We start from the raw sequence: 115,343 nt of genomic DNA on the forward strand, positions 1-115,343 counted from the left end.
TCCTGAAACAAGTTCAGGATGAAAATTCATAAATTACTAAAATGTAATAATAGCAGTAAAGGCAATCATAGACTGGTTGCCTTTAAATTTGTTATTATTTGAACCAACATAAAGGTCTTCATCATTTAAATTTCCTAAAATATTAGTAAAACCATAAATGTATTGTGCTCGTAGTCTAAACGCACCAAAACCTGCTGATAGACCTACTGCTCCATTCACATTAAAGTTTGAAATTTTAGAAATATCTTCGGTTAAAAGTGTTTCATAATCCGATATTATATAACCTTCTTTAGAGCTATCTTTAAGTTCTAAATCACCATTGTATTGTAGCATTGGTCCTAAATCTAAGGTTAGGTTACTTCCTATTAATTTAGCATGAAACAAAAACGATATTTGTGCAGTAAGTAACTTGTATTCTACAAATTCTTCGGTAGGATTAGCTAATGAAAAAGCAGCAATATCTATATTATTTTCAGATAGAAGAATATTATAACTTACGTTATACCATTTGTGAGGTATATCTACTGAAGCCGATAAGCCACCTATAAAACCAGTATTCTTTTTAGTCACAAAATTATCTGTAATAATATCAAACTGTGTTACTCCTCCTTGTATACCAACACCATTTTTTATGGCATAACGCTTATGTTGGGCGTAAGTAAGTGTAACAAAAGCCATACTAATGACTACTAATAGGATGTATTTAAGTTTTTTCATGATTTACTGATGAATTGCCAGTAAATATAGTTTAAATTAGTACGAACATTTATTTCTAACCATTACTTAAAAATAATTATTTATGGATTTTCCGATTTTCTTGATTCCAATTATATTTTTTGGACTCGTTATTTTAATTTCATCTTTCTTTATTGTAAAGCAACAAACTGCAGCAGTTATAGAGCGTTTTGGACGTTATCAAAGTATTAGACATTCTGGTTTACAAATAAAAATTCCTTTGGTAGACAGAATTGCTGGTAAATTGAGTTTAAAAATTCAGCAGTTAGACGTTATTGTTGAAACCAAAACTTTAGATGATGTATTTGTACGCTTAAAAGTGTCTGTACAATACATGGTTATTAAAGAAAAGGTATATGAAGCATTCTATAAATTAGACTATCCGCACGAACAAATAACAAGTTATGTATTTGATGTGGTACGTGCAGAAGTACCAAAAATGAAATTAGATGACGTTTTTGTACGTAAAGACGATATTGCTATTGCCGTAAAATCTGAATTGAATGATGCTATGATGGATTACGGTTACGACATCATTAAAACCTTAGTAACAGACATAGATCCTGATGCACAGGTAAAAGCTGCTATGAACAGAATTAATGCGTCTGAGCGTGAAAAAATTGCAGCGCAATACGAAGGTGATGCGCAACGTATTTTAATTGTTGAAAAAGCTAAGGCTGAAGCAGAAAGTAAGCGTTTACAAGGACAAGGTATTGCAGACCAAAGACGTGAAATTGCTCGTGGTTTGGAAGAGTCTGTTGAAGTATTAAACAGAGTTGGTATAAACTCGCAAGAAGCTTCTGCACTTATTGTTGTAACGCAGCATTACGATACGCTTCAATCTATTGGTGAAGAAACGAATAGTAATTTAATTTTGTTACCTAATTCACCACAAGCTGGTAGCGATATGTTGAACAACATGGTAGCTTCTTTTACAGCAAGTAACCAAATTGGTGAAGCCATGAAAAATGCCAAAAAGAAAAACGACGAATAGTATTGACTATTCTTTAATAAAAAAAACCTCGAATTAACTTCGAGGTTTTTTTATTTCTATTTTATACCCATCCGCAGACTATAGCTCCCATAATGGTTAATGTTAAAGTCCAATATCCGACATTTATAAAAGTATGTTTCCAGGAATTTCTTTCAAACAAACCATTGATTGCTAAAATTGGTAAAACAAAAAATAATCCTGTTAAAAAACCATGAAATGCACCATGCTTAAATGTTCTAAAATTAGTTCCGTAATCATCCATAAAAGCTTGAAAAGAAGGTAAAACACCTTCTACTGTAGGATCTCCACCAATCATACCTAATGCACCAAACTGATGAATCGTAAATACTTGCGTAAAAAAGGCTAGAAGTAATGATAATAAGAAAGAAACACCAAAAATAACTCCCATATTACCACCCTTCATCTTTTCTTCTGTCATACCAGATTCTTTCATCCAAGCCTTACCAAACACAGCAGGATTATACCATAAAAACCCTAAAATTAAGGGTACAAGCGAAGCAACAAAAATTGCTAAAAAATTAAATTCCAACATCTCTTAAATAATTATTAGTTAGTATGAATTAAAAGTACAAAAAAACCTCTAAGTCTATTACCTAGAGGTTCTGTTGTTATTTTTTTTAATTTTATTCTTTGGTGTATATTATTCTTTTAAATAGTCAATTAAAGTATATTTTATTCTATTTTCCTTGAGAGCATTTTCAATTTTTTTAATTTTTGAATCGACCTTAACATCATCGAATGATTCTTGCCAATTAAAAGAAAATATTGGAAGTTTCCATTCTAAATAAGTCATTTTAGATACATTTATTGTGTCTTTGAAAAGGACCATTTTAGCACTCCAGCTATGAACATTTGCTGGTGATACTTCATAATTCGTAAAATCACTAATAAATTTACACTCGGAAATTGAATTCAAAGCATTAACAGTTGGTTCAAAAGAATCAGCATCAATCATAAATTGTACTGGCCATTTATTATTAAAAATATTTACATTAGAGTTAATTAAATTCTTTTGAATCTTCTCTCTGGTTTCATCACCCTGTAAACCTATTTCTAATCCGTTTTTAGAACTATTATAACACCCAAAAAAACAAGTTATTAAAATCAGATATGATAAAATAGTTCTGAGCATAACTTCTTATATGTTATTGGCCTCTGCAACTAAAAGCTCGTTTTTATCTTCAAGTGCTTTCTCTATAAATTCATTAATAGCATCATTTCGTTCTAAGCCATTTTTAAGCAATTCTTTTAACGTAATCATCACTGCAATACGTGTGCCTGCTTTTTTTACAGCAGTACCAAATAAAGGCTCTAATTCGTCATAAGCCACATCTTTTGCTAATGCTTGTAATTCAGCTTTAACCTTTTCTTGCTTTTCTGGTGGATAATTAGTGTATTTTTTACCTAATTGCTGTACCACATTAATAGCTTTTCGTTGTTGCTGAGGCTTATTATTTTGTGGTTTTTGAGGACTGTTTTGCTTTGGCTTTTGTTTTGCCCAACTATCTCTTAAACCAACGGTTTTATTAAATACTAAAGCGTCAGATTTAGAATCATCATCTACATTAAAATACCCTAAACGTTGAAACTGAAACTGCTCTCCTACTTTAGCTTCTGTTAAACTTGGCTCAACAAATGCATTGATGATGTTTAAAGAATTTGGATTTAAAAATTCCATAAAATCTTTACCATCATGACTGTCTGGCGCTTCGTCCATAAACAGTCTATCGTATTCTCTAACTTCAGCTTTTACTGCATGTTTTATAGAAACCCAATGTAGCGTTCCTTTTACTTTTTTAGAGGTATCTGTATCGTAGGTACAATGTACTTCGGTAATATTGCCTTCAGCATCTTTTACTACGTTTTCAGCTTTGATGATATAAGCATTTTTAAGTCGAACTTCGCCGCCTAATTTCAATCTAAAAAACTTACTTCCTGCTTCTTCTTTAAAGTCGTCTTTTTCAATATATATTTCTTTTGAAAAAGGTACTTTTCTAAAGCCAGCACTATCGTCTTCTGGATTATTTTCTGCTTCTAACCATTCTTCTTTATCGTCTGGATAATTAGTAATAACCACTTTTAAAGGATCTAAAACCGCCATAACACGTGGTGCAGTTTTATTTAAATCCTCACGAACACAGAATTCTAAAAGCGCAACATCTATCACGTTTTCACGCTTTGCCACACCAACTTTTTCTATAAATTGTCTAATTGAATTTGGTGTATAACCTCTACGACGTAAACCAGAAATGGTTGGCATACGCGGATCGTCCCAACCAGAAACTACCTGCTCTTCTACCAATTTAAGCAACTTACGCTTACTCATAATGGTATAAGATAGGTTTAAACGCGCAAATTCGCGTTGTTTTGGTAGCATTGGATACGTTTCCTTAGCGTAGTCATAAACTTGCTCTTTAAACCAATCGTAAAGCTCTCTGTGCGGTTTAAATTCTAAAGAACATAAACTATGAGAGATTTGTTCGATATAGTCACTTTCGCCATGCGTCCAATCGTACATTGGATAAATGCACCAATCGTTACCAGTACGGTGATGATGCTTCTTTAAAATACGATACATAATAGGATCACGCATTAACATATTAGGATGTTGCATGTCTATTTTTGCACGTAAAATATGTTCACCTTCGTTGAATTCGCCATTTTTTATGCGTTCAAAAAGGTCTAAATTTTCTTCTACAGATCGGTTACGATAAGGACCATCTACACCAGGTTGTGTTGGTGTTCCTTTTTGTTCTGCCATCGCTTCAGAAGATTGACTATCTACATACGCCTTTCCATCTTTAATTAATTGTACAGCCCAATCGTATAATTGTTGAAAATAATCTGAAGAATACAGCTCGTTTTCCCATTGATACCCTAACCAAGCCACATCATTTTTAATCGCATCTACATATTCTTGCTCTTCTTTTGCAGGGTTAGTATCGTCAAATCTAAGATTAACAGGCGCATTGTACTTTAGTCCTAAACCAAAACTAATACCAATAGCTTTGGTATGACCAATGTGTAAATAGCCATTAGGTTCTGGCGGAAAACGAAAACGTAATTTATCCTTAGCTAATCCATTAGCTAAATCTTCTTCTATAATATGCTCAATAAAATTGAGTGATTTTGTTTCTTCAGACATTGCAAAAAATTAAAGTGCAAAATTACATAATTTGTAACATTAAAATAATATTTCGTACTTATAGAATGAACCAAAAAAACTTAAATAGAATGAATTACAAATGTCCAAAATGTGATAATACAACCTATGAATTAGGTGAAATGAGAGCAACAGGTGGAACCTTATCTAAAATTTTTGATGTACAGAACAAAAAATTCACCTCTGTAACATGCAAAAAATGTACTTATACTGAGTTCTTTAAGGCTAAAACCAGTGCTATGAGTAATATTTTTGACTTTTTTACGAATTAAAGATTCCTGCCTTCGCAGGAATGATAGAAGGTTTATCTTTGTACCATGGGAACAATAAAAGTTGAAAACATCCGTGTATTTGCTAACCATGGTTGTTTAAAAGAAGAAACGGCTATTGGTAGTGATTACCGTGTAGATTTAGAAGTAAAAGCTGATCTTAAAACCTCTGCTAAAACCGATGAATTAAAGGATACAGTTGATTATGTCTTTTTAAATAAAGTGGTTAGAGAAGAAATGGCTATGCCTTCAAAACTTCTTGAAACCGTTGCTCAACGTATACTCAACCGTATTTTTTCTGAAGATACGATGGTTACCAAAGCTACAGTTTGTGTTAGTAAAATTAATCCGCCAATTGGTGGAGATGTAGAAATGGTAACTATAAAACTTACTCAAAGGCGAAAAAAGTAAATCAGTATAGGGTAAAACATTATTAATTTATATATTTGCCCTCGCAATAAGGTGTCGTGGCCGAGTGGCTAGGCAGTGGTCTGCAACACCATCTACAGCGGTTCGAATCCGCTCGACACCTCAAAAAAACCTCTGAATTGTCAGAGGTTTTTTTATGCTTAATTTTTAATATTACTTATAAATTTAAATTCACTTCTTATTTCTACAAAACCTATTGTTACTCCATAACGAAATAATCAAAAACCAGAATAAAGCAGAGTAAAAATATACCTATTGTAAACATTAAAGATCCATAAGGCCAATGTTGTATCTTAAACAGAGTACCAGCAAAAAGTGATAAAGTAGCAAAACCAATTAGGATGAAGTAGATAATTTTAAGCCATCCTTTTTTCTTAAACTTTCTTCTTTTAAAATAATAGAAACCCTCTTCTATTATCCACCAAAAGAATAAAACCATTGTAATTATTTCTATTAAATATGGTAAATTATAAAGATGAAAGACTTTAATTAAATAACCTAAAGACCACAATAAAACAAGACCTAATTTAACAAAATCTAATCTTGACTTATCCGTTTTAGATAAAAAGCGAATAGTATATAACAATGCTATAGAAATGCCACCAACAAACATTAGTTCTTTATAATGAGGCCAATGCATTATTTTGAATAAGGCTCCTATAATTAGTAAAACAAGAGCTATTCTTAGTAAAAAAGTTACTATTCTATTAATTTTCAAAACCTAATTAATCTAAAGGATTTACCTTTTCAATTTGTTCTTTACCTTTTTCGTACAATTCTGGAAATAGACCTTGAGATAGCAGTAAAATTCCAAAGCCTAAAATCACTAACGCAACAATCTTTTTTGTCTTAAAAATACGTCTTGGTGTGAGTTTGTTTTTTAAACGTTTTGCAGCAGCAATTTTAAATAAATCGCATACAAAATAAGATACTAACATAGTAACAATGAATACTGTTACTCCATTTTCTGATTTGGTTATAGAAGTACCTATTACAATAAAACCTAACCAGCCTAATAACACGCCAATATTTATAAAATTGAGTAAGAATCCTTTTATAAAAAGCTTACCATAATCTTTTTTAGGAAGTTTAATTCTGTGATGTTCTCTAACAATGGATCTAAAGGATTTTGAAACTTTTACGAAAGATATTAGTCCGTACACAACAAGCAAAACACCACCAAATACTAATAGTTTTGGATCATCTTTTATCTTCTCTAAAAGGGTATCTGTACTCATAAAAATGAGTAGTATAAAAACAATATCTGCTAATATTACACCAAAATCAAATGCAAGAGCACTTGTAATACCTTTAGTTGCACTGGTTTCTAACAATACAAAGAACACAGGGCCAATAGTAAAAGCTAAAATTACACCAAAAGGAATGGCTGTTAAGATGTCGTCTAACATGTAAACTTGCGGTTTACACAAAAGTAGTAAACTAATTAAGAAATGCTAAACTAAAGCTATTGAGATTTTTAAGATATTAATATGAAATCTACATACGCTTTACCTTACCTCCTAATACTTTACTTTCATTAATCTGTTTTGGTTTTCCGTAGATATATACATTTCCACCAGCTTTAATTCTTACATCAGCTAGCTCAGAAGCATTTACATAAGCTTCTCCACCAGCATTAACACTAACTTCGGTTTTTTGTGTTGTAAATTCTTCACCATTAAAAATGCCACCTGTATATATAGAAATATCTTGATTTTTTGAGCTACCTGTAACATTAATAATTCCGCCAGTAACAGCTCTAAAATTAGCATAAGTAGTTTTTATTGTTGCAGTAATTTCTGCACCTTCTTGGGCTTTTAAATCTATTTCGTATTGCTCTAAAGCATCATTAACTACAACATTAGCTCCTTCATTTGCATCAATAACGTCTACAGCTGTGTAATATAGCTTTACTACAACATCGTTACCATCATAGCTTTCTTCGAGCTTCATTCTAATTTTTAACTTTCCGTTGTTGTTTATAACCTGAACATCTTCCTTATTATCGCCTGCTATAATCACTTTATTTTCGTCAGATTTTATCATCTTAAGATTGATTAAATCATAGACTTTTACTGTAGAAAATTCGCTTGTAGTTTTCTCAATAGTATCTTGAGCATTTGCTGTTAATCCTAATACAAATGCTAATACTAACATATAATTTTTCATAAAATAGAGTTTTAAAAAAAATGTTTAAGCTGCAACTTGTACAGCTGTTCCTGTTACGGAAACCATAGCATAATTACTTGTCATAAGTTCTATCTCAACTTTGATGCCAACAACAGCATTAGCATTGAGTTTTTTGGCATTTTCTTGTAATTGCTGAAATGCTTTTTCTTTAGTAATATCTATACTATTTCTTATTGAACCTAAGTATTTAGACATACTAAAGCCCATTGTAAGCTTTTCTTCATTGATAGCAACACCTGTTACAATACCCAAATAATCTACAATTTTGAAGTTTTCTATTGAATTAGTTGTGGTTAATATCATAAGACTTATTTTAATACAAGATGCTGAAATAAATTCGGCATGACAAATTTTAACTATACTAACAGCTTTATTCAGGTTTACTAACCAGGTAAAAATCTAAATGTTTCTTTACTAAATCTGTATCTTTTACTTTAACAATAACTTCATCTCCAAGTTGGTACATTGTTTTGGTATTACGACCAATCATAGCATAATGCGACTGATCAAAATCGTAAGTATCATCTTTCATATCTCTAACACTTACCATGCCTTCGCATTTATTAGATTCTATTTCTACGTAAATTCCCCAATCTGTAACACCAGAAATTACACCTAAAAATTCTTCGTCTTGATGATCTTGCATAAAACGAATTTGCATGTACTTTATAGAATCCCGTTCTGCTTTGGTAGCTAGATATTCCATATTACTGCTGTGTTTACATTTTTCTTCGTAAACTTCTTCGTTAGCAGATTTACCACCATCTAAGTAGTGCTGTAATAATCTGTGTGCCATAACATCTGGATAACGACGAATTGGCGAGGTAAAATGACTGTAATAATCAAAAGCTAAACCATAATGACCAATATTATGCGTGGTATATTCTGCCTTAGACATGGTACGTATTGCCAATGTATCTACCAAATTCTGCTCCTTCTTACCTACTACATCTGTTAAAAGCTTATTTAAAGATGACGCAACACTGTTTCTATCTTTAAAATTTAATTGATGCCCAAAACGACCAACTACAGTTTGTAGTTGTGCTAGCTTAGCTTCGTCTGGCTCATCGTGTACACGATACACAAAGGTTTTTTTCGGGTTTTGCTTACCAATAAATTCTGATACTTTACGATTAGCTAACAACATAAATTCTTCAATAAGTTTGTTAGCATCTTTACTGGTTTTAAAGAATACTCCTACAGGATTAGCTTCTTCATCTAAATTGAATTTTACCTCAACCTTATCAAAAGAAATAGCACCAGTTCGCATACGTTTTGATCGCATTTTTTTTGCTAAACGATCTAAAACCATAACAGCTTCTGCAATTTCTGGTTTAGTGTTATACTCCTCACCTGTTAGTGAAACTTCCTTAGGAATTGTAGTATTTAATTGAGATGCTTCTATTGAATTAAGCGCGACATTAGGATTGTTTTCAATTATAGCTTGTGCTTCTTCGTAAGCAAAACGTGCATCAGAATACGTTACTGTTCTACCAAACCATTGGTTTTTAATTTCGCATTTATCATTCATTTGAAACACTGCAGAAAAGGTATATTTTTCTTCGTGTGGTCTTAACGAACATGCTCCATTAGATAAACGTTCAGGAAGCATTGGCACCACACGATCTACTAAATAAATAGATGTAGCACGTTCGTAAGCTTCATCATCTAAAACTGTTCCTGGTTGAACATAGTGCGATACGTCTGCAATATGAATTCCTATCTCATATAAGCCGTTTTCTAAAACTTTAAAGGATAATGCATCATCAAAATCTTTTGCGTCCTTAGGATCTATCGTAAAGGTTAAATCCTTTCGCATATCTCTACGCTTAGCAATTTCTTCTTCTGTGATAGAAATATCTAGATCGTTGGCAAATTTTTCTACTTCATAAGGAAACTCATGTGGTAAACCATACTCGGCTAAAATGGCATGTATTTCGGTATTATGCTCACCTGGTTTTCCTAAAACTTCTAATACTTTACCATAAGGTGAATCAGCTTTTTCTGGCCAGTCTGTAAGTGTTACCAACACTTTATCTCCATCTTCAGCTTTCTTAGTTTTATTAATCGGTACAAAAATATCTTTGTACATTTTACTGCTATCTGCAACTACAAAAGCAAAGTTTCGGTTTTGTTGAATTTGAATGGTACCAACATATTCGGTTTTAGCACGCTTAAGAATATTGGTTATTTCACCTTCTATTTTACCACGCTTTCTGCGTTTGTAAGCGTAGAATTCTACTTCATCACCATCTAGCGCTTTGTTAATATTATTAGATGCTATAAATACATCTTCTTCAAAATCGTCTGAAATAACGTAACCGTTTCCTTTGGAAGCTAAATCTAAAATACCTGTATGATATTCAGCTGTTACAACTGCTTTAAACTTACCACGATCTACTTGTTCTATTTCTTGCTTAGCAGCAAGTTTTGCTAAAGTTTTTATAATCTGGTTACGGCTACTAGCATCGTTAACACCAATAATAGCTGCTATTTGTTTATAGTTAAACGATTTGTTTCGTTCTTTTTTTAGAATACTTAGAATTGTATTTGTAAGGTTAGAAATCTTGTTTTTACCGGATTTCTTTTTTCTTTTTCTTGTCATTTAATTTGTAATCATATTCATTTCCTAAAAAGTGTTAGGAATTCTTCATTTAAAACTTAATAAAGGTGGAAGTGAAGTTATTAAGTTTATTACAAAGCTACACTATAAAAATTTAAAAGTGTTTAGATAAGGTTAAATAAATGAAAAAGCACTTATTCACATTTATATATACTATTATCATTTTTCTTTTAAAATTTAAAAAAATAAATAATGGTTATTATAGTCTGTTAATTTCTACAATAACTTTTTTAAATTTTATTTTGATAAGTTGAAGTTTACACTTTATTACGGTTTAGTTAACATTAACTTTACATGTAACTCTTTGATATCTAACAAAAGTGAAGTTATTGTAAACAACTGTTAATAACTAATGTTAATAGAAATGACTCATATTTTATTTTAAAAACACTGTTAATTTCGTCTGTTAGGAGTATGAATAACTTCCTCGAAAAAACTAATTATTAAATTTTGATTTTAGAATTCAATTCTTGTTTGAAAAAATTATAGAACAATCCTAATTTTTATTTTAAAAACTTGTGAACACTTATTAACATGTAATGAAAAATAGTATTAACCAGATTTTATTATTCGTAATTTTGCAGTGTAAAACAAACACTTATTAACATGACAATTTCTATTGGTAACGATCACGCTGGTCCTGAGTATAAACAAGCTATAATACAACATCTTGAAAATAAAGGATATACTATTACTAACTATGGTACAGACACTACTGATAGTGCAGATTATCCAGATTTTGTACATCCTGTTGCAAAAGATGTTAATAACGGTACTGTAGATTTTGGTATCTTAATTTGTGGTACAGCAAATGGTGTAGCTATGACTGCTAATAAATATCAAAATGTTAGAGCTGGTATTTGTTGGATGGGTGAAATTACAGAGTTAACACGTCAGCATAACGATGCTAATATTATTTGTATTCCTGCACGCTATACATCCATTCCGCAGGCTATAAAAATGGTTGATATTTTTCTTAATACTGAGTTTGAAGGTGGTCGTCATAAAAGACGTATTGATAAAATTCCTTTATCTTGTTAATACCAATCCTTATTTTGGTATGGCATGAGTCATTCTCACTCACATAATCACTCTGATTTAAAAGGCAGAAAGTTATTAATTACAATAGTTTTAAATATTGTAATTACTGTAGCTCAGGTTATTGGTGGATTAGTTTCTGGTAGTTTATCTCTTATAAGTGATGCATTGCATAATTTTAGCGATGTGCTCTCGTTAATAGTAAGCTATGTTGCCGCAAAATTATCGCAACAAAAAGCTTCTATTAACCGAACATTTGGGTATAAACGTGCCGAAATATTAGCAGCTTTTATCAACGCTTCTACTTTAATTATTGTTGCTATTATTTTAATAAAAGAAGCTGTAGAACGTTTTCAGAATCCTCAGCAAATTAACTCTAATTTAGTGATTTGGCTATCGTTAATAGCTATAATAGCTAACGGACTTAGCGTGTTGTTGTTAAAAAAAGAATCTACAAATAATATAAATATGCGTTCTGCATACTTACACTTATTAACAGATATGTTAGCAAGTGTAGCAGTATTAATAGGAGGCTTATTAATGAAGTATTATCAGCTCTTTTGGGTAGATAGCTTATTAACGTTGTTAATAGCTTTGTATCTGATTTATGTAGGTTATGATTTACTAAAGACATCTACTAAAATGTTAATGCTTTTTACACCAGAACATATAAATATAAAGGATGTTGTACGCGCTGTTAATAAGTTACCAAAGGTTAATAAACTACACCACGTACATATTTGGAATCTTAGTGATCATGAGCTGCATTTAGAAGCGCATCTCGACCTTACAGAAGATATTAACACTACAGAATTTAATGATTTACTTTTAAAGATTGAAGAACTTCTTCACGAAGAGTTCGATATAAATCACGTTACCATTCAACCAGAATATAATAAAGAAGATCCTAAAGAAGTAATTGTACAAGACTAATGCTAGATATACAAACAAAGACATTTAATCAACTTAATACAACAGAACTTTACGATTTGCTTCAATTACGAAGTGAAGTTTTTGTTGTAGAACAAGATTGTGTTTATCAAGATATTGATGGAAAGGATAATAAAGCCTTACATATTTTAGGATATAATGATGAAAAATTAGTAAGCTACACTCGTATTTTTAAGGCTGGTGATTATTTTGAAGAAGCTAGTATAGGACGCGTTGTGGTAAAAGAAAATCAGCGTCAGTATGGGTTTGGTTATGATATTATGAAAGCTTCTATAGAGGCTATTAATAGGCATTATAAAACCTCTGAAATAAGAATATCAGCACAAACTTATCTAATAAAATTTTACAATAATTTAGGTTTTAAAGCAGTAGGTGAAGAATATCTAGAAGATGGAATTCCACATATAAATATGCTAAAATTTTAATCCGAATTTTTAGATTTTATAATTCTGGTAACAACGATTTCTACACGCCTATCTAGTTCTGGCTCACCACCTAGTGGAAATTTTCGTCTTTGGCCCACAAACTTCATTCTATAGCGTTTTACACCTTTGTCTGCTAGGTAATCATAAACTGTTTTTGCTCTGGCTAAAGATAGGTTTCGCTTTTTAGTTTTACGGTCTATAGCATCTCTGGCGCCTTGAGTACAACATACATGACCTTCTATATTAAAATATATATCTGTGCGTTCTACAAGTATTTTAGCAATCTCATCTAACTTAGCTTTAGATTGTTTTGTTAGATAACTATAACCTGTACGAAAAAGAATGTTTTCTAATTGAATTTTGTCTCCTTCCTTTAATTCTCCACGTAATAAGTCTTCTGTAGTTTCTTTTTTTGGTGCTTCTACAACTTTTTCTCTTGGCGGATCGTAAGGCTGTACTATGATTTCAACTTTTCTATTAAGACCACGTATTTTATAAAGATCGTTATCGTTAATAACATTAAGTAATATTTTACCCTTACCATCTACATTGGTAATTACAGACTCATCAAACTCATTGTTAGAAAAAATTTCCTTTATAGCATCTGCACGTTGTTGAGATAAAGCTAAGTTGTAAGAATCGCTTCCTCTATCATCGCAAAATCCATATATAGATATTTTTTGAATATCCATATTTTCTATTTCAGATAAAAATAAAAGTAACCTGCTTTCTTCTGTTTCTGGTACTTCATATTCATCTGTTAAAAAATAGACTTGATGCTTTAATTCTTTTTGAGCTAAAGCAAACTGAAAACTAAGGCAAATAAGAAAGACTAGGTACTTCATTTTTTAATTAAATTCTCTGGGATTTTGAAAATTTATCTATCACTAAATATATGTAATTTTTAGGAATTCACTTATTTTACTGATAATTAGATGTTTATGTTTTATCTCAAAATACTGTTGTACTGACTAGGGTTATTAAGAATACTAATTGCCTTTTTTATTTCAGAATTATTTGCTGTGTAATAGGTGTATAATCCTTCACTATAGAAATAGTGCTTTATAATCTCGTCTGTTAATAAACCTTTTAATTGTACTTTATTAGCATCTATAGCATTGGTTTTATACGCTTTTAAAGTTTCTGATAAACTCTTGTATTCAGAATTTATAATACCTTCTAATTCTTCTTCTTTTGCTATGTTCATAGCATCATTAAGAGCTTTTTCGGTCTTAGTTTCAAAATTAAAACCTGTGGTTTTTATATAGTTTTTAAATGCTTTAAAATCATTATCAGATAATTCAAATTCTGTTAAGTTTTCTACAGTATTGTTATAGTAATAATCTGTAGCAAAATTGAAAACTAAGTTTTCGTTTAGGATAGCTTTTGTAATAGGTGTTTGTTTGGCAAATTCTACTTCAATATCTGGCTGTACTCCGCCTCCATCATAAACTGGTCTTCCGTTTCGGGTTTTAAATTCGTTGTAGTTTTCTTTTTTTACTCTGGTAGCTTTTCCGTTTTCATCTCTATTCCAATAATCTAATGCTTGTATACATCGTCCTGATGGTGTATAGTAACGCGAAATGGTTATTTTCATTTGTGTACCATAGGTTAATGATTTTGGACGCTGAACTAGGCCTTTACCAAAGCTTCGTGTACCTACAACTACTGCTCTATCCATATCTTGTAAAGCACCAGATACAATCTCACTGGCAGAAGCACTACGACCATCTATTAATACTACTAAAGGTATTTCGGTATCTATGGCATCGCGTTTGGTATAGTAGGTTTTATTGTATTTTTTTACTTTAGATTTTGTGGTAACTACTAATTGATTTTTTGGTACAAAAATATTGGTAACATTTACTGCTTCGCTTAGTAAACCTCCTGGATTTCCTCTTAAATCTAAAATAAGTTGTTTGGCTCCTTGATTTTTTAAAGCTTTAAGTGCTCCTAAGGTTTCAGAGGATGCTTTATTATTAAATTTTCTTAGTACAATGTAACCCGTTTTATCATTTATCATGGAGTAATGTGGTACTGCTTTAATTTCTAAAGATTCTCTAATTATCTTAACTGTATTAGTTTTTCCTTGTCTTTTGTATGTAACATTAACCTCTGTACCAGCAGCACCTTGAAGTAGATTTGCGGCATCATCTTTAAAATCTGATACAAGAACATTATCTACTTTTATAATTTGATCTCCGGCTTTTAAACCAGCTTTATCTGCAGCATAATCTTTGTAAGGCTCTACAATGACTAATTTGTCTTTTAGTGTTAAAACTTTTGCGCCTATACCAGTATAATCTCCAGCATTATTTATTCTAGAAGCTTCAACATCTTGTTCGTTATAAAATTGTGTGTAAGGATCTAGATCATCTAGCATACTTTTTATTGCAGTATCCATAAGATCTCCAGGATTGGTTTCATCTACATAGTTCATGTTTAATTCTTTAAACATGGTAGTGAAAATCTCTATCTGTTTTGCAATTTCAAAAAAATCATTTCTAAAAGCTGTTGTACTGATAAATACAACTACAGCAATTGCTGGTAGTAATATTCTTTTATGTAGGATTTTTTTCATTTTTTGAGGTTTTGTTTAAGAACTTTTCAAATAACAATTTTGTTTTGCTATTAACTTCATCAAAAGTTGTTCCATCCTTACTAAGATACAATATCATAAACGCATAAGATGCAGAACTATTGTTAAAATATAAAGGTCTGTTAAGTCGATACGCTTCTCTAAGTAATCTTTTTATTCTATTTCTTGCTACAGCTGTTTTATGACGACGTTTGCTAACAGATACTCCGGTTTTTAATATACAGCCATCATCATATTCAGTTTTTAGATAGACAAGCTTTAATGGGTAAGCTGTAACAGATTTTCCCTCAGTGAACAGTTGTTCAATGAGTTTTTTACTTTTTAATTTATCCTTTTTACTGTATCTAAATTGCATATTAACAAAAATAGAAAACCATGCCGACAAGACATGGTTTTTTCAATAGCTATTTTAAGTGTTTTTTAATCTACGGTAAAGATGTTGTTTTCGCGTTTTACATCTGCCATTAATTTTGAAGCATCAATTTCAACAGATTTAACAGTTTTCTCAGTATTAAATGAATACGTAGGCATTGCCCAAGCCCAGTCATCTATAATGGTTGCTGAGGTTGGTTTTTCGCCACGCATCATTTGTAGTGGAATGTAAAATTCTTCGGTAGTTCCATCCGTATATGTCACAGAAAGATCTATAGGCATTGGCATTAAACCAATACGTTCTAAGGTAATTGTATTACCTTCTACAGATTTAACTCCGTAATCTACAGTATTTGTTGTTTGTGCAAAATCAATAAGGTACCAATCTAATTCAAAATCTGTAATGCGCTCTGCAGTGCGTACAAAATCCATAGGTTTAGGATGCTTAAACGAAAAATCTTCAAAATACTTTTTTATAGTTTTCTTTAAGTTTTCTTCACCAATAACATAACCTAACTGAGCAATAAACACCGCACCTTTACTATATGCAGCAGCACCATATACTTGGTTGTATTTATAACGATCTGCGTGTGTAGTTAACGGTTGCTCATAACCAGAGTTAGCTAGCCCAATATAACCTCTGTAAGATCCGCTTAAAGGATTATCACTTTTACTAGATCCGAATTCGTTTTCTGCTAATGTAGAAATGTAGCTTGTAAAACCTTCGTCCATCCACTCATGTTTAGCTTCGTTGGTTGCCAGTAAAAACTGAAACCATGTATGTGCAAGCTCATGGGCAGTTACACCAAATAAGCTACTGTAAGATCTTTTTCCTGTAATTAAAGTACACATAGCATACTCCATACCACCATCTCCACCTTGTATTACAGAATACTGATCGTAAGGATATTCACCTACGTTTTCACTAAAATACGTCATTAATTTTGCAGTATCTGGTTGAAGCTTTTTCCAGTTTTCTATGTACTTAGGCTCTAGATCTTTCTTGTAGTAAAAGTGTAAAGTTGGTCCATTTTCCATTTCAAACGTATCGTGAATAAAATCTGGATCTGCTGCCCATGTAAAATCATGAACCTTTGGTGCTTTAAAATGAACAGTTTTCTTACCTTTTTTAGCTTTGGTTTCACTTTGAATATATCCTGTACCACCAACTACATAATCTTTGTCTATGGTTAATTTTACATCAAAATCTCCCCAAACACCATGAAACTCTCTACCTATATAAGGGTCTGCGTGCCAACCTTCATCATCATATTCTGCTAATTTAGGATACCATTGCGTCATAGATAATGCTACTCCTTCTTTACTATTTCTTCCAGAACGACGAATTTGTAAAGGTACCTGACCATCAAAATCCATATCAAACGTTACACTTTCGCCTGGTTGAATAGGTTGGCTAAGTTTTACCTCAAGTACTGTACCTACAGTTTTGTGAGTGATTTCTTTACCATTTTGTTTTAGAGAGTTTACTTTTATATAACCAATTTCGTTAGGTTGAAGTTTACTTATTCTATCACCAACTCTAGGATCTGGATCTCCTATGGTTCTAGATCTTACATCCATTTCACTGCCTGGCTGAAATGCGTTGAAATACAAATGGTAATACACACGATTAAGTACATCTGGTGAATTATTAGTATATACTAATTTTTGCTTGCCTTGGTATTGAAACGTTTCAACGTCCATATCAATTTCCATAGCATAGTCTACATGTTGTTGCCAGTAACCATAAGTTGAGGTGTTAACATTAACTTTTGAAGTATTTTTTACCGGATTTTCTGTTGCACCACACGATAATGTTAATGCAAAAACAGAAAGTCTTAAAAGCAATTTTTTCATTTCAGAATGATTTTAAAAATTAAAAGGTAACTATTCTAGTTTAAAAAACAGAACAGTTACCTTATTTAAAGTCCCATAAGGGTTTATTTTATTTTTGAAGCCATTATTAATGCATTAAACGCATTAGCAATTTTTCCAGATTTAGATAAATCTGCAAATGGTTTTACGTTTGAAGCATCTCCACCTACAACAACTTTAGTAGTTAATGGTAAACCAGAGTCTAAGATTACTTGCTTAACCTGAGCTGCAGTAAGCTTAGGATATTGAGAACGGATTAAAGCAGCAATACCAGCAACTCCAGGAGCTGCCATAGAAGTACCACCTTTAAAATCGTATTCATTTTCTGGAGTAGTAGAATATATTGAAGAACCTGGTGCAAATACATCTACATTTTTCTTTCCGTAGTTAGAAAAACCAGACACCATTTTAGAACCATAGTTTTGAGTTAAAGAACCTACTCTAATGTAGTTATCTGCTACTTCAACAAAATCTACATTGTCATCCGGAAAATTAGGTTTTTCATCAATATTATTACTGTCATTTCCTGCTGCATGTACAAAAACAACGTCGTTATCTGCAGCATATTTAATAGCGTCTCTTACCCACTCGCTATGCGGAGAAAAAGACTTACCAAAACTACCGTTAATAACTTTTGCACCATTGTCTACAGCATATCTAATAGATAAAGCAACATCTTTATCGTACTCATCTCCGTTTGGTACAACACGGATTGCCATAATCTCAACATTATTAGCTACACCGTTTGCTCCTAAACCATTATTACGCTCAGCAGCAATAATACCAGCAACGTGTGTACCGTGAGATTCAGATTTTTTTACATGCTTTACGTTACCATTTCCGTAACCAGTATCAGACAAGTTGTTGATATCATCTTTAGTTGTTCTACCAGAAAAGTTAATGTTTAAGTTATAGTTTAAACGCTCGTTGATAGACTCTAATGCTTCTTTAATTTCTTTTTTAGCATCTGCCATAGATTCTATCCCATTGCTGTACATGTATTGTGCAATACCTTTAGCTTGTTGTACATTAGCATCTTCAGACGTTATAGCATTAACATCTTCTTTTGTATAATCTTTTTTACCTGTTGCTTTAGCTAAAGTTTCATCAGCAGAAACAACTTGTTGGTATATTTGATCGTATTGTGTCTTACGTCCTGTCCATAATTCGTACTCAGAGGCTTGTAATGCTACAGCTTCTTCATATCTTGGGTTAGATGTGTTTTTTTCTGCAATCATACGTACGTATTCTAATTGCTCGTCGTAAGCATCTCCTAAGAAATTCCAACCATGAATATCATCTACATAACCGTTTTTATCATCGTCTATTCCGTTATTAGGTATTTCGTCTTCGTTGGTCCAAATAACATCATTTAAATCTTCATGATCGATGTCTATTCCAGAATCGATAACGGCTACAATGACCTTTTTACCTTTCTTTCCTTTAATGATTTCCTCGTAAGCTCTATCTACAGCCATACCAGGAATAGTATCTTTTTCTAAATCTAAATGGCCCCAATTTTCTTTTTCTGCCTTAGTTAATTCTGTAACTTTTAAAGGAGAAGTATCAATATTTTCTACTGGAGTAGATATGATATCTGCTGTACCACCACAGCCCATAAATAGCGCTGAAGAAACAAATAGGTACGCTAATGGTCTAATGTTAAATTTCATTTGTTGATGTTTAGTTTTAATTAAATATTTCTTTACAAGTATAAATTTCGTTAAGCCTTACACCTTTTTCGGTGTGTTTTACTGTTATAATTTCGTTATGAGCATCATGTTCTAAGAATAAGTAAAAATTCTCGTCTGCTGCCATATTTAAAAACAGTTCTTTTTCGTCTAATGTTAATAAAGGTCTTGTATCATAACCCATAACAAAAGGTAATGGCAAATGACCTGCCGTTGGTAGTAAATCTGCCATAAAACAAATGGTTTTTCCTTTGTAGTTTATCATAGGAATCATTTGTTTTTCTGTATGTCCATCTGCAAAGAAAATGTCGAATCCTAGTGCAGATTTTTTTAAAATTTTATCTTCTGGTAGTGCAGTAAACTTTAATTGTTCAGATTCTTCCATAGGAAGAATATTTTCTTTTAAAAATGAAGCTTTTTCTCTTCTGTTAGGTTGTGTTGCCCATTTCCAATGGTTAGAGTTGCTCCAAAAATGAGCATTTTTGAAAGCTGGTTTATAGCCTGTACGGTCTTTATTCCATTGTATACTTCCACCACAATGATCAAAATGCAGATGTGTCATAAAAACATCTGTAATATCATCTCTATGAAAACCATGTTTAGCTAATGATTTATCTAAAGTGTCATCTCCCCAAAGAAAATAGTAACCATAAAACTTATCACTTTGTTTGTTTCCCATTCCTGTATCAATTAATATCAATCGATCTCCATCTTCAATTAACAAACAACGTGCCGCAATATCTATCATATTGTTAGTATCTGCAGGATTAGTGCGTTGCCACAAAGATTTGGGTACTACACCAAACATAGCACCACCATCTAATTTAAAGTTACCAGCGTTTATAGGATATAATTTCATAATCCCGCAATTTACCAAATTAGCTTGTAAAAGAGAATAGCCTTTAGAATTTATTAGGATTTTTACGATTATAAAAAAAAGGCTATTTTCGAAATGATTTTAAAAACAAGATTATGGTTGAATTAGCGGGTATAATTATTCTAGGAATATTAGCACAATGGGTTGCTTGGAAATTTAAGATTCCTGCTATTTTACCATTAATACTCATAGGTCTTTTAGTAGGTCCAATTGCTGCCGAATTCATTAATGCAGATGGTACAAAATGGATAGAACCAATTTGGAATGAAGAACATAAGAAAGGTTTATTTCCTGGAGAAGGATTGTTTTATTTTGTGTCTTTAGCGATTAGTATTATTCTTTTTGAAGGAGGTTTAACTTTAAAACGAAGCGAAATACGAAACGTCGGACCTGTTATTACGAAGCTAATTACAGTTGGTGCTGCCGTTACTTTTTTTGGTGCTGCGGTTTTGGCACATTATTTATTTGGTCTTAGTTGGGACTTATGTTTTCTGTTTTCGGGATTAATAATTGTTACAGGACCAACGGTAATAACACCAATTCTTAGAAATATACCATTAAAACGCGATGTATCTACTGTTTTAAAATGGGAAGGAATATTAATTGATCCAATAGGAGCTTTAATTGCGGTATTGGTTTTTGAATTTATTTCTGTAGAAGGAGAAGTTGGGTTTACAAAAACAGCTTTAATAGAGTTTGGTAAAATTATTTTATTTGGTACAACATTCGGTTTCACATTTGCCCATGCCTTAGTATTTGCTGTTAACAAAAAGTTTATTCCGCATTATCTTCTTAATGTAGTGTCTTTATCAGTAGTGCTTTTGGTTTTTATTGAATCTGAAATTTTTGCTCATGAATCTGGATTATTAGCTGTTGTGGTGATGGGTATGGTTATTGGTAATAGTAAACTAGATAATATTAAAGAGCTGCTTTACTTTAAAGAATCTCTGAGCGTATTATTAATTTCTATTCTCTTCATTCTTTTAGCTGCAAATATTAATTATCAAGATTTAATGCTGTTATATAGATGGGAAACCTTAGCATTATTTTTGTCAGTAGCTTTTGTTATAAGACCAATAGCTGTTTTTATAAGTGCACAAGGCTCTACACTTAGAACTAACGAAAAAATGTTTATTAGTTGGGTAGGACCACGTGGTATTGTTGCAGCAGGTATAGCATCACTTTTTGGAAGCAAACTAAGAGCAGGGGGTGTAGAAGGTGCAGAATATATTACTCCTCTGGTATTTATGATTGTACTAGGTACTGTGTTACTTAATGCAACCACAGCACGTTTATTTGCAAGAATTTCTGGAGTATTCTTATCTAAATCTGAAGGTATTTTAATTATAGGTGCATCAAGAGTTTCTCGTCTTGTGGCTCAATATTTAATAGATAATGGAAGACATGTGGTTTTGGTAGATAGCAACCAAAACAACGTTAGTGAAGCTGAAAAGATGGGTATAGAGGCACATACAGAGAACATTTACTCTGAGACTTTAAAAGATAATGTAGAGTTTAATGATATAGGTTATCTTTTAGCTTTAACCGGAAATGCAGATATTAACCGCTATGCTGTTGAAAAATTTGGAGCACAATTTGGCGAAAATGGATCTTTTAGATTAGCATCTAAAGCCGAATTAGAAAATAGCTCTATATCACCAGAAGATGGCGTGTTTACACTATCTGATGACTTTAATAATTTAATGGAAGTTACAGAAGAGTATCCAGAAATTCATGAAGTAGCTGTAAAAGATATAGACTCTTATCACGGTGTCCTAGAACGTATTAAATCAGATAAAGATCAAATACCACTATTTCTAAAAACAAGTAAAGGAGAAATACATATTATTCCTTCTTTAGATGAAGATGTAGAAAAGGAAATTGACACAAAAAGTCAATTAGTATATCTTGGTAAAGTTCTTGCTTAATGTTTCAATAAAAAAATAGCTCTAGAATTCCTTTTTAAGTAGAATTTTAGAGCTAATTATTTTGTTTCAAAGGTTGATTAATCATTCAACTTCAACACTGCCATAAACGCTTGCTGAGGGATCTCTACGTTACCTACTTGTCGCATACGCTTTTTACCTTTTTTCTGCTTTTCAAGAAGTTTACGCTTACGCGAAATATCACCACCATAACATTTTGCGGTAACGTCTTTACGAAGCGCTTTAATAGTTTCTCTGGCAATAATTTTTGCTCCAATAGCAGCTTGCACAGGAATATCGAATTGTTGTCTTGGTATTAATTCCTTCAACTTTTCGGTCATCTTTTTACCGATTGTATAAGCATTATCGGTATGCACTAAAGCAGAGAGCGCATCAACAGTTTGAGCATTTAATAAGATATCTACTCGCACTAACTTAGAAGCACGCATACCAATTGGAGAATAATCAAAAGACGCATAACCTTTAGAAACGGTTTTAAGTCGATCGTAAAAATCGAATACAATTTCTGCTAAAGGCATATCAAAACTCAATTCAACACGCTCAGTCGTTAAATAGGTTTGATTTGTTATCTGTCCACGTTTTTCTATACATAGACTCATTACAGGACCAACAAAATCGGCCTTGGTAATAATAGTTGCTTTTATAAAAGGTTCTTCAACACGGTTTAAGGTTGAAGGTTCTGGTAAATCTGAAGGATTGTTTACAATAACAATATCATCAGGATTTTTATTGGTAAAGGCATGGTAACTTACGTTTGGTACTGTAGTAATTACCGTCATATCAAACTCACGCTCCAAACGCTCTTGGATAATCTCTAAGTGAAGCATACCAAGGAAACCACAACGGAAACCAAAACCTAAAGCAGCAGAACTTTCTGGAGCAAATACCAAGGAAGCATCATTAAGCTGAAGTTTTTCCATTGAAGCTCTAAGTTCTTCATAATCTTCTGTGTCTACTGGGTAAATACCTGCAAATACCATTGGTTTTACATCCTCAAATCCAGAAATGGCGTTTTTAGTTGGTTCTTTAGCATCTGTAATTGTATCACCAACTTTAACCTCGCGAGCATCTTTAATACCTGTTATTAGGTAACCAACATCACCCGCTTTAATCTCTTGTTTTTTTACCTGAGTAAGTTTTAGAGTTCCAACTTCGTCAGCAAAATAGGTTTTTCCTGTGGCAATAAACTTGATGTTTTGGCCTTTTTTAATAGATCCATTTATAACTCTAAAATAGGTTTCTACACCTCTAAAAGGGTTGTAAACCGAATCAAAAATAAGTGCTTGTAAAGGCTCTTCAGGATTACCTTGAGGAGCAGGAATACGCTCTATAATTGCAGATAAAATGTCTTCTACACCAAGGCCTGTTTTTCCACTTGCAGGAATAACTTCAGAAGGGTCGCAACCTAGTAAATCTACAATATCATCGGTTACTTCTTCAGGATTTGCACTAGGTAAATCTATTTTATTTAGAACAGGAATTATTTCTAAATCGTTTTCTAAGGCTAAATATAAGTTTGAAATAGTTTGGGCTTGTATACTTTGTGCAGCATCTACAATAAGAAGCGCACCTTCGCATGCAGCAATAGAACGCGATACTTCATACGAAAAATCTACGTGACCAGGAGTATCAATAAGATTAAGAATATATTGTTCGCCTTTATAAGTATATTCCATTTGAATAGCGTGAGACTTTATGGTAATACCACGCTCGCGCTCCAAATCCATGTTATCCAATAACTGATCTTGTTTTTCTCTATCCGTTACAGAACCTGTAAAATCTAGTAAGCGATCAGCTAGTGTACTCTTTCCGTGGTCTATATGTGCAATGATGCAAAAATTGCGAATATTCTTCATTTCTCTTATTCTAAGGCGACATTAAGTCTGCAAATATAATCCATTTCTTAAGCTTTGTAACAACAAAAAAGAACAATTAAACGTAGTTGAACTACGTAAAAACCATATTATAAAGTAAAAAACAATGTTTATATTGCAGTTACAAAACTAACTAATGATTATTTACCTACGTTCTCTTTTTTGTACATTTCTATTTGCGATTTCATTAAGTACCTCTGCTCAGGATTTTTCTATATCAGGCAAGGTTGTTGATGTTAACAATGACGCAATAGAATTAGCTAATATCATTCTTTTTCAAGGTGAAGAAAAAGAATTTTTAATTGGCACATCTACAGATGATAAAGGCTTTTTTAATCTAGATAACCTAGAAGAAGGTACTTATTATCTTAAAGTAAGTTTTATCGGTTTAGAAGAATTTGAACAAAAAGTTGTTCTAACAGGAAATTTAGATTTTAAATCTATAATTCTTAAAGAAATACCTGAAAATCTAGACGAAGTTACCATCGTAGCAAAAAAACCTACAATCACCAGAAAACCAGATCGTCTTGTTTTTAATGTTGAAAATACAGCTCTTACAGAAGGCTCTACGCTTGGTGTTCTTAGAAACACACCTGGGATTATTGTTAGCGATGGAGGCATAAATATAAAAAGTGCACCAGCAGCTATTTACATTAACAATAAGAGAGTTCAACTAACTTCGGATGAGTTAATGCAATTGTTAGAAAGTGCTCCAGCAAACAGTATAAAATCTGTTGAGGTTATAACCAATCCTCCTGCTAGTTATGATGCAGATAGCGGATCAGTTATTAATATCATAATGACCAAAAACTTAGTTACAGGTTATAGAGGAAGTGTACAAACAAACTATACCCAAGGTGTGTTTCCTAGATATAATGCAGGTACAAGTCATTATTTTAAAAATGATAAAATTAATGTTAACGTTAACTATAGTTACACCAATCAAAAGATCAATAGAGACCAAGATGATCGTGTAAATTATCTAGATATGTCTAATGAAATAGATGAGATTTGGAACTCTAATGTTAACAGAAATACATGGACAGAAACTCACAATCTTAATCTTAATCTAGATTATTTTATAGATGAAAGAAATACTTTAAGTCTTACAAGTACAGGATTGTATACTCCATATTTTAAATACAAAATTGATAACAACACCAATATTTTTGATGCTGATAATAATTTTTTATCAAGCTTTACGGCAGACAACTTATCTAGAGATAATAAATTTAATATTGGGACAGACTTTGTTTACAAACACGATTTTAAAAACGCATCTAGTTTAACCTTTAATGCGCATCACACGGCTTATGATTATGAGCGAGATCAAAAAGTTTTTCAGGATGAGCCTATAGATGCTAACGACTCTCAGTTCAAAACAATTGCTAATCAAGATACTCAGATTTTAACAGGTAAATTAGATTATATCTTACCACTTAAAAACTCATCGAGTTTTAGTGCTGGTCTAAAATTTTCTAACGTTAATACAGATAGTGATATTTCTCGTTTTGATATTATTAATGGGGAAGAGGTCCTAAATTCTAATAATACAGATGCTTTTGTTTACGATGAAAATGTGTTTGCGGCATATTCTAACTTCAGCAAATCTTGGGATAAATGGGAAGTTAATTTTGGATTAAGAGTAGAGCAAACAAATATTGAAGGCAAATCTATATCCTTAAACGAAACCAATAAACAAGATTACTTTAATTGGTTTCCTAATGCTAGTGTAACGCATAACGTTTCTGATAATATGAGTGCTTATGCAAACTATAAAAGAAGCATTACTAGACCAAGTTATACAAACCTTAATCCGTTTACATTTTTCTTAAATGAAAACACATTAGTTCTTGGTAATCCTAATCTTATACCTACATATAGAGATCATTATGTAATAGGAACCAATTTTTTAGAACATTTTACCGTTGAAGCTTATTACATGAATTATGATGGTAACATTGCAGAACTACCAAGGCAGAATAACGAAACCAATATAATCTCTTACACACCAACTAATTTAGATAAGAAAACAGAATACGGATTTGATTTTTCGTTTGATTATTATCCAACAAACATCTGGAATTTATACTTTGTAACATCGTTTTATAACATTACTGAAGAGTCTAATTTTGGTGAAGGTTTTGTAAAACAAGACCAATGGTCTAATTATAGTTCAATTAATAATAACATTTCTTTGTTACATGATAGAAGTCTAAATATTAATTTAGCTGTTTATTGGATTGGGAAGAACTTACAACAATTTCAGGTTATAGAAGACAGATTAGCCTCAGAGCTTAGCGTGTCTAAATCTATTCTAAAACGAAAAGGAAATATTTCCTTATCTATTTCAGACCTGTTTAACGATCAGGACTTTTATAGTAGCACACGATATCTAAACCAATCCAGCAAAACTTTTATTGATTTAGATAATAGACTTATAAAACTTGGATTTAGTTATAAATTTGGAAACACCAAACTTAACACCAACGAACGTTCAACCTCAGAAGAAGGTAGAGATAGGTTAAAAGATTTAAATTAAATACACACAACGATTTATTATAAATTAAGAAGTGCATCTCATCTTACGGAGCAAATTTTTAAGAGATACTTGCACTACTCAAGTAATGCGTTATAAAGCTTAACTTATACAGGCTTTTTAATATATGCGTTAAGTATGTGAAAAAGATGTAATTTTGCCCTAAAAATTTACAAGTGGTAAAAATAGGCGATATAGAGTTAGGTGAGTTTCCGTTGTTGTTAGCACCAATGGAAGATGTGAGTGATCCTCCATTTAGAGCACTATGTAAAGAGCAAGGAGCAGACGTAGTATATACAGAGTTTGTATCTAGCGAAGGCCTTATCCGTAATGCCGCTAAGAGCGTTATGAAGCTAGATATCTATGAAAAAGAGCGTCCTGTTGGTATTCAGATTTTTGGTGCCAATATGGAAAGCATGTTGCAAACCATAGATATTGTAGAAAAATCTAATCCAGATATCATAGATATTAATTTTGGCTGTCCTGTAAAAAAGGTAGTTTCTAAAGGAGCAGGAGCAGGAATCCTTAAAGACATTTGTCTTATGGAGCAACTTACTGCCGAAATGGTAAAACGCACCAATTTGCCTGTTACTGTAAAAACCAGATTAGGATGGGACCACGACTCAATAAAAATTGTTGAAGTGGCAGAAAGACTACAAGATGTAGGTTGCAAAGCAATTGCAATTCATGGTCGTACAAGAGCCCAAATGTATAAAGGTAACGCTGATTGGAAACCAATAGCTGAGGTTAAAAACAATCCAAGAATGCATATTCCTGTATTTGGAAATGGAGATGTTAATACTCCAGAACGTGCTGTAGAAATGCGAGATGAGTATGGCCTGGACGGAGCTATGATTGGTAGAGCAACTATTGGTAACCCTTGGTTTTTTAAGCAAGTAAAGCATTATTTTAAAACAGGAGAGCATTTAGGACCAATATCTATGCAAGAGCGAGTAGAAGCTGCTCGTCGTCATCTACAAATGTCTATAGATTGGAAAGGTGAAAAGCTAGGTGTTTTTGAAACACGAAGACATTATACCAACTATTTTAAAGGTATTCCAAACTTTAAGGAGTATCGTATGAAAATGGTAACAAGCGACGACTCTAAAGATGTTTTCGATACTTTTGATGAAGTATTAGAGAAATTTTCAGATTATCAGTTTATCTAAGACTGTATTAGTTTTTTTGTTATTCTTTGCGAAGCAATACGAGATGCTACTATTCCTAAAGCAAAAATTGTAGCCAATACAATAAATACATTAAAGATATTTAAACCCACAGGATAGGCTAAATCTGGTGTTAGCATCACTAATCCAAAGCTTTGCTGCGCAAAGACAGCAATTAAGCCTATAACAACACCTATAATACCACTTATTACAGTCATAAGACTGCCTTGCCAAAAGAAAATAGATTTTATTGTTTTTGGTTCTGTGCCTAAATTAAAAAGCGTGTTTAGAGATGTCTTTTTATCTAAAATCATCATTATAATAGCACCAACAACATTAAAAAGGGCTATAATAATTACTAAGGTAAAAATGAGATAAATAGCTAAGTTTTCTGTGTTCAACATTTTGAACAAAGCTTCATTAAGTTGCTCTCTATTTTTAATATTAAATCTACCATTAAAAGAAGTGTTGATAGCTTTTCTAACATTATCTTCATCTGCATCAGCGCTAAGTCTTAATTCTATTGCGCTAATTTTTTTGTCGTTATAATTTAGTAGTTGTTTCGCCAGGTTTATATCAGAAAACACATACTTATCGTTTAGTTCTTCATTTATATCAAACAAGCCAACATTGTTAACATATACAGCATTGTAAGCACTTTTTATAGAGCTTATTTGTCCTTTTCCTGGTTTTGGTACATATATAGATAAAGCTTTTCTAAAGTCTAAAATTCCGAAGGAAAGATTATGAGATATTCCCCATCCAGAAACAACCTCATTACTGTTTGGAGTAAACCAATATCCTTTGGTAACCATAGAGTCTATATGAGTTACATTTAGAAAATTAGAGTCAACACCTTTAAGGGTTGCAAGCAGATTTTTGTTTTCAGATTTAATAATAATCCGTTCTTCTATCACTTCAGAAAAAGAAGCTATACCTTTTATTTTGTTTAATTTGTTTTTATCAGCATCAGTAAACTCAAAAGATTTTCCTTCAGCAGGAAGTATTTTTAAATCAGGATCAACAAATGAAGAAAATTGAAGGCTATAGTTCTTTAATCCGGCAAAAACCGACAACACTATAAATAGTGCGGCAGCAGCAATAATAACACCTGCAGAAGCAATTAGTGTCATAATATTTATAGCATTATTACTACTTTTAGAAAGCAGATAACGTTTAGCTATGTATAGCGAGAAATTCACTTAAGATTTTTTGCGCTTGTCTAATAAATCGTTGTTTTCAAGCGGATTGTCTTTACCTTTAAGAGAACGTTCTATACCATCAATATATTCTAAGGAGTCATCAATAAAAAATTCTAGTTGAGGCATACGTCTAAGTTGATGGCGCGTTCGCTGAGACAATTCATGTCTAATAAGAGGAGTATTAGAGCGTATACCTTCTAAAAGCCCTTTAGCCTCTTTATTAGGAAAAATACTAAGATAAACTTTGGCAATGGACAGGTCTACTGTAACACTTACTTTAGATACAGAAATAATTACACCTTTTAATCCACCAGAAGATGCTGCGCGTTGCAATACCTCTGCTAAATCTTGCTGTAAAATACCAGCTATTTTCTTTTGTCTATTACTTTCCATAGTGCAAAAGTAGAGTATATTTAAAGATTATGGTATTTTTATATAGCAAAAATGATAGTTTGTACACAAAGGAATTCATTTCTTTGACAAAAATTTAATTTAATAGAATGAAAAAAATCGAACATATTGGCATTGCGGTAAAAGATATAGATGCTTCAAATCATCTTTTTGCTTCATTATTTGGAAAAGAGCATTATAAGATTGAAGATGTAGAAAGTGAAGGTGTAAAAACATCTTTTTTTGAGTGTGGACCAAACAAGATAGAATTATTACAAGCTACGAATGAGAATAGTCCAATAGCAAAATTTATAGAAAAGAAAGGCGAAGGCATTCATCATATTGCGTTTGCTGTTGATGATATTGAAAACGAAATAGCCAGATTAACAGAAGAGGGTTTTAAGATGATTCACGAAAAACCAAAAAAGGGAGCAGACAATAAATTGATAGCTTTTTTACACCCAAAATCAACAAATGGTGTATTAATAGAGTTATGTCAAGACATTAAGGAATAATTTTCTTGTAGAGTTTTAAAATATGTAGTAATATTGCACACTCTTTTTAAAAGAGTATTGTTAGCAGTATGCTAATGGGTCCTATAACTCAGTTGGTTAGAGTATCTGACTCATAATCAGAAAGTCCCTGGTTCGAGCCCAGGTGGGACCACAAAAAAGCCTCACAGTATTGTGAGGCTTTTTTTGTTGGACTCTCAGTCTTTATTAAAACCTTATTATGAAACCATTGCTATTATTTGCTTTCAAGATATAGAGTTTATTCTTTAATAAAATAATGATGTAGTTTATTGATTATCATGTTTTTAAAATGGTTATCCCTAAGTCATTTTAGACTATATTATAATGACCGTCTTATACCTAATTCTAAACCACGTAATTCTGCTAAACCACGTAAGCGCCCTATAGCAGAATAACCTGGATTAGTATTCTTTTTTAAATCATCTAACATTTTATGACCATGATCGGGTCTAAACGGCATTCTAATATCCTTACGACCTGCTTCTATACGTTTTTGCTGTTCTTTAATTAAAGCTTTCATTACGGCATACATATCAACATCACCATTTAAGTGATCCGCTTCGTGAAAATTACCTTCGTTATCACGCTTGGTCGCTCGCAAATGAATAAAATGAATACGTTCTCCAAGGCGTTCTATCATTCCCGTTAAATCATTATCTACTCTAACTCCAAAAGAACCCGTACAGAAGGTTAATCCGTTGTTATGTGATGGAACTGCCTCATAGATATCAATAATATCTTGCTCTGTTGAAACCACTCTTGGTAAACCTAAAATTGGGAAAGGAGGATCGTCTGGATGAATACACATTAAAATACCAGCTTGTTCTGCAGTAGGTATAATTGCCGATAAAAATGAAAATAGATTCGTTTTTAATTCTTTTGTACCAATGGTGTTATAGGTTGCTAATATGGCGTTAAATTCTTCTAAGGTGTAGCCTTCTTCGGCACCAGGCAAGCCTGCAATAATATTTCTAATTAAGGTTTTTTGTTCGTCTTCAGAGGTGTTTTTTAAAAACGAAGCAGCTTGTTCTTTTTGGGTATTAGAATAGTGCTGTTCAGCACCAGGTCTTTTTAATAAATACAATTCAAAAGCAGCAAAAGAAGCGGCTTCAAACCGTAGAGCAGTAGATCCATCCGAAACTTCGTAATCTAAATTGGTACGCGTCCAATCTAAAACAGGCATAAAATTGTAGCAAACGATATCTATACCACAAGACCCTAAATTTAATAAGGTTTGTTTGTAGTTGTCAATATACAATTGGTAATCTCCAGTCTTGGTTTTGATGTTTTCATGAATAGGTACCGACTCTACAACAGACCACGTGAGCCCATGGTTCTCTATACTTGTTTTTCTTTTATTGATTTCTTCGACTGTCCACACCTCTCCATTTGGAATATGGTGCAATGCAGAAACGATTCCTGTAGCTCCTGCTTGTTTTATATCTGATAAAGAAACAGGATCATTTGGTCCGTACCAACGCCATGTTTGTTCTAAATTTTGTCTCATTTTTTTATTTTTAAACACCACTATAGGCAGAAAATCCGCCATCAATTGGTACTACATAAAACTCCACCTGCTCCTGTTAGAACAATTGTTTTATTCATTTTTAAACGATATCGGTTAATGTTATTTGTGTATTTCTTCTTTTACAAAAAAAAGAGATTACCTAAAAAGTAATCTTTAAATAATCTCTTTATGATAATTAAGTTCTATTCCTTTATAAATTTTGTACTAATTGTATTACTGCCTACTGTAAGCTTAATAAGGTATAACCCACTTTTTAAGTTTGAAATATTAATGGTTGAACTATTCTCTGTAGGTCTAACAACTAGCACTTCTTGCCCTAAAACACTGTAAAATTGTATTATATCTAAAGCGCTATTAGTACTAATATTTAATTCTGATTTTGCAGGATTTGGATATAAATTAAATTTAGTTATCTCAAAATTTTCAGTTGATAAAACATCACTACTAGTAGAAAAATAGACATGATCTATGTAAAAAATATAAGTTTCAGGTACAACAGAACCAGCATCGCCTGGTGTGCTTTTGACAAAGAATATATTATTAACATCTGTAAAATCAAAGCTTGAATTTTGAGATGAAATATCTGTAAATGGAATTACCATCGTATGCCAGTTACCATCATAAGAAAAACCATAAGTTGTTGGATCAAAATTAGCTTGTTGCCCAGTGGCATCTTCAAATCTTATGATTGTGGGTTGTGGACTAGATGATTTCATAGAGAAATGATAGTAACTGTAACTACTTAAATCTTGATTAGGACTCCCAGGATAGTTAAAATAACCTTGGTAGTTACTGACACCTCCAGTATTACCGACAACCTCAATAACTTGGTTGCCTCCGTCGGTTCCTGAATCTGCAAATGTAGAGTTGATGGTAACACCATCTCCATTAAGGTTTTGTGTAGCAACTGTTTCTGTAACTGTAGCTTCTGTATAATACCCTAGCGTCGATTGAGAATATCCTAATGATACTAGGACAAGAGAAAGCATAAATGTAATTTTTTTCATAATAAATTGTTTAATTAATTATTTGTTATAAAATTATTACTAAAAGCATGTAAGCAGGTGTGTTATTCATACTTTAAAGGGAGGTGTAATGTGTTATATTACATTTTGATTTATTAGTCAACAAGTTTAAAATGAACCTTTTGATCGTTTACAATGACATAGAAATCTCCATTTTCGAGATGTCTGTTACCTTCACTATCTACAAAGCTTAAGTCATGTTCAGGGTTAATTTCAAATCGATATACTACTTTGTCACCAGCTTTTATAGTTTGCTTTTCAAAATGTTTTAACTCTTTTATAGGTCGAGATATCGATGCAAAAGGATCTTTTATAAACCATAAAACGGTTTCTTTTCCATCATGATTGCCAGTGTTTGAAACTGTGACCTCAGCAATAAGTGTGTCTTTTTTTGTGATGGTTTTAGACGATAATTTTACTTCACTATACTCATAGGTGGTGTAGCTTAACCCATGGCCAAACCAATACAATGGATCTCGAGGAATATCTTGGTAGTGTCCTAAGGTTGGTCTGGCAGCTTGTCTCATATTATAATAAATAGGAATTTGACCAGTGGTTTGTGGAAATGTCATTGCTAATTTTCCAGAAGGATTATGTCTCCCAGAAAGTAGGCCAGCAACCGCAGGTCCTGCCATTGTTCCAGGTTGCCATATTTGCACAATAGCATCTGCCATTTTTTCTAATTTCATTAATTCTAATGGTCGTCCACTAGAAAGCATTAGAATGATAGGTTTATTGGTTTTTTTAAGTTCTTCTACTAAATCTTCTTGAATTTTAGGTAGGGCAATAGTTGAACGGGATCCGTTTTCTCCACTCCAATGTCTTTTTTCGCCTAAAAATATGATCACAGCATCCGATTTGTTTGCGGCTTGTATGGCAGCGTTAAAACCGCTTTTATCCTCTCCATCATAATCGCAACCAAGAGCATAATTTAAGGTTGCTTTATTTTTAAATTCTTTTTCTAAGCCCTCATAGATGGTTTTAACATCCTGTGGTCGTCCCATACCTTCCCAAAAACCCATAATGTGTACCGAGTCTTTAACCATAGGACCTATTATGGCTAAGTTTTTATACTTACTGGTTATAGGAAGTGTTTCATTTTCATTTTTAAGAAGTACAAAAGATTCAGCAGATAATTGTTCAGCTATTTCTAAATATTCAGGGAGAAGGTAACGCTCTTTTTCGGAAACTACATCTACATAAGGATTTTCAAATAGTCCGAGTTTCATTTTTACTCTTAAAATACGTCTAACCGCTTCATCAATTGATGTCATTGGCACTTTTCCTTCTTCAACAAGCTCTGGCAAATAGTCAATATAGGCGTTATCTACCATATCCATTTCAATTCCTGCCATAAATGATTTTTGGGCAGCTTCTTTTAAATCTTCAGCAACACTTTGTTCTACAAGATTACGAACAGAGCCCCAATCCGATACCACAAACCCATCGTGTTTCCATTTGTTTTTTAGCACTTCTGTAAGTGTATAGTGATTAGCTGAAGCAGGTATGCCAGAAATATCATTAAAACTACTCATTAAAGTGGCTGCACCAGCATTTACACCAGCTTCAAAAGGAGGCATAAAAGTTTCCCATAGCGTTTGGTTTGAAATATCACTATAATGGTAATCTCGTCCACCTTCAGATAAACTATAGCCTATAAAATGCTTTAAGCAAGCTGCTATAGTGTATTTATCATTTAAATTAGAACCTTGGTAGCCTTGCACAGCTGCTACTGCAAATGCAGAATTGGCGTAAGGGTCTTCTCCATAACCTTCAGACACACGTCCCCAACGTGCATCGCGAGCCACATCTACCATGGGAGAGAAGGTCCAGTCTAACCCTGATAACCAACTTTCTTTAGCTGTTATAGCACTCGATGTTTTTACCAACTCTGTATTCCATGAAGAGGCTTGTGCTAACGGAATAGGGAAAATTGTGCGGTAACCATGAATTGCATCAAAACCAAAGATGATTGGAATGCCAAGTCGAGATTCTGTTATGGCCTTTTTCTGGATTTGGTTACGGTATTCTGGATTGGTGCTTCTATATAATAATGAACCAATTTCTGGACTCACCTCACGCATTTTTTCACCAATATTATTAGGATTAGCATTTTTACCATATGTCCATTGGTTCATTTGCATAATTTTTTCATCCAAAGTCATTAGACTTATTAGATGTTCTATACGTTCTTCAATAGGTGCATTAGGATCTTTGTAATTGGCCGTTTTATTTTCAGTTTTATGAGAGCAAGCAACCATAACAAATATGGCTAAGGCGAAACATAGTTTTTTCATTGAAGTTGATTTTTTAATTTAGAGGGAACTTTAGAGGTATAAAAACGATATATAAAAACCTATGACGTATTGCATTCATAGGTTTTTTATATACTATTTTAAAATTTAGTTATTAATTACCAGCACCTAGATATTCTACGGCATTAATAAAAATGGTATTTCCTATTTCGTTTAGTCTATAACCTGTTGGTGAAGACATAAACATTCGTTTTCCTGAAGCAGGAACCGCTCCAGGATAAGCTTCGGTATTTGCTTCCCATTCTACAATAGCAACTTTGGTACCATCAGAAGCTATAAGGGTACCACTACCTACATCAGAGACTAACACGGTATGGAATCCATCAGCAAAAAGAATAGCTCCTGTATTTCCATCTGTTAATTCAACATCTGTAAAGATAGGGTGCTCAGGTAGGTTAGCATCTAAACTATTTCCAGTGCCTTCATCAATATCTGTACTGTTAAAAAGTTGTAGTCTAGAACTTCTTGCTGCGTAAGCATTCATATTAAGTACTGGTGTAGATACTGACGCCCAAACATCTACTAGTGCACTATTGTCGCCACCAATGTTAACACTATTGGTGTTTCGAGAAATAATTACTACATCAAAATTGTTTAATTGATTTGCACCTCCTGCATCAAGGTTGTTAAACTGACCATTTATGGCTTGCACAGTATGTCCAGCCTCTTCTAATATGGTAATAAAACCTTGATCATCTGCAACACTATCAGTTACAAGTACTACATCAAAAGGTCCACCTGTATTGCAAGGTTCTGGGATAGCTCCAGCAACAAGATATTGTACAGCATTCAATAAGATGGCATCACCGACTTCATTTAACATATAGCCAGATGTAGAAGACATAAACATTCTTTTTCCAGCAGCAGGTATTGCACCATCATAAAATTCAACATTAGCATCCCATTCTACGATTGCTACTTTGGAATCATCTGAGGCGATTAATGTACCGTTACCAACATCTGAAACGATAACGGTTTGTAATCCTGAACCTGTAAGAATGGCGCCTGTATTATTATCCGTTAAGGTGATTCCGCTAAAAACAGGATGGTCTGGTAGGTTTGCATCTAAGCTATTTCCACCACCTTCGTCTACTTCAGTACTATTAAAGAGTTGAAGTCTAGAGCTTCTGGCAGTATAAGGATTCATATTTAAAACAGGAGTTTCAACCGTTGCCCAAATTGATGCTAAAGCACTATTTTCTCCTCCAATTTGAACACTATTAGTGTTTCTTGAAATGATAACAAGATCAAAGTTATTTAATTGATTAGCACCTGTAGAATTTAAATTGTTGTATTGGCCTTCTAAGGCTTGTACTGTATGACCAGCACCTTCAAGTAAGTTAATAAAACCTTGGTCTGCACCTACGTTATCGGTTACCAATACGATGTCAAAGTTTCCGTATTCGCCACAGGGTACATCTACAGGACCAGCATCTGGATCTTCTTCTACAAATATTGAAAAGGTAAAGGTTTCTGTTGTATTATCTACGTATTTAACAAGTAATTGTGCTTCAAACGTACCTGAAGAATTGTACGTTACTTCAACATTTGGATTAATCGATGTTGCTGGTGTTCCGCCTTCAAAGGTCCAATCTGTAGTAATTGATTTTGTAGAGGAACTTGTAAAATTAATTGTTTCTCCAAACTCTAAATGAGTATTAGAAACATTAGCAATAGTTTCTCCATTATCGTACAAAGTGACTTCTCTTATATCATCTTCACAAGAAAAATTAAGTATTGTGAGACATAAAATGAAATAAAATAGTTTGCAGAATTTTACTTTTTTAGGTGTCATAGTAATTCAAAAATTATGGTAATGCAAAGTTTATACTATAAAGGGAGATTATAGATTATAATTGTTTCTCTTTAGGGGTGCGAACGTACACTTGTACAGATAAGTTATAAGTTTTATTCAGAATTTAAGATTTGATTTTTTTTAATAAATTAATAATCAGAATATTAGTGTTTTTTTAGGTGATTTTAAAATTGCAGATGTACGTTCTCACCCCTAAAACGATATCTTTAAAGGTTCATATATGCTATTATAATTTTATTTTGCTCTTACTTTCAATTGAGCTATTAAATCAGTAATTCAGTTTCAAAGTTATGTGTAATTCAATTAAATATAAAATAGGTTTTGTGCTGTTAATTTGTCTTCAATATTATTTGCAAGCACAAGTTACGCGATTGAATTTTGAGCAAATTAATTATGATGAGGATTTTTCTCCAAGCATGATTTCTAGTTTGGTTCAAACAAAAAAAGGTTTTATTTGGATTGGGACAGAGAATGGTTTGTTTCGGTATGATGGTTATAGTTTTGATAGGTATGTAAGAGATAAAAGAGAAGGGAGTTTAAGTAACAATCACGTTAATGTGGTTTTTGAAGACAATGAAGGAGATTTATGGATTGGCACTAACCATGGAGTAAATAAATTTAATAAAGATTCTAATACGTTTAGTTTTATTGATATTTCGCTTACTAAAGGTGGTCGCAATTATATTAGTTCGTTTGTTGAGGATGGAAACAATAACGTTTGGGTAGGGACATTTGGAGGCGTTAAAAAACTAAATAAGAAAGAAAACCTTTTAGAAAAGGTTTCTAATGATTCTAATTTTATTCTCAACAGATGTCGTGTGTTGTCATTGTTTTATGATAAAGATTATGGTATTTTATTGGGAACAGCACAAGGACTACAGGCTTTTAATCCCGAAACCAATTTGCTTAAAGATTTACCTAATGCTTTTCAAAGCAACCCTGATTTTTTAAAAGCTAAAGTTTGGAAGATTGAAAAGGAATCAAACGGTGACTTGTGGTTTGGAACAGAGACTAAGGGTGTCTTTAAATATGATAAAGAAAATGATATTTTAGTACAATTTGCAAACAATTCTGAAGCTGATAATTCTATTTCTTCTAATTGGATAAATGATATCATCACGGTAGACGAGCATACCATTTGGTTTGCTACCCAAAATGGCTTGGATGTATATGATAAAAAGACTAAAACTTTTACAAAATACAAGCATAATGCCTTAAATACGAGTAGCCTTACAGATAATAATTTACAGTGTTTTTTAAAAGATAGAGACGATTGTTTATGGATAGGCACAAGGTCTGGAGCGATAAATTTTTATAATAAAGCCAATTCTAATTTTACAAATATTGGAGAGACGGTTTACCCAAATTTTGGACTAAACCACGCTATAGCAACAGCTATTATTGCAGAAGGCGAGAATGATTTATGGGTTGGCACATATGGAGGTGGACTTACACACCTCAATTTTAAAACAAATGTTTCTAGCCATTATAAGGTAAATGAAAAAGCAGAGCGTAAAACCAAAAATCTAATTACTGCTTTAGCTAGAATGAATGAAGACCATCTTATTTGCGGCACTTTCAATGGTTTATTTAATTTTGATAAAAACAGTAAAACGTTTACCTCCATACCACTATCTTATGAAGATTCTAAAGCAAATGAGCGACCTATAACATCGCTAATTGTAGACAATGATATTATCTGGGTAGGTACTGATGGTAATGGGCTTAAGAAGATATTACCAGATGGAACTATCGAAAATTATTTAGCAGATGCTTCGCCTGGTGGTTTGTCAGATAATTTTATTATAGATCTCGAAAACAGAAAAGAAGGTATCTGGATTTCTACACAAAACGGATTAAATTACTTTGATAAAGCACTTAGTAAGGTTACAAAAATTTATAAAACGACAACCCAACCTTCCATAGGAAACAATAGTTTAACTGCACTGTTTACAGACTCTAAAGGAAGGTTGTGGATTGGAGGCGATTATGACGGTCTTTTTTACTTTGACGAATCTAAGGAGCGTTTTTTTGTATTAAATAAGGATAAAGGATTTACAAATGCTTCTATTCAAAGTATTGCAGAAGATGCAGAAGGGAATTTATGGGTGAGTTCAGAAGACTTTTTATTCAGAATAAAGCTTGATAGTTCTTCTAAAAAGTTTGATTTTAATACTGCCGAAATCAGTAAATTTTCTGGAAAAGATGGGGTTTCTGTAAAGCAATTTTCTCGTAATGCCAGTGTTTTGTTTAATGAAAAGCAGCTTGCCTTTGGTGCAGTAAAAGGAATCACCATTTTTGATCCTTCCCTTATATACAAAGCACCAAATGAAAATGAAATTGTATTAACAACATTAATAGTTAATAACGAAATTGTAGAATCTAGTAAAGACAATTCCATTCTTAAAAAGCCTATTTCTGAAACTTCAAACATTACAATTAATTATGATCAAGGGTATATAGGTTTAGAATTTAGTAGTTTAAATTTTATAAACCCTAGAAAAAGTAAATATGCGTATAAATTAGATGATGATTTAAGAAAAGATAATTGGCATAATACTGGGACTCAAAATAGAATAAACCTCTCTAATTTAAATCCTGGAAACTATTTATTGTCTATAAAATCTACTATAGAAGACGGTAGTTGGAATCCTAATATAAAAACACTAGCAATTACAGTATTACCACCTTGGTGGAAGACTTGGTGGGCAAACTTAGCATATTTGCTGTTGTTTATTCTAATAGTTTTAATCATCGTAAAGTTTATAAACAACAGGATGAAATTAAAACGAAAATTGTTTTTAGAAAATGTAGAGAGTGAGCGTAAACAAGAAATGTTGAACATGCAACTTAATTTCTTTACCAACATTTCTCATGAGATAAGAACACCATTAACTTTGATAAAAGGGCCTATTGAAGAATTATTAGAAGACACAGACAATAACCCAAAATCAGAAAGTAAACTAAAAACTATAAAACAAAACTCTGATCGTTTATTAAAGCTAGTCAATGAATTATTAGATTTTAGAAAAGCAGAAAAAGGGCACATGCGCATTTATTGCGAAGAACAAGATATTGTGGCCTTTTGTTTTGAAATATATGAGTCTTTTAAAGGTCTTGCAGCAAAGAAAAACATAGAGTATAATTTTGTTTTAAATTCTAACTCTATAAAAGTGTTTTTTGATAAAAATCAAATGGAGAAAGTGGTTTACAACCTGCTTTCTAATGCTTTTAAGTTTACTAAAAAGAACGGAAAAATTGTATTTGCAGTAGAGCAAGTCCATAACGAGCACAAGAAAGTCTTAATAAAAATAAAAGATAATGGTATTGGAGTTCCCGAAGCAAATAAAAGCACCATTTTTAATCGGTTTTTTCAAGTAGACGATAGAGGTGTTCATAATATGGGAAGTGGCGTAGGCTTGGCGTTGTCTAAATCAATTGTAGAGTTGCACAAAGGAAAGTTAGTCTTGGAAGAAGAAAAAGAATCTTGGGCTAATACAGTGTTTCAGATAGAATTACTAATGGGCAAATCGCACTTAGATATCAATCAAGTTGATGATGACGAATTAAATTTGAGTAAAAACGTTATTGACGCTGATTCTAACACTAAAGTACCTATAACAACACACGAGAATTTTGAATTTGAATACACGGTATACGATCCTGATAAGAAAACAATTTTTACAGTAGAAGATAATGATGAGGTAAGAAAATTTATTGCAGATGTTTTAATTGAAAACTATAACGTGTTAGACTTTTCTAGTGCTAAGGAGGCAATTAGTTATATGGATAAAGAAATTCCAGATTTAATAATATCTGACATTATGATGCCAGAAATGGACGGATTACAATTTTGTAAGTATATAAAAACTAATGAGAGCACCAATCATATTCCTGTTATACTGTTAACAGCGAAGGCTTCAGTAGATAATAAGGTGGAAGGTTTAGCCACAGGAGCAGATTCATATATTTCAAAACCTTTTAGCACTAAAGTATTATTGCTGAGTGTGCAAAACTTATTAAAATCAAAAGAAATCTTTAGGCAAAAATACAGTGGCAATTTTATTGTGGATTCTGACCTCGATAAATTAACTACACCAGAAGAGTTATTTCTTAAGAAGTTAATGAAAATTATTGAAGAAAATTTAGAAAATCCCGATTTCGACGTAAGTATGTTGGTTGATAAAATTGGAATGAGTAGAACAATTCTCTATAAAAAAGTAAATTCTTTAACTAATCATTCTGTTGCTAGTTTAATAAAACAGTTGAGATTAAAAAAAGCAGCAGACATTATTGTAAAGACAACCTATCCTATATCCGAAATAGCATTTATGGTTGGTTTCAATGATCGTAAACATTTTAGTAGAGAGTTTAAAAAAATATATAATCACTCGCCATCCGCTTATAAAAAACTTCAAAATGAAGTAGAAAAATAAAAGCTTTTAGTCAAAATAATAAGTTTTTTAAGCCTCTTTAAGGCGTCTAGTTAGGTTTGTAATACTGCTAAGTAGTTCTTTTTTAGGGTGTAAAAAACCAAACACATTAGCACCCCTTGAAACGCATATTTTAATACCTATAAATTTATTTTATTCAATCATATTTGTGTGCTGCATAGTGTATTTCAATTAATTTACATGATAAGATGAGAAATAAATTTATAATATCTAGATGTGTTAAATCACTACTATTTACATTGCTTTGTACATTGTTTACAAGTGTTTATGGGCAAAGCAAAACTATAACAGGTAAAGTTGTAGATGATACAGGTGTGCCATTGCCTGGTGTTAATGTTTTAATTGATCAAACGACCATAGGAACTCAAACTAATTTTGATGGCGAATATACATTACAGGCAGAACCAGAAGATGTTCTGGTATTTTCATATCTAGGATTTAAGACATTAAAAATCACTGTTGGGACTCAAAATGTAATTGATGCAACTTTAGAAGAAGATGCTTCAGCGCTTGAAGAAGTGGTGGTTGTAGGATACGGAACAAAAAAGAAAAGTGATATTATTAGCTCTGTAGTTACTGTTGACAAAGATGATTTAGTAAAGGTAGCAACATCAGATATTGGAGAAATGTTGCGAGGAAAAGCGGCAGGTGTTCAGGTCACTTTAGCTAGTGGTGCACCAGGAGGTTCATCTACAATACGAATTAGAGGTCAAAGCTCTATAAGTGGAGGAAATGATCCTATTGTCATTGCAGATGGTGTACGCATAGGTAGTATAAACGATATAAATGCTAATGATATTGCTTCGTTAGAGGTATTAAAAGATGCTGCTGCTCAGGCTATTTATGGTGCAAGAGCTTCTAATGGAGTGATTCTTATTACTACAAAACGAGGTAAAGAAGGAAAAACCTCAGTGTCTTACAATGGCTTTTCTGGTATACAAACCATTAATAGAAATTTTGATATCTACAGCGGAGAAGAATTTGCACAATTAAAGCGAGAAGCTTTCAGAACAAATAATGGAGGTGAATATAGATTAGATGAAGATATATTTTCTGGTTTAGAATTAGCTAGTGTGCAAAACCAAGATTATATAGATTGGGAAGATTTAGTGCTCGGAACCGGTGAAACACAAAACCACGCAATCAATATATCGTCTGGAACCGAAAAATTCAGAATTTTTAGTAGTGTAAATTATATTAATACTAAAGGAGTTATTCCAAACTCGAGTTATAATAAAGTAGGTTTAAGATTAAATGCTGATCAAAAAATAAATGAATGGTTAAATATAGGTCTTAATACCTCATTTCAATTTTCAGAAACTAATAACCCAAACAACGGAGGTGTAATTTTAAATGCTTTAACAACAGCACCCTTAGGAAGTGTTTACAACCCAGATGGTACCTTACGTTACTTACCTGGTGGGTTTGAAGAAAATAAAAACCCATTAATTGATTTAGATGAAACCACAAACGTAACAGACCAAAGAAATGATATACTCAACCTCTTTATTGATATTTCACCTATTGAAGGCTTAAATTACAGAGTTAATTTAAGTAGAAGGTCATGGAATTATAAGCGTAAGTCTTACAATACCACACAATCGTTATCAGGAATTGCAAATAATGGTCAAGGTAGTGGATCTATTCAGTTTCAGGATAATGTAGAGTGGCAATTAGAAAATATTATTACTTACGATTTTGATATAAACGAAATTAATCATTTTGGTATTACAGCAGTTCAGAGTATATCTGAAACAACTTATAATAATTTTCAGAATGTTGCCGAAAGAATACCAAATGATATTTTAGGCATAAACGGTTTAGAAGGAGCATTTCTAAATACTCCAAGTATAAGTGCTAATAAAAGAGGTATTGTATCTGCAGTAGGAAGATTAGAATACGATTTTGATAATAAATATTATGTAACAATCTCTGGAAGAGCTGATGGTTCTACTGTCTTTGGAAGAAATAATAAATGGGCCTTTTTTCCAGCAGCTAATTTTGGGTGGAATATTCACAAAGAAGCCTTTTTAGAAGATGTAGATGCTATTAATAATTTAAAACTAAGATTTAGTTATGGTAGTGTCGGAAACGAAGGGATAAGCCCAGGTCAAAGTCAAAGTACAGCAGATCAGAGAGACTATATTATAGATGATAACCAAGTGTCTGGTTATGTGCCAGGAACTACGTTGCCAAATCCAGATTTACGCTGGGAAACTTCAACAACCTTTAATACAGCTGTAGACTTTGGTCTTTTTAATAATAGAATAACATCTACCATAGAATATTACAATACAAGAACTAAAGATCTTTTAGTTAGAGAGCAGTTAGACCCTTCTTCGGGTTACAACTCAAAGCTTACCAATATTGGCGAGATTGAGAATCAAGGTTTAGAAATTACTTTAAATACAGATGTAGTAAGAAATGAAAATTTCAATTTAAACGTTGGAATGTCATTTACTAAAAATCAAAACAAAATTATTAGTCTATACGGTAGAGATGAAAATGGAGATGGTATCGAAGACGATGATATTCTTAATAGAAGATTTATTGGTGAAGAAATTAATGTATACTATCAGTACCAACCTATAGGTATTTTTCAAGAAGGTGAAGATATTGTTAGTTCAGCACAACCTACAGCACTTCCAGGAGACGTAAAATTACGAGATGTAAATGGAGATAATATTATAGACGATGAGGATCGAGTAATAACATCTCAATCACCAGATTGGTTCGGAACATTATCGATTAGTGCAGACTATAAAGGCATTGATTTTTCTGCCGATATATATACAGTCCAAGGAGTAACTAGAAATAACCCATTCTTATACGGTTATTTAGAAGGAGGTTCTTTAAGAGGAATTAAAAACGGAATTAAACAGAATTATTGGACTCCAGAAAATCCAGGTGGAGATTTCCCAAGACCTAGAGAAGGTAATGACCCAGACAATATATATTCATTAGGGTTACAAGATGCTTCCTATATTAGGTTGCAAAACATTACACTAGGTTATACACTTCCAAAAGACCTTTTAACTAGCATAGGACTTACCAAATTAAGGGTTTATGCAACCGGAAGCAATTTAGTAACCATTACAGATTTTCAATCTTACAGTCCCGAGAAAAACCCGAGTGATTATCCAGAAGCGGTAACAGTGGTTATGGGATTACAAATAGGATTTTAAAAGCAAAACAATAAAACAATTATTATGAAAAATATTAAGCACCTATTATCGTTTTCAGTGTTAATAGCAATAATGCTGTTTTCTTGTGAAGATTTTCTTGAAGAAGAAATATTAGATGAGGTTTCAGTAGATTATATTTATAATTCTCCTGAAGGATTAGAAGTTGGAGTTAACGCATTATATAACAGAATGCGAATTTATAATTCTCCAAGCGGTGATAATGATAATTTAAGAGCTAATGTATTCTTTTTAGCCGCTACAGATTTAGGACTGCACAGAACATGGTTTACCCCTTATGGAGCTACGCAACATACACCAGCGAGGTTTCCGGCAGATAAGTGGAACAATGCTTACCGAGTTATAGATAGGGCTTCTGCCATAATTACGAGTGCAAGATCTATTGATATGGATGCTGATGCTAAAAATAAATTAGTAGCACAAGCAAAAGTTATTAGAGGAGAGTTATACCTCGATTTAATTAGAATGTATGGTACTATAATTTTAGATACCGTACCAACAACACCCGAAAACATAAATGACCCAGTAGTTTACGAAGCTGCTTCTGAAGAGGCTATTTTTGGTGTTATCAATCAAGATTTAGATTTTGCTATAGAGCATTTAGAATGGCAAGATCAAATAGGACGTTACCGACAAGGTGTTGCAAGGCATTTGAGAGGTAAATCTGCCATGTGGACAGGAGATTGGCAAGAAGCAGCAGATCAGTTTGATGCAATTATTAATAATGGTACTCACGATCTAGTTAATATAGATCAAGTTTTTGGAACCGATGTAAATCATCAAGAAGCGTTATTTGTTTACCAAAGAGATCAGTTACTAGGAGAAGGTGATGCACTTGCTGGAGGTGGTGGATTTTGGCTAGGAAGTGTCTTTAATCAAAGACTTTACGAAAAACAATCGGGCTCAGATCCTGTAGCAGGTGGCGAAGTTATCAATGATGTAGAATATGGTGGACAGTCCTTAGGTTGGTTCTTCCCTAATAGTTATTTAGAATCTTTATATGACACGGCAACAGATTTACGTTTTACAACCTATTACTGGCCAAAGGATTATACAGAATATTATGTGAATAACCCAGAGCATCCAAATTTTGGACAGCCAATAACAGAGCCAGAAGACAACTACAGAAGATTTCACTGGAGCCTAAAAAAATACGCTGATTTCGAAACCAAATTACCAAATACATTAGAAAGTTATAAAGACTATATGTATTACAGATTTGCAGAGACTCTATTGTTAGGGTCAGAAGCTCATGCCAATCTTGGAAATAATGGAACAGCTCTAGAGTATCTTAATAAGGTAAGACGTAGAGGTTATGGCTTAGACCCTAATGTAGCAGCTCCTAGTGTAGACTTTCCATCATGGAACCAGGACGACTATTTAGAAGAATCAGCAAGGGAGTTGGCTTTTGAAAATAATAGATGGTTCTTATTAAAACGTTTAGGCTTATTACAAGAACGCGTTTCTATGTATTACAGAAACGGAGATAATTCTACATCAGAAGCTAATGATGCAGCCAATAGCTCAACACCATTTCAACCGCATTTTGTGAATTGCCCAATACCTCAAAGTCAAATAGACATTATAGGTGAAAATGCATCACAGTTCAACATTGGATATTAAGATTTATAAAAGGTATGAATTATAGAAAAATTATTTTCGCACTAATAGCGATTACAACAATCAGTTTTAATACTTATAGCCAAAAGATCATTCAAAATGTCTTTGATAGAGAAGCTATAAGTCTAAATGGCTCATGGAATTATATCATTGATCCATATCAAATGGGTTATTTAGATTATAGACAAAAGCCATTTGATGAAAGCAAATCGGGTAAAGGAGGCTTCTATGACAATCTTCATAATGTCTCTAAGGAAACCAAAGTAGAATACGATTTTAGCAATGAGCCAACATTAGATGTTCCTGGAGATTGGAACTCACAAGATCAACGCTTACTTTTTTACGAAGGTACCTTATGGTATAAAAAGGATTTTGTGATAAAGCCAACAACAGACCAAAACTACATCCTTTATTTTGCTGCAGTAAACTACGAATGCCACGTCTATCTTAACGGTAAAAAATTAGGAACTCATAAAGGTGGTTTTACTCCATTTCAGTTTGATGTCACTTCAAAACTTAACGACGGTGAAAACTTTGTTGTTGTTATGGTAGATAATACAAGAAAGAAAGATGAAGTACCAACCATTAATACAGATTGGTGGAACTACGGAGGGATTACACGAGATGTTTTATTGGTAAGCACACCAAAAGAATATATCAACGATTATAAAGTGCAATTAGCAAAGGATAATAAAAAATTAATTGAGGGGTTTGTAAAAGTTGAGGGTATTAACAGTACTCAAGATGTTGTAGTAGAAATCCCTGAATTAAAGATTAAATCTACCTTCCAAACCGATAATCAAGGTTTAGTGAAGTTTAATATCCCAGTGAAAAAACTGACTTATTGGTCACCTGATTCACCAAAACTCTACGATGTAAAAATAACTTCAAAGTTAGATGAAGTTCACGATAAAATAGGTTTTAGAACCATTAAAACTGTCGATAAAAACATTCTGCTTAATGGCAAATCTATATTCTTAAAAGGTATTTCTGTCCATGATGAAAACCCATTGCTAGGCGGACGATTAAGATCTGATGCTGATATGAGAATGTTGCTCACTTGGGCAAAAGAATTAGGGTGTAACTATGTGCGCCTAGCACATTACACGCACAATGAAAGAATGTTGCAATTAGCAGATGAAATGGGCTTGTTGGTTTGGGCAGAAGTTCCTGTGTATTGGACAATCTCTTGGACCAACCCAGAAACTTATGCTAATGCAGAAAATCAATTGGCCGTTGGTATAGAACGTGATAAAAACAGAGCAAGTGTAATTATTTGGTCTATAGGAAATGAAACACCTGTAAATGAAGACCGAAATGCTTTTATGGGAAAACTTGTAGATAAAGTAAGAGCATTAGACGACACAAGGTTAGTGGCAGCAGCTTTAGAAATAGAACGTGAAGGTTATAAAATTACAGTAGAAGATCATTTAGGAGACAAATTAGACTTAGCAAGCTTTAATGAATATGGAGGTTGGTATTGGTCTAACGCAAAAGAATTACCAAAATATTCTTACGATATTAAATTTAACAAACCCGTAATTATATCAGAATTTGGAGCAGGAGCTTTAGCAGGCTTTCATGGAGATGACGATACCATGTGGAGCGAAGAACATCAAGAGTTAATCTACATTAATCAACTTGAAATGTTAGACAAAATGGATGGGTTAAGAGGAATGACGCCTTGGATTTTAGTCGATTTTAAATCTCCAAGAAGACAGAACCCAGTATTTCAAAACTTCTGGAATAGAAAAGGTTTAATTTCCAATACAGGAGAAAAGAAAAAAGCATTTTTCACCTTACAAGAATATTACAAGAAAAAAACCAAGGAATATAAATAGTATGAATTATTTAAGAAAAATCTATGTTATGAAAAATAAATTAAAATTTTTGACATTTTTAATTCTGCTCACATCTTGTGCATGTACAGAGGATGAAAAAATAGTATTCGTAGATGGTGATACTTTAGATGAATCTCCTGTAGATTCAGAATTCCCTAGTGCAAAAGAGGTAGTTTTAGAAATGGGAGCTGGGTTTAATTTGGGCAATACTTTTGATAATGGTCAGAACGAAACTACATTTCAAGCATCAAAACCCGTATTAGATTTGTATATCGGTGCAGGTATGACTCATGTTAGAATACCTACTACTTGGATGGATCGTTTTGATGGCGATCATATAGCCGATGAAAATGGAAATATCAATACAAGTCATCCAAGATTTTTAGAATTGGTTCAACTTATCGATTATGCATTAAGTCAAGATATTTATGTGGTTCTAAATACGCATCACGAATCTTGGTTAAAAGACAATTATGATGGTAGTGAGTCTTACGATTTAAAGTTTCATAACCTATGGACAGGTATTGCTACATATTTCAAAGACCGTTCTAATCATTTAATCTTTGAGGTGCTTAACGAGCCAGAAGGAAATTTAGGAGAGTTTGATGGTGATGGCCCTTTTCCTGATCCAACAGATGCCACAGCTATAGAATACACAAGACATATAAATAATGTTGGATATGAGGCCATAAGAGCAACAGGAGGTAATAACTCTACACGTATTGTTATGGTTGGTGTTAATAGTCAAGGTAACGCTTTATACATAGATGAAGTTTATCCTAATCAAATAAGTCTTCCTGGGCAAGGTTCAGATGATTATTTAGCAATTCAGGTGCATAGTTATTCACCATGGGATTTTTGTGGAGAAATAGGCAGCAATGCGGCTTTTCCTGGTAATTCTTTTTTTGAACAAGGCATTCAGGATGTAAGTGTACATGCCTTAGTGTTAGATGTTGCTATTAATTATGGTGAATTTGGTGTTGGTAGAGAATCTAATCAGAGTGAAAGAAATACACCACTTGTAAGAGGTTATTATAAAACCGTTGCAGATGCTACTCTAGGTCAATCGATGTCTTACACTGTTTGGGATGACCGTGGATGGTTTAGGTTAGTTAATGATGAAGCTACTGATTTTTCATTTAATATTGTGCCTACTATGCTTGATTAAGCTTGTTTCGTAAAACTTATAAAAGTCTGTGAATTTATTATGTTCACAGACTTTTTAATATACTATAAAGAGAAAGTTCAGTTGAATTTCATAACAGCTGATTAATCCTTCAAAAATCTTATTTATGTTTCTTAAAATTAAATTATTCGCATTCTTAGTCATAGCTATGTTAGGTCTTCTAAGTCAGAGTGTCTATGCGCAAGCAAAGACCTCAGAATTGAGAGTAGAACAAAAAGTAGATTCATTATTAGCCCTAATGACAGTTGAAGAAAAAGTAGGACAAATGAATCTTTATAATGGTTTTTGGAATGTTACAGGTCCTGCACCAGAGCATGGAGGTGCAGCCATTAAATACAAACATTTAAAAAATGGTTGGGTTGGTGCGATGCTTAATGTAAGAGGTACAGAAGAGGTAAATAAAGTACAACGTATTGCGGTTGAAGAATCGCGCTTAGGTATTCCGCTTTTAATAGGTTTTGATGTAATTCATGGTTATAAAACCTTAAGTCCAATTCCTTTGGCGGAGTCTGCAAGTTGGGACCTCGAGGCTATAAAAGCATCGGCACGTATTGCGGCTATAGAGGCCTCTTCAGCTGGTATAAACTGGACCTTTGCGCCAATGGTTGATGTGTCTAGAGATGCACGTTGGGGACGGGTTATGGAAGGTGCAGGTGAAGATCCTTTTTTAGGAAGTCTTATTGCAACAGCTCGTGTTAATGGGTTTCAAGGGACCAACTTATCCGACGCCAATACCATTGCGGCCTGTGCTAAACATTTTGCAGGTTATGGTTTTGCTGAAGCTGGGAAGGAATACAATACCGTTGATGTTGGTCTTTCTACGCTTTACAATACCATTTTACCGCCTTTTAAAGCAGCAGAAGAAGCAGGAGTAAAAACCTTTATGAATTCGTTTAATGATTTAAATGGAGTTCCGGTAACAGCAAGTGAATTTTTACAAAGAGACATTTTAAAAAATGGATGGGACTTCAATGGCTTTGTGGTTTCAGATTGGGCTTCTATGAACGAATTAATTTCTTGGGGAGTTGCTAAAGATAAAAAGGAGGCAGCAAAATTAGCTATTACTGCTGGCTCAGATATGGATATGGAAGGACATGTGTATATCAAAGCATTAGTTGATTTAATAAACGAAGGAACTGTTGATATAGAATTACTTAATGATGCAGTAAGAAGAATTCTTCGCGTTAAGTATGAATTAGGGCTGTTTGATAATCCGTATAAATACGGCAATAAAATTGATGAAGAAAAGCGAACTAGTAGCCAAGCACATCACGAATCTGTGCTAGATATGGCTAAGAAATCCATAGTATTATTAAAGAATGAAGGACAACTTCTTCCTCTAAAGAAAAAAGGGCAACGTATTGCATTAATAGGCGATTTAGCGAATGATAAATCGAGCCCTTTAGGAAGCTGGAGATTGGCTTCTGATGAAGAAACGGCAGTGTCTGTATTAGAAGGAATGCAGAAGTATAAAAGCAATACACTTAGCTTTAGTAAGGGTCCAGTAGTGTTTAAAGGCACATCAACCTTTTTAAAAGAATTAGATATTAATACTACAGATTATACAGGCTTTAAAGAGGCAGTAGAGACGGCAAAAAACGCAGATGTTGTGGTTATGGTACTTGGAGAACATGGTTTTCAGAGTGGTGAAGGACGCAGTAGAACAAATTTACAATTACCAGGGCTACAACAAGAATTACTAGAAAAAGTATATGAAGTCAATCAAAATATAGTACTGGTTTTAAATAATGGAAGACCACTTGCAATAACTTGGGCGGCTGAACATATTCCTACAATTGTCGAAGCTTGGCAATTAGGTACAGAAACAGGTAATGCAGTAGCACAAGTGTTGTATGGTGATTATAATCCTAGTGGAAAGCTTCCAATGACCTTTCCGAGAAACGTTGGACAGGTGCCAATCTATTATAATTATAAAAATACAGGAAGACCAATCGATAAGGATAACAATGTTTTTTACTCACACTATTCTGACGTCGAAAAAACACCTCTATTTGTTTTTGGGCATGGATTGAGTTATACCGAATTTGAATACTCAAATTTAAAAGTTACAAACACCTATAAAACGAATAAAGAAGTTACAGTAACTTTTGATTTAAAGAATGTTGGTAATAGAACAGGGAAAGAAGTTGCGCAATTATATATCAGAGATTTGGTAGGAAGTATAACAAGACCAATTAAAGAGCTTAAAGGTTTTAAACTTGTAGAATTGAAACCTGGCGAAACAGAAAAAATAACTTTTGTGCTGTCTAGCAAAGAATTGGGCTTTTATAATAACAAACAACAGTTTAATGTTGAGTTAGGTGACTTTAAAATATTTATTGGAGGAAGTTCAGAGACAGTATTAGAAGGTGATTTTATTTTGAAATAAGTTATTCTTCGGGTTTTTGTTAACGAAAACAAAAATGATATCATCTATTAATATTTCAGTAAAAATTCTCATGGATAGGTAAACATACAACTGAATTTTTGGTATATGATATTGCGGGATATTACACATTATCTAGTCTATAATATTTTGGTTAGGACCATATATTAAGTCTCAGAGGTTTTAAATTTATTTTATTGCGACTCAATAACAGCAGTTCTTCAATTTAGATTGATTTAGTTTTTTTGAGAATAGGAATTAATATTATATTTGCGTTAAATGTTAGTGAAAATTGTGCATATCTTCCCTAGTTTTAGCACATTTTAAGCATTTCATCGATAATATTTGCCGTTAAAAGACGTTTTTTGTTTAAAATTGTTTTGTTAGAATTGTTTTTTTGTTACATTTACGAACCCTTATTAGATAATATGAAGAATAGAAATCTACTTATACTAATCTTGTTTTTATTCATGGGTTATGCTGCCGTGGCCCAAGGGTCTACACCTCCGCCACCAATGCCACCACCTCCACCAGGTTTTCCAATTGATGGAGGAATAGTTCTATTGTTTATAATTGCTTTTAGTTTTGGAATTTATAAAGCTGTGAAAATTTCTAAGAAAGCAGCTTAATTTCGTAAGTCATTTAGGCGTTTTACATATTTACCTATAACATCAAACTCTAAGTTTACAGTATCACTTGTTTTAAGTTTATTAAAGGTAGTGTGCTCGTATGTATAAGGAATTATAGCTACCGAGAACTCATTTATTTTAGAATTAACAACAGTAAGACTTACTCCATTTACAGTAACAGAACCTTTTTCTATGGTAATATTATTTAGTGATTTATCATATCTAAATGTAAAAATCCAACTACCATTTTCTTCAATAATAGAGATGCATTCTGCTGTTTGGTCAACATGGCCTTGTACAATATGTCCATCTAAACGATCTCCTAATTTCATAGCGCGTTCTATGTTTACAAGATCACCTGTTTTTAGCTTTCCTAAGTTAGTTTTGTCTAAAGTTTCTTTAATTGCTGTCACTGTATAATTATCTGCATCAATAGAAACTACAGTTAAGCAAACACCATTATGCGCAACACTTTGGTCTATTTTTAGTTCAGAAGTTATTGAGGTTTGTACTGTGATATGAAGATTTTCGCCTTCAGTTTTAAGATTTTTTATGGTTCCTAAATCTTCAATTATACCTGTAAACATTGTATCCGCTTTATTTAGTTAAATTTGCATTTGCAAAGTTAAGTACACAATTTAATACCATTGTACGTTTTAATAAAAAAATAGGATAATTGCAATATGAAGAAAGACGAAAAAGTTATTGTAGGAATTTCGGTTGGAGATCTAAATGGTATTGGGCCAGAAATTATTATAAAAGCTTATGAAGACAATAGGTCTTTAGAACTTAGTACTCCGGTAATATTTGCATCAGGAAAGACCATGCAGTTCTTTAAGAATTATTTTAAAAGCAAAATAAATTTTTTCAGTATAGATTCCCCAGAAAAAGTAGTTCATGGTAAGGTAAATGTTGTTAATGTATGGAAAGAGTCTGTAAAAATAGATTTTGGTAAAGAGAGCAAAAAAATAGGAGAGTATGCAATAAGGTCTCTTGAAGCTGCTACCAATGCACTAAAAAAAGGATCAATTGATGTTTTGGTTACAGCTCCAATTAACAAGCACAACATTCAATCCGAAAAATTTAATTTTCCAGGGCACACAGACTATTTAGCAAAAGCATTAAACGGAAAAAGTTTAATGTTTATGGTGGCTGGAGATTTGCGTGTAGGGTTGCTTACAGACCATGTACCTCTTAAAGATGCCGCAAAACATATAACAGAAAAGTTAGTAAGAGAAAAAATTACGACAGTCACAAATTCGCTTAAGCAAGATTTTGGCATAGGTAAACCTAGAGTAGCAGTATTAGCTATTAATCCACATGCAGGAGATAATGGTGTTATAGGCAAAGAAGATGACCTTGTATTAAGGCCAGCATTAGAAAAAATAAGAAACGAAGGGAGTTTGGTTTATGGTCCGTATTCAGCAGACAGTTTTTTTGGTTCTAATAATTACAAAAGTTTTGATGCCGTCATAGCATCTTATCACGATCAAGGATTAATCCCTTTTAAAACTATAGCGTTTGGTGGAGGTGTAAACTACACGGCAGGACTTAATAAAGTAAGAACTTCTCCAGATCATGGAACAGCCTACGAAATAGCTGGAAAAGGTATAGCCGACGAAAACTCCTTTGTACAAGCTATTTATACTGCTATTAAAATTTTTAAGAAGAGAGAAGAATATAATTATTACTCAAAAAACCCTTTAAAAAAAGCGTCAAAATAGATATTAACAAAATTTGTTGATATCTAGGCTTTAAATAAGGAAAAATTTATATATTTGCAGGCTCAAAATGGGTGTGGTAATGAAGGCATTAAAAGAATTTACAATTCAATTTGTTGGGTTAAAAGAAGGTGAACACCATTTTGATTATAGCATAGATAGTACGTTCTTTAAGAATTTTGAATACGAAGAATTTAATGAGGTTGATATAAATATTGACTTAAAATTCATTAAAAAATCAACGTTATTAGAATTATATTTTGACGCATCTGGATTTGTAAATGTTAATTGTGATCTTACAAATGAACCTTACAACCAGAACATCCAAGACCAATTTAAACTAGTAGTAAAATTTGGTGCAGAATATAATGATGAGAATGAAGATATTTTAATTATACCACACGGAGAGTATGAAATTAATGTAGCTCAATATATTTATGAGCTTATTGTTTTAGCAGTACCAGCCAAGCGAGTACATCCAGGTATAGAAGATGGTACATTAAAATCTGAAATACTTTCAAAATTAGAAGAATTGAGCCCTAAAGAGGTGAATGAAGATAAAGCATCGGAGGAGATAGACCCTCGTTGGAATAATTTAAAAAAACTATTAACGGATAAATAACATTTAAAATGGCACATCCAAAACGTAAAATATCTAAAACAAGAAGAGATAAAAGAAGAACACATTACAAAGCTTCTGTACCTCAAATAGCTACTTGCCCAACTACTGGTGAGCCACACTTATACCATAGAGCACACTGGCACGAAGGAAAATTATACTACAGAGGACAAGTATTAATTGACAACTCTACAGAAGAAGAAAATTTAGCATAAGTATTATGCATGCATACAATAAAACGCTCACTTGTGGGCGTTTTTTTTGTTTAAATTTTCTGAATAAGTGAAAAACCACTTAATTTGCATAATTATTTGCCAAAAAATGATAAAAACAGAATAAAAACAGTTCTTTTTTATCATTTTTCAATACTTTTAATTAATCTAAAAGCTAATAATGAGTAAAATCACAGCGGCAATAACAGCTGTAGGAGGTTATCTACCAGACTACGTGCTTTCTAACAAGATATTAGAAACCATGGTAGAAACCAACGACGAATGGATAACTACGCGTACTGGTATTAAAGAACGCAGAATCCTAAAAGAAGAAGGTAAAGGAACATCATTTTTAGCCATAAAGGCAGCTGAAGATTTAATTCAAAAAACAGGGTTAAATCCAGAGGAGATAGATTTGGTTATTGTTTCTACAGCAACACCAGATATGAAAGCAGCTTCAACAGCAGCTTATACAGCTACTCAGATAGGTGCAGTTAATGCATTTTCTTACGATTTAGAAGCGGCATGTTCTAGTTTCCTTTTTGGTATGTCTACAGCAGCAGCATATATAGAATCTGGTAGATACAAAAAAATTCTTCTCATAGGCGCAGACAAAAATTCATCTTTTATAAATTACAAAGATAGAGCAACATGTATCATTTTTGGAGATGGAGCAGGTGCTGTATTATTTGAACCTAACGAAGAAGGATTAGGATTACAAGATGAGTTGCTTAGAAGCAATGGAGAAGGCCGTGATTTTTTACAAGCTACTTATGGAGGTTCTTCATATCCAATGACACAAGAAGCTTTCGATGAAGGCAAGCACTACGTTTTTCAAGATGGAAGAACAGTGTTTAAAAATGCTGTATTTAACATGGCAGACGTAGCAGAGCGTATCTTAAAAAGAAACAACTTAACAAATAATGATATTTCTTGGTTAGTTGCGCATCAGGCAAACAAAAGAATAATTGATGCCACAGCACAGCGTATTAATCTAGAAGATGAAAAAGTAATGATGAATATAGAAAAGTACGGAAATACAACTTCCGCAACACTACCGTTATTACTTAATGATTACGAATCTCAACTTAAAAAAGGGGACAACTTAATCTTTGCCGCCTTTGGTGGTGGGTTTACTTGGGGTTCTATCTATTTTAAATGGGCATATAACCCTAAATAAAACTAACTAACAAAAACTATTTAAATATTATGGATTTAAAAGAAATTCAGAACTTAATCAAATTTGTAGCCAAGTCTGGTGCAAGCGAAGTTAAGTTAGAAATGGATGATGTTAAAATAACAATCAGAACAGGATCAGATAATGAAACAACTATAGTACAACAAGTACCTGTTCAGGCAGCACCAGTTGTTCAACAACAAGCGCCAGCTCCTGTAGCAGTAGCACCAGAAGTTCCTGTAGCATCCGCACCAGTAAACGACGACTCTAAATATATTACGGTTAAATCTCCAATAATAGGTACTTTCTATCGTAAGCCAGCTCCAGACAAACCAGTTTTTGTTGAAGTTGGAACAGAGATAAAAGAAGGTGATGTACTTTGTGTTATTGAAGCAATGAAGTTATTCAATGAGATAGAATCTGAAGTTTCTGGTAAGATTGTAAAAGTCTTAGTAGACGATTCTTCTCCTGTAGAGTTTGACCAACCGTTATTTTTGGTTGATCCATCATAACAATTGAAAATTCCAATCCACTAATCCCAAACCCAATTATTTGGAATTTGGTGCTTGGAAGTTGAATTTTTAAACCAAAAGTTATGTTCAAAAAGATACTTATTGCAAATAGAGGTGAAATAGCACTTCGTGTTATTAGAACCTGTAAAGAAATGGGTGTTAAAACAGTTGCTGTATACTCAACAGCAGATGCAGACAGTCTTCATGTTAAGTTTGCAGATGAAGCTGTTTGTATAGGACCAGCACCCAGTAGTGAATCTTATTTAAAGATTTCAAATATAATAGCAGCAGCAGAAATTACAAATGCAGATGCTATACACCCAGGATACGGTTTCTTATCAGAAAATGCTAAGTTTTCTAAAATTTGCGAAGAGCACGGTATTAAATTTATCGGAGCTTCTGAAGATATGATCGCTAAAATGGGAGACAAAGCAACTGCAAAAGCAACTATGAAAGCTGCAGGTGTTCCTTGTGTTCCGGGTAGTGATGGTATTATTGCAGATTACGAAGAGTGTGTTGTACTTGCCGAAGAAGTAGGTTATCCTGTAATGCTAAAAGCCACAGCAGGTGGTGGAGGTAAAGGTATGCGTGCTGTTTGGAAAAAAGAAGATTTAAAAGCAGCTTGGGATTCTGCAAGACAAGAATCTAAAGCAGCCTTCGGAAATGACGATATGTACATGGAAAAACTCATTGAAGAGCCAAGACATATCGAAATTCAAATAGTAGGAGACTCAAGAGGTAAAGCTTGTCATTTATCAGAAAGAGATTGTTCTGTTCAAAGAAGACACCAAAAGTTAACAGAGGAAGTGCCTTCTCCTTTCATGACAGATAAGCTAAGAGCAAAAATGGGTAAAGCCGCAGTTAAAGCTGCTGAGTTTATTAAATATGAAGGTGCTGGTACTGTAGAGTTCTTAGTAGATAAGCATAGAAATTTCTACTTTATGGAAATGAATACTCGTATTCAAGTTGAGCACCCAATTACAGAACAAGTAATAGACTTTGACTTAATAAGAGAGCAGATTTTAGTTGCTGCAGGAGTTCCAATTTCAGGAAAGAACTACACGCCAAATTTACATTCTATAGAGTGTAGAATTAATGCTGAAGATCCTTTTAATGATTTTAGACCTTCTCCAGGAAAAATAACAACGCTTCATGCACCAGGTGGTCATGGAGTAAGGCTAGATACCCACGTTTATGCAGGTTACAGCATTCCGCCTAACTATGATTCTATGATTGCTAAGTTAATTACAACAGCGCAAACAAGAGAAGAGGCTATAAATAAAATGAAGCGTGCCTTAGATGAATTTGTAATAGAAGGTATAAAAACTACGATACCATTCCACAGACAGTTAATGGAACATCCAGATTATTTAGCAGGTAATTATACTACTAAATTTATGGAAGACTTTAAGATAAAGCACCAAGAAGAATAAAGCAAAAAAGCGACCATTAGGTCGCTTTTTTTATTTTTTCACATTTCTTGTGATTTACTAATTGTTTGAACTATCTCGTTTTAAATGAGAATATCTCAACGAATTAAGCTTTTTTTTGTAAAGTTTTAAGAGAACTAATACCTTTGCGTTCACAATAAAAATTGTTTATGATGAAAAATAATTACCCAAAGTTCTTTTTAATTCTTATAACGGCATTGTTTTTTGTGTCTTTAGGGAACGCTCAAAAGAATAGAAACATTTGGTCAATAAATAATGATCAAATAAAAAAAGAAGATGTAATCTTTTACAAATCGAAACCTAAATATTCAACCTTAATAAACATAAGTGTTGAAGCGTTAAAACAGCAATTAGCCAACGTTCCGCAACGTCAATTCTCTAGTAGCAAGGAAGGTGTAGTATTGCAATTTCCTAATCACGAAGGCAAGCCAGAGTCTTACTTAGTGCAAGAAGCATCTGTAATGGAGTATGAATTACAAATGCGTTTTCCAGAAATAAGATCTTTTGTAGGAAAAGGAATAGATAATCCTGCAGCTATAATGAGATTTAGCTTATCGCCTGAAAAAGGATTTAGCGGTATGGTTTTATCAGATGGAAAAACAGTTTTTATTGAGCCTTATACACAAGACTTAAAAACATATGTAGCTTTTATAAATTCTGATGAAGATGGTCCAAGAGGAAGTTTTGTTTGTGAAACAGAATATGACCCAGCAGATTTTAAAATATCAGATGAGGATTTCATAACACCAAAAAATGCAGATGATGGCACTCTAAGAACTTATCGCTTAGCTTTAGCATGTACAGGAGAGTATGCCCAATTTCATGGAGGTACAGTTAGTGGTGCTTTAGCAGCTATGAATACCACTATGACAAGAGTAAATGGTGTTTATGAAAGGGACTTAGGGTTAACAATGGTTATAATAGCCAACAATACTGAAATTATTTTTTTAAACGCAGGAACAGACCCTTACACAAATAATAGTGGTGGAACAATGCTAGGTGAAAATCAGGCAGAATGCGATAGTACAATAGGGTCTGCAAACTATGATATAGGCCATGTTTTTAGTACTGGTGGTGGAGGAATTGCGCAATTACGCTCACCATGTACAGTAAACAAGGCTAGAGGAGTTACAGGTTCTCCGGTTCCTCAAGGTGATGCTTTTGATATAGATTACGTTGCTCATGAAATGGGACATCAATATGGAGGTAATCATACTCAAAACAATGAGTGCCAAAGATCAAGTGTCTCAGTAGAGCCAGGAAGTGCTTCAACAATTATGGGTTATGCAGGTATTTGTGCACCTAATGTTCAAAATAATAGTGATGATTATTTTCATGGAGAAAATATTAAAGAGATGTGGGCTAACATTTCTTCTGGTCCAAGTAGCACTTGTTTTGCAGGTAGTGTAACAAACAATGTGGCACCTGTAGCCAATGCAGGAGCCGATTATACAATTCCTTTATCTACTGCTTTTGTTTTAAGAGGATCTGCTACAGATGCTAATACAGCCTCTGGTTTAACGTATTGTTGGGAGCAAACAGATGCAACACCTGCAACAATGCCACCTCAATCCACTAGTTCTTCTGGGCCTTTATTCAGATCTTTAGATCCATCTTCATCTCCTGATAGATATATGCCAACCTTAAGTACCGTTTTTTCTGGTAGTTTGGCTACAACATGGGAAGTTGTACCTTCGGTAGGAAGAACAATGAATTTTTCATTAACAGTAAGAGATAATGAAGCAGGAGGAGGAGCAAGTGATTCTGATGATGTGACAGTAACTGTTCAGAATTTTTCTACACCATTTACAGTTAATACGCCTCCTACTTGGGGAGCAAATTCTAGTCAACAAGTATCTTGGGTTGTAGGTCAAACAAATTCAGCTCCAATAAATTGTCAAACAGTAAACATTTTGTTTACTACTAATGGCGGTTTTTCTTTTACAACCTTAGCTTCTGGTGTTCCTAATACCGGAACAGCAACAATAACAGTTCCTGGTGTTGGTAACACAAGTAATGCTAGAGTTCTAGTTGAAGCTGCGGATAACATTTTTTATGCGGTATCAGATGCATTTTCAATCTCAAATGCTCAGGATTTTAGTATAAACTCAACTAATGGAGATGTTTCTGTTTGTGGTCAAGATTCTGCGTCAATAGATTTTAGTTATGTAACTTCTAATGGGTTTTCTGAAACAACTTCATTTAACGTTTCTGGTTTACCTGGTGGTGTAGGCTCTACTTTATCTCCAACGTCTTTAAATGCGGATGGTACAGTGACACTAAACTTAACAGGATTAAACTCTTTGGCAAGCAATACATATACAATAACGCTTACTGCTACTTCTCCATCAATTACTAAACAAACCACAGTAGATTTAATAATTGCAGATGGAGTTTGTCCTTCAGAAGGAGATTTAAGTTTTCAAACAAGAACGACAGGTGTTATATTTAATACTATAAATAACTTAGATGCTGGTCCAAAAACGGCGCCATATTCAGATTTTACATCCATCTCTACTGATGTTGAAGCTGGTATGGATTACGATTTATCAGTTAGAGCTAACTCGGATGGTCCTTACAGAATTAGTACTAGAGTATGGATTGATTGGAATCAAAATTGCTCATTTAATGATCCAGGTGAAGAGTATGACTTGGATTTAGGTACAACAGCCAATGTTGCAGATGAATTAACGGATGCATCACCACTAACCATAACTGTTCCTGTAGATGCTATTGCAGGTACGACATTAATGAGGGTAAGTACCAAGTATTCTCCTCCATCTCCAGATCCTCTAGATTTCCCAACATCTTGTGAAACAGGTTTTGATGGTGAGGTAGAAGACTATTCTATAAATGTTATTAACGATTTAAGTATAGATGATAATGAATTAGATAACTTAAGTATTTATCCAAATCCAAATAATGGAACTTTCTCAATAGGTTTTAATCCAAGATCTGGTGAGGATATAAATGTAGAAGTCTATGATATTAGAGGAAGAGCGATTTTTACTAAAGCTTTTAATAGCACCAATAGATTTGACGAAGTTATTAGATTAAGTAATGCACAATCTGGTGTATATTTATTAAATATTTTTGACGGATCTTATAAGGTAACTAAGAAAATAGTTGTTGAGTAATCATCAATATAAAAAACCAAAAGCTCCTATCTTAAGGAGCTTTTTTTTGCTATGAATTTATCATATTGGGAAATAAAAACGTGGTTTACAAAAGTAGATTTTACAATAGTAGGAAGCGGAATCGTTGGGCTTACTTCGGCCTTATGGTTAAAAAATAGATTTCCAAAATCTAATATTTTAATATTAGAAAAGGGTGTTTTACCTCAAGGAGCAAGCACAAAGAATGCTGGTTTTGCCTGCTTTGGGAGTCTGAGTGAAATTATAGACGATTTACAAAGTCATTCAGAGCAAGATGTCTTAAGCCTTGTTAAGAAAAGAGTTGATGGTTTATCATTGCTGCGAGAAACGTTAGGAGATACTTCAATTAACTATAAAGAATTAGGCGGATACGAATTGTTTCCAAAAGAAAACGAAGAACTCTTTAATACTTGTACAGAGCAGCAAAATAATATCAATAAGCTTCTAAATCCTGTTTTTAAAGACGATGTTTTTAGTTTTAAAGAGAACAGCTTTAATTTTAAAAACATTAAGTCAGAGTATAGTTTTAATAAGTTTGAAGGGCAAATAAACACCGGAAAAATGATGTCTGAACTTCTTAAAAAGGTTTTGAGCCTGGGAGTAAAGATTATTAACAGCTGTGTTGTAGAGTCGTTTTCTGAAGATCTCAACACTGTGAAAATTAAGACTAACCATATAGAGTTTCAAACATCAAAACTTTTAATTGCTACAAATGGCTTTGCCTCAAGATTAATAGATGAAGCAGTAAAGCCAGCCAGAGCACAGGTTTTAATTACCAAGCCGATTAAAGATTTACACATCAAAGGAACATTTCACTTAGATAGAGGCTATTATTATTTTAGAAATATTGACAATAGAATTTTATTTGGTGGAGGAAGGCATCTCGATTTTAAAACAGAAGAAACAGAGGAGTTTAATGAAACCGAGCGCATTCAAAATAGCCTTGAGACTATATTAAAAGAAACTATATTGCCTGATACAGATTTTGAAATAGATCATAGATGGTCTGGTATAATGGGTGTTGGTAAACAAAAAAATGCAATAGTAAAGCAGCTTGGTAATAATGTATACTGTGGTGTAAGGCTAGGAGGAATGGGTATAGCAATTGGTAGTATTGTTGGTAAGGAATTAGCAGATTTAATAGAGTGATTATAAAAGAACAATTATACCGTAAATGTAATGAGGCATTACAAGAGCGTTTAAAGCATATAAAAAAGAGTATTTTAGACCTAGAGGAAGCCTTGCAATCCGAAACCAAAAGTAGTGCAGGAGATAAGCATGAAACAGGTAGAGCTATGATACAAATAGAACGCGAAAAAGCAGGTCAGCAACTTATAGGAATTCAAAACAATCAAGAATTACTTCAAAAAATAGACTGTAATGCTAAGCATACAAACATAGCCTTAGGAAGCGTGGTATATACATCGCAACATAACTATTTTATAAGTATTAGTGAAGGTAAAATAAAACTAGAAGACGTTTCGTTTTATGCTATTTCGCCACAATCTCCTATTGCTCAATTATTGTTAGGGAAGGCAGAGGGAGACATTATTAGTTTTAGAAATAACCCATTTACCGTTTTGAAAGTGATATAATTTTCTTCAGTTTTATTAACCGTGTTTAGTCTAAAACCTTAAAGTAAATTTCTTCTTCTTTATTAACCGGTTTTGAGTTAATGATATAAATAATAGCTTTGTTATATTCTGCTTCTATTAACCAAGAATTGCCATTAAAGTAAGATTGTTTTACTGTAGCTTTAAGATTGGAGTGCTCTATAATTTTAAGCTGACGAGCGTAGTATATTTTGTTGTTAATAACGTTAAACTCTTCAAAGAAAGAGGCTATTAAGGGTAATTTAGGGTTTTTATAAAGCGATTGAGGGTTATCCTTAGCAATTATTTTTTGGTTATTTAGCACCAGCATTTCATCTGCAAATCCAAGAACATCGTTTTTGTCGTGTGTAGCTACAATGCAAGAAATATTTTTTGTTTTAAGATAGTTGAAAACATTTCTGCGAAGCGATTGTTTCTTAAAGTTATCAATATGACTAAAAGGTTCGTCTAGAAGTAGAATTTCGGGTTCTTTAGCCAATGCTCTTGCTATAGCAACACGTTGTTTTTGGCCTCCACTAAGATTTTTTACTTTAGTTGTTGCAAAATCTTCTAATTCAACAATTTTTATAAGCTCTTTTGTTCTCTGTTCCTTTTCTTCAGGATAAAATCGAGACAAATGTTTCCCAATGTTATTTTCAACCGAAGTGTATGGCATTAGGTCAAATTCTTGAGATACATACTTCATAAAATCATACCCAACAACCAAATTGTGTTTAGGTCCAAGTATTTCGGTGTTTTTCCAAAATATTTGACCTTGCTCTAAGTCATATTCTCCAAAAATAAGTTTTAGAAGTGTGCTTTTTCCAGAGCCACTCTCACCAATAATAGCAAGGTTTTCTCCAGAATTAACGGAGAAGTTTATGTCTTTTAGGATAATGTCTTTGGCGTAACTAAAACTTAGTTTTTTAATTTGAAGCATGTTGCAAAAATACCATAAAAAAGCCGCTTGATATTTAAGCGGCTTGGTGTATTTAAAGTATTATTTATTTTTTAATAAACTTTCGTTTTAAGCTTCTACCATTAGATTCTATTCTAAGGAAATAGACACCACCTTGAAGCTTTGAAACATCAAGTTCGTTATTGGTAATCATTTGGTTTAAAACACGTTTTCCGGTAACATCAAAAATAGTTGCAATTTTTTCGGTTAAAATTTCTGAAGTTTTAATTTTTAAAACATCGTCAACAGGATTTGGATAAATAGAAATATCAGCAAAAGTTTCATCACTTATACTCAAAGGTGCTGTACCTTCAACAAGAACATGTGTGCTGTTTATGCTTGGGTTTTCAAAAACATCCACTACACCAGATGGCCAGTACACTCTAATTTCTGTAATAGAAGTTTCAGTACCTAGTCCAAAGTGCGTATTAAGAGAGCTCATAAACTCAAAACCTTCACCACTTCTTACGTCTCTAATTTGTGTTCCAGAAGGCGTCACTAATTCAACACGTGCTCCAATACCATTTCTATTACTGTAGTTTGGTGTAACATGTGCCATACCTACTGTGTTTATTTTAACCCAGTTATTGCTATTACCTTGATTGTAATATCTAACACCACTGTAGTAAAGATCAATAAATCCATCATTATTTAAATCTCCAAAACTACCATTTTTGTAGTTTATTTGTTGATCATCCGCATCTTCAAAAGTCATATCTCCTTTTCCATACATAATGGTACCATTACTAACAATATCTAGATAACCATCATTGTCAATGTCGTATACAGAGCTTTCCCATCCTGTTGGTGCAACAATTCCTGCTCCGGCTGTAACGTCTGTAAAAATATAGTCGTTGTTTGGGTTTCCGTCGTCTGAGAATCCGCTATTTTCCATTAGCTTGTGGGTTCCAGAACTTGCGCCAACATACACATCCATGTCACCATCGTTGTCAAAATCTCCCCAAGCAGAAGACCAGGTTTGCATAGGATCTGCCAAGCCGATAGCAGCAGCATTTTCTGTAAATGTATCGTCGCCATTGTTTGTAACCATCATATTAGTTCTACGTTCTGTAGAACCACCACATTTAGCAATAAACAAGTCGATATTTCTATCGTTGTTATAGTCTATCCAAATAGAGCCGTAATCTCCACCTGTAGGATAGTTTCCAAGAGAATATGGCGCACCAGAAGTTACATCAGACTGGTAAAAGGTAAAATTGCCTGTACCATCGTTAATAAAGTATACGTTTGGTTCAACGTCGTGACACACAAAAGCATCAAGGTTGCCATCATTGTTTATATCCACAAAGTTTGATCTTTGAGAGAAAACATATTGAGTTGTAGACTGTTCAGTAAAACTTAAACCATCATTACTTGCTTGCATAAATGTAACACCGTTACCAGCACCATAAAGCAAATCTGTTTTTCCGTTGGCATCAAAGTCTGCAGCAGCCATGCTCCAACCAGGTAAATAGTTAGCTTCTGGAGTTGTAATGTTTTTATTTGTAAATGAGCCATCAGGATTTTGCTCTTGAACATTGATGTTTGTTGAAGATACACCAACAATATCATCTAAAAAGTCGCCATTCATATCAACAACTGCCATGTCATATCCACTTACAGATATTGCTTGTTGAGAAAAGTTAATTCTGGAAGGGACTTGTGTAGTAAAGGTGAAAGGACCTGAAAAGTCTGAAGTTTCACCTGTACAATTAGATTGTACGTAAAAATCATAGCTTGTACCAGGAGATAAGCCCATTAAGTTATAATTTGTAGCAGTTACATTGCTAACAACATTTCCAGAACCTGGAGTAAAGCCTGTAGTTTCCCATTCAATATTCCAAGAGCCAGCAATACCATTTTCTTCCCAATTTAAAATTGCCGAATCTAATGATACTGAAGTTACGTCTAGACTGCTTGGGTCAGGACAACTAGCGCCTTCTTCTATACAGATGTCGGCTGTTCCACTTTGAGAATCTCTCCAAATTACAGCATAATATGTTGCACCTGGTGTTAATCCTCCTATAAGTCCAGAAGTGTCACCATTATCAAAAACGTTATTAAAACAAGATGAAGCAGTAGCACCACCACAAGATTCATAAACCTCTAAGCCAATACCGTTAGCACCACCACCAAAGTTAAAGATTACAGAGCCAATTGTAGGTGCTGTAAAACTTACAAAATAGCCATAGTTAACAGATGCATCACAAGTCGGATTTTCATTATTAGCATCAATATCGGTAGCAATAGAAAAATCAAAAGTTGTAGGTGTGGCGCTAGAGCAATCTGTTTCTACTTGCATTGCAATTGATGAAATGCAGGTTCCGCCAGGTGTTGAAGTTGAAAAGTTAAAAGGACCAATATAACTAGATGCACCACCACCATTACAATTGGCTTGTACATAAAAATCATAAGATGTTCCTTGTGAAAGACCATTTAAACTGTAAGTAGTAGAATTTACATTAGGAATTACAGTGCCAGAACCAAGACTAAAACCCGAAGTTCCCCATTGAATGTTCCAAGAAGATGAAGATCCTGCTTCTGTCCATTGTAGGTATGCGTTAGTTTCTGAAACATTAGATACATTTAAGTTTGTAGGATTAGGGCATGCTGGTGGAGTTTGTGATAAAATTGTTGGAGACTCAAAACAAAATCCATAACCCCAAACTTCATTATCGTCATAAGATATGCGATATTTAAAACCTGATAATTGATTACTTGAAAAACCTGAAATGTCTAAAAAAGGATGATCTAGACTATAAAATGTACCGTTGCAGTAATTTGATGTAGGAGCTCCAGGAGTATCCGTATCATAAATGTTTCCCCAACTAACCCATTGTGTGTTTTCAGAATCCCAATATTCAATACTAAAGGTTTCAGTTTGATACACATTAAAAACATGGTTAGTGTTAAAGTATATATGCGTTTCACCAGCGCTATGAGCACTTGATAAGTTTATTACTGGAGATTCTAATGCAAAACTATTGTCCGAACCATTTCCTGCATCATCATCATCAAAAGAGAAATTAGATGATGTTGTAGTTGGGTCTTCAAACAGGTATGTTGCATCGTAAGTTCCTGTTAAGGACCAATTACTATTTGGCCAATTAGCGTTTTCATTTAAAACTTGAGCATAGCCAAGACTAAATGTAAAAACAGCAATGAGTAAGAGGGTAGTTTTTTTCATGTTTTATGGTGTTATTCGCAATTATTTAATGAGTTTATCCATTCTTCTATAAGGTCTATGCCTTCTTCGTGATTGGTTGTTCTGCCTAATAATGGCATTCTAAATGATTCGTCGGTGGTACTTATCCTATAATAAAGTATGGATAGGTCTGTATCATTGGGTTTTACAATATAAGAATTTGGAATGAATTGAGTTTCAGGTTCTATGCAAACTCCCAGATTTTCAGGGTTTTCTGTTAAGTGAAAAGCAAATCTCATAGGCCTGTAGTTGCAATGGCCTTCATCTGAGTGGCAGTGTGCGCAGTTTATATCTAGATACGATCGCACCCTTAATTCAAGTGGTTGGGCTTCGTCATCCCAAGCAACAGAAGAATTAATATTATCTGGCAGGTCATCAGGGTTTAGATAGCCAAATTCTATAAGTTTGCGTATCTGATTTGCTGAACCATCTTCATAATTATAATCTTTATTTATGTTTTGTGGCTTTAGTCCTATAGGTGTTGGGTCATCTAATTGATTATGGCATGTAAAACACTCGGCTCTAGATGGTATTCTGTAGTTTGTTGTTTTTATACTCTCGCCTTCTATCCAGCTAAGGTTTACAGTGCTTCCTGCATTTGTAAAATAAGCTTCTGTTTGCTCTTCATTCCAAACATAATTTGCAAAATCCCATTCGGTTTCTTTTTTGTACATAAGTCTGGTCTCAATAATCTTTGTAGAATTATCGGGTTGTACATTGTAATAAAAGAAATTTTTGATGATAACGCTTCCTGTAGGAAAATCTAAAGGTGTATAGTCATTAATATAACTGGCTTTAACACCGTTTGGCATCCATATAAAACGTTTTTTCTTAGCATAATCCGTAAACAGAGGCGTGCTAAGATCATATGGTAAAACACCAAATGAAGGGTTGAGATCTTTTAAAATTCCTTGAAAAAAATTATAGGATGATAAAGTTTCGTGTGGTGTATCTCCTTCAAACATATTTACAATAGATAAAGATGTAATTGTGATAGAGATGTTTTCGGTATGGCAGTTGTTAGATGTATCGCAAATGGTATACTGAATTGTGTCTTCTCCAATAGTATTTGTATTTACGGTATAGACTAAGTAATCATCATTTACATTTTCGGGAGTATTATTGTTATTAATTATTACAGAACCCAGTGATGGATTGCTTATGGTTAGCGTACCCGATTGAGGAATGTTAGAGTCGTTGTTAAAGATAAATATATCTGTTTGAGAATTTTGATCTAAAAAGACAGCATCAGGATTAGTTTCAATAGACACAGGAATTGTGTTATCATCTGATTCGCTACAAGATGAAAGTGATAATAAGGTTAAAAAAAATAGCTTTAGAATGTATTTCTTTTTCATGTATTTATAGAGATGCATTGATAGAACAGTTTCAACAAAAAAACTCCTACTTTTTTAACAAAAATAGGAGTAAATCTAATATTTTTTAATCAAATAGTTTGCAATCAGTTAAAAAAAAGCAAGCAACTATAAGAAGTGTTTATTTTAGTAAAACCAGAGAGTTAACCTTTCACTTTTTCTTTTGTTTTACTTGGTAATACATCAAAGCCCATATTATAGAGTGTAAAGCCAAATATATCGGCAGATTGCTCAATAGTCTTACTTACAGGTGTGCCTGCGCCATGACCAGCATCGGTTTCTATTCTTATAAGTGTAGGGTTGTCGCCAGTTTGCTTACTTTGTAATTCTGCTGCAAATTTAAAACTGTGAGCAGGAACAACTCTATCATCATGGTCTCCGGTAGTTACTAAAGTAGCAGGATATTCTACACCTTCTTTTACATTGTGTACAGGAGAGTAGCCTTTTAGATACTCAAACATTTCTTTATTGTCTTCTGAAGTACCGTAATCGTACGCCCAGCCAGCACCAGCAGTAAAGGTGTGATATCTTAACATATCTAAAACTCCAACAGCAGGTAATGCAACTTTCATTAAATCTGGTCGCTGTGTCATTGTTGCACCAACTAACAAGCCTCCATTAGAACCACCTCTTATGGCTAAGTAATCTGAAGAGGTATATTTTTCTGAAATTAAATATTCAGCAGCAGCTATAAAATCATCAAAAACATTCTGTTTTTTCATTTGAGTACCTGCATTATGCCATTTTTTTCCATACTCACCACCACCTCGTAAATTGGCAACAGCATAAATTCCACCTTGCTCCATCCAAACGGCATTAGTAATACTAAAGCTAGGCGTTAGAGATACATTAAATCCACCATAGCCGTATAGTATTGTTGGGTTTTTACCATCTAATTCTAAGCCTTTTTTATGTGTGATGATCATTGGGATTTCTGTACCATCTTTAGAGGTATAAAACACTTGCTTGCTCTCGTAGTTTTCTGGGTTGAAATCTATGTTTGGTTTTCTATAAAGCTCAGATGTTCCTTTTTCTATGTCATACTTATAGATACTTCCAGGTGTTACATAATTGGTAAAAGAATAGTAAAGTTCTTTTTCTTCCTTTTTAGCACCAAACCCACCAGCACTACCTACGCCAGGCAATTCTACTTCTCTAACAAGTTTGCCATTATAGTCGTATTGTAAAACTTTAGATACAGCATCTACCATATACTCAGCAAAGAAGTATCCTCCGCCTGTTGAAGGACTTAAAACATTCTCAGTTTCTGGAATAAAATCTTTCCAGTTATCTGGTGTTGGGTTAGAGGCATCAACTGTGACAATTTTTTGATTAGGAGCATTGAGATTAGTCATAATGTAAAGCTTAGTGCCTACATTTTCTATAATGTTAGAGTCAGAGTCTGTATGCCCTAAAACTTCAACTAAAGGAGCGTTAGGTACAGTAAGATCTTTAATGTAAAGCTTATTTCCAGACGTAGACACTCTAGGTGTAATTACTAAATATCTGTCATCTTCTGTAACTCCACCGTAGATGTAACGGTGTTTTTCTTCTGGAGTTCCACCATAGATTAATTGATCTTCAGATTGTTTGGTACCTAACTTGTGATAATATACTTTATGTTGGTCTGTTTTGGCAGAAAGCTCACTACCTATTGGTTTATCATAGCTAGAGTAGTAGAAACCATCATTTTTATACCAAGACATACCGCTAAACTTAATATCTACTAAGGTATCTTCAACAATTTCTTTGGTTTCAGCATTCATTATTAGAATTTTTCTCCAATCACTACCTCCTTCTGAAATTGAATATGCTAATGTTTTTCCATTTTTTGAAAAGCTTAATCCTCCCAACGAGATTGTTCCATCTTCTTTGAAGGTGTTAGGGTCTAAAAACACTTCTGCAGTTGAAGGGGCTGCATCATTTTTGTACCTGTAAATAACGTACTGGTTTTGTAAGCCATCATTTTTATAGAAATATGTATAGTCTCCTTCTTTAAAAGGTGATCCTATTTTTTCATAGTTCCATAGTTTTGTTAGACGCTCTTTTAAATCTTTTCGGTAAGGGATATTATCTAGATAACCAAAAGTAACTTTGTTCTGAGTTTTTACCCAAGCTTCTGTTTCTGCACTTCGGTCATCTTCTAACCAACGGTAAGGATCTAATACATCTACACCAAAATAAGTATCAGTGTGATTTATTTTTTTTGTTTCTGGATATTGTAGTTTTGGTTGAATCAATTGTTGAGCTTTTAATTTTAGACAAACAAAAATACTGAGTAATGCTGTTGTTAGAAGTAATTTTTTCATAATAAGTTTTTAGTATTAAACCTCAATAAAAGTCGAAATTAAGACTGTATTGAGTTAATTTTTAAACATAAATAATGCTCTAACATCTCGTTAAATCACTAGATGAAAGATACAAAATTTAAGATTAGTCTAAAAAATTATGAAATGCCTAAACCAGATTTTTCTTTACAAGGTATTCTGCAATTTGAATTGTGTTAGTCGCAGCTCCTTTTCTAAGATTATCACTAACAACCCAAAGGTTTAGAGTGTTGGGTTGAGAACCATCTCTTCTTATTCTACCCACAAAAACATCGTCTTTTCCGTTAGCATACATTGGCATTGGGTATACATTAACATCTAAATTGTCTTGTACTGTAACACCATCTGTATTATCGAGAAGTTGTCTTACTTCGGCCAAATCAAAATCGTTTTCAAATTCTACATTAACCGCTTCGCTGTGTCCTCCTGCTGTTGGTATTCTTACAGCTGTTGCAGTTACAGCAATGGTTTTGTCATCAAGAATTTTTTGAGTTTCTCTAACCAGTTTCATTTCCTCCTTTGTATAACCGTTTTCTTCAAACACATCACAATGCGGAATAGCATTTTTATGAATAGGGTAGTGGTAAGCCATATCGCCTTTTTTGCCTGCAATTTCATTTTCTAATTGCTCAACAGCCTTAACACCTGTCCCAGAAACCGATTGGTAAGTGGATACGACAATGCGTTTTATTTTGTATTTATGATGAAGTGGAGCTAATGCCATTACCATTTGTATGGTAGAACAGTTAGGATTGGCAATAATTTTGTCGTCTTTTGTTAGTTGATTGGCATTAATCTCAGGAACAACAAGTTTTTTAGTTAAGTCCATTCTCCATGCAGAAGAGTTGTCAATAACTGTAGTGCCAGCTTCTGCAAATTTTGGTGCCCATTCTAAAGACGTACTTCCACCTGCTGAAAATAATGCAATATCTGGACGCATATCTATTGCTGTAGGAATGCTAATAACCTCGTATGTTTTACCTTTAAATTCCATTGTTTTACCAACAGAGCGTTCAGATGCTACCAATAGCAATTCATCAATTGGAAAATTACGTTCTTCTAGAACTTTTAACATTACGCTACCAACTAAGCCAGTTGCGCCTACTACAGCTACTTTCATTTTAAAATGATTTAAATAAATATCGTGCAAAATTACATAAAAAAAAGACCTTACTTTCAATTAAACAAGGGCTTTTAACATTAAAAAAACAGAATGTTAATTATTTAACTTTTGGGTTTTTTAAATAAAGAAAAACCCAGACCTTGAGTCTGGGTTTGGTTAATAAAATTTAGTGTAGCGGTAAAGCTAACGCATTATTTCTTTAAAGAGTCTCTAATCTCCATTAATAGATCTATTTCAGATGGTCCTTTTGGAGCTTCAGGTGCAGGCTCTTCTTTCTTTTTCATTTTGTTAACACCTTTTACAACCATAAACATAACAAATGCAACAATTATAAAATCAATAACGTTTGTTAAAAATGTGCCATACTCTAACCATACTTCTCCTACCATTTCTCCTGTTTCGTTTTGAGTTCCTTCTTGCAATTTAAGCCTTAAATCTTTAAAGTCTGAGTTGAAAATTAAACCAACAAGTGGTGATACGATACCGCCTGTAAATGCTGTTACAACTTCTTTAAAAGCAGCACCCATTACAAAACCAACAGCAATGTCTACAAGGTTGCCCTTCATTGCAAATTCCTTAAATTCTTTTAGCATAATTTAGTGTTTTAAATAGTTAGTATATATGTTAGTGAGATACTAAAATAAGTAAAAAGTCACAATTTGTTAAAAAAATCTTAAGCAGAGTGTATCTTTCTCTTAACGCGCTGTGAGATTGCTGTGATTATTTCGTAGGATATAGTTCCAGAAGCTTCTGCAAGGTTTGAAGCTTTATGAGAACCATCAAAAATAATAACCTCATCTCCTTCTTTGCAGTCTATTCCGGTAATATTTACCATAATCATATCCATACATACATTACCAACTATAGGTGCTTTTTTTCCGTTAATAAAAACAAACCCTTTGCCTTTTCCATAAACCCTGGTAATGCCATCTGCATGGCCAATAGGTATGGTCGCTGTTGTCTCGTATCCTTGGGCTTTATGAACTCTATTATAACCTACAGTTTCTCCTTTTTCTATAAAATGAATTTGCGAAATTACAGACTTTAAACTTGCTATAGGTTTAAGATTTTGGTCTTCTTTAGGAGAATTACCAAATCCGTATAACCCTATTCCGCTTCTTACCATGTCTAAATGTCCTTCTGGATAGTTAATTATTCCAGATGTATTGCATAGATGTAACCATGGGTTATGGTCTAGTTTAGATCTAAAATCTTCTGCTATAGACTTAAAAGTGTTGATTTGATTTTTGGTAAAATCAACTTCATTTTTATCTTCACTGGCAGCTAAATGAGAAAAGAGAGAGTTTACCTTTATAGATGTAGTGTCACTTAGTTTAGACACAATATTGTCTATGTCTTTTTTTAAAAAACCTAAACGGTTTAAACCAGTATTGAATTTAACATGGACAGGATAGTTTTTTTGAGATAGAGACTCGGCAACTTTTATAAATTCGTCTAAAATCCTTGCACTATAAATACTAGGCTCTAGGCAACGCTCTATTATTGTTTTAAAATTTATAGGCTGAGGATGAAGCACCAAAATAGGTGTTTTAACACCAGCGTCTCTAAGTAAAACACCTTCTTTTGTGTAAGCCACAGCAATATAATCTACATTAAGAGATTCTAAATGCTTAGCAATAGCAACAGAATCGCTACCATATGCAAAGGCTTTTACAACGGCTAAAAACTTAGTATTAGGTTGAAGTTTAGATTTTAAGTAGTTGAAATTATGAGTTAGGGCTCCTAAATCAATTTCCAAAACGGTTTCATTCGTTTTTAGCATCCGATTTACTTTCTTTAGAATTTAGTTCTTCAGCATCTTTCACTTTCATTTGCCTTACTTTATCTCTAAGCATAGATTTGTAAAAAGCTGCACGACTCAAAGGCTCGTATTCTTCGACTTCGCCAAGAAGTACCAAGTCGTCACTTTGTGCTTTTCTATAGCTATATTGTGCTAAATTTCCGGTTCTTGTGCAAATGGCATGTACTTTTGTAACGTACTCTGCAGTTGCCATAAGATAAGGCATAGGGCCAAAAGGATTGCCTTTAAAGTCCATGTCTAAGCCAGCAACAATTACACGGATACCTTTGTTTGCCAGGTCATTACAAACTCTAACAATTTCATCATCAAAAAACTGTGCTTCGTCAATGCCAACAACATCACAACCATCAGCTAAAATAGGTATGTTAGCAGCAGCAGGTACAGGTGTAGATCGTATTTCGTTAGCGTCATGAGAAACAACCATTTCATCATCATACCTTACATCTACAGCAGGTTTAAAAATTTCAACTCTTTGTCTGGCAAATTGGGCGCGTTTCAATCTGCGAATAAGTTCTTCGGTTTTGCCAGAGAACATTGATCCACAAATCACTTCAATCCACCCAAATTGTTCTTTATGATTTACCGTATTTTCAAGAAACATTTCGTAATTTTAGCACTAAAACGTAGTCAATTTTCGTTTGTATAAAGGTCAATCAAAAATATTAAAAATCAAAAGTAATTAAGGCGAAACATCCACTATTTATTTACTAACAATTAAAGAATAAATTTTAGAGGTTCCATTCTCGTACTAAGCTTTGCTAATGTGCGACTTTACTTAAAAATAAACTTAGAAGACATGAAAAAGAAATTAGAATCAGAATTAGTAAGTATTGCACATAGGATTCTAAAATTAAAAGGCAGAGAAGATGTGGATAGAATGCATGCCGAAGTTGCCAACCTGTACGAGAAACTTACAGTTTTAAAATTTGCGCATGAGAATTTTGAAGACGATATGCCTACAATTGGCAATGATTCTTCATTTTTTGGAATGCTAGATACTGCGTTTAACAATAAAGTTAGCGATAATATAGAAGTAGGAAATAAGACTTACGTTAATGTCGATGAGATTGAAGATGATGGTATAATGGAGCCTGTGATGGAAAAAATTAAGGACATGGTAGCTCAAATGCCAGACGAAAGTCAGCAGGTAGATGCTATCGTTGAAGAAGTTGTTGCTAATGAAAAACCAAGTGCTATAGAGTTTGAAACCATAACTTCTGATTTTGCTGATATTCCAGAGTTTGAACCTATTGAAGAGGCTAAAAAACGTGAAGCCGAGCAAGCCAAAAAATCGTTGAACGATAAGTTAAAAGGCAACGGACTGCAAATAGGTCTAAATGATAAATTAGCTTTTATAAAACATCTTTTTGAAGGAAAAAACGAAGATTATGATCGTGTTATCTCTCAAATAAACACTGCAGATTCTATTGCAGAAGCCAGAACACTTATTTACGAAATGGTAAAACCAGACTACAATAATTGGCTAGGTAAGGAAGATTACGAAGAGCGTTTTATTGAAATCGTTGAAGGCAAGTTTAATTAATAATTTAAGTACACATAGCCTTGTAGTGGTTTTGCAATTCCTTTAATTTCTAAAATGTAGAAATAAGTTCCTACAGGTAATAGTCCAGAAAATTCTGGTATGCCTCTGTTTGCTCTACCATCCCAAGTATTATTATAATTATTAGTTTGGTAGATTAGTGTGCCATAACGGTTATAGATTTTAATAGTATTTTCAGGAAAATTTTCGATACATGGAATAACCAAAAAGTCGTTTTCTAAATCTCCGTTAGGAGAGATCCCTTCTGGTATAGACAAGCAATTAGATATTTCTATAAGAGCATCATCTTCATTGTTGGTGCTATTTCTATCCACTTCATTTAATGTATTTAGATAAGCAATATTCAACAAATCGGTAGAAGCAACGATTAACACTTCAACTTGAAGAGTTTCAGACTGGTTAGGTTCTAATACTGGAATTGACCATGATAGAGAACCGGAATCGAAAACACCAGAGCTTGTTGTTGCAGAAATAAAACTATATCCAGCAGGTAATGCATCTAAAACTTCAATAGCTGTTGCTTGAGTTGTACCTACATTTGTTGCGCTAATAGTAAAGGTTACTTCCTGGCCAACAATAGCTTCGGTTGGTTCAACAGATTTAAGAATTTCGATATCTACATTAGAAGTGTCTACAATAACATTTAATGTAGCGCTTACTTGCGAGGCATCTAAATTATTGGTGTCACTTATGTTTTGAGAGTCATTAAGATAGGTGCCAGCAACATCTGAGGTTACCATTACAGAAAATGTGCAGCTTTCTACACCAATAGGGAAAGTTAGATCTGTAATTCCAACAAAAGTGTCTCCTGCAATACCATTAAAGGTAGCAGTACAGCCATTGGCATCTATCCAAACAGGAGATGAGGTTAAAGTGACTCCTGCAGGTAAATTATCAGTAAACGCAATACCATTTTGAGTAGGGCTAGACGCTATGTTGTAAACTGTAAAAATCAACTCACTTTCATCGCCTTCATAAATTGTATCTGGAAAAAAGATCTTATCTAGTATTGGCGAAACCACCTGAACACTATTAACCGAAATGTTAGTTTCTGGAGTTAGCTCTTCGTTATCCGAAGCACTAGGAAAAGCTTCTGCAATATTATTAAAACCGCCACCAAAACTAGGTGCAGTCACAGGAATGGTAACTCTAATAGTTGAGCCTGCCTCCATAGTTGGTATGGTACCAGTTATTGTGTTTCCGGAAATATTAAAAGTAGAAATACAAGCCGCATTACCAGAGGTTATATTACAAGTAGGAGTACCCATAATGGTAAAGGCATTGTCTAAAACATTTTCAAACTGTATATCTATAGCATCAGAACTGGTTGTGCTATTACTTATGTCTACAATCCAGTTAAAAGATTGGTCTGTTTCTACTTGAGAGTATTCTGGATAAGTTTGTACAATGAGATCTATACAAGGTGCAAAATAAGTATTTACAAAAGCAACATTGTTAACTCCGTTAGTTTCAGAATTGTTATTTACATAATCTGCTCTTACGTAATTTGTTCCTATCATAGGTTGGGTAGAACATTCGGGTTGCCAACTTACGGTAACGGTAAAAGAAACAGAACTATGTGCAGGAAGAATCCAGTTGTCTTCGGGTAAAATTTCCCAGAAGGTATCAAAACTTCCATCTTCAGTTACTCCATCAAAAGTAACTCCAATATTAGCATTGTTTATAGGGAAACAAGATGCTGTTCCTGTGGTTCCTGAGCACTCTACACTAACTAAAGTTCCTGTAATTGGTGCATCGGCAGCAGATGGAACAGGCATATGATCTTGTACTTGTATAGCTTCGTCTGTATTACCATCATTTGTTACTGTTATTTCATAAGTAATTTCTCCCCATTCTGTTGTGTTTGTTTGAGAACTTCCGGTTGGCAATTCAGGAAATATTTGAGTCTTAGTAACCTTTAAGTCCGAAGTATTGTCAATATCACAAGGTTCTTCATACGGAAGATCAAACTCATTGTAATGATAATTATTATCAATATTTATATCTATAGTTTGACTTGGTAATAGAGAAACCTGACTTTTTATAAGAGCCTCTCCTACGGTTGGAAATACGCTACAAGGTGGCTCAAGAAACACAACAACGGTTTCAATAGTTATGGTTGTGTTGGGTTGAAGCGTAAATTCGCTACTCAACCATAGCTGACCATTGTCCGAAATGGAAAAATCATCACAAGTTACAGGTCCTGTTGTTGCTAAACAATTTATAGAAACAATGCTCCAGTTAACATTTGGTGATAGGTCTTGCATAAAGAAAAATAATTCTGTTTCAGAAGGTCCGTTGTTGCAAACGGTTGTTTCAAAAGTAACCTCTTCATTATATTCAATATTCGTAGTATCTGTTGGGTCTACTATTTCGGTCGAAATACATACATCTGTTACAGGGCACTGTTCTGCATCAAGTAAAATGGTTTCTTCAAGATTTGAAAGGTTTGAAGACACATTATCATGGCTTAATCCTATTTCAATAAAACTATCAACTGAAATTGGCATAGGGTTTGGCGAGCAAGAAAAATTGGTATAGCGATATACCATTTCAAAAGAGATGCTTCCGCCAGAGGTGATTTCATGCGTCTCATTAAAAACAAAAATTGATGTTGCCGAATTAATATTTTCAGAAGATACTGTATTTGGATATGTATTAATAGTACTTAGGTCTGGACAGAGGGTTCCGTTGGTTGCGCCTAAACATTCTATAGAAACAAATTCAGCAAAAGGTTGTCCGTTATCGTAGAGTGAGGACAAAATGAGATTGCCTTCAATAAACTCTACAGGAAAATCTATGTCACTATTGTTTGTTATGGTAAACTGATAGGTAACCTCATCTCCCCAAGCATTTATAGGTGTACCTAATGCAGGTGAAATTTGAGAATGTGTAACCACAAAATCAATAATAATATCCAGAACATCTATAGAAATTATTGACTGATTATTATTGGTATTGGTATCTGTAGTGCCTGTAGGTGCACTTATAGTAGCATTAACAGCAATACCACCAATATTTGTTGGCGCTGTAACTAAAACCAGTAGCTCTACACTTGAGTTATTAGGCATATTATCTACAACAGCAGTTAAAACATTAGAAGTGATACCAACATTAGAAACATTAGATGCACCATTGATGTTGTTCTGAGAATTTGTAGAAATTATTGTAATATCATTATCAAAATTTACAGAAATAGTTGCATTATTTACAGTGTTTCCAGAGTTGGATAACGTAATTAAATACTGAAAATCTTCATTAATATCTATCTGAGAAATTGCAGTTCCGCTAAGATTTTGTGCCTCGACGTTTATGGATAAGTCTGTAGTTTGACTGTGTGCGTATGAACATAATAGAAATAAAACAAATAAGCGACATAGCTTTACAATCATAAAATTTAGTTTTTAGATATACCAAGATGAAACAAACTCAATACTATAACAGTTAAGTGTTGTATTTTCCTAGTTATGGATAATGGATTTATTTATTAGATACAAAATACTCCAAATGGTTGCTTTATAAAATGTAAAAGATTGTAATTTTGATATATTAGATACACAATTATGAAATTATTTCTGGTACCAACACCAATAGGAAATCTTAAGGACATTACGTTTAGAGCCATTGAAGTTTTAAAAGAAGCAGATTTAATACTTGCTGAAGATACCAGAACTTCTGGAAAGCTATTAAAGCATTTTGAAATTTCCACACACATGCAAAGTCATCACATGCATAATGAGCATAAAACGGTGAATAATCTTATTGAAAAGCTAAAGTCCGGACTTACAATTGCTGTGATTAGTGATGCAGGTACACCAGCCATTTCAGATCCTGGTTTTTTATTGGTTAGAGCCTGTGTAGAAAACAATATTGAGGTTGAATGTTTACCTGGTGCAACAGCCTTTGTACCTGCTTTGGTAAATAGTGGTTTGCCTAACGATAAATTTGTATTCGAAGGCTTTTTGCCAGTAAAGAAAGGTCGCCAAACTCGATTGTTACTTTTAGCAGAAGAAACCCGAACCATGATTTTTTACGAAAGTCCACATAAGTTGGTAAAAACCTTAGGACATTTTTGTGAGTATTTTGGAGAAGACAGACTAGTATCTGTATCGAGAGAGCTTACTAAACTTTATGAAGAAACTGTAAGAGGAACAGCAAAAGAAGTTTTAGAACATTATACCAACAAACCACCAAAAGGTGAAATTGTTGTTGTGGTTGGAGGGAAGAAATAGTGATTTCTCAAATAAACCATCTGATCCACAAAAAGGGTCAAAGATTCTATTTATTTGTCATTTTTGTTTAAGTTATTATTAGAAAATAAGCTAAAGAATTTCTTTATAGGAAGCTTATTAAAAAAATCACCCAAGGCTTCAATTTTATGATTTGGTATTCCTTTTAACTGATGAACCATGACTATTATCCACACCAGAAAAATAATAAAATAACCTCCTAAAATTAGTGCAATAACTACTGATACAGATTTAAATGTTTCCATTACTCTTTAAATTTTTAGCCAAATTAAATTAGGCAACTATAGTTTGCTTTGACATTGTTTTTGCAATTTAAAGTGAGTACTGATAGTAAAAAAGGACAGTGATTTGTAAATTATAATTTTATCATATTTGACAAGGGTTTCAACAGATTTTAAAACAAAAACCTCACCATTTCTGATGAGGTTTTTCAACATTAAAATATATGAGAAATTACTAATCTTTAATCTCAACTGTATTTCCTGAGATCCAAGTTTTGTTTTCATCTCCATAATACAGGTAAGCAGTACTTGCTGGTGCTTGGTAATGGCCAGCAATATCAGCTTTTAAGTCTAGCCTAATATTTTTGGTTTCTGAGGCTTTAAATTCTCGCCAGTAAAACACCAGATAGTTATCAAAAATCTCATAAAAAGCCACCTTATTTTCTTCTAAAATCTTTTTTAATTGCCAAGGTTGAGCCGTTGTTCCAGATGGTATGCCAACAATTGTGGTGACCATGCCTAAGGGTTTTGCATTGGTGTTTGCAACAGAGATATTAAAACTTACATTATCACCAACCGCATGGTTTTGTCCAGTAATTGTTGTTTCGAGTTGTAATGGACAAGCATTTGAACTATCTGGTAACGTGCTATCCCAATTCACATTTAAGGTATAAGGAAATGTTGTCTTTGGGTTATTAAACTTAACTGCAATGGTCTGTTTTCCTTGTTTTAGATAGTTCTCAAAACCGTTAATGGTAATTTTTCCATCGTCTGAAAGCTCTAATTTTTTAGTTATCGATTTACCATTAATTATTAAGGTGATATCATCGTTTTCCTTAAGTATTTTTTGCTTTTGACCTTTTGTGTAATTAATCAGTGCTTTAAGAGCCATTGCAGTTGCTTGAGTAGAGCCAAAACGGTTGTATTTACGTTGCTTAATCAGATAATCTATACCTTCTGTTATAAGTATTGTGTTTTGGTTTTTCTCGTCCATTAAAGCCAATGTTGTAAGCGCTACGGTTTCTATCTGTTTAGAGTTGCCGTAAGATCTGGTAATTGTATTTTCAACAGGTATTTTATCAAAACCATACTCCTCAATATTTGCTTTTATTTTGGTTAAAAGTGTTTTAAAGTTTTCTTCTTTATTGAGGTTATGACTAGCCATGGCTAGTAATGCCATTTTATAAGTGTCATTACTTTTTATGGCATCTGCATAGCCTGTATTATATTCTAGCATATAATCTGCATTGACACCAGATTCGCTTAATGCATAGACAATGTAAGCATTGGCAACATCTGTTGGTGAACTGGCAAAGCTATCATAGCCTTTTTTACTTTTTTTGAAACCACCTTTACCGTCTTTTCGGCTTAAAAGCCAATCTACAGTTCTGAAAATCATTTTGTCACTTACACCATCGTATACTTCTTTCATTTCGGTAAATTCCAAAATGCCATAAGCGGTTAAGGTTTCGTGTGGAGGCGTATGACCAAACCATTCAAAACCACCTTCAGAAGTTTCAAAACCAATAAGCCTTTTATAGCCTTGTTTTATAAAATCTAGAGCTTTAGCTTCAATTTCAGGATTGCTTTTGCCTGCTTCCTTCAGGTATTTTAAAACCATAATATTAGGATATGTTGAAGATGATGTTTGCTCAAAACATCCATAAGGCTGACGGATTAAAGACTCAATACCATCCATAACATCACCTACAATGTCTGTATAAATATTAAACTCTGTTGTAATACTATTTTTAACAGCATGGTTAATTTCAAAGTCAAATGTTTGAGTTTCTGAACCAGACAATGATATTGATGTTGGGAAATAAGGGCTTAAAATGGTTACCTTTTTCTTTATGATATCCTTATAGTCTTCAGATTCTGCCAAAATAGAAATGTCTAAGTCTTTACCCTTTTCAATAGGTATAACTTTTATGGTTTTGGTCACAGCGTTTTTAGCTTCCACGTTTAGTTTTTCATCAATAGACGATACCAGCTTTAAATGTTCAGGCAAAAGAAACTTTAAATTGGTTTCCATGGCTTTCTCAGTTTCATTTGTAATGGTAATTGGTAATGAAATGGTGTCATTTAGCACCATGTAATTAGGTGTTTTAATGTCAATGTTCAATAACTTTTTGGTAGCATATAATTTATCTGCTTTACCTACAAGACCATTATAACCAATGCCTTCAGCAGAAATTTTAAACGACGTTACAGCATCAGAATTATAAAATTCAATTTCGGCAATGCCATCAGCATTGGTTTGTACTACTGGATTCCAGTATATGGTTTGTCTAAAATCGGTACGCTCTTCTAGTAGATTTTTTCCTTCATAGATTGGCATGTAGAAACTTCTTGGAGTGTCTATGTGGTTTCCAATATAGTGGTAAAATTGCTTTACAGCATAGTTTTTATAATCTCGGTTATTTAATCGTTTTGTGGCTCCTTTATAATAAGGATAGCTATCGTTTTTGGTGGTAATGATAATAACTCCGTTAGAGCCTCTGCTACCATAAATGCTGGTTGCAGCAGCATCTTTTAGGACTGTTACGCTGTTTACTTGTTGAGGGTTGATGTCGCTCAAAGCAGACCTATCGTAAGGTACACCATCTACTACAACAAGAGGTTCGTTATTACCAGACACACTGCCAAAGCCTCTGATTCTAACGTTTGGAGCACTACCGGGTTGTCCGTTAGCATTTGTTACGTTAACACTAGCCACTTCGCCAGCCAAAGCATTGATAACAGAATTGCCGTTTGATGCTATTTCTTCTTGTGAAATCACTTTTACAGAACCCGTAAGGCTCGCTTTACGTGTTGTACTATAACCCACAACGATAACTTCATCCAAACCATTTCCACTTTCTTGTAAGCCAACAGATATTTTTGCCTTTTGTTTAATAGTGTTTTGTAGTGGTTTTTCATTTTTGTCAAAAGACTTAATATTCTCTTTGTTTTCTACATTTTTAGTTGGTGTTTGGCTGTAGTATCTTCCTTCTTCTAAGGATGTTTCTTCAATAGTAACACGTTCTCCATTGTCTTTGTAAGCCAATAAAGTAAGATTGTAATTATTGTTGAATTTAAAAGCGAAAGAGCCATCTTCTTCGGTGTCAAAAACCAAAACTTTATTACCATCTCTATCAAAAAGCAGCAAATGTGCTTGTGTTGGTTTTCCTTTTTTGTTGAGCACAACACCTGTTTGTATAGCACTCTGTTCTGGTAGATATTGTGCATTTTCCTTAGTAACGGTAGTTGCATTGATATAGTCTCTCCAACCATGAGTTAGCATCACATAATCTATTGCTGTTTTTGATTTTGGCTCTTTTGGATTCAAGTAAAAATCTGGCTTATGAATTTTACCTTTCAATTCAGAAGATACCAATAAGTAGGATAAAATATGGTCTTGCTTGTCGTCAGCAAAGGACAGTAATTTATTATCCGCAACGGCCAATGATAAGTTTGCAGGAATAGGATTCTGCTTTTCATCGTATGTTTTTATAGTGAGTTTTACTTTTTCTCTGGTATTGTACACTTCCTTATCTAGGCTGAGGTCTACATGAAGTTTTTTGTGAGGATTTAGAAACACCAAACGCTCTGCGAATGTACTACCATATTCATTTTTTAGACTGAATTTGGTAATACCCATAGGATATTCTGAAGTGCTTAAGCTTAGATTTTTTTTGAGACCAATTTCCTTTTTTAGGAGTAATGTACTTGCATTAGAAACCTCAAGAAATAAAGGTGTGCTATAAGTTGAAAAAATATCTAAATTGGTTGATAGACTATCTGTTGTAACAGAAAACCGAACACCATTTTCGTACACTTTTGGTAGCTGAATTAATTCCTCAGAACGAAAAGGTTCTGTAATCTTAGCATGGTAAACCTCGTCTTTAATTGGGTTAAAATTGAAGCTTCCCATGCCATCATGAAAACTTTCAAAGTTTGAAACGGTTTCTCCTTTCGCATTTACAACATCTCCTTTGAGATCTACAGGTTTTCCAAATTCATTAAGAGCTTTAAAAGCAACTTTGTTTAAAGTGCCAACTACAATTTTGCCACTTTCTGGTAAAAACTGAAGATCAATAGTGTTTAAAACCACAGGAACAGCTCTTGAGATAGATTCTGTGGTGCCTTTATGATATACCAAAGCGTTTAAAACAATATCAACGGACTCCAAGTCTTCTGGTAATGTAAAGCTGGGTTTGGCTTTACCGTCTTTGTCTGTAACCACAACATCATTTATAATGTCGGTGCCTTTTATGCTCACTTTATACGTAACTTCTGTGTGTGATAAAGGTTGATTTTTTAAATCCTTAACCTCAAGATTTGCGATAACCTCAGAGGATTTTCCGTAGCCTTCTTTTTCAAATTTTAGATTAAGTAACAGCTTAGGTTTTACCACTTTTTGAATAGTGATTTTTTTGGTAAAAAATGAATCTTCACCATAATTACGCATCCAATTGGTGTAGCATTTTAAAGTGTAAATGCCACCAACCCAATCAGAGCTAATATCAAAATTTCCGTAAGCATATCCTTGTTTTACATTAAGATTTAAGGATGTTACAACAGCACCTTTAGGCGAAATTAATTCCGCATGCATCACGTCACTGATGGTCGTAATAGTATTGTCTGTACCTACGATGTAAGATTTAAACCAAATGGTTTCTCCAGGAAAATAGAACGGTCTGTCCGTTTGAGTGTATATCTTCTCTAATGGATTATTAAATGCTTCAAAAGCTTTATAAGACAGCAACGTGAAGAAGCAAAGTCCGGCAATTACCAAAAGTTTAGTGTTTTGTATAAGTTTTTTCATAGTATTTATATTTTTAAGTTGACTTTTAGCCCAACTTCACTAATTAAAGGAGTATTGAAAAAGTTAAGATTATGCCCAGAATTGGTATCAAAAAGTGATGAATAAGGAGATGCTCCTCTGTATTTTGTAAATGTGATGAGGTTATGAGCGTAAAGCCCTATTTCAACTTGCCTGAAAAAATCATAATTACTTTTAGCAAAATCATAAGAAAGCTCAATGGTTCTTAAGTTAAGATAACCAGCATCTTCAATGGCTTCTTCTGCAACACCACTGAAGCCGTAGCGTACAAAGCGGTTATTTTCAATACCATCTTCAGGATTATAAAAATCTACAGGAATTGTGTTTGTATTGCCTTGAGCGTTTACACCATTAAAAACATAATTTGTAATGTTTCTTTGATCTGCTGACTGTTGTGATGAGCCAAAATAGTTGAGCACATTTTGAGTGCCATTCCAAGTGTCTCCTCCTTTTTGGTAATCTAACGCGAAATGAAATTTTAATTTCTTCCAGGTAAAACGATTAGAAAAACCAAGTGTAAAATCTGGTACAGGATTACCAATAATTTGTTGTTCTGTATCTATAATTGGATAGCCATTGCTGTCTATAATAATGTTGTTTTGAGTGTCTCTTGCAAAGGCCGTTCCTACAATAACACCAGCAGGTTGGCCAACGATTAAATTTTTAGACACATTTTGAAAACCTGCAATTGGTACACGCTCTTCATTATTGTATAGTTTGGTAACCTTGTTTTTGTTGGTCATAAAACTTAGACTACTATTCCAACGCACAGAGCTGAACATTTCAGAAACATCCAATTGTAGCTCTAAACCTTTATTGGTAATATCTGCAATATTTTGAAGTTGAAATTGATTGCCTTCTAAAACTGGGAATACGCTTCCTTTTGTTTTTGAACCAAAATAACTTGCAGTAAAATCCCAATAAGCATCCCATAAATAGAAATCTAAATCGAGATTAAAAGAATAATCGTGACGTTCTTCTAAATCTAAGTCTTCGTTTATAAATAAGTCAATGTTACTGGTGTAACCAAGACTTTCTGAAGGTAATAATTGCAGACTGTTGTGACTTTGATTGTTGTAAAAAAGAGGCATTTCATTAACATCAAAAGCGCTTGTTGCACTCAAGGTAAAATAGCTAATATCGTCTAGTTTTAAAATATCTGCTAAGTCAACTTTTAGTACAGAAGAAGGTAAAAGCAATTTGTTCTTTTGAATGGAAGAGATATACGCAGTATTACTAAATACAATTTTAGAGTATCTTTTATATTTTAGAGTAACAGATTGGTGTGGTCTTAGCACATTTCTATTAATGCGATTAGAGATTTCAGTGGTGCTATTTGGATTTGAAAATGTAAAGGCATCAAAACCTTCAGATTCTTTGAATGTATAATCTAATTGCTCATTTTTAAACCTAGTAATGGAACGTACATCTATGGAAAAATCTCCCAAGTATTTGTCATAGTGTAAGTCTAGCATAGCATTGAAGCTATTGTTTTTTATGGTTTTGTTGCTTAGATAGCCGTTTTCAAAACCTACAGTATTGGTAAACAAACCAAAGTTTTGCTCGTTTTCTGCTGTTTTATAGCTTAGTTGGCTTCCTATTGAAAAGTCGTCACCAATATTTATGTCATTTTTTAGGTTGGCTACAAATAAGGTGTTGGCATCATAGTTTTTATTGTTAAACAACCATTCAGGATTGTTATAATTGGTTGGGCTAAAACTACGTTGTGTATTGTCTGGTAAAACACTGCCTTGACCATTGTTAAAAGACACAGGTGTTACCCATGAATTTAGAAGTAGATTGTTTCTAAATCCATTAATGTTAGGTTGGTTGTTTTTCCAGTGACTGTATTTAATAAAGGATTTCCAACTTAGTTCTTCACTGTTACGATTAAGGGTTTTAAAGTTTAGTGCGAGATCGTTATTTATTTTTTGTGCTCTACCAAAAATGTCTTCAGTATTTTTCTGACTAAAGTCAAGTCCTGTGGTCCATTCATCTGTATCAATATCAAAATACACATTGGTAAACCTACTAATGGCAGTATTTAACACGCTATTGTTGTATTGCTTAGAGCTAACACCATTTCCATTGCCTAGCGTAACCAGTCTGCCGTTGTTGTCGTATATATAATTACTTCCATCAAACTCCAAAGTATTTAGGTTTGGTCCATAAGAAAAGACGTTTCCTGTTTCTGGTCCTAAAAAAGCAATAGATCCATTTTCGGTGGCTCCTTGGCTGTAGGAAGATTGTAACTTTGGTAAGTTACTTTCCTTAACAAACTGAAAACTTAAGTTAGATTTTACTCCAATTTGAAAATATATATCTGGATTAAAATAGGTTAGGATTACATGTTCTGGGTCAAGGTGAATGTCTTTAATTCTATGCAAAGCGTTATAGTAGCCTTTTTTATTGTAGAGATGTTTTGAATCTGCTATGGAAGGTATTTTAAAACGTTCCTTTTTTTTATTTTTTAAAGCTTCACTATAAGCATCAGTTTCAATAGGTTTTACTTTTACTCGCTTAACCGCTGTTTTTTGGACGGTTCCAAACATATCAGCTGTCACTGTAATTTCCTTTGGATCCATACCAACATAGCTAATAACTATAACATCACCTACATTGCATTTTATACTGTAATTACCATCAAAATCGGTTTGATCTCCGTGGGTCGTTCCTTTAACGATTATAGTGGCTCCAGGCAAAGGCAAGCCGTCTGATGAAGTGGTGAGTGTTCCTGTTACCGTTCCTTCTTGAGAGAAACAGAGTACTGGGAATACTATGAGCAATACGAATATTTTGAATGTAATTTTATTCATAGTTGTGTGTGTTGGTTGATTTCAAATGTATAATCAACTTCATTGGCTAGAAATAAGGAATGAGTAAAGTGCCCAAATGAATGAGTAAAGTGTATAAAACAAAAAAACCTCACCATTTCTGATGAGGTTTGAATCTAATTTATCTAAAAATCTAATTGTCTAACAATCTAGTATTTGCTTCCATCGTGCTTCCCCTTTTCCCATCCATGTTTGCCTAAGTATTGGTCCGCACTTTCTACCGCTCCAGTTTCAATATCGGTTCCCATGGAGTCATTCCAGCGGTTGAGGTATCCAAAAAGCGAAATTACACCTAGCATTTCTACAATTTCGCCTTCGTCCCAATGTTGGTAGAGACGTTCTTTTATGTCTGTATTAACAGCATTTGGCACTTGGCTAGCAGCCAAGCTAAAATCTAAAGCAGCACGCTCAGCCTCATTAAATGCAGGATGCGTTTTGTATTCCCAAATGTTATCGAGTTGTTCTTGTTCTGCACCATAACGTTCAGCAGCTCTAATAGCATGCGCTTGGCAATATCTACAACCTGTGGCATTGCTACTAACCCAAGCAATCATGCGTTTTAAGGCAGAAGTTACACGACCTTCATTGGCCATTACAGCTTTGTTTAAATTTATAAACGCCTTGCTAATGGCTGGTCTGCGTTGCATGGTTAATACCGAATTAGGACAAAATCCTAAAGTTTCATTAAAGAATTCTGCTAATTCCTTGGTTTCTAAATCGTGCTCTGGAGATAACGGAGTTACTAATGCCATAGTTGTTTTTTTAGTGGTATTTTTGAATGTACAAGATAGCAGTTCTAAAAATTAAAGTAAAAGAAATGGCACATAAAATCACAACCCAATGGAAAGGTGGAATGACCTTTGAATCTGATAATCCAAGTGGAAAAACCGTAATTATGGACACTGATGTAGAAGGGCAAAACGAACGTTTTGGGCTGTCTCCTAAGGCTATGATGTTGTCTTCGTTGGCAGGTTGTTCTGGGCTAGACGTTATTTCTATTTTAGATAAAATGAAAGTAGAATTAGACGATTTTAAAATGGACGTGTCTGGAGAACTTACCGATGAGCATCCTAAATATTACCATTCAGTAAAAGTAGATTATTATTTTTATGGTAAAGATTTGAATAAAAGCAAATGCGAAAAAGCTGTAAACCTTTCCGTTGAAAAATACTGTGGAGTTATGGAAATGTTTAGACAGTTTGCAAAAGTTGAAACCGAAATCCATTTTCATTAATTAAAAGTTCCCTTTTTGGGAATTTAAGGAGCTATTTTTATGCGCTGGACACTAAAACCAAAACCAGACACATCAAAAGTTGAAGCTTTAAAAAACACACTTCAGGTTGATGATATTGTAGCAACATTATTGTTGCAACGTGGCATCGAAACCTTTGAAGATGCCAAGACGTTTTTTAGACCAAGTTTTAACGATTTACACGACCCATACCTTATGAAGGATATGGACAAGGCTGTTTCACGCATAGAGCAAGCCATTGCAGCAGGTGAAAATATTTTGGTTTATGGAGATTATGATGTGGATGGTACTACGTCTGTAGCATTAATGTCTTCATATTTAAAAACCAGAACAGCTAATGTAGCTACATATATTCCAGATCGTTATGAAGAAGGTTACGGTGTGTCTTACCAAGGTATAGATTTTGCGCACGATAACGACTTTGCACTCATTGTGGCTCTGGATTGTGGAATAAAAGCTATAGAAAAAGTAGCATACGCTAAAGAAAAAGGCATCGATTTTATTATTTGCGATCACCACAGACCAGGAGATACAATACCAGATGCAGTTGCGGTTTTAGATCCTAAACGAGACGATTGCGAGTATCCTTTTAAAGAACTTTGCGGCTGTGGAGTTGGTTTTAAGTTAATCACTGCTTTAGCTTCTAAACAAGGGCAAACCGTAGAAGATTTAACCGAATATCTCGATTTGGTAGCCACAGCAATTGGTGCAGATATTGTGCCTATTGTTGGCGAAAATAGAGCATTAGCGTATTTCGGTTTACAGGTTATAAATACCAATCCAAGACCAGGAATAAAAGCAATTATTGCAGAAGTAAAGAAGGATGAGTTATCCATCATCGATGTGGTTTTTATTGTCGCTCCACGTATTAATGCAGCAGGCAGAATGAAACATGGTAACCATGCTGTAACCTTATTAACCGAAACCGATTTTAATCTAGCAGCTAGTTATGCTGTAGATATCGATCAGTTTAATACAGACCGAAAGGAAACAGATCGACTTATTACTGAAGAAGCCTTACTTCAAATTGAAAAAAATGAAGAACAAGACCGATTTACAACTGTAGTTTATGACGAAAATTGGCATAAAGGTGTTATAGGTATTGTAGCATCTAGACTAACCGAAACGTACTATAGACCAACATTGGTATTTACAAAAAGTGGAGAAAAACTAGCTGCTTCAGCACGTTCTGTAAAAGGTTTTGATGTATATAATGCATTAGAGGCTTGTAGCGAGTTTATAGAACAATTTGGTGGCCATAAATATGCCGCAGGTTTAACGTTGTTGCCAGAAAATTACGAGGCATTTAAAGCCAAATTTGAAGCTGTTGTAAAAGACACGATTGATCCAAAGCTATTAACACCAGAGTTGAAGGTGGATTTGCAAATAGAGCTTAATCAGATAGATCATAAACTTTATAGAATTGTGAGCCAGTTTGCACCATTTGGGCCAGGAAATATGACTCCCGTTTTTATGACGCAAACTGTACAAGATACAGGTTGGGGAAAATGCGTGGGCGAAGATGATAAGCATCTGCGTTTTACTGCAAAGCAAGCTGATAGTAATCCCATTGTTTGTATAGGTTTTGGACTAGGTGATAAACTAGAGATTATTAAAAATAGAAATACCTTTGATACAGCTTACACCATTGATGAGAATCATTGGAATGGTAATGTAAGTTTACAGTTAAAGTTGAAAGATATAAAAGCATAAAATTGAAAAGGTTTCGTTATTAATGTATGAAACCAATCATTTTTTTTCAATTTATCTTGTTTAGCTTATTCTTAAGCAGTCAAAATTTGGTTTTGAATCCTAGTTTTGAAACACATTCTACTCAAAGATGTTTTATCTATTTAGGATCTTTTAATAGCAGTATTAGTGATTGGTCAATCCCAAATTTTGGATCAACAGATTATTTTGATACGTGTAGCGAAGAACATGGGTCTAAAAACTATAATGGTTTTCAAAACCCTAGGACAGGATCTTCTTATGCAGGATTATATCTTTATGCCAATAAGAATTACCGTGAATATGTACAGGGAAAACTATCTAAGACTTTAAAGAAGGGTAAAGAATATAAAATGACCTTTTATCTAAGCTTAGCAGATAAGTCTTCTTACGCTTTAAAAGATATCGAAGTTTTAATTACCGAAGAAAGATTAGAGCCATGTTATCATTCTAACAATTGTGATAAGGTCATTAAACCTTCAAAAGAAATAAAAAGTAATTTTGAAATTTATTCAGATTCAAAAGGAGAGTATTTTTCTAGCAAAGAACATTGGATGGAGTACACCTTTGAGTTTACAGCTAAAGGCAATGAGAATTATTTTTCAATAGGAAATTTTTATAAAAACTCTAAAGCTAAAAAGCAAAGGACTGTTTCGAATAGTCCTTTTTATTTTTCATACTACTACATTGATGACGTGTCTGTAGAGGCTGTTGAAGAAGAAAAACCTAAAGAAGTTAATTTTTCTAAAACAGATAGCCAAAAGCAAAAAGAATTTCAGGTTAATAAGGTTTATACTTTTAAAAATGTATTGTTCGATATTGATAAATCAGAACTTATAGAAGCGTCTATTTTAGAACTAAACGAACTTTATAAGTTTCTTAAAGAGAATTCAAATACAGTAATTGAAATTTATGGTCATACCGACAATAGTGGTATAGAAAAAAGGAATAGAGAATTGTCATATCAGCGTGCTAAAGCCGTTGCAGATTATTTAATTTTGCAAGGTCTGGATAAATCTAAAATTAAAATGTTTGGGTTTGGAAGTTCTAAGCCTTTTTCAGAAAATAATACTGAAAAGGGAAGGGCATTAAACAGACGTGTTGAGTTTAAATTAATACAATAGTTTTGGCAAAAACAGACCCATACGCAGCGCTCCGCTTTAAGGAATTTAATATATTTTTATTAGTAAGATTTGCCTTAGTTTTTGGCTGGTCCATGCAGTTTTTAGTTATAGAATGGCAGGTTTATGATCTTACAAATTCAAAATTGAGTTTAGCACTTATTGGTGCATGCGAGTTTCTCCCTGCATTTTTTTTAGCACCTTTTGCAGGACATATCGTAGATAAAAAAGAAAAGCGAAGCCTCTTTACACTATGTATTGCGTTGTTTTCGTTGATTAGTTTTGGGCTGTTTTGGTTAACATCAGATCAGATTGAAAACAACTGGAGTACCAATAGCATTTTAATAGGTATTTATGGTTTGGTGTTTTTTGGCGGTGTTTTAAGAGCCTTTTTCGGGCCAACGATTTTTTCATTAATCGCTTTAATTGTGCCAAAATCAGCATACCCAAATGCCGCAACATGGAGCAGTAGCACATGGAAAGGCGCAAGTGTATTTGGTGCACTTTGTAGTGGTTTCCTTATTGCTTGGATTGGTGTACATTATACTCTAGGAATTATATTTGGATTGGTAATGCTGGCTTTGGTTTTAGTATTTCAGATAAGTAAAAAACCAGTTTTAAATAAAGCAACTAACGAATCTATAAAAGAAAGCCTTAAATCAGGAATTGATTTTGTGTTTAACGACAAAGTCATTTTAGGAGCTTTAACCTTAGATATGGTGGCTGTATTATTTGGAGGTGCAGTTGCTATTTTTGCGGTGTTTGCTAAAGATGTTTTAGATGCTGGTCCTCGAGGTTTTGGGATTTTAAATGCAGCATTATCTTCTGGAAGTATCCTTGCTATGGTGGCAACAACGTATATTCCTATTACCAAAAATACTGGTAAAAAACTATTGATTGCTGTGTTTGGTTTTGGGTTGTTTATGATTCTTTTTGGAGCGTCTAAATTATTATGGCTAAGTGTTATTGCGTTGTTTTTATCTGGTATGTTTGATGGCGTTTCTATGGTAGTGCGTCAAACTATTCTACAGCTTAAAACACCAGATCATATGCGTGGACGCGTAGGAGCTGTAAACTCTATGTTTGTTGGGTCGTCTAACGAGCTTGGTGCAGTAGAAAGTGGTGTTGCAGCCAGAATTTTTGGTGCACCATTAGCTGTAATGCTAGGTGGTTCTGTAACACTTTTAACCGTGTTGGTTATAAACTATAAAAATAAACCACTAAGAGAACTCGATTTACAAGAAGATGTGGAAGAGAAATTTGACGAACTAAAATCTTAGTATTCCTTTAATTCAAAAGACTCGCCATCAAAAACACCATAGGTGTAATATTGAATCCAATCACCAAGGTTAATATATTTTGAACTTTCGTTGAGCTGAATGTCTAATGGTAAATGTCTGTGGCCAAATACAAAGTAATCACGATGTTTTTCTTCGAGTTTACGTTTGCAGTAGGCAACTAGCCACTCGTTGTCTTCACCTAAAAACTTTGCATCATCATCACCAGAAATCAGCTTATTTTTTACCGAAAAGTATTGCGCGATTCTAACACCAATATCTGGATGCAGCCATCTAAATAACCATTGAAAAAATGGATTGGTAAAGACTTTTTTCATGCGTTTATAACCTTTGTCATCAGGACCCAAACCATCTCCATGACCAATAAAAAATGTACTTTGACTATGCTCAGCATCCATTTTGAATGTAAATTCTTGAGGTTTGTGAAACACAGGAATATTAAGTTCGTCTTCAAAATAACCATTCATCCATAAGTCATGATTACCAACAAAGAAATACACTGGAATTCCTGAATCTGTAATCTCAGCCAATTTGCCTAAAGTCCTGGTAAAACCTTTTGGGATAACCGTCTTATATTCAAACCAAAAATCGAATAAATCTCCCATTAAGAAAATTGCAGCGGCATCTTGTTTTACTTCATCTAACCAAGCGACAAACTTCTTTTCTCTAGGACGAGAAGCTTCATATGTTGGAGCACCAAGATGATTGTCTGAGGCAAAATATATTTTTTTGCCTTTTGGGATTTCTATGTGATGATTGTTACGCATTATCAGAAGCATACCATTCTGCAAAGCTGGTTGCTGTCTCTTGAAGTTTTAGTGAGTGTAACTTTATGTTATCTGGTAATCTTTTTTTAATTTTTTTAGCAAAATCAATGACCATCATTTCACTTGTTGGCTGATAATCAACTAACAAAACATTGTGTCCTCTAACTTGTAATTCTTTTGCCAACTCTACATGAGGAGTATTTTTGTTAAACACTGTTGCGTGGTCAAAAACATCCACAATTTCATCTTTTACAATCTTTTTAAGGTCGCCAAAATCTATGACCATTCCAAACTTTACATTAGCATTGTCTGCTATTGGTTGGCCAATAACGGTAACGTATAAATTGTAACTGTGGCCATGTACATTTTTGCATTTGCCATCATAGCCGTAAAGGGCATGACCTGTTTCAAAAGAGAATTGTTTTGTAATTCGGATTTTACTCATTCTAAAAAAATAATACTGCAAAGATATTATAAATGTAAAACGAATGGCTTTTTAGATTACATTTGCGCACTTTTTTAGAAATTCAAAATGAAAACACTTCTTTTTTTAGACTAAATTGGAAAGTCTATTTGAATCTATTCCGTTTGCAGAAAACGTTCTGTACGAGAATATTATAGCAGATCTAGGATCTAAACAATACAGTATTATTGACGATTTTTTTACAGCAGATGAAGTAAAGGCTTTAAGGGCTTCATTGTTGCAAAAATATGATGAGGACAGCTTTAAAAAATCGGCAATTGGTAATCGTACCAACGAGATTATAAAAACCAAAGTAAGAGGTGATATTATTCTTTGGATTGATGAGCAAAACATTAACTCGTCAGAGCAGTTATTTTTCAATAAAATAAATGACTTAAAGGATTATCTTAACAGAACTTGTTTTTTGGGTATAAACCAAAAGGAATTTCATTATGCCATTTATCCAAATGGTACTTTTTACAAAAGGCATCTAGATACATTTCAGAATGATGACAGACGAAAACTTTCTTTTGTGTGCTATCTAAATGAAGAAAACTGGAAGCCTGAAAATGGTGGCGAATTGGTGTTATATTTAGAAAACGGAGAAGAAACCATTTATCCTTTTCCAGGTAAAGTTGTCATTTTTGAAAGCCAAATTTTAGAGCATGAAGTAAAACCTGTTAATACTCCAAGATTGAGTATAACAGGATGGTTAAAAACGCGCTAATTAACGACGCTTGCGATTATAGAAATAAGCAATTATAAGAACAATAGCTAAAATTAAAAACAAGCCGTTTCCACCTAAAAATTGAAGTATATCCATATGTTATTTTTTTGATTTCTTTTTTAGAATTTTTATGATTAGGAATATAATTGCTCCGAAAATAAGAAAAGGAAATATTTTTCCTAAAATATAACCAATACCAAAGCCAATATCGTATAGGTCATTATTTTGTATTGAAGTTACCATAATTGAACTAATCATTATTCACTCTTTTTTTATTGTATCTATAGGTGGCATATGCAATAATCACTAAAATTATAAAAGGCAGCATTGAGCCAATAAATACACCAATACCATAGTTGTCGTCTGGAGCATCTTTTAGTTTTTGTTCTATATCTACCTCTTGAAGTAATGTAACAAGCAAATGCATAAGATTTGTTTTAAAAACTCAAATTTAAACGTTTTCAGCAAGTGGTTTAAAGGTTTTTCTGAATTTTATGATGAGAGGTAAACCTCGTGCTATAATCCAGATGGTAAAGGCTATGAAAATTCCGTGCAGCTTATAGTCAAAATAATCTAAAGCGAGGATTACTGGAGCAAAAACCAAAAGAGACGAGAACAATAGGACATCTCTCAGATATTTCATTTCGCCAAGACCTTTAAAAACACCATCAAAAATAAAGGCTAATGCACATAAGGGTTGCATGACTAAAACTATCCAAAAGACCTTATAAAACTCATGTAACACTTCAGGATCGTTACTAAAAATGTTGCCAATAGGATAGTAGAGTATTGCGCCAATTATGGCTATTACAATTCCAACCACAATGCCATATTTTATAAGCTTATCACTTAGATTAATAAGATTTTTATAGTCTTTAGCACCAAGTAGTTTTCCTGATAAAATATTTCCAGCACTGGCGTAACCGTCAATTATGAAAGCACCCAAAAACCAAAGATTAATAGCTATGGTGTAAGCTGCAATATAGTTTTCGCCATATTTGGTAGCAAAGCTGGTGGCTAAATACAGCGCTAAATTCAACGCTAAGGTTCTTATAAACAGGTTGCCAATCATAAAAAGAAATCGCTTTATCTCTGGATTAAACGGAAACTTTACCAACAGAGGAATATCAGTTTTCTTCAAAATATATACAGCCGAAAGCACAGCCATAATAATTTGAGCCAAGACACTTGCGTAGGCTGCACCTTCAATATTATAAGCAGGAATGAAGCCATCTATACCGTAAACAAAAATAATATCGAGAATAATGTTTGCAAGAGCACCTACAATGGCAATAATCATTGGAAAAAATGTGTTTTGTAAGCCTCTAAACGTTCCAAAGACAGCAATGGTAAACAATGTAAAAGGAAATCCAAACACGCGTATGCGATAATAGTCTACACAAAAGGTAAGTATATCATCCGAAGCATTATAAAATTTAAATATCTGAGCAGCCAAAGGATAAGTAACAGCAATGATAACAAGACTTAGAGAGGTAATGATAAAAATGGCTTGAGCAGGTAGGTTTTTTACCTCGTCAATTTTTCCTGCTCCCAAGTATTGCGATACAATAGAAGAAATAGCACTGCGTGTCTGTCCTAAAACCCAAATTAGCATCGAAAAAAAAGTGCCCACAATACCAACAGAAGCTAAAGATACAGTCGCATTTTTATCCATATTACCAATAATAGCAGCATCTGTTAGTGATAAAATGGGTTCTGCCACACCAGAAATTAAAGCTGGTATAGCAAGTTTATTAATGTGTTGTAATGTAATTTTTGTACTCAAAGTAATAGCTCATAACAATGAAAAGGATATTCACTCTGCTTAGGAAAGTAAATATCACCCAATCGTTTGTAGCCGCGAAGTTCGTAAAACTTTTGGTTTCTTTTGTTTTGAGAAAACGTATCTAATCTTATAGAGGTATAGTTGTTTTCTATGGCATAATTTTCTGCAAAGTCCATAAGCTGTTGTGCATAGCCTTTACCTTGAAACTTTGGGTGAATTGCTAAACGATGAATGTAGAGGTTGTTGTCGTTTTTTGTTAACCATTCTATAGGTCTGTATTCTTCGTCCATAACTGTTGAAATAACTATTGTACCGCTTATATCAGAGTCAGTTTCTAAAACATAAAGTTCATTTCTTTCAACATCTTTTTTAAAAGCTGAAGAATTAGGATAATGCGCGTTCCATTGGTAAATACCTTTGGCAATCATAGCTTTTGCACACGCTTTGGTTAAATTCATTATAGATTTTATATCTTCAATCTTACCTTTTCTAATCATTTATAAATTGTATTTTTGTTTGAAAGAGTTATAAATATGAAAACGATTTTAGTTCCTGTTGGGTCTTCAAAAAATGCAAAATCACATTTACAATATGCTGTTGATTTTGCCAAAGCATTTGGCGCAAAGTTATATGTGGTTCAAATATATAACGTTTACACCAAAGCTGGGACAATGATAAAAATAGATCATATACTAGAACGCGAATCTCAAGCGTTTTTAGAGGCTCATATAGGTGCTATAGACACAAAAGGTGTTGAGGTTGTTGCTAAAACTTTTAAAGGTAAATTGATTGATACCATAGAAAAAGTATCTCATGCTCTAGATGTGGATTTAATTATTTTAGAACCAAGAACTAACTCTATAAAAGATGAGGTTTATTTAGGAAAAACCTCAGGAAAAATTATAAAGCGTACTCAGATACCAGCGTTAATTGTGCCAGAATGTTATGTGTATAAACCAATTGTAAAGATGTTGTTAGCTGTAAAATCGATAGCAATTAAGCGCGAAGGAGTTTTACAACCAATACATAGTATAAAAAATCAATTTAAGGCAGTTCTTAATTTGCTTTTGGTAAAAACACCTTATCACAACTCTGAAGATTTTGAAGTAAACGACGAGTTAAAGGCAATGATAACCAATACTACAAAAGCAGACAGCCCAACGACATTTCAAGCTGTGCTAGAACATTACAAAAACCATAGTCCAGATTTGCTATGTGTTGTAAGGAGACAACGCGGTTTTTTCTCTAAGCTATGGGAGGATAACATTATTCTTAAAAAAGATTTTCATAGCTCTACCATACCAGTTTTGGTATTGAGTGGATTAAAGTAATTTGGGGCATTAGCTCAGCTGGCTAGAGCGCTACGCTGGCAGCGTAGAGGTCATCGGTTCGACTCCGATATGCTCCACTTTGTTGTTTTTGTCTGTAAATCAACGATAAAAGATAGCCACTTGGTTATTTTTTTGTATGTTGCGGCCCCTTTAACGCCCTTAAGATGAAATCATTTTTGTTACTAATATACCTATTAGTATCTTTTTCCTACGCCCAAAAACCTGCTTATAATCCCGAAAATTCTTCAGGAAAATTATTTGAATATGCAGAATATCTTCAGGTAGAAGATGATAGAAGTTATTCTATTGATGATATTATTGCTTCTAAAGATTTAAAATTTAGTGATTTAAGTTCTGAAAATCACGACCTAGGTTTTACACAAGATACCTATTGGGTGAGGTTTAGTTTAAAAAATTCTTCAAACCACAATAAACTTTATTTTTTACAGACAGCAAGGCCTATTACAGATGTTGCTAACCTTTATCAATTAGGAGATAAAATTACGAAGCATACTAGTGGAGATCAAATTAATTTTAAAGACAGAGATGTTAGTCATAGAGAAACTGTTTTTAAGATTATTTTACCTGCCAATACAGAACAGCAGTTTTATATAGAGCTTTCTAGTGATGGCGAAACTATTAATGTGCCTTTAAATCTTTATGATGGTGTAACGTTTTTTCTTAGTAATTATAAGCAACAATTATTCTTAGGTCTGTTTTATGGAGTTTTACTTTTAGCATCGTTAGTTTATCTGTTTTTCTATGGTAGTCTAAAAAATAAATCCTTCTTATATTACAGTCTATATGTGTTTTCTATTGCTCTAATGCAGGCTGCTTTAGATGGTTTTATATATGAGTTTGTATTTCCGTCAGGTGGTTTTATAAACAGTAGAATGGTACTTATTGCAGCATTACTTTCTAATCTGTTTTTACTTAAATATTGTGAATATTTCCTAAATATAAGTGTAAATCTTAAAGGGTTTAAAAAGGCTTATAACATTATTTATATTGCTATAGCAGTTTTGTTTGCTATGGTTTTTATAAGCCCAAAAACTTTAGAGTTAGCTTATCCAATGAGTAATCTAAATGGGTTAGTAAGCTTATTGCTTATTCTCGTTACGGTATTTACTATGAGTTTTAAGAAAATTAAAATTGATCCATTTTTCTCATTCGGAATCTTATTCTTAGTTGTTGGTCTCTTAGGTTTTGTAATGAATAACTTAGGCTTGTTACCGAGTAATTTTTATACAATGAACAGCTCTAAGTTTGGCTCTGGTTTGGAAGTGGTTTTCTTATCGTTGTCTATGACAAACTTAATTAAGCGATTGAGGCAAGATAATGAAAGAGCTCAAAAACTGGCATTAAAAAGATCTGAAGAAATTAGTGAGCTTAAAACCTATTTTATGTCTAACATAAGTCATGAGTTAAGAACACCAATTAATGCTATAATGGGTGTGGTAGAGACTGAGTTGGCAAATAAAAATAACTCTAAGGAGAACAGGAAAAAATATCAAATAGTGCGTAATGCCTCTATAAGTTTGCTGAGTAATGTAAATGATATTTTAGATTTTGAGAAGATGGAAAAGAAAGAACTTGTCTTGAAGAAGGAAGTTTTTAATCCATCGTTATTGCTAAATCAAATCAGTGAAAACTGGAAATCAGAAGCCCAAAAGAAAGGATTAAACTACCACTTTGAGATGGATTCTGAAATAGCCACTAAAGTTGAGGGTGATGCAGACAGGCTGTTGCAGATTGTTAATAATGTTTTAAGTAACGCTATTAAGTTTACCAATAAAGGCAATGTAGTGTTTAAGCTAAAATGTGTATCTCAGCCTAATAACTTTAGCAATTTTATCTTCCAGGTGTCAGATACAGGTGTTGGTATGGATAAAGAAAGCATGGCAACAGTCTTTGATAGTTTTAATCAAATGCGAAAAAACCACAAGCGTCAATTTGGTGGTATAGGATTGGGATTAAATATTGCTAAGCATCTCGTAGACTTATTTGAAGGTACTATAAAAGTTGAAAGCGAACTCAACAGAGGTACAGATGTGTTTATAGAAATACCATTAAAAAGAGTTGACGAGGCGAGAAATAGCATAACATCAAATCAAAGTAAAGAGTTAAAAAGTCCAATACATATTTTGGTTGTAGAGGATAATAAACTCAACCAAATGGTTATGCGTAAGCTATTAAGTAGTTTTGATAATGTCAGTTTCTCTGTTGTAGAAAATGGTAAAGAAGCTATTGATGCCTTAAAGAAAGGTGTCTATGATTTAGTGCTAATGGATTTGCAAATGCCAGAAATGGATGGTTATGAGGCTACAGAGCGCATTAGAGGTGGTGAGCTGGGAAAAGTTATTGGTGGTATACCAATAATTGCAGTAACGGCAGATGCAATGCAAGAAACAAGACAACGAGTTTTAGACCTTGGTATGAATGACTATATGACCAAACCAGTAAATAGAGACTTGCTTCTACAAAAAATTAAAAATTGCTCTGAAGATTCTGCAAAGCTTCACGTAGTGGCATAATTATTTTTTTACAAATGTTGTAATTAAAGAAACAACAGTCTGTAATTCGTTACTTAATGTAGACTTGTCCCAAGGGTGTCTTACGTTAAATACATGATCTGCAGCTTCAATAATCTCTAGTTTGCTCTTTGGATTCCATCGGTGCAATGTATAAGCTTCGTTTATTGAAACTGAAGTGTCATTGTTGCCATGAATTATTAAATGTGGAACTTGTAATTGTTTTTCTGCTGCCTCTATATCTAATTGTTTTTCGTTAGCTTTAAAGTCTTCGTAAAACTGATAGTAATGCGGCATTTGTTGTTTTGTTCTGCCGTTAATAACATATTTTACACCAAGTTTCTTCCATTCTTCAAGGTTTCCTATTGTAGAAGTTCGTTTTGAAAAGTCGCAAACACTAGCTAAGGTGATTAGTTTTTTAATTCTTTCGTCTTTAGATGATTTTAAAATTGTAATACCACCTCCACGACTATGGCCAATAAGAATGAGGTTGTTTATATCTACAAATGGGTTGTCTTTAAATGTTTTTGTAGCCCAATTAATGACATCGTTAAGATCATCCAGCTCTAAAGAGTAATTATTGTTGCCAAAGGCTTCTAAATCTGGGAAATCGATAGGATTTTCCATGGTACCTCCATTATGAGAAAAGTTAAATTTTATGACACAAATACCAGCTTCGGCAATAGATTTTGCCATAAGATTCCATGCTCCCCAATCTTTAAAACCTTTATAGCCATGGCAAAATATAACTATGGGCTGATTAGAAAATTTTTCAGAATAAAAGGTGTCTAATAGTATTGGTTTTTTATGTGCTCTATCTAGTATTTTATTTTTTTCTATTTGCATTAGTCTAGCTCTTTTTCAATAAAATCTATGTTAGGATTGCATATTTCTGTTATCAGTTTTTTAAGTTCAACCTCAAAATTGTTTAATGTTTCTTCAGAGATGAGTTGATTTTTATTTCGACTATAAGTAGACTCTTTTTTACCAAATTTTAGGAAACCACTGTTTAAGTTTTTAAATGAAATAATACCAGCTTCTATAGGCAAATCAATCAGTTTTTTCTTGTGCATCATGTAGGCGTAACACAATACCTGAAAAGATTTACTATACTTATCATAATCTGTTGTTAGGTCTTCCCAATCAACAATTTCCACTTTGCCTTGGTCAACCTTTCCAGATTTGTAATCTATAACTCTTGTGACGCCATTAAATTGATCTATTCTGTCAACTTTACCAGTGAGGTGTACTGCATATGGAATATTATCAAAATTCAACTCGATTTTTTCACCAGCTTCTATTGCTAGTATTTTTATTTGGTTGCCAGCTTCAAGTTGTTCAATTTCAGAATTAATAAAATTTGAAATATAGCGTTGCGCAATTTCAAAAATTATAAGATTTTTCCCAGAGCTAAAATTACCATCTTTATATAATGCTTTAAAATGGTGTGTAACAGAGTTTTTTATCTCAGACTTAAATGTTTTAAGCACATCTACAGTAAGCATTTTGCCAACAAAAGGTTTGTAGAAGTCCTCTAAAGTATTGTGTATTACAGAGCCTAGAGTGTTTGCAGCAATGTTTTCTTCTACGTCTTCAAATTCTTTAATACCCAATATTTTTTCATAATAGAAGTCTAATGGATTTCTAATGTAATTGGTTAAAGATGATGGCGAAAATCCATAATTGGAGAGATCTTCTAACTTAGAAATTATAGCCTTTGTTTTAGATATTTTTTTCAAGCTGTTTTCTATGATAGGTACATCTGGTGAAACAATTGTATGGTTAATGTTATGTATGCCTTCAACCTCCAATTGAGTTATAAATCTGCTTTTTTCACCACCTTTTAGTGCATCTATTTCTGTGTTATAGAGTATGTAAACGTTTTTTGCACGTTGTATTAATCTGTAAAAGTGATAGGTGTAGACTGCGTCTTTTTCTTTATAAGTTGGAAGTTTGTTTTGAAGTTTAACATCAAAAGGTATAAACGAATTATTTGTTTTTCCTGAAGGAAGTATGCCTTCGTTTACCGAGCTTATTATTACTGTCTCAAAGTCTAGAACACGAGACTCTAACATACCCATAATTTGAAGCCCTTCTAAAGGTTCTCCTTTAAAATCTAAGGTTTCGTTTTGTAAAACATCGCTATAAATTCGATATAAGCTTTCTATTGAGTTTAAATAATGGTAATTAGTATTTAGGTCTGTTAGTTGATTAAATAGTGCATGAAATCTATATAAATACTCAAGTTCTAAACCTTTATTGCTCATCGTATCATTGATGCTATCTTTTATTAAATAGATGAGATTAGAACAGTGATTTAGTGCTTTTTTAGGATTGTTTTCCCATGATGAAAACATTAAATCTATAATACCATGTACATCTTTGTGTGCAATTTTTTTAAGTTCTGCAGAAGACAGATGTACCAAATTGTTTTTTTGAATATGACTTGAAATTTCATTTAGATAATTGCCTTCATCTGTTTCAAATAAACTGTAAATTGATGGATGAGAAATAAGATCTATTACTTCTCTAAAATAATATGTATTGGTGTTCTTTTTGTGAATTGAAAACAGTAAATCAAACAATGAAGCCAAGGGTACAAATTTTAGAGGCAATCCCATTGTAACGTTAATTTGACTAATCTCTTTTGGAATCGAATTTAAAACAGGAATTAACAGGTTTTCTTCCCCAAGAACGACAGCAGTATTTTTTAAGTCGTTACTCTCTACACCTATTTTTTCTAAAATTTGCCCAATATATTTTGCCTGACCTACCAATTTTGGAACACCCACAACCTGAATATTTTTCTTTTGGCTGTAATATGAAGTTGCCCAATTAAAAGGTTGTTTTTTGAAGTAATTCCATTTGGCTTTATGCTGTCTAATAAATAGTCCAGCATCGTGTATATCGTCGTTTAAATAACTCTCATCTGCATCCCAGTATATGTTTGCAGAACCATTTTGAAGTAACCCTTGGATAATTAACGACTCGCATGTGTTAAGGGCGTTAAAACCTAAAAACACATGGTTTTTATTTGTGTTGTTTTCTATGTACGCTTCAAGGTTTTCTACAGCCTCTCTATAAACCAGACCTTGGTATCCTTGCTTGTTTTTTAATAGGTTATCAGAAAATACTTGATAATATGTTTTTAGTTGTTTCCAAAATTTTAAGTAAGACTTCACCAGGTTTGTTGGTTCAGTTTCTAAGGACCAATGATCTAGCTCTTTGATGGCGTGTAAATAGTCAAAAATAGTATCTTGATTACCAAGGTATCTGTCTATTTCATTAAAATCTTGTAAGAGTATCTGTGCCCAATTAGAAAAGACCTCAAACGGTTCTAGACTTTCTTTTGGTGTAACTTCAACGTAGGCGTTATAAAGTTGAAATAAAGTGTCTGTATTAGAAAGCGTCTTAAGACCAGATATCTCTTCTACAAATTCTTCAATGCTAAGAATATGTGGAGCAAATATAGGTTTTTGAATTAGTGTTGAAAGATGATGTTTTAAAAAGACTCCAGCTCTTTTACTGGGAAGTATAAAGTATAAATCTTCTAGATTATTGTCTTTTTGTTTAAGGTCTATTAAGACGGATTTTATAAAACTACTCATTATATAAAAATAAAAAACGCTCCGAATTTCGGAGCGTTTTTCAAATATATTTTAGAGTGTATTATAATTAGTTTTTCAACTTAACTTCTACACGTCTGTTTTCTTTTTTACCAGCTCTTGTGTTATTGCTAGCAATTGGGTTTTCTTCACCATATCCTTTAGCAGTTAATCTCTCAGCGCTAATTCCGTTAGCGATTAAGTAATCTCTTACTGCGTTAGCTCTTCTTTCTGATAAAGATTGGTTCATTTTTTTAGGACCATCACTATCAGTATGACCTTCTATAGAGAAGTTAGCTTGTGGATATTGCTTAAAGATGGCAACCATTGCTTGTAATACTTGGTCAGTTTGCTTTTGGAAAGTAGCCTTACCTGATTGGAATAAGATAGATCTAGAGTAGCTGTTTAAAGTTTCCATAACCTCTTCTGTAGGCTTAACTTCTGGACAACCGTTGTTAGATGCTACACCAGCTTCGTTAGGACACTTGTCATCTTTGTCTAAGATACCATCACCGTCAGTATCTGGCCAAGGGCAACCGTTGTTAGCAGCAGGACCAGCTTCATTAGGACAGTTATCATCACCATCAGCAACACCGTCACCGTCAGCATCTGGACAACCAGCTAAAGATTTTAAACCAGCAACATCTGGACAGTTATCGTCTTTATCCATTACACCGTCACCATCAGAATCTGGACAACCGTTAAATTCAGCTAAACCAGCAGTGTTAGGACAATCATCTTTAGAATCTTGGATACCATCGTTATCTGAATCTGGACAACCGTTGAAGATTTCTAAACCAGCTTCTTCTGGACAAGCATCGTCTTGGTCATAGATACCATCACCATCAGTATCAGTACCACCAAACTTAAGTACTAGACCAACTGAGTGTTGGAAATGCTTTGGTAAATAATCTTCAAATGCGTGCTTGTAAGTTGAGTTAACATCAAGACCTAATTTTTCAGTAAACCATACTCTAAAACCTAAAGAACCGTTTAAAGTACCAGCACCTATGTCGTCAACCCAAGTATAACCACCACCAACACCAAGATATGGATCAATAGTTTTTGAGTTAATTAAGTTCATGAAACTGTAAGAAACTCTACCATCTAAACCGTAGTAAGTTAAGTCGTTTGCAGTAGCAGTAGTTTCTACACCTGTTAAAGGATCTGAAAAAGAACCTACTTTGTCAATTCTGTTTAATGATCCCGTAGCTGTGAAAGTAAATCCATCGCTTAAGTATCTAGATACAGAAATTGTAGATAAAGAAGGGAAAATATTCCAGTGATCAGTAACATTGAAGTATTCGTCAAAGTAGTCACCTTGAGGCATGTCTTCACCTACAGGATATAAATCAACTGCGTTAGTACCAATTGTTACTGCCCACGGATTGTTCTTGTCTTGGGCATTTGTAGTACTAAAGCTCGTAAGAAGCACTACTACAAAAAGTAATCTGCTAAGATTTTTCATATTCTAATTAATTTTAATTTTAAGTGTTAATTGTTGACAAATGTAAGTTGTTAAATGTTATTAACAAAGACAAATATATAAAAATATTGTTATAACGCCCTAAAATAAAGAGTTTGTAACGATTTTAAATAACTTCTAATTTCTTCCCAACTTTAATAAAAGCGGTGATGGCTTTGTCTAATTGTTCCTTAGAATGTGCTGCTGAAAGTTGTACGCGGATTCTTGCTTTTTCCTTAGGAACAACAGGATAAAAGAAGCCAATTACATATACTCCTTCCTCTAAAAGCATATTTGCCATTGTTTGAGACAACTTAGCATCATATAGCATTACAGGTACGATAGCAGAATCTCCGTCAACGATATCAAAACCAGCGTCTTTCATTCCTTTTTTGAAATATTTAGTATTCCAGTCTACTTTATCTCTAAGTGCAGTATCGTTTTTAAGCATATCAAAAACTTTGATAGAAGCACCAACAATTGCAGGAGCTAAAGAGTTTGAAAATAAATACGGACGAGAACGCTGACGTAAAATTTCAATAACTTCTTTTTTGGCTGTTGTGTATCCGCCCATTGCTCCACCTAACGCTTTGCCAAGTGTTCCAGTGATAATATCAATTCTTCCTAGAACTCCTTTTTCTTCAAGTGTACCAATTCCTGTTTCACCAATAAAACCAGCAGCATGGCATTCATCAATCATTACCATGGCATCGTATTTATCTGCTAAATCACAAATCTTGTCTAAAGGAGCTACTAATCCGTCCATAGAGAATACGCCATCAGTAACAATGATTTTAAAGCGCGCTCCATTTTCATTAGCAGCAATGAGTTGCTTTTCTAAGTCTGCCATATCATTATTTTGGTAGCGATATCTTGCAGCTTTACATAATCTTACTCCATCAATAATAGAGGCATGATTTAAAGAATCGGAAATAATAGCGTCTTCTGCAGTTAAAAGTGGTTCAAAGACTCCTCCATTTGCATCAAAAGCAGCTGCGTATAAAATGGTGTCTTCAGTACCATAAAAATCCGCTATTTTTTGTTCTAATTCTTTGTGTATGTCTTGCGTACCGCATATAAACCGAACAGATGACATTCCAAATCCATGAGTATCTAAAGTTTCTTGAGCGGCTTTTATAACTTCAGGATGAGAAGAAAGTCCTAAGTAGTTATTTGCACAAAAGTTAAGGACTTTTTGCCCTGTGTTTAAAGTAATTTCTGCACCTTGAGGCGAAGTGATAATTCGTTCTTCTTTAAAAAGACCTGCGTCTTTAATAGCTTCAATTTCTTGTTGTAAATGAGCTTTAATATTTCCGTACATAATTTTTGTGTTAGTTGTTTCGCAAAGATACTATCTTGAAATTAGACTTCAACAACTTCAACAGTTTCATTTATGTAAACAAGAAATTTGCAAGTTACATCATGGTTCATTGTTTTTAGAACAGAAGCATAAGTGTTGAGTTGAGATTTGTGAGATGCCATTTGATCTCCCGTTTTGTAGTCAATTATTGTAACTTCATTTTTTTGATTGATATTGATACGATCTGGTCTATGCAGTTCTCCAGATGGTGTTACAATATCTCTTTCGTTGTAAACTTTGTGGTCGTTGTTATAGTATAATTTAATTTTTGGATGTTCTATAACTTGCATTACAATTGTTCTAAGAGCTTCTTCATCTGAGGCTGTTATATCGCCAGAAGCTAATAAATCGTCAATGGCAAAGTCAATATCTTCTTGTGTTACGATTTTAGAGAGTAAAAGATGCACCAAATTACCACGTTCTATAGCTTTTCCTTGTTTGGTATCCCAAAGTTGGCCGGCTTTTGTTATGATTTTTAAATTATGATCTTCTTTTGGTACAGAGATTAAATCAATAGAAGTTGTGTCTGCTTCTGGTTCTGTTTTTTGGTTTAGATTTTTTGAAGTGCCAAAATTGTATGTAAGCGTGCTGTCTGACCATAATCCTCTATCTTGTAAATAAGAAATAAACATACCAGCATATGTTTTTTCGCTCACAACACCTTTAGTGCTAATATCTTTTTTTGTTATGATATGTAACTGCTCTACAGCTCTGGTTAAAGTTACATACAGAAGATTAATGTTGTCTAATTCTAATTGAGATTTTCGAGTTTCATAGAGCGCTTTGCCATCATCACCAAAGTGTTCAACATCACTATTGTAGTTGAGTAATAATGTTTCAAAATTATTGTAATTATTTTGCTCAACAGGAAACCAAACTTTTGGTTCTATTTCTTGATAAATATTTAGATCTGCAAATGGAAAAATAACCACAGGAAATTCTAACCCCTTAGATTTATGAATGGTCATAATCTGTACAGCATTATTATTTTTTGGCGAAATAACACTGAGACTGTCTTTTTTCTTTTCAAAATAATTTATGAACGACGACAAATCTGAATTTTGCTTTTGTGTAAATTCTAAAATAACATCTAAGTAAAATTGAACAAAAGCATCAGATGCGTTGTGAAGATTAAATGCTCTAATAAGTTCTTCAACAAGATCGTAAAGAGGAACTTGTAGTAGTTTGTTTTTGTCTATGTAGATATTTAAATCTTCAAGTTTTTTGAGCATTTCATCAAAACCAATGGCTAAATGAGCGCTGTAAAATGAATGTTTGTCATCGATGTTATGTTGATTTGCAATAAAAGTTAAAACATCAATTTTTAAACTATCATTATCGGGTTGAATTAATAGTTTTAGAAAAGCATCAAGAAACTGAACTTTGTCAGAGTTCTTTAATAGTAAGGTTTCAGAAGAAGTGATTTTTATACCTTTTTCACTTAAGAATTTAGCTATCTCAACACCTTCTTTTCGTTTTCTTACAATGATACAAATGTCGTCTAATGAAAACCCATTTTTCAGGCATTCTTCAATAGTTTTTAAAGTGCTATTGGTATACATTTCATTAGCATTATCCTCTTTTGAAATGTCTAAAAACTCAATGTTAACATAACCTTCTGTATTTTGAAATGGCTTTTGTTTAGAGTTTAAGTAAAGTTCAGCATATCTACTATCGTTAAAATAATTTTGACTCAAAAACAGAAAAAAAGCATTGTTAAAATCTATAATTTCTCTAGCGCTTCTGTAGTTTGTATCTAAGCTTAGTACTTCTGCTTCAATCTGAAAAGGTGTGCTAGATCTGTTATATAAGTCGATAAACTGTTCTGGCTCACCACCTCTCCATCTGTAGATAGATTGTTTGGCATCTCCTACAAGCATAGCAGAACCATTAGATGCAGAGAGCGCATTATCTAGGAGTGGTAACAAATTTTCCCACTGCATATTAGAGGTATCTTGAAACTCATCTATAAAGTAGTGTCTAAACTTTTCGCCCAAACGTTCATAAATAAATGGTGTGGGTTGGCCTTTTATTTCATTGCTTATAATTTTATTAAATTCTGAAATAAGCATTTTATTTTGCTCCTCTTTTAAGATGTTTAGTTCTTTCTGAATAGCATTTAATACAGAGAGTGGAGTTATATTTTTATAGAGGCCTTGTTTTAGTTTTAATTCAAAAACTAAATCTTTTGTTTTTAGAAAAGCTTCAGCCAGGTTTGGTTGAATGCTGTTTATGGTGCTTGCAATTGTATCTGTAACACGTTTTGGGTAAAGCGTATTACCTTCTGTTAGGTCGTTTTGCCATGCAGATGAAAAAGAAATACCCAAATTGCCTTGTGCTAAGTTGAAAAAGTGATTAGGAAGCGATTTTCTGTTAAAATCATCAAACTGTAAGCCACACTCGTCAATTAGAGCAAGTACTGTCTCGGCTGTAGTTATAATATCCTTTTCTATTACAGAGCTATCCTTTATTAAGGTAGATTTTAAGGTTTTAAAGTCTTCAATCGTTTTGTTTTTAAACGTCTCAATGGCTTCTAAGTCGTTTTCATTAACAAGAAGTTTAGCTATTTTGTTAAAGTCGTAGCTAATGTCCCAGCTTTTGTCATCATCAGCTTTTTCAATCGCAAAATCAACTAATGTTTGTGTTAAAATGTCGTTATTTCCAGCTCTAGAAATTAAATTATCAACAGCTTCGTTAAGAAGACGTTCTTGGTCTAGCTCTACTTCAAAATTTACAGGAAGTTTTAGATCGTGAGCAAAAGTTCTAATAACTCTGTGTGTAAAACCATCAATTGTAGAAATATCAAAAGCGCCATAGTTGTGCATGATGTGTTTCAATATTGTCTTAGAACGATTTATTAAGAATTCAGGTGCTATAGACAGTTCACCGCATATTGCGCTAAACATAGGATGAGGAGCTGTAAGGCTGTCTACCTGAGAAAATACTTTTAGCATTTCTACAATACGCTCTTTCATTTCGCCAACAGCTTTGTTGGTAAATGTTATGGCTAGTATAGATTTAAACTGTTCATTGTTCTTAGATTGAACAAGGATTTTAATATAGGTCTTTGCTAAGGTAAATGTTTTACCACTTCCAGCAGAAGCATCGTATATTTTGAAGGCTGAGTCTTGCAAAAGATAAATTTTATACCAAAATAGGGAATCTTAATAATTTATTTAGAACTTCTTGTTTTCAAAATTGTAAATTTGTTAAAATTGAAACAATAACACTAAAAAACATAAACATTATGGCTTTTGAATTACCACAATTAAAATATGCATACGATGCTTTAGAACCACATATTGATGCACGTACAATGGAAATCCACCATTCTAAGCACCACAATGGTTATACATCAAAGTTAAATGCTGCTATCGAAGGAACAGATTTAGAAGGTAAATCTATCGAAGACATCTTAACTAACCTAGATATGAATAATGCCGGTGTTAGAAACAATGGAGGTGGTTTTTATAATCACTCTTTATTTTGGGATGTTATGAATCCTGAAGATAAAGGTTATTTATCAGGAGAATTAAAAGATGCTATTGAAGCAGAATTTGGATCTAAAGAGGCGTTTATAGATGCATTTTCTAAAGCAGCTGCAACACAGTTTGGTTCAGGTTGGGCTTGGTTATGTGTACACAAAGGAGGTAAGGTAGAGGTTTGCTCTACGCCAAACCAAGATAATCCACTAATGCCAGGCGTTAGTTGTGGTGGCACACCAATCTTAGGATTAGATGTTTGGGAACACGCTTACTACTTAAACTACCAAAACAGAAGACCAGATTATATCGATGCTTTTTTCAAGGTTATTAACTGGAATGAAGTTGAGCGTCGTTATGCTGAAGCTAAATAATATTTTTATTACATAGTAGAAAAGCCAGACTTAATAGTCTGGCTTTTTTTATAATATGAAATTGAAATTTTTATAAAAATGATTAAAATGAAAAAAGGTGAACAGAGAGTTCACCTTTTTTGCCCCAAATCTACCATAAACTTAACCTACTTATGTTATGGTGAGTCAAATATAAGTTTACAATAAATTAATATTTAAATTTTTCGGATAAACGACCTATATATTAGTCTAAGCGTGGATGCTATTATTATTGTGTAAAATTGAGCTTGTAAGAGCGTATCAATTACATAAAACGAGTTAAAGCATTACTTTAAATAAAGTCCATAAAAAAAGGTGAACAGAGAGTTCACCTTTTTTTGCCCCAAATCTACCATGAACTTAACCTACTTATGTTATGGTGATACCAATGTAATTTTAATTTGTTAAAAAAGACGTAAATATTAGACGAAAAGCATTTTTTATCGGCAAATTACGTGTTTTTTCGGACTAAAAGCCTGTTTTTGAGCTTAATAGGCACGTTCTTTATTGCCTTCGTAAAAATTAATAAAGGCTCTGTTAACCACTCTGTTACCTCCATTTGTAGGGTAATCTCCTGTAAAATACCAATCACCTAAATTTTTAGGACAAGCTTTGTGTAAGTTTTTAACAGGTTGAAAAATAATTTTTACTTCAGCATTAACAGATTCATCGCTTAAGAGCTCTGCAATTTTATCTGATATTTGTTCGTCTGAGAAGTTGTCATAAATCTCTTTGACATAGTTAACCACATTTTTGTCTTTTAGGTTAACCTGCTTTAAACATTTTTGATATACTTCTTCTACTATATGATATTGGTTGTTGTCTTTTAATAACTCTAGTGCAGCTCTAAAGGCAACTAAGCTTTCGAGATTAGCCATATCAATACCATAACAATCTGGATATCGTATTTGTGGTGCAGAAGAGACTACTATTATTTTCTTAGGCCTTAACCTATCCATCATTTTTATAATACTCTTCTTTAAGGTCGTTCCTCTTACAATACTGTCGTCTATGATTACAAGATTGTCAGTTGGTTTTATAACGCCATAAGTAACATCGTATACGTGCGCTACTAAATCGTCTCTACTACTATCTTCTGTGATAAAGGTTCGTAGTTTTACATCTTTAATAGCAATTTTTTCTATTCGTGGTCTTTCAGATAATATTTCGGTTACTCGTTCTGCCGAGAGTTTTCCGTTACCTGCCAAAATAGATTTTGTTTTTTTCTCGTTGAGGTGTTCTTCAACCGTATCAATCATTCCAAAAAATGATGTTTCGGCTGTATTAGGTATAAAAGAAAAAACGGTGTTTTGAGTATCGTTATCAATAGCTTCAAGGACTTTTGGCATTAATAATCTACCAAGTTCTTTTCGCTCTTCATAAATTTCAGCATCGCTTCCTCTGGAGAAATAGATACGCTCAAAAGAACATGCCTTACGTTCTAAAGGCTCTAAGATTTTTTTAATTCTTATTTCGCCAGATTTTTTGGTAATAATAGCATGTCCTGGATCTAATTCCTTAACATCATCAAAAGCAACATTAAAAACGGTTTGTATTACAGGTCTTTCTGAAGCAACAACAACAACTTCGTCATCTTTATAGTAGTAAGCGGGTCTAATACCAGCAGGATCTCTTAATACAAATGAGTCTCCGTGACCTAAAAGGCCAGCCATGGCATAACCACCATCCCAGTTCTTTGCAGCGCGCTTCAAAATTTTACTCAGTTTAAGACGTTCTGCAATTAGAGGGGAACATTCTATCTTAGAATAGCCTTCTTTTTTTAGATCTTTATAGATTTTGCTGACAGCATCATCTAAGAAATGACCTATTTTTTCCATTACAGTAATAGTGTCTGCCTTTTCTTTTGGGTGCTGACCAATGTCTACCAGGTTGTTGAATAGTTCATTAACATTTGTCATGTTAAAATTACCAGCAACGATAAGGTTTCTGTGCATCCAGTTGTTTTGTCTTAAAAATGGATGTACACTCTCTACACTGTTTTTTCCAAACGTACCATAGCGCACATGTCCTAATAAGACTTCGCCAATGTAAGGTATGTTCTTTTTTTGTAATTCTACATCATCCTTATATTCTGGATGAGCAGTCATTTCTTTATTAATGCGTTCGTTAATTTGAGCAAAAATATCCTGAATAGGTTGTTGTGCTATAGAACGTACTCTACTAATATAGCGTTCGCCAGGTGTAGTGTCTAGTTTTATGCTGGCAAAACCAGCACCATCTTGTCCGCGATTGTGCTGTTTTTCCATCATAAGGTACATTTTGTTTACACCATAAAATGCTGTACCATATTTTTTCTTGTAATATTCTAAAGGTTTTAAAAGCCTTATATGCGCTATACCACACTCGTGTTTTAAAGCATCACTCATATTATGTAATAAAAAAACGCGCTAAAAATTAAGCGCGTCGATTTTTTTTTAAGTTAATTCTATATCAAATTGTGTTAGACTCTTAAATTGTTCTAAGCGTCTATGCACTTCTTCTGTTTTTAAATTCTCCATACGTTCTGTTCCAAATTTTTCAACACAAAACGATGCTAATGTAGAGCCGTAGATTACTGCATTTTTTAAGTTTTCAAAAGAGTAATCTCCTGTTTTTGCTAAATAACCAGCAAATCCACCTGCAAAAGTATCTCCTGCACCTGTAGGATCAAATACTTCTTCTAATGGTAGTGCTGGTGCAAAGAATACGCTATCGTCATGAAACAATAATGCTCCGTGTTCTCCTTTTTTGATAACCACATATTTAGGACCCATTTCATGAATTTTTCTTGCAGCAACAACTAAAGAGTATTCTCCTGTTAACTGTCTTGCTTCTTCGTCATTGATGGTGATAACATCAATATGTTTTATGGTGTTGTGTAAGTCTTCTAATGCACAATCCATCCAAAAGTTCATGGTATCTAAAATTACCATCTTTGGTTTTGTTGTCATTTGGTTGAGCACACTCATTTGTGTTAGAGGGTGCAGATTACCTAGCATAACAACTTCTGCATCTTTATAGTTTTCTGGCACTACAGGTTCAAAATCAGCTAAAACATTAAGCTCAGTAGCTAATGTGTCTCTAGAATTCATATCGTTGTGATATCTACCGCTCCAAAAGAAAGTTTTACCATCTTTTACGATTTCTATTCCAGATACATCAATGTTTTTATTAGACATAAGGTCTAAATATTCTTGCGGAAAATCTCCACCAACTACCGAAACTACAGCAGAATCTACATTAAAATTTGAAGCAGCAAGACCTATAAATGTGCCAGCTCCTCCAAGGATTTTATCGGTTTTACCAAAAGGTGTTTCAATAGCATCAAAAGCTACAGTACCAACAATAACTAATTTACCCATTAAAGTAAGTTTGAATTAAGGTGCAAAAGTACATAAAATATATTGCTGATGAAACATACTTGACATCATCTAAATTAAATTATTTTCTTCCAAAATCCGCAGGAATTTCTCCCCAAGCTTTGGTTTCCCATTTAACGATGGTAGTAGTGTAGTTGTTTTCTTTCAGCCATTTTACAGCTCTGTCTACCAAATCAAAAACAGGTTTGTTTTTAGCGTTGCGTTCTAATTTAGAATTGCACATTTTTTTTCGTACCCAACTCATTGCGGTTTTAGAGTCGGTATAAATGATTCGGTCGCTATTATGCTGTTTTAAAAATGCTAATCCGTGAACGATAGCTAAAAATTCGCCAATATTGTTGGTGCCTTCTTCAAAAGGTCCTTGAATAAAGAGTTGTTTTTTTGTTTTGGTATCAACACCACGATATTCCATTTTGCCAGGATTGCCAGACGAAGCGGCATCAACCGAAATGGAATTATAGTTGGGTTGTCCTATTTTTTTGAGCTGTTCTGCAGAGAGTTCGCTTTTAAAACTCTTGGATTTGCCTATGTAATCTTTTGGGCCATCTTTAAGAGCTTTTTTTGCGGCTTCAAAAGTGGCGAAAGATTTATATTGAGCACCTTTAAAATCTTTGATTTGAGCTTTGCAGTCGTCCCATTTCTCAAAAACTCCAGTTTTATGGCCTTTCCAAACCGTGTAATATTTCTTTTTCTTTTTTGACATAGTGTGTACTAACTTTCAAAAATAGCTACAGCTCTTACAGGAGAACCTGTTCCGCCTTTAATTTTAAGAGGTAATCCAATAAATCTAAAACGTCCTCTACCAATTAATTTGTATAAGTTAACCATATTTTCATAATGCGTAAATCCCATTTCTCCACAAATATGATGAACTTCCTTATTAGAAATTCCTGAAACTCCAGGCGACATTGTTTCTACGCCAAAAGCAGCAATTTTTTTATTTCCCAACCATTTTGCAGCCTCTACACTAATGCCAGGGCCTTTGCTCCAGTTTTCTGTACCAAATGCTTTTCTGTAATGGTCAGTATATATTAATATGGTGTCATTTTCTAAAATGGAAAGATTTTGTGCTTTGCAAGCCTCTTCAAGATCTTTAATTTCTATTAACTCTCTAAACCTTTTATGAGAGAGGTCTATGCAAATACCCTCTGTATAAAACATAGATAATGGCATTTTGTCAATGGAATGCCCTTTGTGCTTTTTTGCCATATGGTTAATGGCATCAACGTGAGTACCTGTGTGCTCGCCAAGCTCTAACTTATGCACAGCAACGGTTTTTGAAGTCGCATCTACTTCGCCATCCCATTCTTCGTGAGTATTGTGGATAGACATTTTTACTTGAGGCAAATCCTTAAAAACAGGCATGCCTTCATATATATCTTGACTTAAATCTATAATTTCAGTCATCAATAAATTAAGAGTTTAAAAGTTGTTTGACCACTTTAGGAAAATGTTCCATTTCCAATTCATGTATTTTGGCTGCAACATCTTCGGCATTATCTGACGTTTTTACGTCGCATTTTGCCTGAAAAATGATAGCTCCTTCGTCATAATTTTCGTTTACGTAGTGAATTGTGATGCCAGTTTCGGATTCTTTGTTAGCTACAATTGCATTATGAACATGCATTCCATACATGCCTTTTCCTCCATATTTTGGAAGTAAAGCAGGATGAATATTTATCACTTTATTTTTAAATTCATTAAGAATAAATTCAGGAAATTTCCAGAGAAAACCAGCGAGTATAATTAAATCTGGTTGAGAGGTTTTTAAAATATTTAAAACATCTTCTGTTTTGCTAAAAGCTA

87 protein-coding genes and 3 tRNA genes (1 of these 90 only partly in view) are annotated in these 115,343 nt (G+C 33.4%); 39 read left to right on the forward strand and 51 right to left on the reverse strand.

Going from position 1 to position 115,343, the window contains the following annotated elements; all coding sequences use genetic code 11:
* Positions 1-36 precede the first annotated feature (36 nt).
* Positions 37-717 carry a hypothetical protein gene (locus P7122_RS05060; RefSeq protein WP_278004692.1) on the reverse strand — a complete coding sequence of 227 codons (681 nt, stop codon included), beginning with the start codon at positions 715-717 and terminating at the stop codon, positions 37-39.
* Positions 718-799: 82 nt separating this feature from the next.
* On the opposite strand from P7122_RS05060, the gene P7122_RS05065 reads away from it, so the two are divergent.
* Positions 800-1,729, forward strand: a complete 930-nt coding sequence (locus P7122_RS05065; RefSeq protein WP_278004693.1) for an SPFH domain-containing protein — start codon at positions 800-802, stop codon at positions 1,727-1,729.
* Positions 1,730-1,790: 61 nt separating this feature from the next.
* Here P7122_RS05065 and P7122_RS05070 read toward each other — a convergent pair whose 3' ends face one another.
* From P7122_RS05070 to P7122_RS05080, 3 genes are all read right to left on the reverse strand, one after another.
* A complete protein-coding gene (locus P7122_RS05070) occupies positions 1,791-2,282 on the reverse strand; it encodes a DUF1761 domain-containing protein (protein ID WP_347402806.1) in 492 nt (163 codons plus the stop codon).
* A 108-nt stretch (positions 2,283-2,390) separates the two neighbouring features.
* Positions 2,391-2,882, reverse strand: coding sequence for a hypothetical protein (locus P7122_RS05075; protein WP_278004694.1), 492 nt, complete (start codon positions 2,880-2,882; stop codon positions 2,391-2,393).
* 6 nt (positions 2,883-2,888) lie between these two features.
* Positions 2,889-4,895 carry a glutamine--tRNA ligase/YqeY domain fusion protein gene (locus P7122_RS05080; protein WP_278004695.1) on the reverse strand — a complete coding sequence of 669 codons (2,007 nt, stop codon included), beginning with the start codon at positions 4,893-4,895 and terminating at the stop codon, positions 2,889-2,891.
* 89 nt (positions 4,896-4,984) lie between these two features.
* On the opposite strand from P7122_RS05080, the gene P7122_RS05085 reads away from it, so the two are divergent.
* From P7122_RS05085 to P7122_RS05095, 3 genes are all read left to right on the forward strand, one after another.
* The gene (locus P7122_RS05085) at positions 4,985-5,185 is read left to right on the forward strand and encodes a zinc ribbon domain-containing protein (RefSeq protein WP_076619245.1); all 201 of its coding nucleotides are present in this window, start codon (positions 4,985-4,987) and stop codon (positions 5,183-5,185) included.
* A 45-nt stretch (positions 5,186-5,230) separates the two neighbouring features.
* A complete protein-coding gene (folB, locus tag P7122_RS05090) occupies positions 5,231-5,593 on the forward strand; it encodes a dihydroneopterin aldolase (protein WP_278004696.1) in 363 nt (120 codons plus the stop codon).
* Positions 5,594-5,643: 50 nt separating this feature from the next.
* A tRNA-Cys gene (locus P7122_RS05095) sits at positions 5,644-5,714 on the forward strand.
* Positions 5,715-5,810: 96 nt separating this feature from the next.
* On the opposite strand, the gene P7122_RS05100 is transcribed toward P7122_RS05095, so the two are convergent.
* The 5 genes from P7122_RS05100 to P7122_RS05120 all read right to left on the reverse strand — a co-directional run bounded on the left by P7122_RS05100 (position 5,811) and on the right by P7122_RS05120 (position 10,406).
* On the reverse strand, positions 5,811-6,329 hold the full coding sequence (locus P7122_RS05100) for a GldL-related protein (protein ID WP_278004697.1): 519 nt from the start codon (positions 6,327-6,329) through the stop codon (positions 5,811-5,813).
* A 7-nt stretch (positions 6,330-6,336) separates the two neighbouring features.
* Entirely contained in the window at positions 6,337-7,020 is a 684-nt protein-coding gene (locus tag P7122_RS05105; RefSeq protein WP_278004698.1) for a LysE family translocator, read from the reverse strand.
* A gap of 88 nt (positions 7,021-7,108) precedes the next feature.
* Positions 7,109-7,780 carry a head GIN domain-containing protein gene (locus P7122_RS05110; protein WP_278004699.1) on the reverse strand — a complete coding sequence of 224 codons (672 nt, stop codon included), beginning with the start codon at positions 7,778-7,780 and terminating at the stop codon, positions 7,109-7,111.
* A 24-nt stretch (positions 7,781-7,804) separates the two neighbouring features.
* Positions 7,805-8,104 (reverse strand): YbjQ family protein, encoded by a 300-nt coding sequence (locus tag P7122_RS05115; protein WP_278004700.1) that lies wholly within the window; start codon positions 8,102-8,104, stop codon positions 7,805-7,807.
* A 67-nt stretch (positions 8,105-8,171) separates the two neighbouring features.
* Positions 8,172-10,406: a ribonuclease R family protein gene (locus P7122_RS05120; protein ID WP_278004701.1), complete on the reverse strand. Its 2,235-nt coding sequence runs from the start codon at positions 10,404-10,406 to the stop codon at positions 8,172-8,174.
* 624 nt (positions 10,407-11,030) lie between these two features.
* On the opposite strand from P7122_RS05120, the gene rpiB reads away from it, so the two are divergent.
* From rpiB to P7122_RS05135, 3 genes are read left to right on the forward strand one after another with little or no spacing between them, the layout of a single operon-like run.
* Complete coding sequence (gene rpiB / locus P7122_RS05125; protein ID WP_278004702.1) at positions 11,031-11,465, forward strand: ribose 5-phosphate isomerase B; 435 nt, start codon at positions 11,031-11,033, stop codon at positions 11,463-11,465.
* A gap of 24 nt (positions 11,466-11,489) precedes the next feature.
* Positions 11,490-12,395 carry a cation diffusion facilitator family transporter gene (locus P7122_RS05130; RefSeq protein WP_278004703.1) on the forward strand — a complete coding sequence of 302 codons (906 nt, stop codon included), beginning with the start codon at positions 11,490-11,492 and terminating at the stop codon, positions 12,393-12,395.
* Positions 12,395-12,838, forward strand: coding sequence for a GNAT family N-acetyltransferase (locus tag P7122_RS05135; RefSeq protein WP_278004704.1), 444 nt, complete (start codon positions 12,395-12,397; stop codon positions 12,836-12,838). Before P7122_RS05130 ends, P7122_RS05135 begins: the two co-directional genes overlap by 1 nt.
* Here the strand turns inward: P7122_RS05135 and P7122_RS05140 are convergent.
* From P7122_RS05140 to P7122_RS05165, 6 genes are all read right to left on the reverse strand, one after another.
* Positions 12,835-13,683 carry an OmpA family protein gene (locus P7122_RS05140; protein ID WP_278004705.1) on the reverse strand — a complete coding sequence of 283 codons (849 nt, stop codon included), beginning with the start codon at positions 13,681-13,683 and terminating at the stop codon, positions 12,835-12,837. The genes P7122_RS05135 and P7122_RS05140 overlap by 4 nt on opposite strands.
* A gap of 101 nt (positions 13,684-13,784) precedes the next feature.
* Complete coding sequence (locus P7122_RS05145; protein ID WP_278004706.1) at positions 13,785-15,419, reverse strand: S41 family peptidase; 1,635 nt, start codon at positions 15,417-15,419, stop codon at positions 13,785-13,787.
* Positions 15,400-15,792: a ribonuclease P protein component gene (gene rnpA / locus P7122_RS05150; protein WP_278004707.1), complete on the reverse strand. Its 393-nt coding sequence runs from the start codon at positions 15,790-15,792 to the stop codon at positions 15,400-15,402. Before rnpA ends, P7122_RS05145 begins: the two co-directional genes overlap by 20 nt.
* 65 nt (positions 15,793-15,857) lie before the next feature.
* Positions 15,858-17,666, reverse strand: a complete 1,809-nt coding sequence (locus P7122_RS05155) for a M1 family metallopeptidase (protein WP_278004708.1) — start codon at positions 17,664-17,666, stop codon at positions 15,858-15,860.
* 83 nt (positions 17,667-17,749) lie between these two features.
* Positions 17,750-19,357: a S8 family peptidase gene (locus P7122_RS05160; protein WP_278004709.1), complete on the reverse strand. Its 1,608-nt coding sequence runs from the start codon at positions 19,355-19,357 to the stop codon at positions 17,750-17,752.
* 16 nt (positions 19,358-19,373) lie between these two features.
* On the reverse strand, positions 19,374-20,234 hold the full coding sequence (locus P7122_RS05165; RefSeq protein ID WP_278004710.1) for an MBL fold metallo-hydrolase: 861 nt from the start codon (positions 20,232-20,234) through the stop codon (positions 19,374-19,376).
* A gap of 113 nt (positions 20,235-20,347) precedes the next feature.
* Between P7122_RS05165 and P7122_RS05170 the strand changes: the two genes are divergently transcribed.
* Positions 20,348-22,180 (forward strand): cation:proton antiporter, encoded by a 1,833-nt coding sequence (locus tag P7122_RS05170; RefSeq protein WP_278004711.1) that lies wholly within the window; start codon positions 20,348-20,350, stop codon positions 22,178-22,180.
* Positions 22,181-22,257: 77 nt separating this feature from the next.
* Here the strand turns inward: P7122_RS05170 and lepA are convergent, their stop codons facing one another.
* A complete protein-coding gene (lepA, locus tag P7122_RS05175) occupies positions 22,258-24,054 on the reverse strand; it encodes a translation elongation factor 4 (protein ID WP_278004712.1) in 1,797 nt (598 codons plus the stop codon).
* A gap of 154 nt (positions 24,055-24,208) precedes the next feature.
* On the opposite strand from lepA, the gene P7122_RS05180 reads away from it, so the two are divergent.
* Both P7122_RS05180 and dusB read left to right on the forward strand, forming a co-directional pair.
* Entirely contained in the window at positions 24,209-26,614 is a 2,406-nt protein-coding gene (locus P7122_RS05180; RefSeq protein ID WP_278004713.1) for a TonB-dependent receptor, read from the forward strand.
* A gap of 173 nt (positions 26,615-26,787) precedes the next feature.
* Positions 26,788-27,780, forward strand: coding sequence for a tRNA dihydrouridine synthase DusB (dusB, locus tag P7122_RS05185; RefSeq protein ID WP_278004714.1), 993 nt, complete (start codon positions 26,788-26,790; stop codon positions 27,778-27,780).
* Here the strand turns inward: dusB and P7122_RS05190 are convergent.
* Together P7122_RS05190 and rbfA are read right to left on the reverse strand one after the other, a co-directional pair.
* Positions 27,777-28,979: an ABC transporter permease gene (locus P7122_RS05190; RefSeq protein WP_278004715.1), complete on the reverse strand. Its 1,203-nt coding sequence runs from the start codon at positions 28,977-28,979 to the stop codon at positions 27,777-27,779. The genes dusB and P7122_RS05190 overlap by 4 nt on opposite strands.
* Complete coding sequence (rbfA, locus tag P7122_RS05195) at positions 28,980-29,372, reverse strand: 30S ribosome-binding factor RbfA (protein WP_278004716.1); 393 nt, start codon at positions 29,370-29,372, stop codon at positions 28,980-28,982. It abuts the gene before it with no gap.
* A gap of 107 nt (positions 29,373-29,479) precedes the next feature.
* Here rbfA and mce point away from each other — a divergent pair, with 107 nt between their 5' ends.
* Both mce and P7122_RS05205 read left to right on the forward strand, forming a co-directional pair.
* On the forward strand, positions 29,480-29,884 hold the full coding sequence (gene mce, locus P7122_RS05200; protein ID WP_278004717.1) for a methylmalonyl-CoA epimerase: 405 nt from the start codon (positions 29,480-29,482) through the stop codon (positions 29,882-29,884).
* 77 nt (positions 29,885-29,961) lie between these two features.
* Positions 29,962-30,035 (forward strand) — tRNA-Ile (locus tag P7122_RS05205).
* Between the two features lie 186 nt (positions 30,036-30,221).
* Here the strand turns inward: P7122_RS05205 and uxuA are convergent.
* The 4 genes from uxuA to P7122_RS05225 all read right to left on the reverse strand — a co-directional run bounded on the left by uxuA (position 30,222) and on the right by P7122_RS05225 (position 36,565).
* Positions 30,222-31,409 (reverse strand): mannonate dehydratase, encoded by a 1,188-nt coding sequence (gene uxuA, locus P7122_RS05210; protein WP_278004718.1) that lies wholly within the window; start codon positions 31,407-31,409, stop codon positions 30,222-30,224.
* A 203-nt stretch (positions 31,410-31,612) separates the two neighbouring features.
* Entirely contained in the window at positions 31,613-32,437 is an 825-nt protein-coding gene (locus P7122_RS05215; protein ID WP_278004719.1) for a T9SS type A sorting domain-containing protein, read from the reverse strand.
* A 113-nt stretch (positions 32,438-32,550) separates the two neighbouring features.
* Entirely contained in the window at positions 32,551-34,752 is a 2,202-nt protein-coding gene (locus tag P7122_RS05220; RefSeq protein ID WP_278004720.1) for a glycoside hydrolase family 3 N-terminal domain-containing protein, read from the reverse strand.
* Between the two features lie 112 nt (positions 34,753-34,864).
* Entirely contained in the window at positions 34,865-36,565 is a 1,701-nt protein-coding gene (locus P7122_RS05225; RefSeq protein WP_278004721.1) for a PKD domain-containing protein, read from the reverse strand.
* Between the two features lie 311 nt (positions 36,566-36,876).
* Between P7122_RS05225 and P7122_RS05230 the strand changes: the two genes are divergently transcribed.
* From P7122_RS05230 to P7122_RS05260, 7 genes are all read left to right on the forward strand, one after another.
* Complete coding sequence (locus tag P7122_RS05230) at positions 36,877-41,022, forward strand: hybrid sensor histidine kinase/response regulator transcription factor (RefSeq protein ID WP_278004722.1); 4,146 nt, start codon at positions 36,877-36,879, stop codon at positions 41,020-41,022.
* Between the two features lie 206 nt (positions 41,023-41,228).
* A complete protein-coding gene (locus tag P7122_RS05235; RefSeq protein ID WP_278004723.1) occupies positions 41,229-44,225 on the forward strand; it encodes a SusC/RagA family TonB-linked outer membrane protein in 2,997 nt (998 codons plus the stop codon).
* A 24-nt stretch (positions 44,226-44,249) separates the two neighbouring features.
* Entirely contained in the window at positions 44,250-45,866 is a 1,617-nt protein-coding gene (locus P7122_RS05240; RefSeq protein WP_278004724.1) for a RagB/SusD family nutrient uptake outer membrane protein, read from the forward strand.
* Between the two features lie 14 nt (positions 45,867-45,880).
* The gene (locus P7122_RS05245; protein WP_278004725.1) at positions 45,881-47,704 is read left to right on the forward strand and encodes a glycoside hydrolase family 2 protein; all 1,824 of its coding nucleotides are present in this window, start codon (positions 45,881-45,883) and stop codon (positions 47,702-47,704) included.
* 28 nt (positions 47,705-47,732) lie between these two features.
* A complete protein-coding gene (locus P7122_RS05250; RefSeq protein WP_278004726.1) occupies positions 47,733-48,872 on the forward strand; it encodes a glycoside hydrolase family 5 protein in 1,140 nt (379 codons plus the stop codon).
* Between the two features lie 124 nt (positions 48,873-48,996).
* Positions 48,997-51,279, forward strand: a complete 2,283-nt coding sequence (bglX, locus tag P7122_RS05255; RefSeq protein WP_437130086.1) for a beta-glucosidase BglX — start codon at positions 48,997-48,999, stop codon at positions 51,277-51,279.
* A gap of 425 nt (positions 51,280-51,704) precedes the next feature.
* Entirely contained in the window at positions 51,705-51,905 is a 201-nt protein-coding gene (locus P7122_RS05260) for a hypothetical protein (protein WP_278004727.1), read from the forward strand.
* Here P7122_RS05260 and P7122_RS05265 read toward each other — a convergent pair.
* On the reverse strand, positions 51,902-52,492 hold the full coding sequence (locus tag P7122_RS05265; RefSeq protein WP_278004728.1) for a riboflavin synthase: 591 nt from the start codon (positions 52,490-52,492) through the stop codon (positions 51,902-51,904). The genes P7122_RS05260 and P7122_RS05265 overlap by 4 nt on opposite strands.
* 96 nt (positions 52,493-52,588) lie before the next feature.
* Here P7122_RS05265 and pdxA point away from each other — a divergent pair, with 96 nt between their 5' ends.
* From pdxA to P7122_RS05310, 9 genes are all read left to right on the forward strand, one after another.
* Positions 52,589-53,629 (forward strand): 4-hydroxythreonine-4-phosphate dehydrogenase PdxA, encoded by a 1,041-nt coding sequence (gene pdxA, locus P7122_RS05270; RefSeq protein WP_278004729.1) that lies wholly within the window; start codon positions 52,589-52,591, stop codon positions 53,627-53,629.
* A gap of 79 nt (positions 53,630-53,708) precedes the next feature.
* Positions 53,709-54,248, forward strand: a complete 540-nt coding sequence (locus tag P7122_RS05275; protein ID WP_278004730.1) for a YceD family protein — start codon at positions 53,709-53,711, stop codon at positions 54,246-54,248.
* A gap of 8 nt (positions 54,249-54,256) precedes the next feature.
* Complete coding sequence (rpmF, locus tag P7122_RS05280; RefSeq protein WP_218545603.1) at positions 54,257-54,460, forward strand: 50S ribosomal protein L32; 204 nt, start codon at positions 54,257-54,259, stop codon at positions 54,458-54,460.
* Positions 54,461-54,638: 178 nt separating this feature from the next.
* Entirely contained in the window at positions 54,639-55,637 is a 999-nt protein-coding gene (locus P7122_RS05285) for a beta-ketoacyl-ACP synthase III (protein ID WP_278004731.1), read from the forward strand.
* A gap of 29 nt (positions 55,638-55,666) precedes the next feature.
* Positions 55,667-56,146 (forward strand): acetyl-CoA carboxylase biotin carboxyl carrier protein, encoded by a 480-nt coding sequence (gene accB, locus P7122_RS05290; protein WP_278004732.1) that lies wholly within the window; start codon positions 55,667-55,669, stop codon positions 56,144-56,146.
* Positions 56,147-56,229: 83 nt separating this feature from the next.
* The gene (gene accC / locus P7122_RS05295; RefSeq protein ID WP_278004733.1) at positions 56,230-57,579 is read left to right on the forward strand and encodes an acetyl-CoA carboxylase biotin carboxylase subunit; all 1,350 of its coding nucleotides are present in this window, start codon (positions 56,230-56,232) and stop codon (positions 57,577-57,579) included.
* Between the two features lie 167 nt (positions 57,580-57,746).
* Positions 57,747-60,734, forward strand: a complete 2,988-nt coding sequence (locus tag P7122_RS05300; RefSeq protein ID WP_278004734.1) for a reprolysin-like metallopeptidase — start codon at positions 57,747-57,749, stop codon at positions 60,732-60,734.
* Between the two features lie 51 nt (positions 60,735-60,785).
* Positions 60,786-61,901: an NAD(P)/FAD-dependent oxidoreductase gene (locus tag P7122_RS05305; protein WP_278004735.1), complete on the forward strand. Its 1,116-nt coding sequence runs from the start codon at positions 60,786-60,788 to the stop codon at positions 61,899-61,901.
* A complete protein-coding gene (locus P7122_RS05310; RefSeq protein WP_278004736.1) occupies positions 61,898-62,347 on the forward strand; it encodes a 3-oxoacyl-ACP synthase in 450 nt (149 codons plus the stop codon). The genes P7122_RS05305 and P7122_RS05310 overlap by 4 nt, the downstream gene beginning before the upstream one ends.
* 25 nt (positions 62,348-62,372) lie before the next feature.
* Here the strand turns inward: P7122_RS05310 and P7122_RS05315 are convergent, their stop codons facing one another.
* From P7122_RS05315 to P7122_RS05350, 8 genes are all read right to left on the reverse strand, one after another.
* Entirely contained in the window at positions 62,373-63,284 is a 912-nt protein-coding gene (locus P7122_RS05315; RefSeq protein ID WP_278004737.1) for an ABC transporter ATP-binding protein, read from the reverse strand.
* A 64-nt stretch (positions 63,285-63,348) separates the two neighbouring features.
* On the reverse strand, positions 63,349-66,489 hold the full coding sequence (locus P7122_RS05320; RefSeq protein WP_278004738.1) for an FG-GAP-like repeat-containing protein: 3,141 nt from the start codon (positions 66,487-66,489) through the stop codon (positions 63,349-63,351).
* An 11-nt stretch (positions 66,490-66,500) separates the two neighbouring features.
* Entirely contained in the window at positions 66,501-67,865 is a 1,365-nt protein-coding gene (locus P7122_RS05325; protein ID WP_278004739.1) for an Ig-like domain-containing protein, read from the reverse strand.
* Between the two features lie 161 nt (positions 67,866-68,026).
* Positions 68,027-70,192 (reverse strand): prolyl oligopeptidase family serine peptidase, encoded by a 2,166-nt coding sequence (locus P7122_RS05330; protein WP_278004740.1) that lies wholly within the window; start codon positions 70,190-70,192, stop codon positions 68,027-68,029.
* Positions 70,193-70,340: 148 nt separating this feature from the next.
* Positions 70,341-71,330, reverse strand: a complete 990-nt coding sequence (locus tag P7122_RS05335; RefSeq protein ID WP_278004741.1) for an aspartate-semialdehyde dehydrogenase — start codon at positions 71,328-71,330, stop codon at positions 70,341-70,343.
* A gap of 194 nt (positions 71,331-71,524) precedes the next feature.
* A complete protein-coding gene (gene mscL, locus P7122_RS05340) occupies positions 71,525-71,926 on the reverse strand; it encodes a large-conductance mechanosensitive channel protein MscL (RefSeq protein ID WP_278004742.1) in 402 nt (133 codons plus the stop codon).
* 80 nt (positions 71,927-72,006) lie between these two features.
* On the reverse strand, positions 72,007-73,116 hold the full coding sequence (gene alr / locus P7122_RS05345) for an alanine racemase (RefSeq protein WP_278004743.1): 1,110 nt from the start codon (positions 73,114-73,116) through the stop codon (positions 72,007-72,009).
* Entirely contained in the window at positions 73,100-73,756 is a 657-nt protein-coding gene (locus tag P7122_RS05350; RefSeq protein ID WP_278004744.1) for a thymidine kinase, read from the reverse strand. Before P7122_RS05350 ends, alr begins: the two co-directional genes overlap by 17 nt.
* Before the next feature lie 195 nt (positions 73,757-73,951).
* Between P7122_RS05350 and P7122_RS05355 the strand changes: the two genes are divergently transcribed.
* Positions 73,952-74,698: a DUF8457 domain-containing protein gene (locus tag P7122_RS05355; RefSeq protein ID WP_278004745.1), complete on the forward strand. Its 747-nt coding sequence runs from the start codon at positions 73,952-73,954 to the stop codon at positions 74,696-74,698.
* Here the strand turns inward: P7122_RS05355 and P7122_RS05360 are convergent.
* A complete protein-coding gene (locus tag P7122_RS05360; RefSeq protein ID WP_278004746.1) occupies positions 74,695-78,108 on the reverse strand; it encodes a DUF7933 domain-containing protein in 3,414 nt (1,137 codons plus the stop codon). The two genes, P7122_RS05355 and P7122_RS05360, sit on opposite strands and share 4 nt — an antisense overlap.
* A gap of 168 nt (positions 78,109-78,276) precedes the next feature.
* Between P7122_RS05360 and rsmI the strand changes: the two genes are divergently transcribed.
* Complete coding sequence (rsmI, locus tag P7122_RS05365; RefSeq protein WP_278004788.1) at positions 78,277-78,948, forward strand: 16S rRNA (cytidine(1402)-2'-O)-methyltransferase; 672 nt, start codon at positions 78,277-78,279, stop codon at positions 78,946-78,948.
* 50 nt (positions 78,949-78,998) lie between these two features.
* On the opposite strand, the gene P7122_RS05370 is transcribed toward rsmI, so the two are convergent.
* The 4 genes from P7122_RS05370 to P7122_RS05385 form a co-directional block, all read right to left on the reverse strand.
* Positions 78,999-79,211: a hypothetical protein gene (locus P7122_RS05370; protein WP_278004747.1), complete on the reverse strand. Its 213-nt coding sequence runs from the start codon at positions 79,209-79,211 to the stop codon at positions 78,999-79,001.
* A gap of 211 nt (positions 79,212-79,422) precedes the next feature.
* On the reverse strand, positions 79,423-83,997 hold the full coding sequence (locus P7122_RS05375) for a TonB-dependent receptor plug domain-containing protein (RefSeq protein WP_278004748.1): 4,575 nt from the start codon (positions 83,995-83,997) through the stop codon (positions 79,423-79,425).
* Between the two features lie 5 nt (positions 83,998-84,002).
* On the reverse strand, positions 84,003-86,831 hold the full coding sequence (locus P7122_RS05380; RefSeq protein ID WP_278004749.1) for a carboxypeptidase-like regulatory domain-containing protein: 2,829 nt from the start codon (positions 86,829-86,831) through the stop codon (positions 84,003-84,005).
* 167 nt (positions 86,832-86,998) lie between these two features.
* Positions 86,999-87,601 carry a carboxymuconolactone decarboxylase family protein gene (locus tag P7122_RS05385; RefSeq protein WP_278004750.1) on the reverse strand — a complete coding sequence of 201 codons (603 nt, stop codon included), beginning with the start codon at positions 87,599-87,601 and terminating at the stop codon, positions 86,999-87,001.
* A 65-nt stretch (positions 87,602-87,666) separates the two neighbouring features.
* On the opposite strand from P7122_RS05385, the gene P7122_RS05390 reads away from it, so the two are divergent.
* Genes P7122_RS05390 through P7122_RS05405 form a run of 4 tightly spaced genes read left to right on the forward strand, consistent with a single transcriptional unit; the run spans position 87,667 to position 92,230 of the window.
* Complete coding sequence (locus P7122_RS05390) at positions 87,667-88,083, forward strand: OsmC family protein (RefSeq protein WP_278004751.1); 417 nt, start codon at positions 87,667-87,669, stop codon at positions 88,081-88,083.
* A 39-nt stretch (positions 88,084-88,122) separates the two neighbouring features.
* Positions 88,123-89,814, forward strand: coding sequence for a single-stranded-DNA-specific exonuclease RecJ (gene recJ / locus P7122_RS05395; protein WP_278004752.1), 1,692 nt, complete (start codon positions 88,123-88,125; stop codon positions 89,812-89,814).
* A 26-nt stretch (positions 89,815-89,840) separates the two neighbouring features.
* Entirely contained in the window at positions 89,841-90,953 is a 1,113-nt protein-coding gene (locus tag P7122_RS05400) for an OmpA family protein (RefSeq protein WP_278004753.1), read from the forward strand.
* Positions 90,954-90,955: 2 nt separating this feature from the next.
* On the forward strand, positions 90,956-92,230 hold the full coding sequence (locus tag P7122_RS05405) for an MFS transporter (RefSeq protein ID WP_278004754.1): 1,275 nt from the start codon (positions 90,956-90,958) through the stop codon (positions 92,228-92,230).
* Here the strand turns inward: P7122_RS05405 and P7122_RS05410 are convergent.
* Complete coding sequence (locus P7122_RS05410; RefSeq protein WP_278004789.1) at positions 92,227-92,997, reverse strand: UDP-2,3-diacylglucosamine diphosphatase; 771 nt, start codon at positions 92,995-92,997, stop codon at positions 92,227-92,229. The genes P7122_RS05405 and P7122_RS05410 overlap by 4 nt on opposite strands.
* Positions 92,998-93,007: 10 nt before the next feature.
* The gene (locus P7122_RS05415) at positions 93,008-93,460 is read right to left on the reverse strand and encodes a 6-pyruvoyl trahydropterin synthase family protein (RefSeq protein WP_278004755.1); all 453 of its coding nucleotides are present in this window, start codon (positions 93,458-93,460) and stop codon (positions 93,008-93,010) included.
* Positions 93,461-93,575: 115 nt separating this feature from the next.
* On the opposite strand from P7122_RS05415, the gene P7122_RS05420 reads away from it, so the two are divergent.
* Positions 93,576-94,205: a 2OG-Fe(II) oxygenase gene (locus P7122_RS05420; protein WP_278004756.1), complete on the forward strand. Its 630-nt coding sequence runs from the start codon at positions 93,576-93,578 to the stop codon at positions 94,203-94,205.
* Between the two features lie 250 nt (positions 94,206-94,455).
* Here the strand turns inward: P7122_RS05420 and P7122_RS05425 are convergent, their stop codons facing one another.
* The 3 genes from P7122_RS05425 to P7122_RS05435 are packed head-to-tail and all read right to left on the reverse strand — an operon-like array spanning position 94,456 to position 96,488.
* The gene (locus P7122_RS05425) at positions 94,456-94,632 is read right to left on the reverse strand and encodes a hypothetical protein (protein WP_278004757.1); all 177 of its coding nucleotides are present in this window, start codon (positions 94,630-94,632) and stop codon (positions 94,456-94,458) included.
* Between the two features lie 24 nt (positions 94,633-94,656).
* Positions 94,657-95,991 carry an MATE family efflux transporter gene (locus P7122_RS05430; protein WP_278004758.1) on the reverse strand — a complete coding sequence of 445 codons (1,335 nt, stop codon included), beginning with the start codon at positions 95,989-95,991 and terminating at the stop codon, positions 94,657-94,659.
* A complete protein-coding gene (locus P7122_RS05435; protein ID WP_278004759.1) occupies positions 95,988-96,488 on the reverse strand; it encodes a GNAT family N-acetyltransferase in 501 nt (166 codons plus the stop codon). Before P7122_RS05435 ends, P7122_RS05430 begins: the two co-directional genes overlap by 4 nt.
* 36 nt (positions 96,489-96,524) lie before the next feature.
* Here P7122_RS05435 and P7122_RS05440 point away from each other — a divergent pair, with 36 nt between their 5' ends.
* The 3 genes from P7122_RS05440 (at position 96,525) to P7122_RS05450 (ending at position 99,856) form a co-directional block, all read left to right on the forward strand.
* Complete coding sequence (locus P7122_RS05440; RefSeq protein ID WP_278004760.1) at positions 96,525-97,322, forward strand: universal stress protein; 798 nt, start codon at positions 96,525-96,527, stop codon at positions 97,320-97,322.
* 3 nt (positions 97,323-97,325) lie between these two features.
* Positions 97,326-97,399, forward strand: a tRNA-Ala gene (locus tag P7122_RS05445).
* A gap of 87 nt (positions 97,400-97,486) precedes the next feature.
* Positions 97,487-99,856, forward strand: a complete 2,370-nt coding sequence (locus P7122_RS05450; protein WP_278004761.1) for a hybrid sensor histidine kinase/response regulator — start codon at positions 97,487-97,489, stop codon at positions 99,854-99,856.
* Here P7122_RS05450 and P7122_RS05455 read toward each other — a convergent pair whose 3' ends face one another.
* From P7122_RS05455 to P7122_RS05475, 5 genes are all read right to left on the reverse strand, one after another.
* Positions 99,857-100,699 carry an alpha/beta hydrolase family protein gene (locus tag P7122_RS05455; RefSeq protein WP_278004762.1) on the reverse strand — a complete coding sequence of 281 codons (843 nt, stop codon included), beginning with the start codon at positions 100,697-100,699 and terminating at the stop codon, positions 99,857-99,859. It abuts the gene before it with no gap.
* Entirely contained in the window at positions 100,699-103,461 is a 2,763-nt protein-coding gene (locus tag P7122_RS05460; protein ID WP_278004763.1) for a PD-(D/E)XK nuclease family protein, read from the reverse strand. The genes P7122_RS05455 and P7122_RS05460 overlap by 1 nt, the downstream gene beginning before the upstream one ends.
* 67 nt (positions 103,462-103,528) lie before the next feature.
* Positions 103,529-104,926, reverse strand: a complete 1,398-nt coding sequence (locus P7122_RS05465) for an OmpA family protein (protein WP_278004764.1) — start codon at positions 104,924-104,926, stop codon at positions 103,529-103,531.
* A gap of 124 nt (positions 104,927-105,050) precedes the next feature.
* Complete coding sequence (kbl, locus tag P7122_RS05470; RefSeq protein WP_278004765.1) at positions 105,051-106,244, reverse strand: glycine C-acetyltransferase; 1,194 nt, start codon at positions 106,242-106,244, stop codon at positions 105,051-105,053.
* A 41-nt stretch (positions 106,245-106,285) separates the two neighbouring features.
* On the reverse strand, positions 106,286-109,417 hold the full coding sequence (locus tag P7122_RS05475) for a UvrD-helicase domain-containing protein (protein ID WP_278004766.1): 3,132 nt from the start codon (positions 109,415-109,417) through the stop codon (positions 106,286-106,288).
* A gap of 113 nt (positions 109,418-109,530) precedes the next feature.
* Between P7122_RS05475 and P7122_RS05480 the strand changes: the two genes are divergently transcribed.
* Positions 109,531-110,139: a superoxide dismutase gene (locus P7122_RS05480; protein WP_278004767.1), complete on the forward strand. Its 609-nt coding sequence runs from the start codon at positions 109,531-109,533 to the stop codon at positions 110,137-110,139.
* Between the two features lie 506 nt (positions 110,140-110,645).
* On the opposite strand, the gene P7122_RS05485 is transcribed toward P7122_RS05480, so the two are convergent.
* The 5 genes from P7122_RS05485 to purN form a co-directional block, all read right to left on the reverse strand.
* Positions 110,646-112,544 carry an amidophosphoribosyltransferase gene (locus P7122_RS05485; RefSeq protein WP_278004768.1) on the reverse strand — a complete coding sequence of 633 codons (1,899 nt, stop codon included), beginning with the start codon at positions 112,542-112,544 and terminating at the stop codon, positions 110,646-110,648.
* Positions 112,545-112,592: 48 nt separating this feature from the next.
* The gene (locus P7122_RS05490; protein WP_278004769.1) at positions 112,593-113,519 is read right to left on the reverse strand and encodes a PfkB family carbohydrate kinase; all 927 of its coding nucleotides are present in this window, start codon (positions 113,517-113,519) and stop codon (positions 112,593-112,595) included.
* 79 nt (positions 113,520-113,598) lie between these two features.
* On the reverse strand, positions 113,599-114,240 hold the full coding sequence (locus P7122_RS05495; RefSeq protein ID WP_278004770.1) for a ribonuclease H1 domain-containing protein: 642 nt from the start codon (positions 114,238-114,240) through the stop codon (positions 113,599-113,601).
* A gap of 8 nt (positions 114,241-114,248) precedes the next feature.
* Positions 114,249-114,944, reverse strand: a complete 696-nt coding sequence (locus P7122_RS05500) for a cyclase family protein (protein ID WP_278004771.1) — start codon at positions 114,942-114,944, stop codon at positions 114,249-114,251.
* Positions 114,945-114,951: 7 nt separating this feature from the next.
* Positions 114,952-115,343: the 3' portion of a phosphoribosylglycinamide formyltransferase gene (gene purN / locus P7122_RS05505; protein WP_278004772.1), read on the reverse strand. 175 nt of this gene lie beyond the right edge of the window; the window shows 392 of its 567 coding nt (coding positions 176-567); its start codon lies beyond the right edge, outside the window; its stop codon occupies positions 114,952-114,954.

Source organism: Winogradskyella marincola, from assembly GCF_029624125.1.
Taxonomy (GTDB): domain Bacteria; phylum Bacteroidota; class Bacteroidia; order Flavobacteriales; family Flavobacteriaceae; genus Winogradskyella; species Winogradskyella marincola.

Bases quoted from the DNA above. Each gene is read 5' to 3' on its own strand.
- P7122_RS05060 (WP_278004692.1), bottom strand. From the start codon at position 717: ATGAAAAAACTTAAATACATCCTATTAGTAGTCATTAGTATGGCTTTT.
- P7122_RS05065 (WP_278004693.1), top strand. From the start codon at position 800: ATGGATTTTCCGATTTTCTTGATTCCAATTATATTTTTTGGACTCGTT.
- P7122_RS05070 (WP_347402806.1), bottom strand. From the start codon at position 2,282: ATGTTGGAATTTAATTTTTTAGCAATTTTTGTTGCTTCGCTTGTACCC.
- P7122_RS05075 (WP_278004694.1), bottom strand. From the start codon at position 2,882: ATGCTCAGAACTATTTTATCATATCTGATTTTAATAACTTGTTTTTTT.
- P7122_RS05080 (WP_278004695.1), bottom strand. From the start codon at position 4,895: ATGTCTGAAGAAACAAAATCACTCAATTTTATTGAGCATATTATAGAA.
- P7122_RS05085 (WP_076619245.1), top strand. From the start codon at position 4,985: ATGAATTACAAATGTCCAAAATGTGATAATACAACCTATGAATTAGGT.
- folB (WP_278004696.1), top strand. From the start codon at position 5,231: ATGGGAACAATAAAAGTTGAAAACATCCGTGTATTTGCTAACCATGGT.
- P7122_RS05105 (WP_278004698.1), bottom strand. From the start codon at position 7,020: ATGTTAGACGACATCTTAACAGCCATTCCTTTTGGTGTAATTTTAGCT.
- P7122_RS05110 (WP_278004699.1), bottom strand. From the start codon at position 7,780: ATGAAAAATTATATGTTAGTATTAGCATTTGTATTAGGATTAACAGCA.
- P7122_RS05115 (WP_278004700.1), bottom strand. From the start codon at position 8,104: ATGATATTAACCACAACTAATTCAATAGAAAACTTCAAAATTGTAGAT.
- P7122_RS05120 (WP_278004701.1), bottom strand. From the start codon at position 10,406: ATGACAAGAAAAAGAAAAAAGAAATCCGGTAAAAACAAGATTTCTAAC.
- rpiB (WP_278004702.1), top strand. From the start codon at position 11,031: ATGACAATTTCTATTGGTAACGATCACGCTGGTCCTGAGTATAAACAA.
- P7122_RS05130 (WP_278004703.1), top strand. From the start codon at position 11,490: ATGAGTCATTCTCACTCACATAATCACTCTGATTTAAAAGGCAGAAAG.
- P7122_RS05135 (WP_278004704.1), top strand. From the start codon at position 12,395: ATGCTAGATATACAAACAAAGACATTTAATCAACTTAATACAACAGAA.
- P7122_RS05140 (WP_278004705.1), bottom strand. From the start codon at position 13,683: ATGAAGTACCTAGTCTTTCTTATTTGCCTTAGTTTTCAGTTTGCTTTA.
- P7122_RS05145 (WP_278004706.1), bottom strand. From the start codon at position 15,419: ATGAAAAAAATCCTACATAAAAGAATATTACTACCAGCAATTGCTGTA.
- rnpA (WP_278004707.1), bottom strand. From the start codon at position 15,792: ATGCAATTTAGATACAGTAAAAAGGATAAATTAAAAAGTAAAAAACTC.
- P7122_RS05155 (WP_278004708.1), bottom strand. From the start codon at position 17,666: ATGAAAAAATTGCTTTTAAGACTTTCTGTTTTTGCATTAACATTATCG.
- P7122_RS05160 (WP_278004709.1), bottom strand. From the start codon at position 19,357: ATGAAATTTAACATTAGACCATTAGCGTACCTATTTGTTTCTTCAGCG.
- P7122_RS05165 (WP_278004710.1), bottom strand. From the start codon at position 20,234: ATGAAATTATATCCTATAAACGCTGGTAACTTTAAATTAGATGGTGGT.
- P7122_RS05170 (WP_278004711.1), top strand. From the start codon at position 20,348: ATGGTTGAATTAGCGGGTATAATTATTCTAGGAATATTAGCACAATGG.
- lepA (WP_278004712.1), bottom strand. From the start codon at position 24,054: ATGAAGAATATTCGCAATTTTTGCATCATTGCACATATAGACCACGGA.
- P7122_RS05180 (WP_278004713.1), top strand. From the start codon at position 24,209: ATGATTATTTACCTACGTTCTCTTTTTTGTACATTTCTATTTGCGATT.
- rbfA (WP_278004716.1), bottom strand. From the start codon at position 29,372: ATGGAAAGTAATAGACAAAAGAAAATAGCTGGTATTTTACAGCAAGAT.
- mce (WP_278004717.1), top strand. From the start codon at position 29,480: ATGAAAAAAATCGAACATATTGGCATTGCGGTAAAAGATATAGATGCT.
- uxuA (WP_278004718.1), bottom strand. From the start codon at position 31,409: ATGAGACAAAATTTAGAACAAACATGGCGTTGGTACGGACCAAATGAT.
- P7122_RS05215 (WP_278004719.1), bottom strand. From the start codon at position 32,437: ATGAAAAAAATTACATTTATGCTTTCTCTTGTCCTAGTATCATTAGGA.
- P7122_RS05220 (WP_278004720.1), bottom strand. From the start codon at position 34,752: ATGAAAAAACTATGTTTCGCCTTAGCCATATTTGTTATGGTTGCTTGC.
- P7122_RS05225 (WP_278004721.1), bottom strand. From the start codon at position 36,565: ATGACACCTAAAAAAGTAAAATTCTGCAAACTATTTTATTTCATTTTA.
- P7122_RS05230 (WP_278004722.1), top strand. From the start codon at position 36,877: ATGTGTAATTCAATTAAATATAAAATAGGTTTTGTGCTGTTAATTTGT.
- P7122_RS05235 (WP_278004723.1), top strand. From the start codon at position 41,229: ATGAGAAATAAATTTATAATATCTAGATGTGTTAAATCACTACTATTT.
- P7122_RS05240 (WP_278004724.1), top strand. From the start codon at position 44,250: ATGAAAAATATTAAGCACCTATTATCGTTTTCAGTGTTAATAGCAATA.
- P7122_RS05245 (WP_278004725.1), top strand. From the start codon at position 45,881: ATGAATTATAGAAAAATTATTTTCGCACTAATAGCGATTACAACAATC.
- P7122_RS05250 (WP_278004726.1), top strand. From the start codon at position 47,733: ATGAAAAATAAATTAAAATTTTTGACATTTTTAATTCTGCTCACATCT.
- bglX (WP_437130086.1), top strand. From the start codon at position 48,997: ATGTTTCTTAAAATTAAATTATTCGCATTCTTAGTCATAGCTATGTTA.
- P7122_RS05260 (WP_278004727.1), top strand. From the start codon at position 51,705: ATGAAGAATAGAAATCTACTTATACTAATCTTGTTTTTATTCATGGGT.
- P7122_RS05265 (WP_278004728.1), bottom strand. From the start codon at position 52,492: ATGTTTACAGGTATAATTGAAGATTTAGGAACCATAAAAAATCTTAAA.
- pdxA (WP_278004729.1), top strand. From the start codon at position 52,589: ATGAAGAAAGACGAAAAAGTTATTGTAGGAATTTCGGTTGGAGATCTA.
- P7122_RS05275 (WP_278004730.1), top strand. From the start codon at position 53,709: ATGAAGGCATTAAAAGAATTTACAATTCAATTTGTTGGGTTAAAAGAA.
- rpmF (WP_218545603.1), top strand. From the start codon at position 54,257: ATGGCACATCCAAAACGTAAAATATCTAAAACAAGAAGAGATAAAAGA.
- P7122_RS05285 (WP_278004731.1), top strand. From the start codon at position 54,639: ATGAGTAAAATCACAGCGGCAATAACAGCTGTAGGAGGTTATCTACCA.
- accB (WP_278004732.1), top strand. From the start codon at position 55,667: ATGGATTTAAAAGAAATTCAGAACTTAATCAAATTTGTAGCCAAGTCT.
- accC (WP_278004733.1), top strand. From the start codon at position 56,230: ATGTTCAAAAAGATACTTATTGCAAATAGAGGTGAAATAGCACTTCGT.
- P7122_RS05300 (WP_278004734.1), top strand. From the start codon at position 57,747: ATGATGAAAAATAATTACCCAAAGTTCTTTTTAATTCTTATAACGGCA.
- P7122_RS05305 (WP_278004735.1), top strand. From the start codon at position 60,786: ATGAATTTATCATATTGGGAAATAAAAACGTGGTTTACAAAAGTAGAT.
- P7122_RS05315 (WP_278004737.1), bottom strand. From the start codon at position 63,284: ATGCTTCAAATTAAAAAACTAAGTTTTAGTTACGCCAAAGACATTATC.
- P7122_RS05320 (WP_278004738.1), bottom strand. From the start codon at position 66,489: ATGAAAAAAACTACCCTCTTACTCATTGCTGTTTTTACATTTAGTCTT.
- P7122_RS05325 (WP_278004739.1), bottom strand. From the start codon at position 67,865: ATGAAAAAGAAATACATTCTAAAGCTATTTTTTTTAACCTTATTATCA.
- P7122_RS05330 (WP_278004740.1), bottom strand. From the start codon at position 70,192: ATGAAAAAATTACTTCTAACAACAGCATTACTCAGTATTTTTGTTTGT.
- P7122_RS05335 (WP_278004741.1), bottom strand. From the start codon at position 71,330: ATGAAAGTAGCTGTAGTAGGCGCAACTGGCTTAGTTGGTAGCGTAATG.
- mscL (WP_278004742.1), bottom strand. From the start codon at position 71,926: ATGCTAAAAGAATTTAAGGAATTTGCAATGAAGGGCAACCTTGTAGAC.
- alr (WP_278004743.1), bottom strand. From the start codon at position 73,116: ATGCTAAAAACGAATGAAACCGTTTTGGAAATTGATTTAGGAGCCCTA.
- P7122_RS05350 (WP_278004744.1), bottom strand. From the start codon at position 73,756: ATGTTTCTTGAAAATACGGTAAATCATAAAGAACAATTTGGGTGGATT.
- P7122_RS05355 (WP_278004745.1), top strand. From the start codon at position 73,952: ATGAAAAAGAAATTAGAATCAGAATTAGTAAGTATTGCACATAGGATT.
- P7122_RS05360 (WP_278004746.1), bottom strand. From the start codon at position 78,108: ATGATTGTAAAGCTATGTCGCTTATTTGTTTTATTTCTATTATGTTCA.
- P7122_RS05370 (WP_278004747.1), bottom strand. From the start codon at position 79,211: ATGGAAACATTTAAATCTGTATCAGTAGTTATTGCACTAATTTTAGGA.
- P7122_RS05375 (WP_278004748.1), bottom strand. From the start codon at position 83,997: ATGAAAAAACTTATACAAAACACTAAACTTTTGGTAATTGCCGGACTT.
- P7122_RS05380 (WP_278004749.1), bottom strand. From the start codon at position 86,831: ATGAATAAAATTACATTCAAAATATTCGTATTGCTCATAGTATTCCCA.
- P7122_RS05385 (WP_278004750.1), bottom strand. From the start codon at position 87,601: ATGGCATTAGTAACTCCGTTATCTCCAGAGCACGATTTAGAAACCAAG.
- P7122_RS05390 (WP_278004751.1), top strand. From the start codon at position 87,667: ATGGCACATAAAATCACAACCCAATGGAAAGGTGGAATGACCTTTGAA.
- recJ (WP_278004752.1), top strand. From the start codon at position 88,123: ATGCGCTGGACACTAAAACCAAAACCAGACACATCAAAAGTTGAAGCT.
- P7122_RS05400 (WP_278004753.1), top strand. From the start codon at position 89,841: ATGAAACCAATCATTTTTTTTCAATTTATCTTGTTTAGCTTATTCTTA.
- P7122_RS05415 (WP_278004755.1), bottom strand. From the start codon at position 93,460: ATGAGTAAAATCCGAATTACAAAACAATTCTCTTTTGAAACAGGTCAT.
- P7122_RS05425 (WP_278004757.1), bottom strand. From the start codon at position 94,632: ATGCATTTGCTTGTTACATTACTTCAAGAGGTAGATATAGAACAAAAA.
- P7122_RS05435 (WP_278004759.1), bottom strand. From the start codon at position 96,488: ATGATTAGAAAAGGTAAGATTGAAGATATAAAATCTATAATGAATTTA.
- P7122_RS05440 (WP_278004760.1), top strand. From the start codon at position 96,525: ATGAAAACGATTTTAGTTCCTGTTGGGTCTTCAAAAAATGCAAAATCA.
- P7122_RS05450 (WP_278004761.1), top strand. From the start codon at position 97,487: ATGAAATCATTTTTGTTACTAATATACCTATTAGTATCTTTTTCCTAC.
- P7122_RS05455 (WP_278004762.1), bottom strand. From the start codon at position 100,699: ATGCAAATAGAAAAAAATAAAATACTAGATAGAGCACATAAAAAACCA.
- P7122_RS05460 (WP_278004763.1), bottom strand. From the start codon at position 103,461: ATGAGTAGTTTTATAAAATCCGTCTTAATAGACCTTAAACAAAAAGAC.
- P7122_RS05465 (WP_278004764.1), bottom strand. From the start codon at position 104,926: ATGAAAAATCTTAGCAGATTACTTTTTGTAGTAGTGCTTCTTACGAGC.
- kbl (WP_278004765.1), bottom strand. From the start codon at position 106,244: ATGTACGGAAATATTAAAGCTCATTTACAACAAGAAATTGAAGCTATT.
- P7122_RS05480 (WP_278004767.1), top strand. From the start codon at position 109,531: ATGGCTTTTGAATTACCACAATTAAAATATGCATACGATGCTTTAGAA.
- P7122_RS05485 (WP_278004768.1), bottom strand. From the start codon at position 112,544: ATGAGTGATGCTTTAAAACACGAGTGTGGTATAGCGCATATAAGGCTT.
- P7122_RS05490 (WP_278004769.1), bottom strand. From the start codon at position 113,519: ATGGGTAAATTAGTTATTGTTGGTACTGTAGCTTTTGATGCTATTGAA.
- P7122_RS05495 (WP_278004770.1), bottom strand. From the start codon at position 114,240: ATGTCAAAAAAGAAAAAGAAATATTACACGGTTTGGAAAGGCCATAAA.
- P7122_RS05500 (WP_278004771.1), bottom strand. From the start codon at position 114,944: ATGACTGAAATTATAGATTTAAGTCAAGATATATATGAAGGCATGCCT.